Raw genomic sequence first — 115,343 nt, 5'->3', positions numbered from 1 at the left:
TCGTTGGATCTAGTTGTGCAATGAAAGCCGCCACAGTAACGCGAGCGAACGATTCATTTTGACTTAATGCTGAAAATTGAAGGTTCATTTCATTTCTCATCTATGCCACCCCCAACGTCGCGAGCGCGTGCGCTTCACTTTCTTCTAAGCGAACGATTTTGAATAAGCCCGACATTTCAAATAAACGCTTAACAGGCGGTGAAATTGCACAAACAACCATTTCTCCACCTAATCCCTTTACGTGTTTATATCGGCCTAATATAACACCTAGACCAGAACTATCCATAAAAGATAAGTTCTCTAGGCTCAAAACAATATGATGAACACCATGTGTCTCAATCATATCTGTTACTTTCGTTCGCAACTCTTCAGCCGTATGATGATCTAATTCACCCTCTAGTCTCACACATAGGACGTCACGTTTTACTTCTAATTGCATGGAAAGACTCACACGATTTCCTCCTTATGCTCAAACTTTACTTATTCACATACATAAAGATTTTCGTGATACAAAATAAGAATCCTTCCTGCTGACAAAAGAAGAACTATTTCGTCATAAAGTGAAACCTTTCAGCATTATTCACTTATATACGAATAGAAAAGCGGCAAAATATTTGCCGCTATTTTGATGTTGAAAACATCCCAAAACTTCTTTTAAATAACTCCCACCAGCTCGCTGCAGCAACATCTTCTTTTGCTACAATTGTTTGTTTTAATAAAACATCTTTATCTTTTTTTATAACAAGTGTACCAAGCGCGTCACCTTTTTTAATCGGTGCTTTTACTTTCTTTTCAGCAATTACTTCTTGTTTTACCTTGTCCATATTCTCGCCCTTCTTCATAAGAAGAGAAACATTATCTGATGCAACTAAATCTACTTTTTCTTTTTTCCCTTTCCCTACTTGAACTGTCTTAATTTTTTCGCCACGCGTATACAATTTCTTTGTCATATATTGTCCAAATGCATAGTCAAGAAGCTTCGTCACTTGGTTGTTCCGTTCTTTTGATGTTGGTGCTCCCATGACAACTGAAATGACACGCATGCCATTTTTTTCAGCCGATGCTGTTAAACAATATTTCGCTTCTGTCGTAAAACCTGTTTTTACTCCATCTACGCCAGGATAAAAACGTACTAGCTTATTCGTATTAACGAGCCAAAATTTTTTATCCGTATCTTCACGTAAATAATCTTCGTACTTACCTGTGTATTTACGAATAAGTGGATACTTCATCAATTCTCTCGCCATTATAGCCATATCATTTGCTGTCGAATAATGGTCTTTGGCCGGAAGACCTGTTGGGTTTTGAAAATGTGTATTTTTCAGCCCTAAATCTTTCGCCTTTTTGTTCATCATATTTACAAATCCTTCTTCTGAACCTGCGATATGCTCGGCTACTGCAACAGATGCGTCATTTCCAGATGCAATTGCAATACCCTTTAACATCTCATTTACAGTCATCTCTTCCCCAGGTTCTAAAAAGATTTGCGATCCACCCATTGAAGCTGCATGTTCACTCGCTCTAACTTTATCGGTCAGTTTTAGTTTTCCTTTTTCAACTTGTTCCATAATTAAAAGCATTGTCATAATCTTTGTCATACTAGCAGGTGGTAATTTTTCATTTGGGTTTTTATCAAATAAAACTTTACCTGTATCTTGCTCAATTACGATTGCTGACGACGCTTGTTCCGCTAACTTCGGCGTTGTTTCTTCTGTTTTCTCCTGCTTCGTTTTTTCAGATTGCGCAAAACTCACTGAAGTTCCAGAAAGCAATAACATGAAACAAACAAGTATTCCAAAAACTCGCTTCATGACTAACCCTCCATTCTATATCAGACCTATTTTTTCCAATTCTCCTTTTTTTAATACCAATTTTTTCTATTATTTTCAGTTGACAAATACATTCGTTCCTTATATTGTATTAAGTGTATTACACATAGTAGTACACTTAATACATATGAGGAAGGAGACATTGCTCTTGCATATTCAACTTGACCCAAGAAGCAACACTCCGATATGGGAACAAATTGTTCAAAATATAAAAGAACTCGTATTGAAAAGCATGTTGGCTCCAAGTGATAAACTTCCTTCTGTACGCGAACTCGCTTCTTTACTCGTTATAAATCCAAATACAGTGAGTAAAGCGTATCAAGAGTTAGAGCGACAAGGAATTATTGAAACGTTACGAGGAAAAGGAACATTTGTATCCCAATCGATTACCCCAACATTAGACGAAAGGAAAATCGCTATGGTTGAAAAGCAATTTCATCAATTACTATTAGAAGCCTCTTATCTTGGTATTACGAAAGATAAAATTCATGATTGGATAGATTCATACTATAAAGAGATTGGAGGGAATACGGATGTTGAAAGTGACAAGCTTGAAGAAAACAATTGATAATCAAACAATTTTAGACGATGTTTCTTTCACATTACAAAAAGGTAGTATCGTCGGATTACTTGGAAGAAATGGTGCGGGGAAAACAACTTTATTACGAACGATAGTCGGCATTTTAGACCCAGATGAGGGAACTGTTACATATGAGGATATCGACATTCATAAGAATCCTGAAACGAAACAAAAAATCGTATATGTCCCGGATTCTACTAACATACTGAACGGTTATACAGTAAAAGAAATCGTGAAGTTTTATAAAGCAGTTTATACCGCATTTGATGAACCATATTTCTACGAACTACTAGAACGTTTCAACTTACCAAACAAACGAATTCGTAGTTATTCAAAAGGAATGAAGGCACAGCTTGCTATCATTTTAGCTGTTGCTGCACAGGCAGAATATATTATTTTAGATGAACCAACAAACGGACTTGATCCTATCGTTAAAAGACAGATTTTACAGTTTCTCGTTGGAGAAGTTGCAGAAAAAGAAATTACCATTTTCATCTCAACTCACCATTTAGATGAAGTGGAACAAATTGCAGATACAATCATTATATTAAAAGGCCATACTATCTCGTCTATTACATCACTAGACGATGCAAAATCACGATTCGCAAAAATACAAGTAGCTTACGAGCGTTCATTACCTCAAAAACTAGAAAACTTAAGCAATATTAAAATATTAAATCAAACAGGAAAAGTGTATACGATTTTAATTGAGGGAAATGTGGCTACAACACTGGAGAAGTTTTATAAAGAGCAACCTATACTCATTGAAGAATTAACAATGTCACTTGAAGATGTCTTCGTTACGACACTGGAGGAGGATGGGTATGTTTCATAAGGCATTGTGGATGTGGAATTGGAAGCGTGGGAAATATGCTGCGTTACTTTTTCTCTTCAGTTCACTTTATTTTTTATCTTTCGAATACTATCAAGCAGCAGAAACTCAACAGTCTCTCTTTCTCCATCCAGAAAAAATAGGTGAAGAAAAGTTCTACTATCATTATTCTTTTTATTCTTCTAATAGCTTTTGGTTAAGTATTATTACAATTATCCTATCCTGTATATTAATTGGCTGGGAGCGAAGTAATCAAAATGGAGATTCACTTATGACATTTCCATTTAAAAGACGTGATATGTTCTTATCGAAGTGGGTTTTCGGTGGATTTTTCATTTTACTATCATTTCTAATCAATTGGGGTCTTATGTATTTTATTTATAAATCTACGATTCACTTTGAATATCAATCTTTCGAACCGTTTCATCGATATTTCTTGTATGCAATTTTCACATATATCGCTATCTATACTGTCTCTTTATGTATAGGTACATTTACTGGCAGTATTATTTCACAAAGCATCTTCAGCATTACTTTTTGCATAATGGGAATGGGAATCTTTTCACTCTTACTCCTTTTCTTTACAGCTCATGCTGAAGCAATACACGAAAATAAAAGTTATACAAGTTTCGAAAACGTTTATAAATTCAATAAAAAAACCAACATTTCAAGCGCTATATTAGACTTTTCAATTAGTTATAATTACCACCCTACTGCCCAATCAGATGAAGATCATGGAAAAGTAATACAAAGGGGACCTACTTTTCATAGTTATTACTCTGCAAAAATAATACTTGTTCCTATCTTCTATACAATTTTCAGTTTGCTTATTGGGATGTTTCTCTATGCAAGGTCACCTAATGAACATAATAAGAAAATTTTCCTTTTTCCAAAATACAACTCACTCTGGATGTGGTGTACTACCTTTTATTTTGCATTAATAGGTGGGCAAATGTTAAAACGTTTTGATTTATTATTTAGTTACTATGTTGGATTCTTTTTATTTGGAATCGTCACTTATTTTATATTATCACGTCTTACAAACTATAAAGTTTTTTAAAGGAGAGATCCTATGTTTCAAAAAGCATTATGGGTGCATACCTACAAACAAAGTAAATATATTGTTTGGCTATTTTGGTTAGTAAGTTTTTATGTACTATCATATAAATACTATTTAGCAGCTGCCGAGCAATTAAAATATTTTCATGAACATAATGAATGGAAATATATATACCGATACTATTATCAACTTTCACTTCCCGATGCTATCATGGTTCAAGGAGGACTCCTTATTATATTAGCCTGCATTCTTATTGGATGGGAACGTCAAAATCAATCCAGTGACATTTTATGGTCTATGCCATTTAAACGAAAACATCTCTTCATAACGAAATGGCTTTTTGGTGTGTGTAATATTGTAGCTATCGTTATACTAAATTGGGGACTTTTTGCTATTATGAAAAAGACAACCTTTCATAATAAGTATCAAATATTTTCACCATTTCATACTTACTTCTTGTACATGGTTATCATCTTAATTGCTATCTATACACTTGCATTATGCATAGGAACAATTGCTGGTAATATGATTTCACAAGGATTCTTCAGTGTTGCTATACTTGGATTCCCTTTTATTTTGCCGACTCTAATTGCCGGAGCTATTTCTATTCATACGGTTGGACTTACTTCCAATCATACCGTCTATACGGAGGAAAATGTAGATCGTTACGGTTCAGTAATAGAAAAAATGAGTATTTTAGCGCCCGTTCGTGGATTTAATATTAATTTTAATTACGATCCTCAACGTGCTTATACTGATCAACAAGGCGTACGTCATGATGAACCTAATTTTACGTATATTCCTTCAGCAACAAAACTTACCGGTCCAATTGCAAATATACTTATTCTATTCCCTTTAGGAATGTACTTATATACAAGATCACCTAATGAACAAAACGGAAACTTTCTATTATACCCGAAGCTTAAAACACTATGTATGATATGTTGTGTAATCTTTATTGGAATGTTTGGAGGAATGGCAGCGGGCGGAAGTCGTTCTATCTTAAATTATTATATTGGTTTTATAGGGACCAGTACGATAGTCTACCTACTATTATCTCGCTTATTAAAATTAAAATTTTCTTGGCGTGTGAAATAACCTCCTTTAAAAGGAGGTTATTTCACATTCTCTCTCCTATCCCCATACACCATCTCTTCTTTCATCCCAAATCCATCACCATTTTGCACAATTTGCTCTGTCGGGGCAACTACACTTTCGGCAATTTTCCATTCCCCACGCTCTTTTACGAATACTTGTAGAAAATAGTTCATGCCATCTAATTGATATGCATTTTCTTTTTTTACATTATAGTGAATCGCAATGTAGTACACTTGAATATTTTCTTTTCCTATTTTTGATACGTATTGCGATAGTCTCGGTATATAGAGTGCTGCTTTCTGAAAAGATAGTTGCTTCGCTTTAACAAGCGATGAACTTGTTACATTACGTAATGTGTCCTGATTACGAATATTATCGCTATGGTGGAATAATACTGCGTTTTGCATAGAACGAACCCATAATTTCGAATATAAAACTGTATTATCATTTTCAATGTACTTCACTTCTTTTCGCACCACTTGGATAGGCGTATTTGCGTACGTGAATGTTTGAAAACAGAAAAAACCACCAAATAAAATGGTAAGTGCAGCAATATATTTCATAATCTTTCCTCCGATCTTTTAATTAAAGTATCGGAGTTTCAAAATATTTTTATTCAAAAGAAAAAGGATAGGAATGCTTTCGCTTCCTATCCTCATTTATTATAATACGCGGCCAAATAGTTCTAAGACCATTTCTATTTCTTGGTCGCTCCAACCTTTAAATCTCTCTTTATAATATTCTTTACGCACAGCTTCAAGTTTTTCAGTTACTTCTCTTCCGTGCTCTGTAATTTCTAAGTACACGATTCGACGATCTGAATTAGAACGTTTTCTTTCTACTAATCCTTTTCGTACGAGACGATCTGTAACAGCTGTAATATGACTGGAGGTTACGTTTACTTCACTCGCAATTTGCGAAGCCATCTGTGGACTCTTTAAAAATAACGCACGTAATACAGAAAATTCATTATATGGCATATGTTCTGCAAAACGTGTATTAATATCATTTTGTAATAAACGTATCATTTTTCGAAATGATGCAGATAAATCTAAAATCAGTGTTTCTCTTTTTTCGTTCAATAGCCTCGTCCCTTTTTTATCATATTTACACATATTATAATCTATAAATACCTATGTTGTATATGCTTTCTTTCCTCAACATTCTCATTTATGTAACTTTTTTCATATAAATTTCTTTTTTGTTCACACATATACATATAAAAAGGATGGTGATGGAAAATGCAGGGTGGAATGAATCCTTATTTACACAACGTACGCACAGCTAATACTGGTAAAGAAGCTACTATTACTGTACAAGGGGAAGGCGTCGTTAAAGCAAAACCGAATGTTGTTATATTAACGCTTGGCATTCGAACAGATGATAAAAATGTAAAACAGGCTCAAGAAGAAAATGCAGTGCAATCCAAACAATTGCTGGATGCACTTAAACAGCTTGGTATTGCCGATAAAGATATAGAAACGATTTCTTATACGATCACTCCTCAATACGAATATGTAAATGATAAAGCATTGCTACAAGGATACCGCGTGGAGCATTTGTATGAAATTACCGTTTTAAATGTACAAAAAGCTGGGGAAGTATATGATATAGCCGTTTCAAATGGTGCAAATGTAGCAAAAGGTTTACGTTTCCGAGTATCTCATCCAAATAAATATTATGAGCAAGCTCTCATTCAAGCTCTGCACCAAGCAGTAGAAAAAGCTCGTGCTATTGCGAGTACATATAATTTAAATATTAATCCTGTTCCCCTCTCATTCGTTGAAGAATCTGCCCAATTACCAAGGGAGGTTACGTCTTATGCTACTTTACATGCACAAGCAGCCCCGCCTATTCAATCGGGTGAATTAGAAATCATTTCATCCATACGGGCTATTTTTACGTATTTATAACGAATTCTCTTTACAAGTAAACGTTATCATTTTACTTGTTGTAAAAACATGATGTTCTGATATAATAAAGAACGGTGAGCTCTTACAAAAGAGATATCACGGGTGGGAGAGGGATATGAAAAAGAAGGTTTAACATGAAAGGAATACTTGAAAGAACATTTAAATTAGGTTTACACGAAACATCACCAAAACAAGAAGTTTTAGCTGGAGTTACGTCATTTTTCACAATCGTATATATTATGATTGTAAATGCGTCAATCTTATCAGATGCTGGCATTCCTCTTGAAGCTGGAATTTTAGCAACTGTTTTTAGTTCATTTGTCGGATGTCTACTCATGGCATTTTGGGCAAATGCACCTGCTATTCTTGTCCCGGGTATGGGTGTAAATGCATTCTTCACGTACACAGCTGTGCATACGCTTGGACTAACTTGGCAAGAAGCATTGGCTGCTGTCTTTATCTCTGGTATTATTTTTGCAATTGCCGCTTTTACACCAATCGCTCGCGTGCTATCAATATCAATTCCAAAGTCATTAAAGGAAGCGATTACTGTCGGCATCGGATTATTTTTAGCGTTTATCGGATTGCAAAAAGGTGGTTTAGTCGTTTCGAACCCAAATACTGCTGTGGCAATGGGGAAATTAAGTAATCCTGTCGTTCTTGCGACATTACTTACTCTTATCATTGCACTTGTATTATTTATTCGTAACGTACGTGGAAACTTTTTATGGACGATTGCAATAGGAACTGGTATCGCATGGTTATTTGGTCTTGTGGATACGAGTCAAGTGGGAAATAGTTCATTCTCATTCGCTAATTACGGTGATGTGTTTGGAGCTATGTCATTTGGGAAACTTTCTTCCTTACCGTTTTGGATTGCAACATTCTCTTTAAGCATGGTGCTTATCTTTGAGAACATGGGACTTCTGCACGGTTTATTAGAAGATGATCGTAAATTCCCACGTGCTTACCAAGCCAATGCAATTTCAGCAATGACATGTGGTCTATTTGGCACAAGTCCTACCGTTTCAACAGTAGAAAGTGCCGCAGGTATTACTGCAGGTGGTAAGACAGGTCTGACGTCTATCGTTACTGGGTTGCTATTCTTTGCATCACTGTTTGCTCTTCCATTTGTCAAATTAATTCCTGATAGTGCCATTGCACCAATCTTAATTATTATTGGCGGGCTGATGATTACAAGCATCCAACAAATTCCTCTGAATGACTTTTCAGAAGGATTTCCAGCATTCTTAATTATCGTTATGATCCCGCTCACATATAGTATCGCTGATGGCATTGCGTTCGGATTTATTGCTTACCCTATCTTAAAAGTTGCTCTTGGAAAGCGTAAAGAAGTCGCACCATCTATGTATATCATTACATGCTTATTCTTAGCTATGTTTGTATTACATGCTATTGGTTAAAAAAACACCGAGGAAATCCTCGGTGTTTTTTTACTTAAACCATCCTTTTTTATAAAACCAGGCCATCATTCCGCCGCCAATTAGTGCCATGATAAGTAGACAAATAAAATAACTATATTGTCCACCAAGCTCTGGCATATGCGTAAAGTTCATTCCATATACTCCCGCAATAAATGTTAATGGCATGAAAATAGTCGAGAATACAGTTAATGTTTTCATAATGTTATTCATATGATGTGAGTTTAATGAAAAATAACTATCCCGAATATCTGCTGTTAACTCTCGACTTGCCTCAATCATTTCTGTTAGTTTAAGCAAATGATCATGTATATCTTTAAAGTAAATTTCATGATCGCTTATACCATAAAAACGAGTCGAATTTAAAATACGATATAATAAATCACGCATTGGAATGATTGTACGCCTTAGCTTTGATAAATCTGCACGTATATCAAATACCTCTTCTAATACGCTTCCTGCTGTCTCCCCGGTTAAATTATCATCAATTGCATTTAAATGATCCTCAATGTAATATACAGGCGCAAAATAGTCATCTACAATTTGGTCAATAATTGTATGAGCTACGTGTAAAGGACTATTTTTAATACGCTTCTTTTCTCCAAGTGTTTTCCATACTCTTTCGATTGCATTGTTATGAGAAAAGTGGAAAGAAACAATATAACGATCACTAATAAATAAATCGATTTCGTGCGGTTCTAGTCCATCTTCCCCAAATGCATGAAGAACTAAAAAGTTATATCCATCATAAAAATCAACTTTTGGCCTCTGTACGTATTCTATACAGTCTTCAATTGCAAGGGGATGGAACTTAAAATGGTCCTGCAGAATATATGTATACTCTTCTTTCGTTGGCTTATATAAATCTAGCCAATACCATACAATATGGTCTTTCTTTGTTTCTTCTAGAGAAACATCATATAATACTTCATTTGTTTTTGTTACTGCACAAATTCTAATCATAATTTCACCCATTATTATTATAAACAAAAAATAGTAAAAAAAGCCAAGGAGAAACCTCCTCAGCTTTTTTTATTACTTCGTTACGATACCGTGTACTAAAGTTGGTGCATCTACGTGTTCTTTAGAGATCTTCATGTTCTCATAAATTTTCGCTTTTACATCTTCAACATTTTCGCGGTTTGCGTAAATTGTAACGAGAGATTCACCTTGCTTCACGCTATCGCCTACTTTTTTGCGCAGCATTAGACCAACTGCTAAATCAATTTCAGACTCTTTCGTTGCACGTCCTGCTCCTAAAAGCATTGCTGCTGTTCCGATTTCGTCTGCAACGATTTCTGATACATATCCGTCTTCTTTCGCTTCCACTTCAATTTTAAATTGTGCTTGTGGCAATTTAGAAGGGTCATCAACAACAGATGCGTCACCGCCTTGCGCTGATAAGAACGTTTTAAATGATTCTAGCGCTTTTCCGTTGTTCATTACTTCAATTAGCTTTTCACGTGCATCTTCTAAAGATGAAGCTTGTCCAGCAAGGTACACCATTTGACTTCCAAGTGTTAAACATAGCTCTTCTAAATCTTTCGGCCCTTTACCTTGTAATGTATCAATTGCTTCTTGAACTTCTAATGCGTTACCGATAGCTTCACCGAGTGGTTGACTCATATCAGAAATAACTGCCATCGTATTACGACCAACGTTATTACCGATACGTACCATTGCTTCTGCTAAACGTTTTGCATCTTCATCCGTTTTCATAAATGCACCTGCTCCAGTTTTTACATCAAGAACAATTGCATCTGCACCAGCAGCAATTTTTTTACTCATAATCGAACTTGCAATAAGCGGAATTGAGTTTACTGTTGCTGTTACATCACGAAGTGCATATAGCTTTTTATCAGCAGGTGTTAAGTTACCACTTTGACCGATAACAGCGATTTTGTTTTCATTTACAAGACGCATGAATTCATCGTTTTCAATTTCCACATGGAATCCTGGAACTGCTTCTAATTTATCAATTGTACCACCAGTATGTCCTAAACCGCGTCCAGACATTTTCGCTACTGGTACATCTAAAGCAGCTACTAATGGACCTAATACAAGTGTCGTTGTATCACCAACACCACCTGTTGAATGCTTATCTACTTTTACACCTTCAATAGCCGATAAGTCGATTGTATCACCGCTATTTACCATTGCCATCGTTAAATCAGCACGCTCTTGATCGTTCATATCTTGGAAGAAAATTGCCATTGCAAGTGAACTTACTTGATAATCAGGAATATCACCATTCGTATATCCTTCAACAATAAAGTTAATTTCTTCTGTCGTTAATGCATGTCCGTCACGTTTTTTTGCAATTAGGTCCACCATTCTCATTGTGAAGTCACCCCTTCATTTGTTTTACGATTGCTTTTACTAATGCTAAGAAGTTAGCTTTAACACGTTCTGTCGTTTCAATTACTTCATCGTGATGAAGTGGTTGATCTAAAATACCAGCTGCCATATTTGAAATACAAGAAATACCTAATACTTTCATACCAGCATGACGCGCTACAATTACTTCAGGTACTGTTGACATACCAACTGCATCTCCGCCAAGTGTACGAAGCATACGAATTTCAGCAGGTGTTTCATATACAGGACCTGTCATTCCCACGTATACACCTTCTTGTACTTTAATATTTAAGTCTGCTGCAACTTGTTTCGCCATTTCGCGAAGTTCTACTGTATATGATGTAGACATATCAGGGAAACGTACGCCCATTTCAGAATCATTCGGTCCGATTAATGGATTCGTACCCATGAAGTTAATGTGGTCTGAAATTAACATAAGATCGCCTGGCTCAAATGATGTATTTACACCACCAGCTGCGTTTGTTACAACTACTGTTTCTACACCTAGTTCTTTCATAACACGAACTGGGAATGTTACTTTTTGCATGTCGTATCCTTCATAGAAGTGGAAACGTCCTTGCATTGCTACTACTGTTACACCTTGAAGTGTACCAAATACTAGTTGACCTGCATGGCCTTCTACAGTTGATACTGGGAATTCAGGGATTTCACTGTACGGTACTGTTACTGCGTTCTCAATTTCGTCTGCTAATACACCTAGTCCTGATCCAAGGATTAGTCCTACTTGTGGTGTCTCTTGAAATTTCTCTTTTAAGTATGAAGCTGATTTTGTAATAAGTTCACGATTCATTTGTTTATCCCCCTATTTCTTTAGCTCATTTAAGAAGCTTGTTCCGTATTCTGGCATTTTCACACCGAAGTTTTCTGCTACTGTTGCACCAATATCAGCAAATGTTTGACGAAGTGGTAACTCTTGTCCGCCTTCTTTCATGCTTGGGCTATATGCTAATAATGGTACATATTCACGTGTATGGTCAGTACCAGGGTGAATTGGATCATTACCGTGGTCTGCTGTAATTAATAATAGATCATCTTCTTTTAGTTTTGCGAATACTTCTGGAAGACGTGCATCATATTCTTGCAGAGCTTCTCCGTATCCTTGTGGATCACGGCGGTGGCCGAATAATGCATCAAAGTCAACTAAGTTTAAGAAGCTAAGACCTGTAAAGTCCATATTTAATGTATCTACAAGCTTATCCATTCCATCCATGTTAGACTTCGTACGAAGTGATTCCGTTACCCCTTCGCCATCATAAATATCAGAGATTTTACCGATAGCAATTACATCGTAGTCACTATCTTTTAATTCGTTCATTACTGTACGGCCGAATGGTTTTAATGCATAGTCATGACGATTTGGTGTACGTGTAAAGTTTCCAGGTTCACCAACGAATGGACGAGCAATAACACGACCTACCATGTATTTCTCATCTAATGTTAATTCACGTGCAATTTTACAGATTTTATATAACTCATCAAGTGGCACTACTTCTTCGTGTGCTGCAATTTGCAATACGCTATCAGCAGAAGTATAAACGATTAAAGAACCTGTTTCCATTTGCTCTTGACCAAGTTCATCAAGAATCTCAGTTCCAGAAGCTGGCTTATTACCGATAATTTTACGGCCTGTTTTTTCTTCTAATTCATCAAGTAATTCTTTCGGGAATCCTTCCGGGAACACTTGGAATGGTGTATCAATGTAAAGGCCCATGATTTCCCAGTGACCTGTCATTGTATCTTTACCAGTAGATTTCTCTTGCATTTTTGTGTAATATCCAAGTGGTTTCTCTACTTTAGAGATACCTTTCATTTCTCGAATGTTACCAAGACCTAATTTCACCATGTTAGGCATTTGTAACCCATTCATATGTTCAGCAATGTGACCAATTGTGTCAGATCCTAAATCACCAAATTGCTCAGCATCTGGTGCTTCACCGATTCCCACAGAGTCCATTACGACTAGGAATATACGTTTATATTTATTCATAACTGCGACCTCCTATAAGTTCAGTTCTACTTCTTGTAGTATGTTCAAAACGCTATAAAGTGAAACTGTTATCCAAAAGAATTCTCATTGTCAAACAGTACTTCTTTAAATCATTTTCTAACCTATTTCGTTTACTTGAAACGATTCAAAAACATTTCTAGTTTTTTCTAAGTCAGATGTCAGACATCTGATACTGATATCATAACATGTTTACGCTTTCTTTTTAATACATTTTCGTAGAATTTCTCATTTTCTTCACACTTCTATTGTAATCCATTCTGCAACGAAGTGCTAATTTTTTTATGATTTATTTCTTCATAAAAAATAAAAAGTAGCTCTAAAGAGCTACTTTTTATTTTACTTCTATTGTTTCCTCTTTATGTTCATGCAATTCGCCTTTTCTTACATGTACTTTCACTTTGTAAGCACCGTTCTCTTTGAAAGTATGTTTCGTTTCATACTCTCCTTTATTCCCTTCTTTCGCTGGAATAAATTCGTGTTTTTCAACACCATCTTTCCAAATCTCTAGTTGTACTTCAGCACCAGTTAGGGCTTCTTCTTTTTGTTTTAAATGAACTTTCATTGTAGATTCAGCATTTGCCTTTATGTCTCCAGCCATAAGATGGATCATTGTGTCACTTTTATGATCTCCATGTCCTGCACTGTGATCACTATTTTCTTTTTTCGCATCTTCTACTTTCGCATTTCCTACAGCAACTTTCACTTCTGGCATAACGTGCATTTCACGTGCATTTGTGTGAGCGATAATATGGTATACTCCATCCGTTTCGAATGTTTTCTCTACTGCATAAACACCTTTTCCTTTATGCTTACCATCTAACATCTCGTGCTTTTCGTCGCCATCTTTCCAAATTTCAAACTTTACATCATCGGCATCCGTTACTTTTTCTTTCCCTTGTGTAACAAGTGCTTGTACTTCTGTTTTTTCACCTGGTTTAATTTCTTTCGGATTTGTTTGGACTGCTACTTTTACAGCTTCAAGTTTCTGTTCTTTTTTCGGTTCTTCTTTGTTTGTATTACAGCCAGCCAACGCTAGCATCGCGATAAATAAAGTTATAATCAGTTTTTTCATCATCATTTCCTCCTTTATACTTTATTTAGTATAGATGAAATACATTGTAATATTCCAGTCTTCTGCTGAAAACAATATACGAAATGTTTGTGAAGTTTCTGTGAAACTGTCTTTCCCTCTTAATCTATGAAAAAAAGAGCATAGTAACTATGCTCTCGGATGAAACTGTTTATATACATCTTTTAATCTAGTTTTTGAAACGTGCGTATAGATTTGCGTCGTTGAAATATCTGCATGTCCAAGCATTTCTTGTACAGCACGTAAATCTGCTCCATTTTCTAATAAGTGCGTAGCAAACGAATGACGCAACGTATGAGGTGTAAGCTCTTTTTCAATGTTTGCTTCTTTCGCTAATCGTTTTAATATTTTCCAAAATCCTTGTCTTGATAATCGATTACCATGATGGTTTAAAAAGAGTGCATCTACTACTTTTTTCCCCATTAATTCTCTTCTTCCTTTTTCAATATACTTTTGAATCGCTTCCGTTGCTAAACTTCCTAGTGGAATAATTCTTTCTTTATTCCCTTTCCCTATGCAACGAACAAATCCCATCGTTAAATGTACATCTTCTAAATTGAGTGCAATCAATTCTGAAACACGAAGTCCTGTCGCATACAGTAACTCTAGCATCGCCTTATCACGAATACCAAAAGCACTTGTCATTTTTGGTGTTTGAAGTAACGCCTCTACTTCATCAACTGATAATACTTTTGGTAATTTCCGTTCCCCTTGTGGCGTTTCAATATGTACGGATGGGTCGTGTTCTACCGCTCGTTCACGAAGTAAAAATTGGTGGAACGAACGAATTGATGCGATATGACGCGCCAATGTTTTCGAAGATTTTCCGTTCTCTTTTAAATACTGCAAAAAGTTAACAATGTGTAAACGGGTCACTTCATGAAAAGTTTTCGTCTGTTCCACATTTTGCAAATACTTTACGTAGCTTTTTAAATCCCGTTCATACGATACTACTGTATTCTTTGCTAATCCTTTTTCGACAACCATATAATGAATAAAATCTTTTAATTGATCTTCCACTCTACACTACTCCCCATTTTCATAGAAAAACATCATTCTATTTACGAAAGCATCCTTTGCCGGTTCTTCATTCCCTGATACTTTTTCTACAGTCTCTTCTTTAGGTTTTTCATAACGATGATAGCTTTCATATTCTTCATTTATCCATAGTATAGCGAAATAAAACAAAATCGTACAACTTGTAAATAATAAAAATACTTTTATTCCATCAAAAGTTAATTTTAAAGCTCGGCGCATTGTAAATTCCTCCAAAATATAAGTTATTACAACATATGCCAAGCTTTCACCAATTTATACCTTATTCAAATAAAAAACCTCTTCCTAGATAAATAGGAAAAGGTTATTTTTCATCCGTTTCATTTTCTTGACAATTTTTACAAATCCCATGGAATGTTAAACGATGATCTTTCACCTTAAAGCTCCAGTCTCGTTCTACTTTCCTTTCCACTTCACCAAGTAAATCTTCTTGTATTTCTTGTACAGCACCACATTGTGTACAAATCAAATGATGGTGGAAACGCTGCGCACCTTCTTGGCGTAAGTCATAGCGTGAAACACCGTCTCCGAAGTTAATCTTATCGACAACTTTTAACTCAGATAATAGTTCTAAAGTTCGATAGACGGTTGCTAATCCGATCTCTGGCGACTTTTCTTTTACAAGGAGGTAAACATCTTCTGCGCTTAAATGATCTTCTTCATTTTCTAGCAGCACACGAACTGTTGCTTCACGTTGCGGTGTTAATTTGTAGCTCGCTGCATGTAATTGCTTCTTAATTCGTTCAATTCTTTCTTCCATTCGGTACTACTCCCTCCTCGCCACTCTTACACCATTATATCAGAAGAAGGGCTTCTGTCAAAAGAAAAAACAATAAAAACAAATTGATAATTATTCTCAAAAAGTATTTATTTTTTATTAATAGTCTCAACGACTTCTTTCATTAAAACTGGTGATGCGTAAGCCTCCACACTAGAAGCAAGTGCTAACACCACTCCAATTACGAGAAAGAAGCATGTATAACGGATTAATAATGGTAATAGTGGCTCGGTTATTTTTCTAATAAATTGATGCCTAATCATCCGTAAAGAAAAACTTGCAGCAATGGTTGTCATAACGAGAAAGACTGGAATGATAATTAAATTTTGTGGCAAAACAGATACAAATGCTAATAATAGTCCATTCCATCCATGCTGACTTACTAAAAAACCAACTGTAAATCCAACGACAACTCCTTTTACAAATAATAAAATAAAAATAAGTGGTAATCCAATAATTGAAATTCCTAAAATCCAAATAAATCCGATGTATTTTAATTGCGAAAAGTAACTTTCTTGAAACATTTCGCCCGCAATGGCAAATTCTCCTTTAGAGACTTGTCCAAAAAAACGTTGTAAATAAAATGATAAATCTTGTTTTTGATTGATTTGTAAACTATTCACGAGAATGGCTCCGAATATTACTCCCATCAATAATAAAACAGCGTTAAATATATATAATGAAGAGTTTTCCTGTATGTGAGACATTACACGGTCTTGCCAATTTTTTCGCCACATTTTTCTTCCCTCCGTTCACACTCTTATTAAAAATGTATGAAAGAAAGAAAAAAGTATGACGAATTAACATTGAAATTCCGCTCTACTTTGCTAAACTAAAAAGTAGAGAATAGGAGGGATTTCTCTTGAAACCATTATTATTAGATTTTCCAACATTATTTCAAACTGAACGCTTGCAAGTTCGTAAACCATTTCCAGGTGATGGTGCAGAAGTATATGAAGCAATCCAAGCTTCTCTAGAAGACTTAGTACCGTGGATACCAATTAACGCTGAAACAGAAGAGAGTGCTGAAGAAATTGTTCGCGAAGCTCACGGACTGTTTTTACTTCGTGAAACACTTGATTTTCACTTATACGATAAAGTATCTGGTACATTCATCGGAGCAATTACACTAAAGCCTGAAAACTGGGATATTCCAAAGTTTTCACTTCACTTCTGGCTACATAGTGCCTATACAAAACAAGGCTATATGACCGAAGCTGTTAAAGGTGCAATTCAGTTCGCCTTTGATAAACTAGGCGCTAGAAGAATTGAAATTCGTACTGATGCAACAAATATAAATGCATGTAGCTTAGCAGAACGTCTAGAATTCATTCTAGAAGGGACAATGGAAAATGATTTCCTAGCACCAGATGGTAGCTTACGTGATGCACGTGTATATGCAAAAATCAATTAAAAAACACTCGCCTTTGGCGAGTGTTTATTTTTGTAGTTGTAAATATTGTACTGCAAACATCGTCTTCGCATCATGAATACGAAGATCTTTCATAAGAGTAATCGCTTCTTCTAACGATACTTCCATTAATTCCACAAACTCATCTTCATCTAACTCAGCTTTATTTTCTTTTCTTGTCAAACCTGTCGCTTTATATACATATAAAATTTCATCTGCGAATCCTGGAGATGTATAGAAAGAAGTAATGAGCTCCATATTTTCACATACATATCCTGTTTCCTCTTCTAATTCACGAACTGCTGTTACCTCAGGTTTTTCACCAGGTTCTAACTTGCCAGCCGGAATTTCTATAATCGCCTTTTCAAGTGCTTTACGATACTGCTCAACAAGCACAATTTTCCCCTCATCAGTAATAGCAATAATAGCAACTGCACCAGGGTGATTTACAATTTCACGTTTACTCATTGCTCCATTTGGTAATACTACATCATCAACACGAACTTTTATAACTCTACCATCAAAAATTGGCTCAGTTTTTACTGTTCTCTCTGCAAGATTACTCATACTACTTCATCTCCCTGTTCTATTTCCTATTCTTTCCTCATACATTTTACCACATTGAAAGGAGCGTGATAGAAATGAAAGTTTATATTTTACCAAATCGCGTCACTTTAGTCGGAAAAGCATGGCAAATTCGCCATAAGCTAAAGCAATATAGCAAAGAGTATACAACTGTACAAGAGTGGATTACAGCAAATAAAGTGAAACATTAATCATGCTTTTACGGGCAGTTAATGCGAAGCGGAAAGTAAACGTTTGTCAACCTCTTTTCCCTCTCGTACAATAAAGGTAAGGAGGTTGACCTATGAAAAAACGTCAATTAGGAAACTCAGATTTGTTTGTTACAGAAATGGGCCTTGGCTGTATGTCTCTCGGTACATCTGAAACAGAAGCTATGCATATTATCGATGAAGCGATCGATTTAGGAATTAATTTTTTTGATACAGCAGATTTATATGATTACGGATTAAATGAAGAATTTGTTGGAAAAGCCTTGAAGGGAAGAAGAGACCAAATTGTACTTACAACGAAGGTTGGAAATCGTTGGACAGAAGAAAAAAATGGCTGGTCTTGGGATCCTTCTAAAGCTTACATAAAGACTGAAGTAAAGGAAAGTTTACGTAGACTTCAAACTGATTATATTGACCTTTACCAACTTCATGGCGGAACAATTGAAGATCCAATAGATGAAACAATTGAAGCTTTTGAAGAATTGAAAAAGGAAGGTATTATTCGCCATTACGGTATTTCTTCTATACGCCCAAATGTCGTTCGTGAATATGCAAAACGCTCAAACATCGTTAGTGTACTAATGGAATATAACCTTTTAAATCGTCGTCCAGAAGAATGGTTCCCCCTTCTAAATGAACACCAAATTAGCGTCATTGCCCGCGGGCCACTTGCAAAAGGAATTTTAACTGACAATAATGCAAGAAAGATAGAAAGAGTAAAGGAAAAGGATTATCTCTCTTATTCTTACGATGAATTACATGCAACTCTAGCAAGTGTAAAAGAAATAATTGGAGAACGCTCTTTAACAGGAACAGCTATTCAATATTGCTTACATAATAAGACTGTTGCAGCTATTATACCTGGTGCAAGCTCTCTTCAACAATTACAGGAAAATATACGAGCTAGTCAACAGTTACCTTTAACGAAAGAAGAATATATACAACTTCAAAAGATTGTTAAATATGACACATATGCTTTGCATCGTTAAAAATATCGAATTACCGATAAAACAGAAGACTGTCTCCAGTATTAGGAGACAGTCTTTTTTATAACGTATCATATTTATCAGGATTCGTTCCTACATGTAAATCACGATTCAACGTGTTAATTTGACGTATCTCTTCTTCAGTTAGTGCAAAATCAAAAATAGTAAAGTTTTCTTTAATACGAGATGGTGTAACAGATTTAGGAATTGTAACAATCCCGCTTTGAATATCCCACCTTAATATAACTTGTGCAGGTGTTTTTTCATATTTGTTAGCAATAGCCTGAATGATTGGATGCTGGAATACTTCTCCGCCCCTCATTAACGGACTCCATGCTTCCATTTGAATTTGCTCATCTTGACAATAATTTCGCAACTCAAATTGCGTCAACATCGGATGAAGTTCCACTTGGTTTACCATCGGCTTCACTTTGCAATTTGGTAATAATAGTTCTAAATGATGTTTATGAAAATTAGAAACACCAATCGCACGCACTTTACCTTCTTCATACAATTTCTCTAAAGCTCGGTACGTATCAACATACTTCCCTCTTACCGGCCAATGTATTAAATATAAATCTACATAGTCCATTTGTAATTTTTTCAAACTCTTTTCAAACGCCTCGAGTGTCTCCTCATATCCTTGATCGTCGTTCCATACTTTTGTTGTAATAAATATATCTTCTCTTGGAATTCCTGATTCACGTATCGCCTCTCCGACACCGCTTTCATTTTCATATACAGTTGCTGTATCAATCGAACGGTATCCAACTTCTAACGCTGTTTTTACTGCTTGCTTTACTTCGTCTCCTTCTTTCGCTTTATATACGCCTAGACCAATCATCGGCATTTTCACGCCATTATGAAGTGTAGTTGTTGGAATATGCACAGTCGTCTCCCTTTCATTGTTACATTTTTTATAAGCCACAATTTTATTTCAACAAGATTCATCCCAAAAGTCAAAACATACGTACAGTTTACATAACACTTTTATATAGCTAAAAAATAGCGTGAACTCATTCATTCACGTTATTTTTTCTCCATTCTTTCGCTTTTTCATCCACATTGCGCACAAACTCATTTTTTCCTTCCGTATATAACGCGCCATCATATGTATACTTTTCGGCTAATTCTTTCTTTAAGGTTGCATATGCCTCTGCTTCTTCACAATGAGCCATCATATAATCACGAAATGCTAAATGCCTTACTATCTCTGGATTTCCTTTTTCAAACACGTGTAAATGATACGAGCGTTTTTCTTCAGTTCCATGAATAAAATATCGGCGTCTTGAAATACCATTTTCCCCTTTTACGATGTAACCAAGCTCTATAAATCGTTCATTCCACCCATCTACTCTTTCGATATTTTCTACTTCCATGATCATATCAATAATAGGTTTAGCTGCCAGTCCGGGAACTGACGTACTTCCAATATGATGAATTTTTACCGTTTCTGGCATCGCTGATTTTAATCTTTTAGCCTCCATTTGAAATTTTTCACTCCAATGGTTTTCATGTGGAACAACGACAATTTTTCTCATTCTAACTCCCCTTTTCTTACAAGCTCGTCAAAAAATGATCAGTGGTATTTCACTGATCATTTTTTTATTATTTAAAGTCTTTCCAAGTAAGGTTACTTTCACTTAGCAGTTCTTCAAATGATTTATTCTTTTCACGTTCTTTTTGTTCTTGGCGCTTTCTTTCCAGTTCAGCTGCCTCTTTTTCCTCTTCCCTCACTTGCAACTCTTTCTTCTTACTCTTTAATTGTTGCATGAGTGAATCATTTAATTGATCGCCTAATGTAAGTGTTTCTTTCTTTGGTTGATTCACTTGTGATTGTCTTTGCATTTGTCTTTGTTTCTTTTTCTTCATGCTACTCACCTTTTACTTTTTTCTCCATTATAGTAGATACACAATGAAATCGACAATAAAAAAGGGTCTTTACTCTATTATTCACTTTTTGTAAATATGTTAATTTTTCGAAAAGACTAAATTTTTATGTAGCTATAATCCTATGAATCTATTAAAATTATGTCGTATGATGTCAGATTATAAAAAAGGAGAATTATATTATGTGGAAAAAAATTATTCCTGCCGTTGCTGTTTTAAGCACCATTACTTTTTCAAGCGTATTTGCCGCTCCCCCATCTCAGAATCCAGCTGAACAAAACCGCTACATAGACGTACAAATGCTTGGTATTAATGATCTCCATGGACAACTAGATACTGTTAAAAAAATCAATAATAAAGAAGCTGGTGGCGCTGATTACTTAGCTACTTATTTAAAAGAACATAAAAAACAAAACCCTAATACACTTCTCTTACATGCTGGTGATATCGTCGGAGCTAGTCCACCAGTTTCAGCATTATTACAAGATGAACCGACGATTGAATTTTTAAATGACTTAAAATTTGATGTCGGTACAATCGGGAACCATGAATTTGATGAAGGCATTGATGAAATGAAACGCCTCATTTACGGTGGATATCATGAAAAAACAGGAAATTTCAAAGGGGCTAACTTCCCCTATGTAGCTGCTAATTTCTATAACAAATCAACTGGCCGCTTATTTTTACCACCATTTACTGTAAAAATGGTAGATGGTGTTCCTGTAGGATTCATTGGGGTTGTTACAACTGATACACCAAATGTTGTTATGCCTACGATGCTTAACAATGTACAAATTACTGATGAAGTAGAAGCAATTAATAAATCAACACAACAATTAAAACGCCTCGGCGTTAAATCTATCGTCGTTCTTGCTCATGTCGGTGGAACAACCGATGAGTCTGGGGTAACAAATGGCGACCTTACTCGAATTGCAAATGAAACAGACCCAGAAGTTGATGTTATCTTCGGTGGACATAGTCATACGTATGTAAATGGTACAGTAAATAATAAACTAATTGTCCAAGCAAATTCATACGGAATGGCTTTCTCAGACGTCGATGTAACAATTGATCGTAAAACAAAGGATATTGTAAAGAAAAAAGCTGAAGTTGTTACAACGTATCATGAAGGTGTAGAACCTGATAAACAAGTAAAGAAAAAACTAGATCAATATAAAGAAAAAATCGCACCACTTGTAAATGAAGTGGTCGGAAAATCTACAGCACCTATCGACCGTAAACAAAATGATGCTGGTGAGTCCACTCTTGGAAATTTAGTTGCCGATGCTCAGCGTCAAACGATGCAAACTCAAATCTCCCTCATGAATCCTGGTGGCATTCGTAATGACTTAGATGCTGGTGATATTACGTGGGGTGAGTTATACGGCATTCAACCTTTTGGAAATCAATTGATTAAAGTAAATTTAACAGGTCAAGACATTCGCGATATTTTAAATCAGCAATGGCAAAAGGGAACAACAAGAATGCTTCAAATTTCAGGTATTCAATATACGTGGGATGCAAATAAACCAAACGGTGAAAAAGTTACAAATATACGTTTAACAAACGGAGAAGAATTATCTCCATCTACAACGTATAGCGTAGTTGCAAATGCCTTCTTAGCTTCTGGCGGTGATGGATTCGTATCATTTAAAAATGGTAAAAATGCAGAAACTGGGCCAAACGACTTTGAAGCGTTAGTCAATTACGTAAAACAATTAAAAGAACCAATTCAGCCAGTTATTGATGGAAGAATTCAAAAAGTAAATTAAGTGTTTCTCTAATAATAAATTTCATTTTTCACGCATAAAGGATTTGTACTGATCCTCTATTTTATACGTAATATACATCATAAAAAGGATACTCGTTCTTCTAATGAACACAGTATCCTTTTCTTTAGTTATCAAAATGTGATGTTTTGTCAACTTCATATTGCTGTAAAAATTGTTGCAACGCCTCTTCTACAAGTTTAGATTTTTGAATTCCTTTCGATTCTGATATAAGGTCCAATCTTGCTAATATTTCTGTATTAATAGAAAAGGTCCGTCTCTTTTTCTCTGTACTTTTACTCACAATTGGTGCAATTACTTCTTCTCTTTTTCTTAATAACTCATAAATGCTTTGTAATTGCTCATAAATTAATAATTGATAATCTGTTTTCTCATATTGAAGGGCGGTCGCTTCTTGGAGTTGTAAGTGACGTGGTTCTTCTCCATCTCCTACAAAAATACGTTTCTTCTGCTCTCCATCATATTCGTATCCAATCAATCTTAATTTCTTCGATAATGTATACGGGCTTATTTCAAGACGTTTTGCTATAATAGCGATGGATTCACGTCTATTTAAACCATCTATAATTTCTCCAATCGTCACAATTTCCCTCCTCCCGTGTTGAAATGACACTAGTATGGTATGTTACAATGATTTTCTAACAGTATATGCAAAATGAATAGCCTGTGCGATTCATACGATTTCACAAAAGGAGGTTTTCAATATGCTTTTTCGTAGCTACACCCCTCAGTTCTATAACGAAAACAAACAACTCATTCCTAATAGTATCGCTACGATAGAAAGCGTTATGATTAATAATCGAAAACAAACTCTCCTTATGCGTGGACAAAACGTAGAGCAACCTATTTTATTATGCTGTCACGGCGGACCTGGGATGGCACAAATCGGATTTATTCGCCATTTTCAAAAAGAATTAGAGAAGCAATTTATTGTTATTAATTGGGATCAGCGCGGGGCTGGTAAATCCTTTTCAATGAAAGATTTCGGAGCAAATTTCACAATCGAACAATTCGTTTCCGATGCAAAAGAAGTGATTCAATATGTACTTAAAAAGTTCAACAAACAAAAACTATTTCTCGCTGGTCATTCTTGGGGAAGTATTATTGGGCTTAACATAGCACATCAATATCCAAAGTATATCGAGGCTTACATCGGTATTGGGCAAATTGTACATATGAAACAAAATGAAGAATTGCTATATCAACATTTAATTCATTCTGCAAAAAAACATGATCATAAAAAAGCATTAGCTTCCCTTTTAAAATTAGGCAAACCACCATTTTTAGATACGAGACGTCTCATTATTCAAAGAAAGTGGCTTGGCACATTTGGAGGCGCAATCCAAAACGGATCTTCCTTTTCTTTCATACGAAAAGGTTTCTTTTCTCCTGAATATACGCTATTAGATTGGTTCAAGTTTCTCGCAGGAAATTTAAAATCTGGTGTTTTATGGGAAGAAATGCTGACAATCGATTTCTTTTCTTCTATTTCAAGTTTATCTATTCCAGTTTATTTTTGTTCTGGTCGCTATGATTATCAAACTCCTTATGCACTCGTTCAGGAATATTGCGATATTATTGAAGCGCCTATAAAAAAGATGATTTGGTTCCCAAATTCAGCACATTCTCCTGATTTAGAAGAACCAGAATTATTCGCTAATTCTTTACAATCAATTAAACAAGAGCTAGCTTTTCAGCATTAGTAACAAAAGGCTCTTTTACATTTCATAGAAAACATTTTATAATAATATGTCGCAAGCATGTATAAACATAGCAAAATGTTTCATATTTACTTGTCTTAACAGAATAAAAATTTAGGGAGATTACATTTATTATGAACGCTGTACTCGTCGCAGTAGCAATTATGCTATTGCTTAGTTTGTTACGTGTCCAGGTCATTGTCGCCATCATTGTTGGAGCTTTAACAGGCGGACTTATCGGCGGACTCGGTATTTCAGAAACGATTAACACTTTTACAACTGGTCTTGGAAACAGTGCTCCAATCGCTTTAAGTTATGCAATGCTTGGTGGTTTCGCTATTTCCCTTTCCAAAACAGGACTTCCAGATGCTATGATTCAAACTGCATTAAAATGGATTGGCCATGAACAAGACACGAAAAAACAAGTTTATTCTAAAATACTTATTTTATTCATTATTTTAACGATGGCTTGTTTCTCACAAAATGTGATTCCTGTTCACATTGCTTTCATCCCCATCTTAATTCCAGCACTTTTAAAAGTATTAAATGAGCTGAAAGTGGATCGCAGACTTGTCACATGTATTATTACATTTGGATTGATTACTCCTTATATGTGGATCCCTGCAGGATTCGGAAAAATTTATCATGACGTATTACAAACCAACGCTGCGCAAAGCGGCCTTACATTTGATGTCACACTTATTCCAAAAGCAATGACTATTCCAGCAATTGGTATGATTATTGGATTATGTGTAGCGGTATTCATTACGTACCGAAAACCTCGTACGTATGAAACAGAACAAATTCATACTACCGAAAATGAAATCGTTCCCTATACAAAACGTAGCATTACTTTCGGGTTATTATCTATCATTGCTACATTAACTGTTCAATTAACAACAGAATCAATGATTTTCGGTGCTTTAGCAGGTATTATCGTCTTATCAGTTAGTGGCAGTCTACCACTTAAAGAAGCAGATGCGATATTAACAAGCGGAATGCGTATGATGTCCTTTATTGGCTTTGTTATGATTGCTGCCGCTGGATTCGGCGCTGTTCTTCGAAAAACAGGACATGTTGAATCTCTGGTGCAAACGAGTGCACATATAATTGGAAATAACAAACCACTCGCTGCATTTCTTATGCTCGTTATTGGACTTCTCGTTACGATGGGAATTGGTTCATCCTTTTCAACCATCCCTATCTTAACAACCATTTTTGTACCTCTTTGCATTCAGCTTGGATTTAGTCCAATGGCCACAATTGCAATTATCGGTACAGCCGGAGCACTAGGTGACGCAGGATCTCCAGCATCGGATAGTACCCTTGGACCAACATCCGGTTTAAATGCTGATGGTCAGCACCATCATATATGGGATACATGTGTACCCACTTTTCTACATTACAATATACCGTTACTTATATTTGGCTTTATTGCCGCAATTACATTATAAAAAGGTGCGTATAAAACGCACCTTTTACTTTTTTATTTTTCCTTTTAATTGTTGAAAAGCTACTTTTCCGTTATCTTTGACATAGCTTTCAATTGTCGGTAGTGATGAACCTATCCATTCACACTCTATACTCCCATTCGGTCCAACAATTTTTAATTTATCTGGTATATGTATATTTAGAAATCTCGCTGACCGAATTAACTCAATAGCAATCTGATCACTTGAGGCTACAATTCCATCTATATACGGATTGTTTTGCAATAATGTAATAAATTGTTTATTTGTATACCCTTGTACACATTCTTCTCGATAAGAGATTCCTTCATCCCAAACAGCGTCTAAAAACCCTGCTATATGATCTTCCATTTCTTCACTTTCTTCTCCCTCACCGAAATATGCAAGAAAATGACACCCTTTCTCTTTTAATAAAGAAACAGCTCTCTGTCCACTTTCATAATAATTTCCATGTGATTGTTGCTCATCGATCACAACAAACGGAAATGGAATTTCTCCTACACTTTTAAAAACTGCTCTCGTCAAAATAACACCTGCAATGTTATTTTGCTTCAGCATATGTATGTATCTATCTTTATTCTCTATATTACAAATAATGATTTGATAGCCTTCTTTATATGCTATTTCCTCAATACAATGTAGCAAAGTGATGTTTGATTGGTTACATAAATTATCTACAAGTAATGCAATTATCGTTGAATTCTCTTTAAATAGTGGCTTCGCTGCACTGTTTGGCCTATAACGTAATTCTTCAATTGCTTCCTTTACTTGTTTTACTGTGTCCTCATGAACGTATCCTTTTTCATTAATAACTCGTGAAACGGTTGCGACTGAAACACCTGCCAATTTTGCAACATCACGTATAGTTGCCACATCGTCACCCCTTAATATGGTAATAGATTACAATTTTACGGTAACCTAAATTACACTATCCGTCAAGATTAATAACTCACATTTCTGAAAATTGTTACATCATTTCACTAAACGATACTCCAACTGAATTTCATGTAAAATTGGGATATTATCATATCCCATACGTGGAATTTCTTTCTTTATTTTTCGTGCCTCCTCTACCGCATTCACATATAAATTAGTCATTACAAAATTGCGCTTTTGGTAAAATCGTAACGCATTCATATTATCATTTGTTGTAATAAGCCAAACCTGTCTGCACCGTTCTTCTTCTGCAACTTGTAATACACAATCCACAAGTTTCGTCCCTATTCCTTTTCTTTCTTCAAAGCTATCTAGCGATACAATTTCGCATATATTTCCGGTCACTTCATACGTTATAATTCCGATTATTCTGTCATCTGAGAGCGCAACAAATCCTGGCAACTCTTCTAACTGATGTCCCTTACCACGTGAAACCATCAATGAACTTCCCCAGTTCTCACACATGAACATTCGGATTGTTTCTTTCATCGCTGGCGTAATTTTTTGTATATGCAGCATTTCCTATTTCTCCCCTTTTATATCATTGTGATACAATATAAGTGTATCACATGTAACGGTATTTGGAGGATGAGGTAAAGTATGAAACGTTTTTTTGCAGCATTGTTTACTATACTAGGTGCAATAACTGCCCTTGGGATTTTCTTTACAAATAAAGTGATGTACTTAAAGAAAAAAACAGAGGAAGAAGTACTCGAAAGAGAAACGAAAAAACATTTTCGTATAGAGGATTTTGATGCTCTTCATAAAGAAGAAATTCATATCCCTTCACAATTCGGATACGACCTTCACGGATATTACATTCCTGCTGGCCATTCCACCAATAAGTTTATGGTTTTTTGCCACGGTGTAACTGTAAATAAAATAAACTCTGTAAAATATGCAAACTTATTCTTAAAAAGGGGATATAACGTCCTCATTTACGATCATCGTCGTCATGGTAAAACTGGCGGAAAAACAACAAGCTATGGATACTATGAAAAACATGATTTAAAATCCGTAGTTGACTGGCTAAAAAACCGTTTTGGCACCAATATTACACTTGGTATTCATGGTGAATCTATGGGAGCTGCAACACTTCTTCAATACGCAGGACTTGTAGAAGATGGTGCTGATTTCTATATTGCAGATTGTCCTTTCTCTGATTTTCACGGACAATTACAGCACCGTTTAAAGGTTGAATTCCATCTACCAAAATGGCCTTTATTACCTTTAGCAAACGCATTTTTAAAAGTTCGTGACGGTTATACAATTCGTGAAGTTTCACCAATCGACTGTATAAAAAACATTAACAATCCCGTTCTCTTTATTCATAGTAAAGATGACGACTATATTTTAGCTGATATGACAAAAGCGTTATATGAAGCGAAAGAAAATAATAAGCAGCTTTATATTGCAGAACACGGTGCACACGCTTGCTCTTATAACGAAAATAAAGAAGAGTACGAAGCAGCCGTCGATCAATTTTTAAACACATATGTGAAAGAAACAAAAAACAGGCTTGCATAAGCCTGTTTTTTATTGCGCTAAAACGTCTGTAACTTGTTCCATATTTTCAGAAATCCATTGCATTGCATCATCTAACGTTGGGAATTCTGTCGTTTGAAATGTTACTTCATCTTGAAGTAACCAAACATCCTTTGCCTCTTGCCCTACACCTGCAATGGACCAATGTAACAAACTATATGGATGATTATCATTCAAAAATGATGCCCACGTGCGCTCATTTGCAATGTTTCGTAATGTATGTAATTGTTTATCCATCTCTCGTCACCTTACTCTAGTCAGTTATGAAAACTATTATAACACTCTCTTCTTTCTCAAACAAAGTGCTCTTTTTATATTGTCAAGCACTTCCCTTGATTATATGATGAAATTAAGCGTTTGGGAAGGAGGGATAACGTTGGCAAAAGTACAAATTAAAGTAAATGATAATGGCTCTTTTCGCGTTACAGGGGACGTGGAATTAGTCGACTCACAAGGGAATGTATTCCCAGCAAAACCGGCATTTTCTTTATGCCGTTGTGGTTTATCAAAAAATATGCCTTATTGCGACGCTTCGCATAAAGGTAAATTCGAGTCTGTTGTTAGAGCACCAGAGGCAGAATAATTTTACATGTGACATGCACATTTTTTTGTGCATGTTTTTTCTTTTTAGCAACTCCGTTATATCCCTTCTCCTTACAACATTTCTAATACTTTTATTTCCATTCCAGCCTGCATATATTTTCACACAATTCTTCACATTCGAATATTTTTTACTAGCCTTTTATTTTTTTTGTGCTATAATTTGAGCAAACAGCATCCTTCGGGGTCGGGTGAAATTCCCAACCGGCGGTGATGAAGTGAAAACTTCTAAGTCCGTGACCCGTTTTCAACTCGAAAACGGTGGATCTAGTGAAACTCTAGGGCCGACAGTATAGTCTGGATGGGAGAAGGATATGTTTCTAGTTTTTTATATAGTGAATACACTTTTATTTCAGTATGCATATTTTTAAAGATTCATTTTGATTCTTTATATATGTTTAATTTTCTATACTTATTTTTTATACTGAAATAAAAAGAGACAACTAGCGTTTAAAAATTCGATATTTTGCTAGGTTTTTTCCTTATGCAGAAATATCAATTATCGTTAGGTTTCTTTCCTATGCTTTCGTATTCAAACTATATTTCTAGAAATCACGTCTCCCAAACCCCAAGGATATTAAATCCTTGGGGTTTTTTGATTTTTTTAGGAGAGGTGAAGAAAATGACAGATCAAGAATATATGAGGATTGCCCTGCAGTTAGCAGAAGGGACATCAGGACAAACAAGTCCAAATCCTATGGTTGGTGCTGTTGTTGTAAAAGATGGAAACATCGTTGGTATGGGGGCTCATTTACGAGCTGGTGAAGAACACGCAGAAGTTCATGCCCTTCAAATGGCTGGTCAGAACGCCAAAGACGCTACCGTTTATGTAACACTGGAACCGTGTAGCCACTTTGGAAAAACACCACCTTGTTGTGAATTGCTCATCGAAAAAGGAGTTAAGCGTGTTGTAATTGCTACTCTCGATTGTAATCCGCTCGTTTCTGGTAACGGAAAAAGAAGATTAGAGGAAGCTAGAATTGAAGTAACTACCGGTGTTCTTGAAGCAGAAGCAGTTTTATTAAATCGCTACTTTTTTCACTACATGAAAACGAAGCGCCCTTTTGTAACAATCAAAACAGCGATGAGCTTAGATGGAAAAACAGCAACTGTAACTGGTGAAAGTAAGTGGATTACAGGTGAAGAAGCACGTGCTGATGTTCACCAATATCGCCATACACATGATGCAATTCTTGTTGGAGTGAATACAGTTATAGCTGATAATCCTCATTTAACAACAAGAATTCCAAATGGTGGGAAACATCCTATTCGCGTTGTTTTAGATACCCATTTACGAACGCCACCATCTTCTCATGTTATAACAGATGGTTTAGCACCGACATGGATTATTGTCGGTAAGGATGTAAAGAAAGAGAAGATATCTTCTTATGAATCTAAAAATATAGCTATATTCCAAATGGAAACGAAGCATATAGAAATCGAGGACCTTCTTTCCTTTCTTGGAGAGAAACAAATTCTTTCTCTATTCGTTGAAGGTGGCCAATCGATTCATGCAAGTTTCTTAAAAACAAACAATTTTAATGAAATTGTAACCTATATAAGCCCGAAATTAATTGGTGGGAAAGATGCTCCTACTTTATTTGGAGGAAATGGTTTTTCAAAATTACAAGATGCGCTTTCCTTGAAAATTCAAGAGATGAAACAAATTGGTGATGATATAAAAATCGTTGCGAATGCCCGAAACGAGGTGACGAAATGTTTACAGGAATTGTAGAAGAATTAGGAACGATAGCAAACATGCAACAAAGCGGAGAAGCGATGAAATTAACGATTCATGCAAAGAAAATTTTATCAGATGTTCACTTAGGTGATAGTATCGCGGTTAACGGTATTTGCTTAACTGTAACAAACTTTACAACTACTTCATTTACAGTTGATGCAATGCCTGAAACGATGCAGTCGACATCACTTCGCATGCTTAAACCGCACTCTAAAGTAAATTTAGAGCGAGCAATGGCTGCAAACGGACGATTCGGTGGACATTTCGTTTCAGGACATATTGATGGAATCGGAACGATTTTAAATAAAAAACAACATTACAATGCCGTCTATTACAAAATAGCAATTTCTGATGACCTGCTGCGCTATTGTTTGCAGAAAGGGTCCATTGCTGTTGATGGAACGAGTTTAACGATATTTGATATAGACGAATCTTCCATAACGATTTCACTCATCCCGCACACAGTAAGCGAATCTGTCATTGGAGAAAAAAATGCCGGAGATATCGTAAACATTGAGTGTGACATGATTGGTAAATATATCGAACGCTTTATTACTAAACCTACAAAACGAGTAGGTTCAATGACCGAAAGCTTTTTACAAGAAAACGGATTTCTATAAGGGGGAAGCACAATGTTTCATCGTATTGAAGAAGCTCTAGAAGATTTAAAAAAAGGTAAAGTCGTTATCGTATGTGATGATGAAAACCGAGAAAATGAAGGCGATTTTATTGCTTTAGCAGAGTACATTACACCAGAAACAATTAATTTTATGATTACACATGGCCGTGGTCTCGTTTGTGTACCGATTACGGAAGGGTACGCAGAACGTCTACAATTAGAACCAATGGTATCTCATAATACAGATTCACATCATACTGCGTTTACAGTGAGCATTGACCATGTCTCTACAACAACAGGGATTAGCGCTCACGAACGTGCAACTACGATACAAGAATTGTTAAACCCCGCATCAAAAGGCGCTGATTTCAATCGACCTGGACATATCTTTCCATTAATTGCGAAAGAAGGCGGTGTCCTGCGTCGTGCAGGTCATACAGAAGCTGCTGTTGATTTAGCAAAGCTATGCGGTGCCGAACCAGCTGGAGTTATTTGCGAGATTATAAATGAGGACGGCACGATGGCACGTGTACCTGATTTAATAGAATGCGCAAAACAATTTGATATAAAAATGATTACAATAGAAGATTTAATTGCTTACCGCCGCCATCATGAAACACTTGTGACGAGAGAAGTGGAAATTACATTACCTACAGATTTCGGTACTTTCCACGCAATTGGCTATTCTAACTCATTAGATACGAAAGAACATATCGCACTTGTAAAAGGTGATATTTCAACAGGTGAACCGGTACTTGTGCGTGTTCATTCTGAATGCTTAACAGGAGATGTATTCGGTTCACATCGCTGCGATTGCGGACCACAACTCCATGCAGCACTTGCTCAAATTGAGCGTGAAGGAAAAGGTGTTCTTCTTTATATGAGGCAAGAAGGAAGAGGCATTGGGCTTCTTAATAAGCTTCGTGCTTATAAATTACAAGAAGAAGGATTCGATACTGTAGAAGCAAATGAAAAACTCGGCTTCCCTGCTGATCTTCGTGATTACGGTATCGGTGCTCAAATATTAAAAGATTTAGGTTTACAGAGTTTACGATTATTAACGAATAACCCAAGAAAAATTGCTGGCTTACAAGGTTACGATTTAGAAGTAATCGAGCGTGTACCGTTGCAAATGCCAGCAAAAGAAGAGAATAAATCGTATTTACAAACGAAAGTAAACAAATTAGGACACTTACTAAACTTATAATTAAAGGAGAGATTTATTATGGTATTCGAAGGTCATTTAGTTGGTACAGGATTAAAAGTTGGAGTTGTTGTTGGACGTTTTAACGAATTTATTACAAGTAAGTTACTTGGCGGCGCTTTAGACGGATTAAAGCGTCACGGTGTAGAAGAAAGTGATATTGATGTTGCTTGGGTTCCTGGTGCATTTGAAATTCCTTTAATCGCTAAAAAGATGGCTAGTAGCGGAAAGTATGATGCTGTTATTACATTAGGTACTGTAATCCGAGGTGCTACAACTCACTACGATTACGTTTGTAATGAAGTAGCAAAAGGTGTTGCGTCTTTATCACTACAAATGGACATCCCAGTTATTTTCGGCGTATTAACGACAGAAACAATTGAACAAGCGATTGAACGCGCAGGTACGAAAGCTGGTAATAAAGGATATGAATCAGCTGTTGCTGCAATTGAAATGGCTCACTTATCAAAACAATGGGCATAAAAAAAGAGGCTACGGCCTCTTTTTATTTTTTCACCTTTTTTTGTACATCTTTTATTAATTCATTCATCGTTTTTCCTTCTGTTTTTATATGAAGAGCTTGTGCTGTTCTCCATACATTCTCTCTTTTTTTCGCTTCTTCTATAATAGTAATTTCTTTTCTAACTTCCTTTAAATCTTTTCCTTCCGTTTTCAATCCAAAATGTTCAGCTTTCGTTCGAAAGTGTTGTTCGATTCTTTGTTGCATCTCTTTTTGTTCAGGATTTTCAGCAGCCTTAACTGGATCAGAACTTATTGCTTTTATTAAAATTAAACAAGTCATAATCGCTAATATGTATTTGTACATGTAAAATCCTCCAACCCAATATAAATTACATATTTACTATGTACAACTAGGGCTTGGAAAATTCGTCCACAAAAATTCTTTTTTTCGTTCAAAAACCAATAGTAACAGGCGTTCACAACTATTTATTACATTTTATTTACAAAAAAAGCAAACCCTTTTACAAGTTTGCTTTTTCATCTATCTTATAATGCACACTCTTCAATCTCAAATCCTAAATCTGCAATCATACCCCAGTCTGCAGTCGGCTCTTGTCCAGCTGTCGTTAAGTAGTCCCCGACAAAAATAGAATTCGCTGCAAATAAACCGATTGGCTGTACAGAACGTAAATTGATTTCACGTCCTCCTGAAATACGAATTTCTTTTGTCGGGTTTACAAAACGCATCATTGCCAGTACTTTTAAACATTCTACTGGCGTTAACTCTTTTTGCCCTTCAAGAGGTGTCCCCTTTACAGCAACAAGGAAATTACAAGGGATAGAATCTGCATCTATACGTTGTAATTCAAATGCAATTTCAGCACGCTCTTCAATTGTTTCTCCCATGCCAAAAATCGCTCCAGAGCATGGGGAAATGCCCGCTTGTTTTGCTTTTTGAACTGTATCAACACGATCATCATACGTATGAGTTGAACAAATACTATCGTAATTATTTGCATGTGTATTTAAGTTGTGGTTATAACGGTGCACGCCTGCTTCCGCTAAACGTCCTGCTTGATCTTCATTTAAGAAACCTAAACAACAACAAATCTTCAAGTCTGTCGTTTCACGAATTTCCTTAACTGCTCCAATTACGTGATTTACCTCTTTATCCGTCGGACGACGACCAGACGCTACAATACAATATGTACCTGCTTTACGGCGTATTGCTTCATGTGCCCCTTCTACAATCTTCTCCTGCGTTAACCATGCATATTTATCAATCGGTGCTTCTGAAATAATAGACTGTGAGCAATATCCACAATCTTCAGGACATAATCCAGATTTCGTATTAATAATCATATTCAATTTTACTTTCTTACCAAAGTGATGATGGCGAATAATGTAAGCTGCATTCATAATTTCTAAAACTTCTGTATCATCAGCTTCTAATATCGCTATTGCATCTTCTTTCGTAATCATTTTCTCTTCCACTACGTCGTATGCAAGTTTTTTCCAATCCCTTTTTGTTTGTACTTGTTTCATTTCATCTCTTCCCCTCTTTTGTTATATGTATAAATAAAGCATGATACGTTGCCATTATCCCTTCATTTCCCGTGAAGTCTCTTTCGTATATGCGTAGCATCGCACGAAAGAGTGAGGGACTTTGACAATATGATCCTTCATTGCTATTAGTTGCTCCTACTTTTCGAATAGAATGCAGAAACTCCTTAACTTCTGTAAAACTCTCTATGTAACATGTTTCAGAAACATGCACATCTCCTGTTTCTATCTTACATATATGAAGCAACTGATCTTTTGAATAAAAACGTTGACCAATCGATGTTTCATTTTTTATATTTCTTTCTTCTTTCGCACGTTGGAACGAAGCATGCAATTCTTGAAATGTTTCATGTCCAAACGTTGAAAAGAGTAATATCCCATCTATAGACAAATGTTGAAATAAATTTCTTAACACTTGTTGTAAATTATTTAACCATTGAAATGTAGCATTTGAAATAATGACATCATATGATTCTTCTAATCGTAATCGCTCAATATCTTCACAGTGAAACGTTACATTTTTTACATTTTGTCTAGTTTGCGCAATCGCAATCATACTTTCAGCAAAATCAACTGCTGTAATATGTGATTTCGGAAATAACTTTGATAATTGCTCTGTTACATACCCCGTCCCGCATCCTAGTTCTAAAATACGTATTGATGCCGTTTCACTATATCGTTCCTTTAAGATTGAAAGTAATGAATGTGCCATCTTTTTTTGTACATTTGCATATCGATCGTAAGATACGGCTGCCCCATTAAACCGTTTTTGTAGTAACGTTTTGTTGATCATGTCGTATCCCCTCTACAAATTGAATTATTTCATTTGCGCAATATTCAAAATTCGTCACACATAATGCATGCCCTGCTTCACTTACTACTTTCAGCTCGCTGCTGCTATTTTCCGTCATACTACGTGCCGCAGACAATGGGCATATTACATCCTGTTCTCCGTGAATAAGTAGTATAGGTACTTTAATTTCTTTTAGTTCTTCTCTCATATCTGTTTCTATTAAATAATCTAAACCTAGTTGTAAAGACTGAATAGAATCACCTTTAAAACGGTCTACAATGTCTTCAAAGTTTTTATTCTCTTTTAGCTCATCTTTCGTAAACATATTTTCATAAAACCGCTTGAGCGTATCTTCTTTCCTTCTCGCCAAATTCCTTTTCAGCCGTTCTACATGCAAAGCATTCCATCCGTTACTGTAATCGCTCGTATTTGTAAATTTAGCAGTACCACCAATTAATACGATGCCTTTTGCCTGAATCTTTTTATAAGCTTCAACTGCTGCTAACGCTCCTAGTGACCATCCAACCAATATTACGTTGTCATTATGCGCTACATCTATAATTCGGTCCGCAAATTCACTTCGTTCTTTCACATTACGCCAATCTATGCATTGAACAGAATATCCTTTAAAATACGGAAGTACTAAATCCCAAATATTCTCTTCCATTCCCCATCCGGGGATAAAAATAATCTTTAGCTCATTCATACGAAAAGCTCCTCTTCTTTCGCAATGTGGATAATTCGGTCAATAGCCCATTTTAAATCAGCTATTGTATGTTGCGATGTAACTGCAAAGCGAATTCGAGAACTATGAACCGGCACAGTTGGCGGACGAATTGCAATAGCCGCAATCCCTGCCCCTTGCAACCTTTTACTAAACCGTAAAGCATGTTCATTTGAACCGACTACAATCGGTACAATATGAGTTGAACTATTTCCAATATCAAAACCAGCATCCCTTAATTTAGTTCTGAAGTATTCTCCGTTTGCTATAAGGTTCTCTCTTCTTTCGTTATCTTCTTTTACAATTTCAATTGCTTTTTGCACTGCTCCTAACGTACTTGGTGGTAAGGCTGTAGTAAAAATAAAGCTTCTCATCATATTTTGTAAATACTCTATATAAATTTCATCACCTGTCAAATACGCACCATAACACCCTAAAGCCTTGCTAAACGTCCCCATATGTATATCAATTTTTTGAGAAAGATTTTTTTCTATATGAGATAACCCAGCTCCGCCGATTCCATATATTCCACTCGCATGTGCTTCATCGACTATAATGATTGCCCCGTATTTCTCTTTCAGCTGTACTAAATCTCTCAAATACGCAGTATCACCGTCCATACTAAAAACGGTATCTGTTACGATTAATTTCCTTTTTTCAGGCGAAGCCATTTTCAACAACTTCTCTAAATGATCCAAATCATTATGACGATACCTTTTATGCTCTGCCCCGCTTAATATGATTCCATCAACAATACTTGCGTGATTTAACTTATCACTAAAAACAATATCGTGCCGAGAGGCTAAAGAAGATATGGCACCTATATTTGCCGTATACCCACTATTTACAATTAAAGCTCTTTCAGTACCTTTCCAGTCACATATGCTTCTCTCAACCTCTTCATATAATAGATGATTTCCTACAACGAGACGAGAGGCAGTCGCTCCAGTTCCATATCTTTTTGTACAGGCAATAGCAGCTTCTTTTAACCTTTCATCTCCAGCTAACCCTAAATAATTATTTGACGCTAAATTTAACATCCTTTTTTTATCTCGAATAAGCCAAGTCTCTTCTGCCTTCTCTGTTACATGCAAATCACGATACTGCCCTTGCTCATGTAATTGTTGTAATTTACATTGAAGGTGCGCCCGCCACCTTTGATTCATTTTGGATAAACTCCTCTAATTTTGAAATCATAATATGTTCTTTTGCAGATTCTAATACTTCTTCTTTCGTAAACTCACCTGCAAAGAATGGTAATAATCCTAAAACTGGTACCCCGCTCAGCTCTTCAATCATCTCTTTATTTTCTTGCACTCTTTCCATTTCACATTCTTTGCAACCTGATAAAATGACACCCGCTACGGTTAAGCCATGCGCCTTTGCGTAAGCAATCGTTAACACTGTATGATTTACTGTTCCTAATGTAGGACGAGCTACTACAATAAGAGGCAACTGTAATTCTTTTGCAAAATCAATTACTAAAGCATCTTCTGTATATGGGACAGCAAGCCCACCTGCTCCTTCTACAAATAAGCTATTAAACTCTTTTAATAGTCCATTATAGTAATCAGTAATTTCTTTTAACTTTACTACTCTTCCAGCTCTTTTCATGGCAAGTCTCGGAGCAAGTGGTTCTTCAATAGAATAAGGGCAAATTTCATTTTCTTGTGTCGGTACACCTGATAATGATTTTAACCTTGCCGCATCTCCCTCAGGGTTTGATGCAACATGCCCACTTTGCAACGGTTTATATACCCCTACGTTATATCCTAATTCTCTAAATACACCTGCTATAGCACCTGCAACTACTGTTTTTCCAACTTCAGTATCAGTTGCTGTTATGAAAAAACCACTCATTATTCTCCCTCCGTAACATCCGAGATTGCCTTATATAAAATGCGTAACATATCATCAATCTCTTCAAAAGTAGAAGCAAGTGGCGGCATAAATACAATCGTGTTACCTAGCGGTCGTAAAATCATACCCAGCTCTCTTGAGCGTTTACATACTTGAACACCGACTCTCTCTGTCCAGTCAAACGCTTCTTTCGTTTCCTTATTCTTCACAAGCTCAATACCAACCATTAATCCGCACTGACGAATATCACCTACATGTTTATAAGCAAAGAGCTTTTCTAATTGCGCTGCCACATAATCCGTTTTACGTGCCACTTCTTCTATTAAATTTGTTTTTTCATATAGTTCTAGATTCGCGATTGCTACGGCACACCCTAACGGATTGCCTGTGTAGCTATGTCCATGGAAAAATGTTTTTTGTTCTTCATATTCTCCTAAGAAGGCATTATATATTTCATCTGTCGTTACCGTAACTGCAATTGGTAAATATCCACCTGTTAAACCTTTCCCAGCAGTTAAAATGTCTGGCGTCACATTTTCATGTTCACAAGCAAACATTTTCCCTGTACGCCCAAATCCAGTTGCTACCTCATCTGTAATAAATAATACATTGTACTTAGTACATAAATCGCGCAGTCCTTTTAAATATCCTTTTGGCATTGTAATCATCCCGCCAGCACCTTGCATTAATGGCTCTACAATGATGGCAGCTACTTCTTCATGCTTTTCTTTCAACAATTCTTCCATTTCTTCTAAATGGCTTTTTACAATTTCCTCCTTATTATTTCCGTAAGGAGAACGATATGTATATGGATACGGCATTTTAATCGCATCAAATAAGAGCGAACTATACACTTGGTGAAACAAGTCTATTGCTCCTACTGAAACAGCTCCAATTGTATCACCGTGATATGCTTCTTTTAATGTAACGAATCTTTGTTTCTTTGGTTTCCCTTTATGCTGCCAATATTGGAAAGCCATCTTAATTGCAATTTCAACAGCGGTAGAACCTGAATCAGAATAGAATACCTTCTTCAATCCATCTGGTACAACCTCAATAATTTTTTCTGCTAATAAAATAGATGGAACGTTAGCAAGTCCTAGCATAGTAGAATGAGCAATTTTATTTAATTGCTCACGAATTGCTTCATCTAATTCCGGTACTTGATGTCCGTGAACATTTAACCATATAGATGAAACACCATCCCAATATTCATTACCATTTACATCGTATAGCTTTCTTCCCTCTCCACGTTCAATAATGACAGGATCTTCTTCTAAATAATCTTTCATTTGTGTAAATGGGTGCCATACGTAAGCTTTATTTTTCTCTGCTAATTCTTCATATGTATAAGATGATTTTTCAATCGTTTTACTATTTATTGTCACAATTGTCACCCCTAATGTTAACTTGTTTACAAATAAAGTTAACATTAAATCTGAATGACTGTCAATTATTTTAAAATCAAATAGTTCTTAAAAAAGAACAACTTATCATACGATAAGTTGTTCTACTTTCCATGCTGTATCTTTCCAATTTCTAAAATAATTTCTTCATCTTTTTTCCCTCTGTATTAATTCCAAGCTGCTTCGCATGCTCAATTAATAAATCATGACGCTGCTCAAATCTAGCCTTATTTACTTCTTTCGTAATTTCTTCTTTTGTTTTTCCATCACTAGAAACCCCTAGTTTCGTAGCTGCTTTCTCCATCGACTTCTTCTCTTCCGCTTCTTTCGCTTTCTTCACTTCTGACTGCTGTACTTGCTTTTGCTTCGCTTGCTCTGATTCAGCTGCAAAAGCTGTGTAAATGCCAGCACTTCCGCCAATGACTAGTAAGGTGGTAAAAAGAATTATTTTTTTCTTCACTCTTTCCTCCCCTTTCAAATTCATTATAACGCACATTTTTTAGTGTTAAAACCTATCTCCTTTATTTCCCTAAAAAAATATCACATATTTTTATTGACATGTATGATGAATATATGATAAAAATTTAACTAACATCATATGAATCGGCGTTGATAGGATTTAGTAGTATTTCGATTTCTGATTTCAGAGAGCTGGTGGTCGGTGCGAACCAGTACAGAGCGAATTATGAATTACCCCCTGGAGCTTCTTTTACGAAACGTAAGGAGTAGTGAAAGACGGTTATAGACCGTTATGTCTAAAGAGTGGTGAAACGAAACTGTTTCACAATTTAGGGTGGTACCGCGAATTTTTCGTCCCTGCATATATTGCAGGGGCGTTTTTATTTTATAAGCGCATATCATATGACCCTTTATTTTGTGATACATTCATTTCACAAGCTAGGGTGGTACCGCGATTTCTTCGTCCCTGCATAATTATATGCAGGGACGTTTTTTTATCCAATCATTTCCGTATCATATAGAAGGACTAACAATTACCGGTAATTTGTCACAAAATTCTAAATTTTAGAAGGAAATATACAATATTGGCGAATTTTATATAAAAAAGAGCTATTTCACATTACTTAGGAGGGGAAAACAATGGTTTCAAAAATTGAGTCTGTTCTTTTAACAATTTTTATCTTTTTCTGTATTGGTTTTAGTGTTATTCAATTAGAAGTTTCACCACACATCCCAATTTTATTTGGTATCGTTCTTTTATTAGCATTTGGATTCTTGAAGAAAATCTCTTGGTCTACTATGGAGAAAGGGATGATTAGTAGTATTTCAGCTGGCATTCCATCTATATTTATTTTCTTACTTGTAGGCGTATTAATTAGCGTTTGGATCGCAGCTGGAACTATTCCCACTTTAATGGTATACGGCTTCCAACTTGTATCTCCAAAAATTTTCGTTCCAACTGTTTTTGTTGTTTGTGCAATTGTTGGAACGAGTATCGGTAGTGCATTTACAACTGCTGCAACTGTAGGACTTGCCTTTATGGGAATGGGTACTGCCCTTGGATACGATCCAGCTCTTATTGCTGGTGCAATTATTTCTGGTGCATTCTTCGGAGATAAAATGTCTCCTTTATCTGATACAACAAACTTAGCGCCTGCTGTAACAGGTGTAGATTTATTTGAACATATTCGTAACATGCTTTGGACAACAGTGCCAGCTTTCATTATTGCTTTTATCGCATTTTTCATTTTAGGAAGCGGATCTGGTGGAAACGTTGATTTCTCAGCATTTATTAACACACTAGAAAAAAATGCAACGATTTCTATCGTTACACTGATTCCTATTTTATTACTGTTCCTATTCGCATTTAAAAAGGTACCCGCAGTTCCAACATTACTTGCAGGAATTGTGGTAGGGATTATTATTCTCTTTATTTTTAAACCTAGCACTTCTTTAGCTGATTTAATAAAAATTATGCAAGACGGTTACGTTTCTAAAACTGGTATCAAAGACATTGACAGCTTATTATCTCGCGGTGGCCTGCAAAGTATGATGATGTCAATTGCTCTTATTTTCCTAGCTCTTTGTATGGGAGGATTATTACAAGGAATGGGTATTATAGCGCAGCTGATGAATATTATCTCTAGCTTCGTAAAAACTAGTACACGCTTAATTATTTCTACTGCTTCAACTGCAATTGGTGTAAACTTCTTACTTGGTGAGCAATACTTATCTATCGTTTTAACAGGACAAGCATTCGCTAATAAATACGATGAAGTCGGTTTAGAACGTCGTAATTTATCACGAGTATTAGAAGATGCTGGTACAGTAATTAATCCACTCGTACCATGGGGTGTCAGTGGCGTATTCTTAACAAACGTTCTTAGCGTTCCAACATTCGATTACTTGCCATACGCAATCTTCTGTTTAGCGTGTCCAGTCGTAACCATTATCGTCGGCTTTACTGGATTCGGTCTTTCATGGAAAAAAGAAAAAGCAGTACCAGTTTCATAATATAACAAAAAGGATTACCAAATCGGTAATCCTTTTTATATTTCTCGACTATCTATTCGCTTTCTTTCTTCTAAATAACATAAGTAATCCCGCTCCAACAAACGCAAGACCAGCTCCAATTGTAGAAGCAATACTTGCACCTGTTTTCGGTAAATCACGTTCATCTTTTTCAGCTTCTTTATTTTCACTTACAGTTGTTGTTGTTTCTTTTGTATTTTGATCATCTGTTGTAGTTTGTCCAGATCCAGTATTGTTTCCATCTTGCTTTGGTTCATTACCATTATTACCTTCTTCTGTTGGTGGTGTTGGGTTTTCTCCATTACCTGTTGGCGGTGTCGTCGGATTTTCTCCACCACCTGTTGGCGGTGTCGTTGGATTTTCTCCACCAGTTTCTTTATCATCATTCTTCTTCGTTATATCAATTGCATATTTAGCAAATTCATTTTCAGATGGTCCAACATATGATATCTTCCCATCTTTCTTTATATAATTTTGTGCATTTGGTGAAGAATCAAATGTTGTAATTAACTTATCTGCAACAATCGGTTTAAATGTCCAATTTTTATCTGCTGTCGGATTAATAACCGGTGTTTCTTGCATATATTTCACTATGATTTGACGTGTTTCATCTTGTGATTGGTAAATAACTTCTCCTTCACTTACACCAGGGAACGTTTTACTGCTACCGCGATAATTATTTGTAGCAACGATGAACTCTTGATTGTCAGCTACTGGCTTACCTTCATATGTCATATTTACAATACGATTAGCATTTGCATTTACAACTTTTCCATCTTTATCGTATTTCGCCGGTTGTGTTACATCAATTTCGTATTTTAAGCCATCTAAAATATCGAAGTTATATGTAGGATAGCCTATATTTACTAACGGCTGTTCTTCTGTTTTCGTTGGATCAATTTGATTAAACTGACCTGCAGACATTTCAAGCCATTCTTTCACTTGTGCCCCATTTACTTTTACAGCATATAACGTATTTGGATACACGTATAAATCTGCAACGTTTTTAATTGCTAACGTTCCAGCTGGAATATCCGTATAATATGTAGCACCGTTTCGGCCACCTGCTTTAAATGGTGCACCTGCAGATAAAACCGGAATATCTTTAATCTTTTCGTACTCTGGTTTTTTAAGTTCTTGTTCTACATACCATTTTTGCGCATTTGTCACAATTTGTACGGAAGGATCATCTTGTACTAATGAAAAATAACTATTAATTGGTGCTTTCGTTTCACCTACAGGTGTATTTACATAGTCGATTGTCGCTTGATGCTCATCTTTAATTTCATTAACTAATTTTTGATCAGATTCTACTAATGGGGTACCTTTACTATTAGCAATCGGACGAAGTTGCGGCTTAGATTGATCTTTTTGTACTTCCCATTTTCCGTTTACCTTTTTCAATTGCATATCAATAATACCTAAGTTACTACCAAAAACACCAGGCATTACAACCGGAACACCATTAAATACGTCCTTCACTTCAGTATGTGAATGTCCCATTAATACTGCATCTACGCCAGGAACTTGTGTTGCTAAATGATATGATGCATTTTCCATTTTATTCGCTTCTTTATATTCGCTCTTATCGACCCCTGAATGAGCCAATGCAACGATAATATCTGCACCCTCATCTTGCATTTTCTTCACCATTATTCTTGCTGTTGCGACGATGTCTTTCGCTTTTACTTTTCCTTCTAAGTTCGCTTTATCCCAGTTCATGATTTGTGGTGGAACAAATCCCATTACACCAATTTTCACTATTTGTTTTTGGCCTGCTTCATCCACTACTTCTTTCTTTAAAATATGATATGGTTTAAAATAATTTTCATCGTTCTCTTCCTTATCATCATGGTCATCTTTATATACATTCGAGTTAATAACCGGGAAATCCGTTTTTTCAATCACTTTGTTTAAATAATCTAAGCCGTAGTTAAATTCATGATTCCCAAGAGAGATGACGTCATACTTCATTAAATTCATTACACGATATAATGGATGTGTATAACTAGGATCCACAGGATTCTTCGGATCTTTTATTTTATTTGCTACATAATCTCCAAGCGGTGTCCCTTGTAATGCATCTCCATCATCAAATAGGACAGAGTTTTTCGCTTCTTCACGTGCTTTATTAACGAGTGTTGCAGTTTGCACGAGACCTACTTTATTATCTGTTTTCGTTTGATAATAATCGTAATTCATTAAGTTAACGTGAATATCTGATGTTTCTAGAATTCGTAAGTTAACTGTACTCTCCCCAGTGTTCTCATCTGCATGAGCTGTTGTTGGCATTACTTGCGGTGCTATAACACCAATCGCAAGAGTTGCTCCAGCTAGCATTTTTTTTGACTTTTTCACAAAAAATCCCCCTTATACAATTACCAGAAATAATGAAATGAATCCCTATCTGTCTCTAACCACATACCTTTTTTCTTCTATTAGAGACACAATTTTCATTTCACCCTGCGCTAACGAGTAGTCCCCTTAAACGCCCGATTGATGAAGACTATTAATTAATAGGAAATAAAGCTCCCACTCATTAAAGTTTCACCTTATCTGACATTATCATATATAAAGTTCTTTCCTATCGTCAATATTTTTTGACAAACTTCAACAAATTTTCTGTAAAGTTATTATAAACTTTTCATAAACATATAATATGCCCTTACATTGCTAATACTGCTGAATATGATACAATTACCAATTACAAGGAGGATGAATTTATGAAAAAAGTCATCTTAACAATTGTTTGTCTCCTCCTTCTGATCATTTCTTATTCTTATTTTGAAAAGAACGACGAGACAAAACAAAATGAATCTGAAGAAAAAACAGAAAAAACATCTGCCCCAAATTGGATTGATAAGCAAACAAACGAATCTTTTTATCATCTTGTATTAGGTGATTCACTCGCTAAAGGATATGGATCGACACAAGGTGGATTTGCCGAATTAGCTTCTAAGCAAATAGAAGCACAAATTCATAAACCAATTACAGTAGAAAACCTTGGGGTAAACGGTCTTACAACAGATCGTCTCGCTAAAAAAGTTCAATCAGAAGATGTAAAGGAAAAAATTAGAGCAGCAAATATAATTACAATTAATATTGGAGGAAATAATTTATTTCGTTTAAATCGTGATGTTGGTGTTATAGATGGTATAAAAATGTTAAATAAAGAAAAAGCCCATTTTGAAGCGGATATAAAAAGTATTGTAAAGACAGTTCGAGATCAAAATCCGGACGCTTTACTCATTCTCTCAGAACTCTATAACCCGTTACAACTCGATGACTCCATCGCAAGTTATGCAGATATGTTTTTAGATGGCTGGAATGAATCTGTTTATTCCATTTCCAAAGCAAATCAACCATCTATCGTTTTACCAATTCGCAAATTAATATCGAATGATAAAAAAGAGTTATTATTTGACCAAGTACACCCAAATGATAACGGCTATGCAATTATTGCCAATACATTTACAAAGCAAGTGTTATCCTACAAATATTAAAGCGACCATGAAACAATTCTATTTTTATAACATGTCTTTTTTGTTACAATGATAGTGGAAGGGGGCCTTTATATGGAATCACGCGAGTGGGAACGTATTGTTGATCATCTTCTTTCGCTAGTGCCTCTTTTTTATCGCAAATTTATGCTTCCTGGAGAATTTTCTTCTCAAAGACATATGCCGCCATCACATACACAAGTATTACTGCTTTTGCATGAAAACGGCACATTAGCAGTTTCCGAAATCGGCAAGCGGCTAGCGATTTCACGGCCTAACATGACACCTCTATTAAACAAACTTATTCAAGAAGAACTAATAGAGCGTCATTATAGCGAAAAAGATCGACGGGTCATTTTAATTTCCCTAACAGCTGAAGGGAAATTATTAGTAAATCAGTATCAGCAATTCATTTTAGACAAACTAAAAGAAAATTTCCAAACATTATCTGAGGAAGAGCGCGAAAAGCTCATTCATTCTCTTCAAACCATTCAAAATTTAATTTTGAAAACAAACGTATAAAGCTGCTTCTAAATAGAAGCAGCTTTATGATTCGTAATAGTTACCATAGTATACATTGGAATATGGCCATGTTGTTAAATATGGTTTTTTTTCCTGTGTAGGCTGTTGTGTTGGTAATTGTGGTATTTGTGATAATTGCTGTAATTGTTGTTGCCGATATAATTCGTATTGTCTACTCGTATCATAAACCGGATAATAATTTACATATGGATATACTTGAGGTACGTAATAATAATACATTATCCTATCCTCCTTTTTCTTAAACATATTCAAAGGAGAAAATGAATGTGACATTGTTTATAATTGTACAAGTGGTTCTCTCACTCGTTTCTTCCTTTTCTTCAAGCGTAACTTACGGTTCTTTTCGTATAAATAATGCACAACGAAATATGAAATGAGACCAAACACAACTCCTAAAATCGTCATTCCAATTAATACATACACTTCACTTTGTAATAAGCTCTTTAATATCGTAAAAATGTGACTTGAAAACAAGTCCGATATCTTAAATGGTTCATGATGAATTTTCTGTACATGAAATGGATAAATCATTTTTCCTAGCGCATACGCAAGCGGAAATAAAAATACTGGGAGAAACGATATTTTCCCAATAATATTGCCAATAACTGCCGCAGGAAAAGATCCCTTTGCTAACCTGACGATTGGATAAAATATTACATATACGAGCGATGCCGTATAAATGACTAACATTTCTAAGCCGAATCCTATAGCAAACCCTAACGATACTTTCTTTGCGCCTTCTGGCGATCGAAGCAACTTATAATATTGAAACTTTAATATTCTCCACATCCGCTGAAAAAACGAATATGTTTTCTTAGTTGTTTTCACCCTCATCATCTCTTTAACTATATTTTTATATGTAGTATGTCCTTACACACTCTGAAAAACAAATTTAGTTTTCTCTTTTATTATAAATGATATCGAAATGGTTAACCAAATATACATCCGACATTTTAATATAAAAAAACCTCCCTTTTAGGAAGGCTCTTCTACATTTCTAAATAAACTCACTAATAACGCTTTTTGAGCATGCAATCGATTACCAGCTTGCTCAAAGACGATAGACTGCGGTCCATCTATAATTTCTCCTGTTACTTCTTCTTCACGATGGGCAGGTAAACAGTGTAAGAAACGATATGTTTGCTTCGCATGCTTAACAAGTTCGTTATTGATTTGGTAAGGTTGAAATAAAGTATACTTCTCTTCTTCGCCCTCTTGCCCCATGCTCATCCAAACGTCAGTATAAATGAAATCTGCTTCATTCACCGCTAATTCAGGATCATGCAAAACTTCAATTTCAGCTCCTGTTTCCTTGGCAATTGCTAACGCTTTTTTTACAATCTCTTCATTCGGTTCATACCCTACAGGCGTTGCCACAGTCATATGCATTCCAACTTTTGCACTCGCTAGCAACAATGAATGACATACATTATTTCCGTCACCTACGTAAGCCAATTTTATTCCTTTAAATGTATTTGTTTCTTCGTATATCGTCATAAGGTCTGCCAATGCTTGACAAGGATGATGATCATCCGTTAAACCGTTAATAACAGGAATACTCGATTCTTTTGCAAGCTCTTCTACATCCGCGTGTGAGAATGTACGTATCATGATCCCGTCAATATACTGCGATAATACTTTCGCAGTATCTGAAACGCTTTCTCCTCTTCCCATTTGCATCTCTTTCCCACTTAAAAACATACCATGTCCCCCGAGCTGTACCATTCCTGCTTCAAAAGATACACGAGTACGAGTTGAATGCTTATCAAAAATAAGCCCTAATATTTTGCCTTGTAATAAAGGCTCTTGCTTATTCTTTTTTAAATATATAGCGAACTCAATTAAAGAAATAATTTCTTCTTTCGTTAATTCTTCTAGTGTTAAAAGATCTTTCGTATTTAATTTCGGTACTTGTACAGTTGACATGAAACTTCCCCCTTATATGATTGATACGTTTTTTGTACAAACTACTTTTTTTATTATATATACTGCCTGTTCTAACTCTTCATTCATGACAATGAGTGGCGGTAATAGTCTTATCACATTAGGACCTGCTTGTAATACGAGAAGTCCTTCGTTTTCTAGTTGTTCTATAAAACTTGCAACTTCATGCTTACACTCAATCCCAATCATAAGCCCCTTACCACGTATATTTTGAATACATTCGACATGCTGTAATTCCTCTTGCAACTTCTCTAATACGTACTCGCCTTTTTCTTGTACTTCTTTTAAAAACGATGTTTTTTTACTCACTTGCAATACTTCTTTCGCTGCAGCCATCGCGATGTAATTCCCGCCAAAAGTTGAACCGTGTGATCCTGCAGTAAACGATGTTCCTAGCTCTTTCCGGCCAAGCATCGCTCCGACAGGAACTCCATTCCCAAGTGCCTTTGCAACGGTAACGATATCAGGCTCTATTCGCACTTGTTCATAAGCGAATAGTGTTCCAGTTCTTCCTATCCCCGTTTGTACTTCGTCTATAATAAATAAGGAACCGAACTTATTACATAATGTTTCAATCTCTTTCAAAAAAGATAGATCAGCAGGTATTACTCCTCCCTCTCCTTGAACAACTTCTACCATTACCGCCGCAACTTCTTCATTCATTACTTCCTCTAATGCTTTAATATCGTTAAAAGGGATATGTAAAAAAGATGGAAGTAATGGACCAAATCCTTCTTTCACCTTATCTTGGCCCGTTGCACTCATCGTTCCAAATGTTCTACCGTGAAAAGACTGCTGGCATGTTACGACGAGAGATTTTCCAGTATGCTTACGTGCTAACTTTAAAGCCGCTTCATTTGCCTCTGCCCCACTATTACAGAAAAACACATAATCTAATGCTCTATTTTCTGTTAATAATGACGCAACTTCTTCTTGTAAGCTGTTTGTAAACAGGTTAGATATATGCCATATATCATCAAGTTGCTCTTGTACACCTTTGAGAACAGTAGGGTGACAATGTCCTAAATTACATACGCCAATTCCTGATGTGAAATCTAAATATTCCTTACCGTTATTATCAATAACTTTCGTTCCAGTTCCTTTTACAAACTCAATAGTTCTTCTGCCATACGTTTGAAAAAGATGACTCGTCATGCAATACTCACGCCTTTCGTTACCGTCGTTCCAATACACTCTCCCGTAACCTCAGTAAAATCTTTTGTACCATTCACAATACTTATCTTTTGCACTCCCATTTTTAATGATGCTAGTGCCGCCTGTACTTTCGGAATCATCCCACCTGTAATAACACCTGTTTCTATAAAAGTAGCAATTTCAGACTCATCCGTTTCCTTTACCAAATTCCCTTCATGTAATATTCCATCTACATCCGTAATAAAAATCAGCTCTTTTGCCCCTAACGTGGCCGCAATCCCAGCTGCAGCATTGTCCGCATTTATGTTATAAATTTCATTACCATTTACCCCGATTGGAGCAATAACAGGAATATACCCCATATTTATTAATCCTTTTAATAAGGCTGTTTCTACATAACTTACTTCCCCTACATATCCTATCTCCTCGCTGACAGGTTGAACTTGAAGTAAATTGCCGTCACACCCTGAACAACCTACCGCAAGTAAATTATGCTTTTGTAAATTCATTACGAGTTTTTTATTCGTACTTCCGCATAGCACCATTTGAACAACATCCATAACTTCTTTTGGTGTTATCCGTAATCCATCTCTTTTTTCTACGTTGATGTTACAATCTTTTAATTTGGCATCAATTTCTGGTCCACCACCATGGACAATCACTACTTTATACTTCTGCTGTAATTTCTTTATACAATCAAAAAACACATCATTTAATTGATTCAACATACTACCGCCGCATTTCACTACAATATAATCGCTCATCTTCTCTCTCCTTATGTACGATAACAAGCGTTTATTTTCACATATTCATAGCTTAAGTCACAGCCCCAAGCTGATCCTGTCTCTTCACCTAAGTGTAAGTACACATTAATGACTATTTCATCTTCTTGTAATCTCTCTTTCATTTTTTCTTCAGAAAATATTTGAGGCTCACTATTTTTTAATACCGATATAGATTGAAGAGTAATGTCAATTGTGTTCGGATTAATAGCTACTTCACTTTGTCCAATACTGCTAATAATTCGCCCCCAGTTTGGGTCTTCACCATGTATTGCTGTTTTCACAAGACTCGAACCGACTATTTGCTTTGCAATTTTTTTTGCCTCTTCATTCGTTTGAGCTCCTAGCACATTTACTTCTATTAACTTCGTAGCGCCTTCACCATCTTGCGCAATTTTTTTTGCTAAATCTTCACATACCTTCTGTAAAGTACATACGAAAGTTTCCCAATCTGTATGTTCCATATTTATCGGGCTTGTTTCTGATAATCCACTTGCCATAACGATGACCATATCATTCGTAGAAGTATCTCCATCTACCGTAATTTGATTAAATGTATGATTCGTAATTTGGGATAATGCTGTTTGCAATACGTCATGCTCTATATGAGCATCTGTCGTAATAAAACTAAGCATCGTTGCCATATTCGGATGAATCATCCCTGAACCCTTTGCAACACCCGCAATCGCCACTTTCTTCCCATCAATAATCATTTCATAGCAAGTTTCTTTCGTGATAAGATCTGTCGTTAAAATTGCTTCAGAAAAAGAATATGCTTCACTTTCTTCCTTCGTCGGTATAAGAGTTGCAATCCCCTTTCGGATTATATCCATCGGCAGTGGAACACCAATTACACCTGTTGAAGCTACTGCAACGTAATTTTCTTTCACTCCAAAATGTTCCGCCCCTAACGCGCGCATCTCGTATGCGTCTTGTAATCCTTGCATTCCAGTACAAGCATTTGCATTTCCACTATTAACGATAATTGCTTGTAACTTCCCTTCTGCCGTTATACTATCCTTCGTTACTTGCAAAGGGGCTGCTTGTATTTGATTCGTTGTATACACAGCGGCACATGATGCTGGTACGTCACAAACGATTGCCCCTAAATCCTTTTTCTCCTTTTTCAGACCATTTACAGTACCAATTGCCGAAAAGCCTTTTGGCGTTACAATTGAACCATTTTCTAATTTTGTAATAGACGCTACTTTAATCATCATGTCCCCCTTATAGATAAAGCGGCATATGTTGTAAACCTGTTGTCTCTTCTAGTCCCGCTATTATGTTTGCATTTTGAATCGCTTGCCCAGCCGCACCTTTCATCATATTGTCTATAACAGAAACGACCGTAACTCTTTCAGTTCTTTCATCGTAAGCTATGCCAATATCACAATAATTTGAGCCTCTCACTTCTTTTGGACTTGGAAATTTCCCTTGCGTACAAATTCGGATGAAAGGAGATTGTTCATACGTTTCTTCATACAATTTTTGAAGTTGCTTTATTTCCATCTTTTGTTTTACTTTTGCATAAAGTGTAATCATAATTCCTCGTGATATCGGTATTAAATGTGTGCTAAATGTAATTGGCTGTGATTCACTATTCCATTCTGTAAGCATTTGCTCAATCTCTGGAACGTGCTGATGCTGGTTTACTTTATAGATATGTAAGTTATCGTATAGCTCAGGAAAATGAGTCATTGTTGTTGGTGTTTTTCCTGCTCCTGATACCCCAGATTTCGCATCAATAATAATCGAATCTTCTTCAATCATGCCGCTACGTATTAACGGCGCTATCGCTAGCAATGTGGCTGTAGCAAAACATCCTGGGTTTGCAATTAAATTTGCCTTTTGAATCTCAGTCCTTTTCCATTCACTTAACCCATACACTGCTTTTCTAAGAATTTCTTCTTTCGCTGCTGGCCTTTTATACCACAGTTCATATGACGAAGGATCTATCATACGAAAGTCTCCAGATAGGTCAATTACTTTTAAACCTTCTGCTACTAACTTGGGAGTTAACTCCGCCGATACTCCTGCTGGTGTTGCTAGAAATACGATTTCTGCTTCTTTCCCTATTGTCTTCACATCAATTTCTTGTAACGTATGAACGAGAACATTTCGAAGATGCGGATATACATTTGTTATACACTCACCAACTTGCGAAAAAGAATGAAGAGATGCTATCGAAAAATATGGATGTTGTTCTAATAAACGAATTAATTCAATGCCCCCATATCCAGTGGCTCCAATAATTGCGACTTTCATAAGTTCCTCCTCAAATCGATTCTTTAAATTAAGTATGATTATAATATTGTATATTTATAGAGTCAATTAAATATTTATAAATTTTAAAATCTAAAAAAACTTAATTTTATTAGAAAAATAATATACTCAACCGAATTTTTATACAAAAATAGTGCATAGTAGTTTTTTTATTTCACTTCAAGTACAATAAAACAATACATACGTACATACAGGCGGGAAAAAATATGAACGAAAAATTAATTGAGAAAATGATTATAAAAAGTTTTCAGCAATATCAATGCAGTCCAATATCAAAAGAAGATCAGGAAATGCTAGTGAAACATATTCAAACGGTGACTCATTCAAATATTGAAATTGATTTATACGAGGAGATTGAGGATATTGTTTATGATTATGTGACTGGAAAACAATAAAAAATAGGAGATTTCCATGTGGAAATCTCCTATTTTTTACTTAATGATTTACCTGCTACACGTTCAAATAAACCTGGGAATAAAGCATAAAGTTTTGGACCAATTCCCATCCACTTCGGTAAGTTTACTTCACGTTTTTTCGTGTGCATCGACTTTACGATTTGTTCTGCTACGTATGTTGGTTTTAACATGTAACGTCCCATATTCTTTACATATGTACCAGATTGATCCGCTATTTCAAAAAAGTTTGTATCTATCGGACCTGGATTAATTGCTGTAACATAAATATCTGTATTCGCTAATTCCATGCGTAAACTATTCGTAAATCCTAATACAGCATGTTTCGTTGCTGCATACGCACTTGATTTCGGAGTTGCAATTTTTCCGGCAAGTGAAGCAATATTAATAATATGTCCTTCGTTCTTGTTTACCATATAAGGTAGTACCGCTTTCGTACATGCTACTAATCCAAATACATTTACTTGGAACATATCTTTTACTTCACCCATTGACGCATCTTCAAACGTTTTAAAAATACCAAATCCCGCATTGTTTACTAATATATCAATACGTCCCACTTCTTGTAATACCTTTGAAAAAACAGACTGTACTTCCATCTCTTCACTTACATCTAATACATAATAATAGCAAGGCGTATTATAAGTTTCTTTAATTTTGTCTACTAACGCTTGTAGTTTCTCTTCTGTTCGAGCCATTAATACTGGAGTCGCTCCCTGTGCTGCAACTTGCATTGCAACTTGCTCACCAATCCCACTAGAAGCACCTGTAATGACGATTACTTTATTTTGTAAACGTCCTGTCATTGCTGTCACCTACTTTGCATAATAAATCAATTGTTGCGATGACTCATCAATCATCACTTGTTGATTATATGCTAAATAGTCCAATTGTCCAACCGTTTCTGAAATAGTAAGTGGTAATTGTTCTTTATATAATACCGGAAATAGTTTTACACATACTTCAAATGCTGTCATTGGTTTTTCCTTTAATAACTCAAGCACTTTAAAAGCACGTGTTTCTTGCTTTTGTAATCTCGTTTCAATAAGTTGTTTCACATTTAGAACATCTTCCCCATGCCCTGATAAAATGCGTGAAATATTCATTTCGCTTAAACGCTGTAATGTTTGATTATATTGTAGTAATGGGCGTGCCCGCTCTGTTTGCCCTTCATATGGCGGTTCTAGTATTGGATTCGAAGAAATATGACTAATGAGAGCATCTCCACCAATTAATATTCCATCAGATTCTCTATATAAAGAAATATGAGTAGAAGCATGACCTGGTGTTTCAAGTACTGTAAATCCAGGCAAAGAATCAATACGATCTCCTTCTCTCACAGTATGCGTTAACGATCTATTACAAGAATATTTAAGTGTCCTCGTCGTCAATAACGACTCGTCTTTCAAAAATGCTGCTGGCACACCAAACTGTAAGGCCGTCTCTCTAAAAAATTCATGATACCGCTTTAAAAATTCTGGATTTTGTGTAATCCAAGGCTCATTCCAAGGATGTCCAATAATATTCGTCTTCTCAGAAAATATATTTAAAAGTCCACAATGATCTGCATGATGATGCGTAATGACTACTGTTTCAATATCTTCTATCGTATGTCCTAATGCACCTAATTGACTTTCTAACGCATTCCTTGCCTCTTCTGTATTCGTCCCTGTATCAATTAATGTTAATGTCTCCCCCTCAACTAAAAACACATTCACAGTTTCCACTGCAAATGGTACAGGAATCTCCATTCGGTGAATCGCCGTCATGCTTAGCCCCCCTGTCTCTTTCCGGTTCAAAAATGAATACTTCTTCAGTTTACAACTTCTATATATATTTGTCATTATTTTCAGATAAAAAGAGGTGTTTCCTATAAAAAAACGAATGTATGTACATTTATAAGAATTTCTAACCAAAATTAAAGGAGGAACATCATGTCTATTCAAAACATTTCCTTTCTCGGTGCAGGCTCTATTGCCGAAGCTATTATTGGTGGCTTGTTACATGCAAATGTCGTTAAAGGTGAACAAATTACTGTAAGTAATCGTTCTAACGAGACAAGATTACAAGAGCTACATAAAAAATACGGTGTCAAAGGTACTCATAATAAAAAAGAATTACTTACTGATGCAAATATTCTTTTTCTAGCAATGAAACCAAAGGATGTTGCAGAGGCGCTTACCCCTTTTAAAGAATACATAAATAATAACGTGCTTATTATTTCATTACTAGCAGGTGTTTCTACTGACTCAATTAGAAAACTACTTCAAAAAGACGTTCCAATTATTCGTGCAATGCCAAATACCTCCGCAGCCATTTTAAAATCAGCTACCGCTATCTCCCCTTCAAAACATGCAACAGCGGAGCATATTCGCACTGCAACATCTTTATTTGAAACGATTGGTCTCGTCTCTGTTGTAGAGGAAGAAGATATGCATGCTGTCACTGCATTATCCGGAAGTGGACCTGCTTATATTTATTACGTAGTGGAAGCTATGGAAGAAGCTGCAAAAAAAATTGGTTTAAAAGAAGATGTTGCAAAATCACTTATTCTTCAAACGATGATTGGTGCTGCTGAAATGCTAAAAGCAAGTGACAAACACCCTTCTATTTTGAGAAAGGAAATTACTTCTCCTGGTGGAACTACCGAAGCAGGTATTGAAGTATTACAAGAACATAAATTTCAACAAGCACTTATTTCTTGTATTACACAGGCAACGAAACGATCACATAATCTTGGAAAAACATTAGAACAACTAACAAAAGAAAAATAGAAAAAGGAGCTCAAGTTTATTTGAGCTCCTTTTTCTATAATTACACTTAGTTATTGTTCTTCCCAAAAATCTCTTCTTGCAGGCGACGACCAGTCGGCGTTGCTGCAAGTCCACCTTCTGCTGTTTCACGAAGTGCTACTGGCATCGTTTGTCCGATTCTAAACATTGCCTCAATTACTTCATCACATGGAATTGTACTCGTTACACCAGCTAATGCTAAATCTGCTGAAATCATCGCATTCGCAGCTCCTGCTGCATTACGTTTTACACAAGGTACTTCTACAAGTCCTGCAACAGGATCACACACTAAACCAAGCATGTTCTTTAATGAAATTGCCATCGCTGTAGCTGCTTGATCTTGTGTTCCACCAGCCATCTCAACTGCAGCTGCAGCCGCCATTCCACTTGCTGAACCAACTTCAGCTTGGCATCCTCCCGCTGCACCAGAAATACAAGCGTTATTCGCAACAACCATACCGAAAGCTCCTGCTGTAAATAAGAATTCAATCATTTCTTCACGTGTAGGCTGCAATTTTTCTCTTAGTGCAAATAGTACACCTGGCACTGTTCCAGCAGAACCTGCTGTTGGTGTTGCACAAATAATTCCCATCGCTGCGTTTACTTCATTTGTTGCAACAGCTTTGCTTACTGCATCCAAAATCGTATCTCCAGATAAGCCTTTTCCGCTCTTCATATACGCTTGAACTTTTACAGCATCTCCACCAGTTAAACCAGTTGGTGATTTCACGCCGCGAATACCACGTTCTACTGCTTGCTCCATCACGACTAAGTTCTTTTCCATACCAGCAATTACTTCTTCACGTGAAATACTTCTTGTTTCCATTTCACATTGAATCATAATTTCTGCGATTTTTACATTTTGTTCTTTAGCTTGCGCCACTAGTTCCGCTGCGTTCCGAAACATGGTGTGTCCCCCCTGCAATTATTCCATAATAGTTACTTGACAAATATTTTGTTGCGCTTTTATTTCTTCAATTACTTCATCTGCTAATAATTCATCTGTTTCAATGACCATAAGCGCTCTTCTTCCTTTTTCTTTACGAGAAACACTCATTGTGCTAATGTTAATCTCATGTTTCGCAAGGATTGAAGCTACCGCTGCAATAGCACCGAAGCGATCGTTATTTACAATAAGTAGTGCTGGGCTCGTGCCTGATAATTGAAGATCGAATCCGTTTAATTCTACAACTTCAATTTTACCGCCACCAATTGAGCAAGCAACAACTTCAATTTCATCTTCACCTTTATACAAACGAATTCTCGCTGTATTTGGGTGAGGTGCATTGGCATCTTCTTCAATGAATTCCACTTCAATTTCGCGCTCTTTTGCTATTTCTAGCGCCTCTGGAATACGTAAGTCATCTGTTTCAAATCCTAATATTCCACCGATTAGTGCTACATCCGTACCATGCCCTCGATACGTCTTTGCAAATGATCCATATAACGAAATGCTTACTCTTTCTGGTTCATGACGAAACAGCTGGCGAGCAACTTGCCCCATTCTTGCTGCGCCTGCTGTATGTGAACTTGATGGTCCAATCATAACTGGACCGATAATATCAAATACTGAGCGATACTTCATCATAACTCCCCCTAAACCTCTATGAAAAAATTTATTCTACTATTCTATTAAGCTGCTACATCTGTCGCTTTTCCAGTTGTACCACGAATTTGTTCTGCTGTACGAATTGGATAGTTTTTGAATAAAAGTAATCCAATATAACCTGAAATAATACCAGTTATCATAATACATAAGAATCTTAGCATTATTTTCATTTAAAAATGATACAAGATAATCCAGAATAAAGTCTGGTAGCAATCCAAAGTTTAACACAGAAGCCATTGCAAGCATAGCATAAACAAGTGATATAACCATTGCTAATGCAACTAAATTTGCACCCGCTATTCCGCCTAGACTACCTGCTGATGTTCTGAACTCTTTTAAAGAGTGGTGTACCAATTAAATCTCCACCACCTTATTAATAAAAAGCTTCTACTAAGGAACTCGCAATAGCTACACTTGCTAATCATATCGTTTAGCTAAAAAGTGAAAAAGACTTATGACAAATAATAGTAATATCTTTCCTATTATAATTCTCGTGTTACTCTCTCATGATTTAGTCAACTTCACTTGTTACGATAATGACTAAAATACATGCGACTTATCATAAATTATAATCTGCCCTCATTATAGCTTGTTTTTTATAAAACGCTTACTTTTGTTGAATTTTAAAAGTTCTGAATAAAAGTCCATTTCTGCTATTTGTATCACTTGTATGTCATCTGACTTATATAACAGTTTTTCTAAATAATCATTATTTCGTATTTTTATCCTATATATTCAAACCATCCTAATTTTCTGTATCATCCAAGTATAAGTATAAAATAATAACAGTTTTATTTTTAAATTTTTTTAGACATAAAAAAATGGTAACCCGCTGTTACCATTTTTTACAAAATAATTATTTTTCTACTGGGAATGATTTCAAATCTGTCGCTATTTCTGTATTAGAAAACAACTCTCTAGCCTCTTTCAATAATTCCTTATATGTATCTCCTTGATAGCGAGAACTAATGTGAGTTAATATTAGTCGCTTCGCATTTGCCTGAAGTGCAATGCTCGCAGCTTGCTTAGATGTAGAATGAAAATAATCATACGCTTGTTGCTCATCTTCTGCTGCGAAAGTCGCTTCATGGACAAGTACATCTGCATCTTGCGCAAGCTCCCTACTCGCTTCGCAATATCGCGTATCACCTAAGATAGTAATAATTCTTCCTTTTTGAGGTGGGCCGATAAACTCATTTCCATTTAATATCGTGCCATCCTCTAATTCAACTACTTCACCATCTTTTAAACGTTTAAAGATTGGACCTGGTTTCACACCCATCTCAAGCAACTTATCAACTAAAAGAGCACCTTGTATATCTTTCTCTACAATACGATATCCAAAGCATTCTATACCGTGTGACAATCTTTTCGTTTCTACATAAAATTCATTATCTTCAAATACGGTACCTTCTTCTGTTATCTCCACAACTTCAAGTGGATATTTCACATGTGTCGTACTTACCGATAATGCCACTTCAATAAATTGTTTAATTCCTTTCGGTCCATACACCGTTAAAGGCGTAGTTCCTCCTTGAAATGAACGGCTACCTAATAAACCAGGCAATCCAAAAATATGATCGCCATGTAAATGCGTAATAAATATTTTTTCAATGCGGCGCGGACGTACAGATGTATGTAATATTTGATGTTGCGTGGCCTCACCACAATCAAATAACCAAGTTTGTCCTCGTTCTTCTAACAATTGTAAAGCAATTGCTGAAACGTTCCTTCCTTTTGAAGGAACACCTGCACCAGTTCCTAAAAATACAAATTCCACTTTCTTTCCTCCAGCTCTAAATATACTCTATCTCTCATCTTACGGAATGTTATTTCAAATGGCAAATTGAATTTACATAACCAAACATCTAGACAACTATATAACACGAACGTTATACTCAAAAAATTTAGCTATCGTTCGTGTTTTGTGTTAAAATAATTATACTACATTTTAAGGGAGCGTTTTATTATGAAAGAAGTATTTCGTTTACAAACTGATTTTTCATCTTCATTTGATCGCTGGGTAAGTTCTTTCGTGTCTGATCACCCAGCACAATTAGAATGGACAACTTTAAAGGAATTAATCCATGAATATACAACATCACATACAAATGATACGTTACCAGCATATATTTCTTCAGCTTTAACATATTACGCCCAACGTGTTTCAACTACAAACAGTTCAGAGATTGTTATTTTTGAAAACCCTACAATCTCGTAATCTATAATAAAAAAGCACTGGTTACAGTGCTTTTTTATTTATACTTATTTAACAAATGATCATATTCCGTCCAAAAGTCTGTATACATACTTTGATCAAACTCATCTAAAATTATCTTTTCACTTGATTTATTGAATAATTCTTTTGCCTGTAGCGCAAAAGAAACAATTTGTTTTCTATATTCATTTTCATTTACTTCTATATGAAGCCCTTCATAGTATATAGCCTTTTGATCAGTAGAAATAACTTTGACAAAATCCTTTAAAACCACATTTTCACCTATATGGTTTATAGTCCAATGAATTGAAATTGGGCATCCTAACATGAGCATAGTGCCACATCCGTGCAAAATAAGCCCCTCTTCATTTTCAATATCACAAATATATTCTTTATCTAAAGTTCGTAACAGAGCTAAAGCTGATTCACTTATTCCCCATTCCTCATCCATACCTGTTTGTGTAATAATCGTTCCATCCACATTTAAATAAATTTCCCCGTGAGAACATAAATCTTCCTGCTCATTAAACAACCACTTTTGATTCTCAATATTTATAATAAAATTTTGTGGTACCATTACAAATTCCCCTTTTATAAAAATATTTATTTTCCATATTATTCATAATCAATATCATGCATTTCATCCCACATATCTATTATAAATCCGTTTAATATTTTAAAAAACACAGATAAAAAGATATTGACACTACAATTTTACAGTGCTAACATTCAACATGTAATTGAATATGGTCTCTGTTAGGTGAGGCTCCTGTATAGAGAAACGCTGCTGCCCAAAAATGTCGAGAGACGCCAATGGGTCAACAGGAAAGGTCGGAATGAAGGCCTTTTTTAATGTAGCTGGTTTCAGTACCTATGCTATACAGTGCTAAAACTCAACGAGGGAGAGGTGCATGTATTTTGTCATACACAAAAACTGTTTTTATTTATGTCTACTAACAGTCTTTGTTGTGGACTCTTTTAGCTGCGAATTCAGACCTTTACTCGTTTTGAGTAAAGGTCTTTTTACGTCTATATGCACCTTACTATGAAACAAACATAGCATATTCAGAAACTACTAAATTGTACGGAGGTGAGGAACAGTTGGCAATTGATGATTCGGCCCATATACCCATACGTTTTACATTCATATTTCATCATGTAGGTAGGAAAGAAACTGTTCCTCACCATTTCAAATAGTTAGGTAACAGATTGTTTCCTCCTTCATGACAGAGGAGGAACTACCGATGTTTAATTTACAAAGACAAGAAACAAAGCATGCTTATGAGCAAGATAGCATGAAAACAAATAACGAATTATTAGTGGAGGTTGCAACACAAGATGTAAGCTCTGCGTTAAAACTTTTAGAAACAACACAAGATGGATTATCTAAACAAGAAGCGTCTCGTAGACTTTCTTTATGTGGTCCGAACGAAATAGCTCATAATAAAATGGCGCCGTGGTACATTCAATTTCTGTCGGCATTTAAAAATCCATTTATTTTCGTTTTATTAGCTCTTGGAGCACTCTCCTTTTTCACGGATGATATGCAAGGAACAATTGTCGTATCTGCAATGGTACTACTTAGTGCAACAATTCGGTTTTCCCAAGAATTTCGTTCTCAAAAAGCTGCCGATAAGTTAAAGGCTATGGTTCGAACAACTGCGAGCGTATTTAGAATAAATGGATTTGTACATGAAACAAAAAATGTAACGAATTTAAATCGAAATTACACAACAGAAATTCCAATTGAGGAACTTGTACCTGGCGATATCATTTCCCTTTCAGCCGGTGATATCGTTCCAGCTGATGTGCGTATTGTATCCGCTAAAGATTTATTTGTTAATCAATCTTCTTTAACAGGGGAAGCACTTCCTGTAGAAAAATACGAACACTGCTACCATACAGAAAATAAGCATATCTTACCGACAAACATGAAAAAAAATTACAATCCACTCGATATGGAAAACCTTTGTTTCATGGGAACAAATATTGTAAGTGGTAGCGCAAAAGCTGTTGTCATCTCAACAAGTACCGATACGTATTTCGGCTCTTTAGCCAATAAGGTAATTGGAAAGCGTGTAGAAACAAGCTTTGATAAAGGTGTAAACAAAGTAAGCTGGCTCTTAATTACATTCATGCTTATTATGGCACCTATTGTCCTTCTCATTAATGGATTCACAAAAGGTGATTGGCAAGAAGCTTTCTTCTTCGCTATTGCCGTCGCTGTCGGCCTTACACCTGAAATGTTACCGATGATTGTAACTGCTAATTTAGCTAAAGGTGCCGTTAACATGTCTAAACAAAAAGTAATTGTAAAACAGCTAAATTCTATTCAAAACTTAGGTGCTATGAACATTCTTTGTACAGATAAAACCGGAACTTTAACAGAAGATAAAGTTGTCCTTGTTCGTCACTTAGATCCCAAGGGAAATGAATGCAATCGCGTCTTGCAATTTGCCTATTTAAATAGTTTCTATCAAACTGGATTGAAAAATTTAATAGATAAAGCTGTTATTAAGCATACAGAGGAAAACAATACATTTAATCCATCAGCTTTTCAAAAGCTAGATGAAATTCCATTCGATTTCGCCCGCCGGCGTATGTCAGTCATCGTAAAGGATATTTCAGGTGAACATACAATGGTTTGTAAAGGTGCCGTAGAAGAAATTTTATCAATTTGTAACTACACTGAAGTGGATGAAAAAATCGTTCCACTCACCGAGGAAATACGTTCAAATGTCAAAAAACTAAGTGAGACACTAAATAGTGAAGGTATGCGGGTTATTGCTGTTGCTTATAAAAAAGATAGAAGAATAAATGATACAGAGTACGCAGTAAAAGACGAAACTGATATGATTCTCGCTGGATATATCGGCTTTTTAGATCCACCGAAACCATCTGCAGCAGCTGCAATTCAAGCATTACAAAAACATGGTGTACAAGTGAAAATTTTAACTGGCGATAACGAAATTGTTACAAGAAAGGTTTGTATAGAAGTTGGATTAGATATCTGCGAACCAATCCTCGGTTACGAGATTGATTCTTTACCAGATAAAGCATTAGCAAAACTTGCCGAAGAAACGACTGTATTTGCGAAGCTTAATCCCATGCAAAAATCTCGTATTATACACGCATTACAAGGAAATGGAGACACTGTAGGTTACATGGGAGACGGCATTAACGATGCTGTAGCATTACGTGAAGCTGATGTCGGAATATCTGTTGATACTGCTACTGATATTGCGAAAGAAGCTTCCGATATTATTCTACTCGAAAAAAGTTTAACTATATTAGAAGCAGGGATTTTAGAAGGACGTACTACATTCGGAAATATTTTAAAATATATTAAGATGACAGCTAGCTCTAACTTCGGTAATGTGTTTAGCGTGTTAGTAGCAAGTGCTTTCATTCCTTTTTTACCGATGCTTGCCATTCATCTTTTAATTCAAAACTTACTTTATGATATTTCACAACTTTCTATTCCATGGGACAAAATGGATAAAGAGTTTCTAGAAAAACCACGAAAATGGGATACTGCAAACTTACGAAACTTCATTATTTGTATCGGCCCAATTAGTTCTATATTTGATATTATCACATACGTAGTCATGTGGAATGTATTTGGTGCAAATACACCGAGCGAGCAATCATTATTCCAGTCCGGTTGGTTTGTCGTTGGGTTGTTAACACAAACTTTAATTGTTCACATGATAAGAACACAAAAGATTCCATTTATTCAAAGCACTGCATCAACACCAGTCGTTTTATTAACCGCTCTTATTATGGCAATCGGGATTTATATTCCATTCTCACCACTTGGTGCAGCCGTTGGTTTACAAGCATTGCCACTTAACTATTTCCCTTGGTTAGTAGGAATACTATTAGGCTACGCTTTTTTAACACAATTCCTGAAAAAGCTTTATATTAAAAAGTTTCATAGCTGGTTGTAAAAATAAGAATGAGTGGGTATCCCCCGCTCATTCTAAAAAACATAACACATATTATATATGGAGGTGACCATGATGGTATGGTACGACATTGTATTCAGGTTAGTTATAGCAATTATTGTAGGAGCTTGCATTGGAATGGAAAGACAATGGAGACACCGAATGGCTGGGTTACGGACAAATGCTCTCGTATCACTTGGTGCCTGTATAATAGGAAAGGTGTCATGATTTTACTACTTCATGACACCTTCTACATAAACTTATTTTCTAACTTTTGTTGAAACGACTTCTCTTGCTTACGTAGTAGTTGACTACCTCGTTGTAAAATCGGTGTTCCATACTTATCGTTAATTTGATCAATGACAGCAAGTAGTGGTTCTTTTTTCGCATCCTCTTCAAATGAAAATAAATCTAATTGTTTCACCGATTCTGTCTTCCACTCTATTTCAGTAGCTGTAACACCTAGTAAACGAACGGAATCACCATCCCAATGTTGCTTCCATAAACGGGATGCTGCTTGAAAAATATCGCGTTCTTCCCAAATTGCATTTTTCAATTGCTTACTCCGTGTTACTGTTCGCCTATCATGGTATTTAATCATAATTTGAATATTATAGCTGACAAGGGTTCGCTTTTGTAATCTTTTACTCACTGATTTTGATAACCGTTCTAACATATCAAGTAATTCTTTCTCTTCATCCATATCCTTTGAAAAAGTCATCGAGTTACCGACACTTTTATGTTGGCCCATTTGACTCGGATCCACTTCCCTATCATCCGTACCTTTTGCACGCTTTTGTAAATCAATACCGTGCTTGCCAATTTTAGCGCGAATGATATGCTCGTCTCCCTTCGCTAACTGTTCAATTGTATGTATATGAATTTCATTTAATTTTTCAGCTGTTTTTTCTCCAATCCCATGCATTGCTTCAACTGAAAGTGGCCAAATCATTTCTGGAATATCACGTTTTCGAAGTACGGTAATACCGAGAGGTTTTTTCATATCAGAAGCTGTTTTTGCTAGGAAAAGATTTGGAGCGATTCCGATACTACACGGAAGCTGCAACTCTGTTAATAGTGCTTGTTGAATCATCTTTGCTATTTCAAGAGGCGAACCAAGTGCGTAGCAATCTGTAATATCTAAATATCCTTCATCTATTGAGACTGGTTGTATCTTTTCTGTAAAACGAGAAAGGACTTGAAACATTTGAAATGAAGCTTCGCGATATAATGTGAAATTAGGACGCCTTACAACTAATTGCGGGCATAACCTTTTCGCTTCCCAAAGGGGCATCGTCGTACGTATTCCGTATTCCCTCGCCTCATAACTACATGTTATAATAATTCCTTTTCTCTCTTTTTCATTTCCAGCAACCGCTAATGGCTTTCCTTGTAATGATGGATCATGAGCAATTTCAACAGATGCGAAAAAGCAATTCATATCTACATGTAAAATAACACGACCATTTTTCGGATACATTTCTCGCATAGTACTCACTCCCTAATCAGAACGTTCGTTCTTTTATTATATCAAATTTTGCACAATAGTTATAATAATTACTTGTTCTTTTTTATAATCGATATAAATCGAAACTTTAATCAACTCTCACTAATCGGACTTTTACGGGCAGCAGGGCCCCCACCTAACTTCTTTACTTTCGCTGAATTTTGAGGTGGGGGTCTTACTGTCCGGCAAATAGCGGGATAAACTCAACTATACATTCCTTGTAGTTATATTAATCATTGCAATTAATTATTTACTACTTCCGATTTTCAATATGAATACGTTAGGGTTATTCCCTCGTCTAGTACATGTAGCAACAACGTATATACTTCCATAGTTTTTCTTATATTCGCTTATACGTCTTGTCAAAGCAATCGAATCAAAATAAAAAGCGTGTAAATCATAATTGATTTACACGCTTTTTCTATTCCATTACTTCGCTACTTCTTCAATAATTGCAACAACTAATTCTGCTGTTTTTGCTAATTCTTCAACAGGAATCTTCTCGTTTGTTGTATGAATTTCTTCATAACCAACCGCTAAGTTAACTGTTGGGATACCATGTCCTGCAATTACGTTTGCATCACTTCCGCCACCACTTTGGTGAAGAGAAGGTGTACGACCAATTTTTTCAGCTGCACGTTTTGCAACTTCTACAACGTGATCGCCATCAGCAAATTTAAATCCTGGGTACATAACGTTTACTTCAACGTCTGCATGACCGCCCATTTCTTTTGCAGTTGTTTCAAATGCTTCTTTCATTTTCGCAACTTGTGCTTCCATTTTCTCATTAATTAAAGAACGAGCTTCTGCAAAGATTTGTACATGATCGCAAACGATATTCGTTTGTGTACCACCTTCAAAACGTCCAATATTTGCAGTCGTTTCAGAGTCAATGCGACCAAGTGGCATCTTCGCAATTGCTTTCGCTGCGATAGTAATTGCAGATACACCTTTCTCCGGCGCTACACCAGCGTGAGCTGTTTTCCCGCGAATAATTGCGTTCACTTTCGCTTGTGTTGGAGCTGCAACAACGATTTCACCAACTTTTCCATCGCTATCTAATGCGTAGCCATATTTCGCTGTAATACGCTCACGGTCTAATGCTTTTGCACCAACAAGACCTGATTCTTCTCCGACTGTAATAATAAATTCTATTTTACCATGAGGGATATTTTTCTCTTTTAAAACACGGATTGCTTCGAACATTGATGCTAATCCAGCTTTATCATCCGCACCTAAAATTGTTGTACCATCTGATACGATATATCCATCTTTAATAGAAGGCTTAATTCCATTACCAGGAACTACTGTATCCATATGAGAAGTAAAGTAAATTGTATCAACACCATCTTTTGTTGCTGGTAAAGTACAAATTAAGTTACCTGCACCATGACCAGTTACAGCCATTGTGTCATCTTCAAATACTTCTACACCTAAATCTGTAAATTTCTTCGTTAATACTTTGCAGATTTCTGCTTCAAATTTCGTTTCAGAATCTACTTGTACTAATTCCATAAATTCATTTACTAAACGTTCTTGATTAATCATAAGACTGCGCCTCCTGCACTACCATTATGTATGTAACACTATTAATTATAACAGAATTTCGCAAAAGTTTCGAAATACAAGACAAAAAACAGATGGTTTACATGTCTAGATAACCATCTGCTTTCTATTACTCATTTAACAATACCCAGCGCATATGATCTTCCCACACGCCATTTACCATTAACATCTTCCTAGACACGCCTTCATATTGAAAACCTATCTTCGTTACTACTTGTATAGATGCTAAATTACGAGGCATAATCGGAGCTTCTATACGATGTAACTGAAATTCCCCAAAAGCAACTTGAATTGCTTTTCTAAGCGCTTCTGTCGTATACCCTTTGTTTAACTCTGCTTTATCTAATTTATAACTGAGTACACAAGATTGATAAATGCCACGAACGATTAAATTAAATGAAATACACCCAATTATTTTCGTATCATCACCCTTTTTAAAAATCCATAGTCTGATGATTTTCCCTTCTTCGAACTCTTTTCTATCCTTTTGCAACTTTTTCTTTTGATAATCTAGCGTAAAAAAATCATCCGGTCTATACTCTTCCCAAGCTTTTAAAAATTCACGATTTCTGTCGTAATATTGAAGAACTGTTTCAGCATACGACTCATCAATTTCCCTTAAGTATAAACGATCTGTTTCGTATATTTTCATCATCGTATCTCCATTCTTCAGCTTGCCCAACTAAAAATTAACAATATACCCTTTTACTATATTCTCTATACACACTCAAATTTCCTGTTATATTTTGCAATCCCCTCCCGAATTTTGTCCTCACTCTCCCCTTGTCCATAATTTCATTTCTCGTTACAATGAAATTGTACTGATTTGCAAGGAGGTATAACGATGCATAAAAAAGCTCAAAAAGTTATGGTTTATGTGATGCTGATTTCTATGCTTGTAACAACATTACTTGCTGGCGCGAGTATGTTTTGGTAAAAAGGGCGATGTGTTCGTCCTTTTTTTACTTTTTACACATGACAAAATAAACCATCTCGACATCGAGATGGTTTATTTTATATAAAACACAATCGCTACAATACTAAAGGAAAATGACATTACAAGTGCTATTACAAAACTTGTATATTGTTTCTGCTGAAATGCTCCAATAACAAAAGTTAGATTAAGTAATGCCATACATACAATCGCTACCAGATAAGAACATATATTAAAAGTTGCCAATATGAATGTAATAACAAATAGAAATCCCATAAAAAACTGCATATACGAAAGTTTTGGATTCAAGTACATATGAGCAACCCCTTTATCTAATTTTATCTTTCTATATTCTCATTAACGCACGGTTATGTACACATGTCAAGACAACTTATTATAATAGAAAAAGCCAACCTTTTCGTTGGCTTTTTCATATGCAACGGCTCCTTTTTCTTTTGCCAATTGCTGAAATGATTTTTTCGATTTCACAATCCATACTTTCGTTCCAATTGGAATGCGATCAAACAAATATTCCACATCGTTTTTCTTCATTCTTATACACCCTTGTGAAATATACTTTCCAATTGAACTCGGTTGGTTTGTTCCATGTATTCCATATTTACTTCCATCAGTTCCTCTTGCATTAAATCCAATCCACCTTGACCCAAGTGGATTTTTTGGCGACCCACCTGGAATATCCTTCGCAATATAATACGGATCCTTCGCTTTCATTACAACATCAAAAGTTCCTTCTGGAGTTAATTCATTCGTTTTCCCTGTCGCTACTGGAAAAACCTTTTGAATCTTTCCATCGTCAATGTAAGCTAATTTATTCGTTGCTTTATTTACAATAATAAAAGGATCTCCGGCACGTGGATTATCCCCAAGAGGCCAAATCGGCGATAAAGAAAGACATAATATGATAGAGAGAAGATACGGCATAGATAATTCCTACCTTCTATATAAGTTCTTTTATATTATCCTTTCCCTTAAAGCGACTTTTAATGAGTAAATATTGTTCCATTTCATACACAAGTTGAACAAGTTTCGCACGTATCTCAAATTCTTCGCGTGTAGCTGGTAATGGCATGTCTCTAAATAATCCCCTCATTTCTTGAAGCTGCCTTAAGGAAATAACGCCAGTACTCTCAGGGCTAATAGCATTACCAATGTTTTCAACAACATCTGCAATCATATCAGCTTGTTCATATGTCCATGATAAAGAAGCTGCTAGTGGTATCATTCGCTCTAAAATTTCGAATTGTTGCATACGCATATTAAAATAACGATAGTAATAATCATCTTCTCGCATAAATGCATTCTCAAGTTTTTTAAACGATAAATCTCTTGCTTCATTTAACATATTCTCGGTTTCAATGAGTTCTGCCCCACTCCAACTACTTTCTCGATTTCGTAAATACACAACCATTTCAAACAAAATCGTTTTAAAATTGCTCTCTATTTTATCCTGATACTCTTTTAGCTTATTTTCACTACTCGGCATATACATATTTACTAATAACGCCACGCTAATCCCTATCGTTAATATAGCAATTTCATTTCCAACTATAAGCCATGTAATTTGCTTCAATGAATATAGATGCATAACAATAACTGAACTCGTGACAATGCCTTCTTGAATTTTAAGCATTACTGCAGTCGGAATAAATGTAAGTAACAATATGCTAATTGCAAGTGGTGTATAGCCGATCGTTTCAAAAATACAAAACGCGAATACCATTGATAATACACAAGCTAGAAAACGATGTAACGACACTTGAAGCGATTTGCGCTTCGTATTTTGTACACATAAAATAACTAAAATACCTGCTGAACTATAAAATTCCAACCCTAATAACTGAGCAATAAAAACTGCCGCGCCTGTCCCTATTGCTGTTTTTACTGTACGGTATCCAATTTTAAACATATCATTACTCCTATATGTATAAACGTATTTACAGCTAGTATAAAAAAAGGATGACACAATGTCATCCTTTTCTACTTATTATTCACATAACCTTTTCATATTACAATATTTTTTGTAAAAATTGTTGCGCACGTTCACTTTTCGGTGCTGCAAAAAATTCTTCTGGCGCACTATCTTCTACAAGCTTTCCTCCGTCCAAGAAAAGAACACGATCTGCCACTTCTTTTGCAAAGCCCATTTCATGTGTAACGATAGCCATCGTCATTCCTGTCGTAACTAACGATTTCATAACTTCTAACACTTCTTTCACCATCTCTGGATCTAGCGCCGATGTCGGTTCATCAAATAACATAACTTCGGGTTCCATTGCTAACGCTCTTGCAATTGCTACACGTTGCTTTTGTCCTCCCGAAAGACGATTTGGATACGTATCTTTTTTATCTACTAGTCCAACCTTTTCTAAAAGTTTCTCAGCTTTCTTTTCAGCTTCTTGCTTCGTTACCCCTTTTACATTGGTAGGAGCATACGTAATATTTTCTAATACAGTCATATGAGGAAATAAGTGAAAATGTTGAAATACCATACCGACATTTTCACGAACATGCATAACATTCGTTTTCGGATTCGTTACTTCTTCCGTTCCAATCCAAATGTGACCATCCGTTGGTGCTTCTAACATATTCATACAACGTAAAAATGTTGATTTTCCTGATCCAGAAGGTCCTATAATTGCAACTACTTCCCCTTTTTCAATCGTTGTTGTAATTCCTTTTAATACTTCGTTTTTACCAAATGATTTATGAAGGTTTTCAATTTTAATCACTTTTCTTCATTCTCCCTTCAATTGCCTTCCCGACTAATGTAAGAATAATGACTAACATATAATAAATCAGTCCAACAAAAAGTAATGGTTCAAGATATTTAAATGTCTCACCGCCTACGATGTAAGCACGACGCATTAAATCAGTCGCGCCTATTACTGTTACTACAGCCGATTCTTTCGTAAGTGTCGCAAATTCGTTCACAAGCGCTGGTAATATATTTTTTAATGCTTGAGGGAAAATAATATTTCTCATCATTTTTCCGTATGGTACCCCTAAAGCCATTGCTGCTTCTGTTTGTCCTTTATCCACCGCTTGAATACCAGCACGAATTACTTCTGACATGTATGCACCTGAATTCAAGCTAAATGCAAGTACAGCAGCTAAGAATGCTGGTATTTCATAACCAATTATTTGCGGGACACCAAAATAAATAATCATTAATTGCAATACAAGGGGTGTACCACGAAAAATTGATGTATAAAAATCTGCTGCTATATTTAATGCTCGTATTCTAGCAATTTTACAAAGTGCTAATAGCGTTCCTAAAATAAATCCTGCTAAAGCTGATACTGCTACAATTTTCAAAGTAACTTCTAAACCTTTTAGTATATATGGTATCGAAGGCGTAATCGCCGAAAAATCTAAGTTCATTCTTTTCATTCCCCTCACAGAAAAGTGAAAGGCAGCTTATTTTCCGCTGCCAAACCATTTCTTCACTAATTTATCCATTTCTCCATTTTCTTGCATTTTTTTAATTACTTTATTAAATTCTGCTGTTTTATCACTGTTTTTCGGAAGGGCAATTGCTGCTCCAACTTCTTCTGGTGCTTCTTTAATTTCAATTCCTTGTAAATCTTTCATTTTCTCTAAATAATTTTTAGCAACTGTGTCTTCTATAATTGCAGCGTCAAAACGACCAGCTTTAATTTCTTGTACGATTTCTGGTATACGGTCACGTCCCTCAACTTGGAAATCTACTTGTTTTTTAAATTCTGCTGCTTTCTCTTCTTGAATAGACCCTGTTTGTACCCCTACTTTTTTCCCTTTTAAACCCTCTACAGATTGAATGTTAGAATCCTTTTTAGAAACGACCATATTTTTCGCAACAAAATAAATATCTGTAAAATCAACATTATTTTTACGCTCTGCAGTTGGCGTCATGCCTGCCATTACGAAATCAACTTTTCCTGAACTAAGAGATGCTAATAAACCACCAAAATCCATATCTTTCACTTTCACTTCATACCCAAGTTCTTTTCCGATATATTTAGCAACATCAACATCAAAGCCGATAATTTCATCACTTTTTGAAGCTTCTACGTATTCATATGGTTTATAATCTGCTGAAGTTCCCATTACGAGTACTTTCTTATTTCCTTTTGTTTCTTTCGATTCCCCATTACTACAAGCGCTGAACATACTTAAAATTAAAATAAGTGCAAACGATATTGATACTAACTTCTTCATCTTTCTTCCCCCTAATAATGTATATTTAAAAGTTTAATAGAATATTTATTCGATGTTTGTATTGTATCAGCACTTTTATTTTTATGCAATATATAAAATAAAAATAAATAAACAAACAATATAAACGCTGTTTTTTATGTATAAAAAAATGCATAAAATAACACAACTATGCATATCTCAGAAATTTTAATAATAAATAAAAAAGGCGGCACATCCACTTGATTGTGGACGTGCCGCCTTTTCTCTTATTTTTTATAGTTCTTCACAATTCTCTTCGAAATATGATTGTAGTTTGGCAATAACTTGCATCGGTTCATGACCTTCAATTTCATGACGCTCTACCATCGTTACAATTTTTCCATCTTTTAATAAAGCAAATGATGGAGAAGAAGGTGGGTACCCTTCGAAATATTCACGCGCTCTTGCTGTCGCTTCTTTATCTTGCCCTGCAAACACCGTTACAAGGTGGTTAGGACGTTTATCATAATGTACGGAATGCGCAGCAGCAGGACGAGCAATACCACCTGCACAACCACATACAGAGTTTACCATTACAAGTGTTGTTCCATTTCTTTTAAACGCTTCTTCTACCGCTTCTGGCGTCGTCAATTCTGTATATCCAGCAGAGACAATCTCTTCACGCGCTTGGCGGACAACATCATTCATAAAAAAGTTAAAATTAATCACTCTTTTCCCTCCTCTAAAACTACCTATTTGTATCTTACCAGTTAATGTTTATGAAATACAAGTAAGTTTACTTGTATTTAAGTATAGAAAAGGTGTTAGAGCTCTTGCTCTAACACCTTTTCTTTAATGACCACGATGTTTTTGCTTTGCTTTTTGTACTTTCATTAAACGTCTTCTTTCTTTTTCAGCTTCTCGCTTCTCTTTAGACTGCACTTTCTTTTCTTGTTTATGCAATTCATAAGATAAACTAATCGCCTCTTGCGCCTTAGTAAAACGTTTAATATTTATTTCTTTTGCTGCTTGTCGTATGGTACGCTTTATGTTTTTAGGACGCTGTTTTTCTTTAATTTCTACACCACATTTTGCAAAGTGCTGAAAATGCTCTAAAAGTGAACTATTCACAAACATAAGCACTTCTTCATCTGACGGTTCCGCCCCAAAAATATACCTCGCTCCATACAATTTCCCTTTTTCTTTGCATGTAATGATTCCAACAAAAAATTGGCCATCGTGATATACTGTCAAATCCATTGACAGCCCCTCCTTTAAAAGATTAGAAATACGGGACATCCCGGAGGGGAAGGTTACTGACATGAAATCATGCGTCTGGACTACCAACCAGAACTGTGTTTTTGTATTTCTTTCACTATGATTATATCTTTTTTTCCATAATCTTCATATATTCAGCAATCATTTTTTTATGCGATCCTACAATATAGTCAGGTAGTTCTGTTACTGAAAAGAATTTAAGCTGAACTGCTTCTTCTTTATTCATAACAAAATCCCCTTCGTATTCATCTGTATAATAGGCGGTTGTTACAGATTGAAATTCATCACCGTTTGCTAATTTTGTAAAGTAGTTCGCTCCAGAAAATACATTGATTAGTTGCAAGTTCTTCACTTTTATTCCTGTCTCTTCATATACTTCACGATAAGCTGTTTCTTCTGGTGATTCACTAAGCTCCATTAGCCCACCAGGTAGTCCCCATTTTCCGTACGGCTCTGTCCGCTGCTGCAATAAAACATATCCATTTTCATTTATAACGAGTACAACAGCACCAACTAAAATTAAAGGGCGATGACCAACTATTTTTCGTAATTCTTCTACATATCCCACCGTATCGCCTCCTTTTTCGTTGTCCACACTATTGTATCATATGTACGAAACGACAAAATGCGTATATTTTTCATTTTTTTAACAAAATATTTATTTTATGTGATTCATCTACTGTAGCTAACATAATGGATTCGACTTCTGTACTCTCCTCTAGAAATTTTCTCGCCCACGCTTCTGTTTTTCCTAATAATGCAAGAACATCTTTCTGTATCCTCCCATCCTTTACTAATACAAAAGAAACTGGAGATTTTTTTCCCGCCACTTTAAGATCAAGCCGTGAAACTGCTTCATATTCTGGATACCGAAATATAGAAACGACACCGTTCGCTTCCCATAATGCTAATTTAATCGTTTGAATATCGCTCACATTTCGCATACGAAGTTCCGAAAACAAATATTCCACGGTAATTCTCGCCTTTTTCAAATTGCTAAAATCAATGGAACCATTATGTATAAGAATGATAGGTGCTGGCTCTAAAAAACGTCTCCATCTATCCCATTTCAGCATTAAAACTGAGCTTATAATATGAAGTACAACGAGTATGAACGTTGTAATCATCGAGCCCAGTAACCCTACTTTTTCATCAGACAATGCGTTAGAAATATTCCCACCAAGCAATAACACTAATACAACATCTAAAAAACGAAGTTGTGCGATAGACCTTTGCCCCATCGCTTTCGCAACTAATATTAAAAATATGTATGCTATAATAGCCCGAATAACCCATTCACTATTAGAAAGATGCCGTGCTCCTTCAAAAATATGCATATGCATCACTTTGCACTCCTTACCCGTCTCAAACTGCTATCCTGTTTTAGTTTGCAACGTTTATGAGCATATATGTAAAAAAGCTGGTTCGTTTAAAAACGAACCAGCTTTTTTTACTTAACTGAAAACATATATTTTTTATACGTTTTCCGTACCGATAGTATGAGCCCCATCATAATCATATTCGAGAATAAGGAACTTCCCCCATACGATAAGAAAGGTAATGCAATACCTTTTACAGGCATTAATCCAACGATCATACCGATGTTTTGGAATATTTGAACTGTTAATATACCGATCGATCCAGCGCATAATAATGTACCAAATAAATTATCAGCGGAATAACCAATAATAATTGTTCGATATAGTAGTAATAGGAACAAGAAGACAACTAAGGCTGCTACGATAAATCCACCTTCTTCGGCAATTGTAGCGAAAATAAAGTCAGTATGCTTCTCTGGGATATAGACGCTTCCTCCCCCAAACCCTTTACCTTCCATTCCTCCACTACCTACAGCTAAAATCGATTGTTGCGTTTGATAACCTTGATCTGCATTTTCAAATGGATTTAACCAACCTACAATACGCGACTGTTGGTGAGGTTTTAGTAAAGTAACTAAATTATTATAGAAAAAATCTTGATACTTAAAGAAAATAAATATTAAAGCAGATAATATGGTCAACGGAATAACTGTACATAATGCTATCAATTTCTTTTGAATACCTGACATAAATAAAATACATGCAATAGCAGCAGCATATAAGAACACCATACCTGTATCAGGTTGACTATATACAACCGCCATAGGTGGAAGTGACACTAGCATAATTTTACCTACTAGCTTTAAATCTGTTTGGAATGTCCTTGCCATATACTGTGCATTATGTTTTACTGCTATACTCGCTACTACAAGTAGCAATGCAATTTTGAAAAACTCAGACGGCTGAATTTGTCCAAATACTGGGAAAACAAACCATCTTTTTGCACCTAATTTTTCAGGTGTAAAACCTGATGGTGGTAATACTTTCAAAAGAATAAGTGAAGCAAACCCGGCAATATAAAGTGGCCAAGACAATTTTTGCAATTGATCTAAGTCGATGCTTGCAACAAGAAGTAACAATACAACCCCAATTATGTAGTTAACACCTTGTTTCATAGCAAAGTTTGCAGCTCCATACTGTCCCGTTTGCTGACTGCTATATATAGCAGCTATACTCGTCACACATAGTGCACACAAAATTAAAATTAATTTTACATCTAAACTTTTTAGAAACTCGGTACTTCTTTTCATGACATCCTCCTGAAACATTGTTACGGCAAAAATAAAAAACCAGGAGTCAACATTCTTCATGTTTTGACGACTGATTACACATTATCTATAAAACACTTATATAGAATAACTCTCTTTTTCATACAATACAATATATTATACTACAGTTTCATCAGTAAGATTTGCCAAAAAAATTATTCTTTTCTTATTTTATATCCATATACCATATATCAGCAATGTATTTTCGTAAATTCCTAATACATAATCGTTTATTGTAAGATTACTGGGAAAGGTATTTATACATATAGTAGGATGTAGATGAAGAAATAAGATAATAAAAAGCTCGCATAAGCGAGCTTTTTATTAATATACAGATGTATTGTTTTCTGACATGTTTTCTAAAATTTCTTTAACACGTCCTAAGAACTTACCACAAATTAAACCATCAAGTACTCGGTGATCAAGTGATAAACATAAGTTAACCATATCACGAGCACCGAACATACCGTTATCCATAATTACTGGGCGTTTTACAATTGATTCAACTTGTAGAATAGCCGCTTGTGGGTAATTAATAATACCCATAGATTGAACAGAACCGAATGATCCTGTGTTATTAATTGTAAATGTTCCACCTTGCATTTCGTCTGCTTTTAACGATTTCGTACGTACTTTTCCTGCAAGTTCTGTAATTTCACGAGCGATACCTTTAATTGTTTTCTCGTCCGCTTGCTTAATTACTGGTACAAATAGTTCTTCCTCTGTTGCAACAGCGATAGAAAGGTTAATATCTTTCTTCTGAACAATTTTATCGCCAGCCCACATTGAATTAATTTGAGGATACTCTTTTAACGCTTGTGCTACTGCTTTTACGAAGAAAGCAAAGAACGTTAAGTTAAAGCCTTCACGCTTCTTAAAGTCACCTTTAATTGAGTTACGGTATGACACAAGGTTTGTCACATCTACTTCAATCATCATCCAAGCATGTGGTGCTTCATGTTTACTACGTAACATGTTTGCTGCGATTGCTTTACGCACACCTGTTACTGGAATTTCGATATCTCCAGGCATTGTAGGTACAGAAACTGGTTTCGCAGCTTCTACTTTTTGCGCTACTGGTGCTGCTTTTGGTGCTTCTGGGCGAGCTTCTACTACTGCCGCTACAGCTTCCTCTTTCTTCGCTGCACCTGCTTGCGGAATATTTCCAGATTCCACTAGCTTTAAAATATCTTTACGAGTGATACGGCCGTTTGCTCCCGTACCTTCTACTAGATCTAAATCAACGTTATGCTCACCCGCAAGTTTTAACACAGCTGGTGAAAAACGTGGTTTTCCATCAGTTGGTTGTTTTACTTTCGGTGCTTTTTCAGACGTAGCTACTTCTGCCTTTGGTTCTTCTTTCGTTTTTTCTTCAACAGCTGTTGCTGCTACTTCATCTGCGCCTTCTACTTGAATCACACAAACTACTTCACCTACAGCTAACGTATCACCTTCACCAGCGATTAACTCTTTTACAATCCCCGTGAAAGAAGATGGTACTTCAGCATTTACTTTATCAGTCATTACTTCTGCAAGCGGATCATACTTGTTTACGTGATCGCCAACATTAACGAGCCATTTACTAATTGTGCCCTCTGTAACGCTCTCCCCGAGCTGAGGCATTGTAATATTTTCTACAGCCATGTATAGTCCCCCCGATTAAAATTCCGCAAGTTCACGCATTGCTTTTTCAACTTTATCTGGATTTACCATAAAGAATTTTTCCATTGTTGGTGCATATGGCATTGCTGGAACGTCTGGACCTGCAAGACGTGCGATTGGCGCATCTAAATCAAATAGACAGTTTTCAGCAATAATTGCTGCCACTTCACTCATAATGCTTCCTTCTTTATTGTCTTCTGTTACAAGAAGAACTTTACCTGTTTTAGAAGCTGCTTCAATGATTGCTTCTTTATCTAATGGATATACAGTACGTAAATCAAGAATGTGTGCAGAGATGCCATCTTGTGCTAACTTTTCAGCCGCTTGAAGAGCAAAATGAACACATAATCCGTACGTGATAACTGTAATATCATCACCTTCACGTTTTACATCTGCTTTTCCGATTGGTAATACGTAGTCATCCTCCGGCACTTCACCTTTAATTAAACGATATGCACGTTTATGTTCGAAGAATAATACTGGATCTTCATCACGAATGGCTGCTTTTAATAAGCCTTTTGCATCATATGGTGTAGAAGGGATAACGATTTTTAAACCTGGTTGGTTTGCAAACATCGCTTCTACAGATTGTGAATGATACAATGCACCGTGAACACCCCCGCCAAATGGTGCACGAATTGTAACTGGACAAGTCCAATCATTATTAGAACGATAACGAATTTTTGCTGCCTCAGAAACAATTTGGTTTACTGCTGGCATGATGAAATCAGCAAACTGCATTTCAGCGATTGGACGCATACCATACATTGCCGCACCAATTGCTACCCCAGCAATTGCAGATTCTGCAAGCGGTGCATCAAGCGCACGATCTTCACCAAATTGATCATACAAACCGTGTGTCGCTTTAAACACGCCACCTTTTTTACCAACATCTTCTCCTAAAACGAATACTTTCTCATCGCGTTCCATTTCTTCGCGCATTGCTAATGTAATAGCATCAATATAAGACATTACAGCCATGAAACGTTCCCCCCTATTCTGCGTATACGTGCTTCAATGCATCTTCAGGTGCTGCATACGGAGCATTTTCTGCATATTCTGTTGCTTCATTTACGATATGCATAATTTCGTCTAACATTTGTTTTTCCGATTCCTCAGTTAATACACCAGCTTCTTTTAAATAAGCCGCGAATGTTATAATTGAATCTTTTTTCTTTGCTTCTTCTACTTCTTCTTTATCACGATAAACACGATCATCATCGTCACTAGAATGTGCTGTTAAACGATATGATACTGTTTCAATTAAAGTTGGGCCTTCACCACGACGACCGCGATCTGCTGCTTCTTTTACAGCTTTATATACTGCAAGCGGATCGTTTCCGTCTATTGTATATCCAGGCATACCGTAACCAATCGCACGATCTGATACGTTTTTACATGCTAATTGTTTTTCAACTGGAATAGAGATTGCATATTTGTTATTTTCACACATAAAAATAACAGGTAGTTTGTGTACACCAGCAAAGTTTGCCCCTTCATGGAAGTCACCTTGGTTTGAAGAACCTTCTCCAAATGTAACGAACGTTACTAAATCTTTCTTCTCCATTTTTCCAGCTAATGCAATACCAACTGCATGTGGTACTTGCGTTGTTACTGGAGATGAACCTGTAACAATACGATTTTTCTTTTGACCGAAGTGACCAGGCATTTGACGACCACCAGAGTTTGGATCTCCAGCTTTCGCGAAAGCAGACAACATAAGCTCTTTAGCTGTCATACCAAATGCTAGTACAACACCCATATCACGGTAGTATGGTAATGCATAATCTTTCTCTCTATCAAGAGCGAACGCCGCTCCAACTTGTGCAGCCTCTTGTCCTTGACAAGAAATTACGAATGGAATTTTACCAGCACGGTTTAATAACCACATACGTTCGTCTATTTTACGTGCAAGTAACATCGTACGGAACATTTCTAATACTTGCTCATCACTTAAGCCAAGCTCTTCATGGCGCTTTTCTTTTACTTCTGCCATTTTTCATAACCTCCTAAATCCACATTTTTATGCGTGTAACGCTCTTCCATCTACAGCAAGTGCTGCTTCACCAATCGCCTCAGATAATGATGGATGCGGATGAATTGTATGTGCTACTTCCCAAGGTGTTGCATCAAGTACTCTTGCAAGACCCGCTTCAGAAATCATATCTGTTACATGCGGTCCAATCATATGAACACCAAGAATGTCATTTGTCTCTTCATCAACTACAAGTTTTACGAAACCATCTGATTCTCCGTATACAAGTGCTTTTCCGATTGCGCGGAATGAGAACTTACCTACTTTTAACTTATAGCCTTTTTCTTTCGCTTCTTGTTCTGTTAAACCGACAGAAGCAACTTCCGGACTGCTATATACGCATTTTGATACCATAGAGTAATCGATTGGTGTAACTTCTTTCCCTGCAATATGTTCTACTGCAGCAATTCCTTCGTGAGAAGCAACGTGAGCGAGTTGCAGGCCACCGATTACATCTCCAATTGCGTAAATATGCGATTCTTTCGTTTGATAAAACTCATTTGTTTGAATGTATCCTTTTTCCACAACGATATCTGTGTTCTCTAAGCCAATATTTTGCGTATTCGCTTGTCTTCCTACAGATACAAGCATTTTTTCTGCTTTAAATTCTTTATTTTCACCGTTGTGTTCAGCTTGGATTGTTACTCCATTATCTTTTACCAATGTTTCTGGTAATACTTTTGCACCAGTTACCACTTTAATACCTTTTTTCTTGAATAGACGTTGCATTTCTTTTGAAACGTCTTGATCTTCTAGTGGTAATATCGTTTTCGCATACTCTAATACTGTAACTTCTACACCGAAGTCAGCAAGCATAGATGCCCACTCAATACCGATTACACCGCCACCAACGATAATAATCGAACTAGGAAGCGTTTCCATTTTTAGAGCATGATCTGAAGACATTACGTACTCTCCGTCTAATTCTAAACCTGGTAATGAATTTGGACGAGAACCTGTTGCAATAAGTACATTTTTTGGAATTAACATTTCATTCTCTTCTCCACTTGCAAGTTCAACTGAAATTGTCCCTGGCATCGGAGAGAAAATAGATGGGCCAAGAATACGGCCAATACCTTCAAACACATCAATTTTACCTTGTTTCATTAAATGTTGAACGCCTTTATGAAGCTGCGTTACTATCTTCTCTTTACGCTCTTGTACTTTCGCAAAGTTTAGTTCTACATTGCTTGCAATAACTCCGAACTCTTCGCTTTTTTTAGCAGTTGCATATACTTCCGCACTACGTAAAAGAGCTTTACTAGGAATACATCCTTTGTGTAAACAAGTACCACCAAGATTTTCTTTTTCGACTAGTGCAGTTTTTAACCCTAGTTGTGATGCACGAATTGCAGCAACATATCCACCAGTACCGCCGCCAACGATGACTAAATCATATTCTTTTGCCATTATCTCAACCCCTAGCTACCGTTTCTTTTTCACGTACAACGTATTCTTTTGGAGCTTCTTCTTCACGTAATACACGAAGTGCTCCTTCTGCTAACGCTTCTAACTCATCTTCGCCTGGATGTACGATAACATCTGCAATCCAGTCCACTCGCTCTTTTATTTCATCGACAAGAATTTTACTGTATGCCAGTCCACCAGTTAATACGATTGCATCGATTTTCCCGTGAAGTACAGCGCTAGCTCCGCCAATCTCTTTTGCAACTTGATATGCCATTGCTTTATAAATAAGAGTTGCTTCAGGATCACCTTTTTCAACCATTTGCTCTACTTTAATCGCATCATTTGTACCGATTAAACTTACAAGTCCACCTTGTCCGACAAGTTTTTTAATCATTTCATCACGGTAATACTCACCAGAGAAACACATTTCTACTAGTTGCCCTACTGGTACTGTACCAGCGCGCTCTGGACTAAATGGTCCTTCTCCGTTTAAACCGTTATTCACATCGATTACTCTTCCTTTTTTATGAGCACCAACTGTAATACCGCCACCCATATGTGTAACTAATAAATTTAAATCCTCGTATTTGTGATTTAACTGTTCAGCTACTTTACGAGCAACTGCTTTTTGATTTAATGCATGGAAGATACTTTTGCGTTCCATACCAGCAATGCCACTTATACGAGCAACCGGCTCCATCTCATCTACAACGACAGGATCTACAATGAATGCAGGAATGTTTAATCCAGAAGCAATTTCATATGCTAAAATGCCTCCAAGGTTTGAAGCGTGATGACCGCTAAAGCCATTTTTCAAATCTTCTAACATCGCATCGTTTACTGTATACGTACCGCCTTCGATTGGACGAAGTAATCCACCACGCCCACAAACAGCGTTTAATTTTGAAATGTTAATACCATGAGAATGTAGAACTTCTAAAATCGTTTCTTTTCGAAACTCATATTGGTCGATAATTCTCTTATATTTTCCAATCTGTTCTACGTCATGACGAATCGTTTCTTCTAGAACGGGTCTTTCATTATCAAAAACACCAATTTTTGTGGATGTACTACCTGGGTTAATAACAAGAATTCGATTTACAGACAATGTTGCTACCTCCACTAATAAATTCAAAAGGAAGTGGAAACCTCATAAGAGGTAACCACACCTTTTGTAAAAGTTATATATGAATGATTAGCGACGGCTAATAATATCGTGACCGTTGCGTAAGTAAGTGCTACGAGAATTCTTCAAGCTTGCAATGCGCTCTTCAGCTAGACGATCTGCCGCTACATAAGTTGCTATGCCATCGCGTTTTGAAATTTCGATTACTTTTGCAATCGTGTCATAAATAGACTCAACACGTTTTAGTGCACGTTCTCTATTGTATCCATATAATTCGTCTGCTACGTTAATTACGCCACCTGCATTAATTACATAATCTGGTGCGTATACAATACCCATTTCATGAATGATGTCACCATGACGATCTTCTTTTAATTGGTTATTTGCAGAACCTGCGATTACTTTTGCTTTAAGTTGTGGAATAGTTTCATCATTAACTGTTGCGCCTAGTGCACATGGTGCGTAAATATCGCATTCAACACCGTAAATTTCATTTGGTTCAACTGCTGATGCACCGAATTCTTCTACAGCACGTTGTACAGCTTCTTTATTAATATCTGTAACAATTAATTTTGCTCCTTCAGCGTGTAAATGTTTGCATAGGTGATATGCTACGTTACCAACGCCTTGAACAGCAATTACTTTTCCTTCTAAATTGTCAGTACCGAAAGCTTCTTTTGCAGCTGCTTTCATACCACGGTAAACACCGTATGCCGTTACCGGAGATGGGTTACCAGAAGAACCGAATGATGGTGAGATACCTGTTACAAAGTCAGTTTCTTCATGGATAATATCCATATCATCTACTGTTGTACCAACATCTTCAGCTGTAATGTAACGTCCGTTTAGTCCTTGGATATAACGTCCTAGTGCACGGAACATTGCTTCGCTCTTATCTTTACGAGGATCACCGATAATTACTGTTTTCGCACCACCTAAGTTTAAACCAGCTGCTGCGTTTTTGTATGTCATCCCTTTTGCAAGACGCAATGCATCTTCAATCGCCGCTTCTTCAGAATCATATGTCCACATTCTTGTTCCACCAAGAGCCGGTCCAAGTGTTGTATCATGAATTGCAATAATTGCTTTTAAACCAGATTCTTTATCTTGACAAAATACTACTTGCTCATAATCATATTTTTCTAAGTATTCGAAGATTTCTAATGTCATTGTCGTTTCCCCCTAATGTTTTACCCTTTTTGGTTTATTTTGAAGCAGTCGCAACTGCCAATGCTAATGAATATACTTTTGTTTCTGCTGAATCAGCACGAGATGTTAAAACAATCGGTGCTTTTGCGCCAGCAATCATTGCTCCTACTTTTGCATCCGCAAAGTATACGAGTGATTTATATAGCACATTTCCAGCTTCAATCGTTGGGACGAGTAAAATATCTGCCTTACCTGCTACATCACTTACTATGCCTTTATGCTCTGCTGCAATTTGTGATACTGCATTATCTAAAGCAAGTGGTCCATCAACGATACAATCTTTAATTTGTCCGCGGCGATTCATTTGTGTTAACATCGCTGCATCAATTGTCGCCTGCATCGCTGGATTCACAACTTCTACTGCTGCAATTGGTGCCACTTTTGGCAAGTCGATTCCTATTGCCCGGGCAACTTCTACAGTATTTTGTATAATAGCAGCTTTTTGTGTTACATCAGGTGCGATGTTCATCGCTGCATCTGTAACGAAAATAAGACGATCGTAATTTGGAACTTCAAATGCTGCTACATGTGAAAGTACGCTACCTTTACGTAGGCCCCACTCTTTGTTTAACACAGCCTTCAAAATATTCGCTGTTGGGATGTTCCCCTTCATAAGCACGTCTGCTTCACCATTTCTCACAGCTTTAACAGAAAGTTCTGCAGCCTCTGCACTAGACATTGCTGCAATCACTTCAACATGTTCTGAAGTTTGTAAACCATGTTCTTGTAGCATCCCCATTATTTTTTCTTGATTTCCATATAGACGAAATTGAGCTAACTGTAATTTAATTGCTTTCGCTACAGCTTCAATTACTTCATGATCTTCAGCTACTGCTACAGCTACAGTTTTTTTAGGCTGCCCTGCTGCTTGATCAATTAAGTATTCTAACTTCATATTTTGTAATCAACCCTTTCCGTCGTCCCTCGTCTATTTATAAAGCAAATACCGTGCCAACTTTTAAAAGTGGTCTTACCAATAATGAAAACGCATTCAAAATGCAGTAAAATCAATGCTTTGGAAAATAACAAAAGATTCTGTCTTATTTTGTCGCTTTTTGTATACCATGCAATAAATTGCACGGTACGCAATTTATTGCATGCTATTTTTTGCATGGTCATACTTTTCTAGCTTGTAATATAAATTTCGAACGGAAATTCCTAACGCTTTTGCAGTTTGCGTTTTATTCCCATCAAATCTCTCCAAATATTCATGAATAATATTCCCTTCAAACTCTGTCACTAAATGTTCAAGTGGCTTTTCTTCTAATTCAGGTAATAAATGAGATTGCTTTGACTCCACCTGCTCTTCGTTATGTAATGGCGGTAAATGGTGTACATCAATATAGGTCTCGTTATAATTCATAAAGATAATAGCTCTTCCCAGAATATTTTCAAGTTCCCTCACATTCCCTGGCCATTCGTATGATTGTAAATATAAAATGGCTGAATCAGTGAGCCCTTCTACATTACGACCGTAATCTTGATTAATTTTTTGAATCAATCTGTCCGCAATTGTCGGTATATCTCCTTTACGTTGACGAAGAGATGGAATTTGAATTGGGATTTTATTTAATCGATAATATAAATCCTCCCTAAACTTCCCTTCTAGAATAGCCTTTTCTAAATTCACATGCGTCGCTGCAATTACTCGAACATTAATAGGTATCGCTTTCGTTCCACCAACTTTTACAATTTCTTTTTCCTGCAGTACACGAAGGAGTTTCGCTTGTGTATTTGCAGATAACTCCCCTATTTCATCTAAAAAAATACTACCGTTATTTGCTTCCTCAAAGAACCCACGTTTCCCGCCTCTTTTCGCTCCAGAAAACGCCCCTTCCTCATAACCAAATAATTCACTTTCTAACAACGTCTCCGAAATGGCCGCACAGTTTACACGGACGAACTTATTGTATTTTCGATTACTTCCATTATGGATTGCATGTGCAAACAATTCTTTACCAGTCCCAGATTCACCGCGTAACAGTACTGTTGCTGGTGTATTTGCTCCTAGCTTCGCCTGTTCGATAGCTGCCGTTGTTTCATCTGAATTCCCGACAATATCATCAAATGAATATTTCGCTTCTAATGTGCGAATAATTTGCCTTGCTCTATTCAATTCATTTGTTAACTTTTGAATTTCCGACACGTCACGGATAACGCCGACGCTTCCTTTCAATATTCCATCCACAATGACTGGTGCCACGTTTACAATTACATCGCGCTTTTTTTGCCCAATCTTCATATGTATTCCGCGCACCGCACGACGCGTTCGAAGTACTTTCATATGCATACTTTCGCCTTCTACAATATCAGTTGTAGCAGGCTTCCCAATAATATCTTCTTCTGTTAAACCCGTTAATTTCGTATATGCCGGGTTAATGACTAAACCTCTTCCTTTTTCATCCACAACCGAAATTGCTTCTTCAGATGAGTTAATAATTGCCTCTAATAGTGTTTGAATTTCCTTTAAATCTGTAACTTCTTCCGCTAAATCTACAACTTCTGTTATATCTTTAAAAATTGCAAATGCCCCTTGTACCTCTCCGCCCTCTTTTAATATCGGTATACGCGTTGTAATAATTTTCTTTCCATTCTCTAATGTTAGTTCATAATTTACTTCTATTTGTTTCGTACGTATAATGCGAAGTAATTTACTAGTTGGAATGACTTCTAAAATATATTTTCCTATCGCCTCTTCTTTTTTATATCCGATAATACGCTCTGCACTTTTATTAAAAAGACGAACTTGTCCCTCTCGATCAATTACGATCATGCCATCATGTGTAGAATTTAAAATTAATTCTCCTTGTTGCGTTTGTTCCTCTAATCGCCCAATTAGCCCTTCCTTCTCATGCGCTAATCCTGTAACAATTTTTGCGATATCACCTGGTATAAGAAGAGTGTCTTTTTTCTTTTTTTCCAATAAAACCTTATGCACATCATCTTCACCTGTCATATCAAATATTACATCGATATGCATAGAAAGAAATGGAGTTACACTTTCTCCAATTGCAATCCCGTATTCCTTAGCAATTTGTAGTCCTTTTGCCAACGGATTTATATCAATAATCCCTATAATTTGAAATATATTCGAACTTTGTAACAGATTCAGCAGTGCGCTCCCGCCTTCACCTGCACCAACAATTAATACTTTTTGTTTCATATATCCCACTTCCTCTCGAAGTAACTCTGCAAATTTTTTCACACTTTTATCTTACTCGTTCAGCACCCTCTTGACAAACCCCCTTTCCCTATAACATCATTAAAATATACGAAATAATCTGAAAAGGAGCGTTATGTATGCAGCGTTACGTTGCTCTACTATTAGCACTCATCCCTATTTCATTAGCTGTGTTTGGTATAAAGTTAATGAGAGATACTGTATTCGGGATTCTATTTCCACCAATCTCTATACTGTGGTTACAATTTTTAATCGGCGCTCTCTGCTTCGGGCTCGGGTTTTATATCTTCGGTGGCTTCGTCTTGCACCGAGACCGTAAACGAAATAAAGTACAAGCTCGCTTTAGAAGATAGGAATGCCCCACTATTTATAAATAAAAAAATGAGACCGTTACACGCGGTCTCATTTTTTTATTGGCATTAACGTTCTTGCCGTTTCAGGGTAATCAGTAATAATCGCCGATATATTCATATCAAAATATTTACGCATAAGCGTTTCTTCATTAATTGTATAAGGGCGAACCTCTACACCACTTTCCATCGTTAGTTCGGCAATAGCATCTTGAAGGTAACGATAATTCGGATGTACTGCTGTAGCCCCCATTTTTTTCGCGTATGCCCACGGACTATGCAAACCTTCGCGATATAAAATTGCTGTTTGAATATCAGGAGCCATCATATGGCACCGTTTCATACTGTAGTGATTAAACGAAGAAAATATAACACGATCCTCTAGACTAAATTTCCGCACAAGCGTTATAACTTCTTCCTCTAAACCTCTGTATGGAATTTTATTATTTTTAAGTTCAATATTAAGTAGCAAACTCGTTTGTTCAAGCCATTCTAATACCTCTTCTAAAAGTGGTATTTTACAAAAACCTACTTTATCACCAAATTTATAACTTGCATCTAACTTGCATAAGTCCTCATATACATAATTCCGAACCGCGCCTTTTCCATTTGTTGTCCGGTCCACCGTTTCATCATGAATGACGACAACTTTTCCATCTTTCGTTAATTGAACATCAAGTTCAATTCCATCCGCTCTAAAAGACTCAGCCGCTTCAAATGAAATCATTGTATTTTCTGGGTACGTTCCAGCCGCACCACGATGTGCAAATATAAGAGTCATCCTCACTCCCCCAATCTTATGCTATACTATACGAAAAAGGAGGTACTTCTATGAGACCATTACAAATCTCTCCAGATACTGCAGTCCGCTTATCAAAAGCACTAGGTGTTCCACTTGAACAACTCATGCATATGCCGCAGCACATTTTAATTCAAAAGCTAGTTGAATTAGAAAAACAAAATAAAGACGAAGAATAATACAGTCCTGTTTTGCAGGACTTTTTATTATTTTCTATTATATCACGGATGCCTTTCCTACTAAAATCCTTTAACAGATGTACTACGATGTGATTTAGCCGTTCCTTCATCATTTAATAATGAATCACATCTTTTCTTTTTTTGTTACACGTCATAAAGAAAGCAGACTATTTATTTATAAGTCCCCATTGCGTTCTAAAAACACGATCATAAAAAAACTAGAAGCCCTTTATATTATTTTTTATTGAACGTGCGGAGCATCCCCTGATTCGTATAGTTCTTTCGCTTTTCCCTCCCCGAATGTAGTTAAAATATAATGTTGCTCTTCTAACGCATCCATTGCTCTAGTTACTTTACAAACGCTATCTTCTTGAGCATCCGAGAAATAATTGTGATCTTCTACAATTTTACTAAAATCTTTTTTCGCCCATCTATCAGCAATTGCTAAAAGTTCATTTTTCTTCGTAAAGCTACTCTTATTTATAATTTCTTTTAATTTTTTAGCATTACTTTGAATCATTGGGATAGAGCCCGATTTTCGTTCTGCCACCACTTTTTGATGAGTCATGCGATGCATCGCTGTAATGACTTCGCTTTCAGTAGAATTTTCAGTAACATACACATCAACAAAGACCCCATCCACCTCTCTACCTACTATTGTTTGGTCTTCTTTTTTATCTATTTGAGCGCTCACTTCTTTATCTACTGGATTATCTGCAAGTTCTAACATTCCAAATGTAACTGCAATAGCAAGAACTCCCATAGCTGCTACTATTCCTAGCCAAGTTGAAATTTTATTTTCCATTCCCCTTCTCCCTATCTATATCTATTTTATTGCCTTATAAAAAACTCACTTACATGTAATATTACTGAAAATAGGTTTTATTTTCCACACTATCAAATAATCTCTTTTTCTCAACAAAATAAAAAGACCAACGAATTATAACATTCATTGGTCTTTCATTAAAAAGTTTATTGGCTTTAAATTTGATATCGAGTATCAATTTCAAGAATTATTAAGCTTTACTAAAGCTTAAATCCCTTACTACTTTTACTCTCAACTAGCTTTATGTTCAAGTCTCAGCTTATCCGCAACCATTGCGATAAACTCAGAGTTCGTAGGTTTTGCTTTTGACATGGATACTGTATAACCGAATAAGGACGAAATAGAATCAATATTCCCACGGCTCCAAGCTACTTCAATTGCGTGACGAATTGCGCGCTCCACACGGCTTGCTGTGGTATTATATTTCTTTGCGATATCTGGATACAATACTTTCGTAATCGATCCTAATAATTCGATATCATTGTATACCATGGAGATTGCTTCTCGTAAATACATATATCCTTTAATATGAGCGGGTACACCAATTTCATGAATGATACTCGTAATACTCGCATCTAAGTTTTTCGGTTTTCCATCTACTGTTGTTGCTGATCGGAATGATGGTAGTGGACGCTTAATCATAGCGTTTGCTTTACCACTCACTTGACGAATATGACTCGTTAAATTCTCCATATCAAATGGTTTTAATATGAAATATGAGGCACCTAAGTCAACTGCTTTTTTCGTCACATCTTCTTGCCCGAATGCTGTCAACATAATTACGCTAGGCTGTTTTAACCTTTCAATATGTCGCATTTTTTCCAATACAGCTAAACCATCTAAGTGTGGCATAATAATGTCTAAAACGAGTACATCAGGTTGCTTATCTGTTAATAAGTTTAAACACTCTTGACCATTATAAGCAGTACCGATTACTTCCATATCATCTTGAGCGGCTACATAGCTCTCTAACATTGATACTAATTCTTTATTATCATCCACAAGACATACTTTAATTTTCTCCACAGCTTTTCCTCCCTTACCGAATCGATTCTCCGACATGTGTATCCTTCTAGGCTACATGAATTGTTCGACAATTGTGTGAAAATTCCCTTTTAAAGTTTCTTACTTTCCGATAAAATCACAAAAAAATATGTTTATCGTTCATTTATTCCCTTTCGCAACACATTCCATCATAGAAATACAACGAAACGTTCAACCCTTTCCTTTTATTTTACAACAAAAAACACCTCTTGCGGAGCTTTTACAAAATTTCAACGAATTTTTCAACAGAAAAAGCGAGCTAATAATATATATTAGCTCGCTTTTTTCTCTTGATCATAAATATTAATTCCAGCTTGATGTAACATCCATTCAATATGAACACCATATCCTGATGTTGGATCATTTACAAATACGTGTGTAACAGCACCAATTACTTTTCCATTTTGTACAATTGGACTTCCACTCATTCCCTGTACGATACCGCCCGTTTTCGCTAATAGACGTTTATCTGTTACTTTTATTACCATACCCTTTGTGGCTGGGAATTTTTGTTGCACTGTACTAACAACTTCAATATCAAACGCTTCTACTTTATCTTGATCAATAACTGTTAATATTTTTGCCGGTCCTTCTTTTACTTGATGAGATAATGCGATAGGCATCGCTTTATCCATTATACCGTTTTTCATATTCGTATTTAATTTTCCAAAAATACCATATGGACTATTAATTGTAATATTGCCAATCACTTCACGGTCTGGTGAGAATCTTGCTAATTTCTCCCCTGGATTCCCATGACTACCTCTTTCAATTGATGTAACTGTCGAGCGCATAATTTGTCCATCTTCGACTTGAATCGGCTTTTTCGTATCATTATCAGAAATAACATGACCAAGTGCCCCATATTTCATAGAATCTGGATGAACAAATGTCATCGTTCCAATTCCAGCTGCCGAATCACGGATATACAAGCCAATTCGATAAGACGATTCACCGTTGTCTTTTTGTGGAGTTAGCTTCGTACGAATATATTTTCCATCTCTTAACAATACAAGATTAAGCGGTTCACCTGTTTCTCCACTATTATGAATAAACGGTGCTACATCACTCATTCTTTCAATTGTTTTACCATTAATTTCAGTAATCATATCTCCAATTTGTACACCTGCTATTTCACCAGGAGATATTTTACCTTTTTCAGTTTGAATTAAATGATGGCCTACAACAAGTACACCTTTTGTATTTAATTTCACACCAATTGATTGTCCACCTGGAATCACTTTAAAATCTTTTAACACTTTCACATTTACTTTTTTCACTGGAAAACCAGCAAGCTGAAATACCATATCAGCTTCACCATTTTGATGAGAATTTACCATAAGTCCTTGTTTTTGTTCATTCGAACTCACTGTAAATACATGACGATTTGTGGATGAAGCTTTGAAAACTGGTAATGATGATATTTCTGATTGTTGTCCTTCAAAAACAACAAGTTGTTTCGGTGATGAAATAAACGTTCGAAGCGGTTTAAAACATCCAATAAAAACTAAAGAAACAAGGAGACAAAGACCTATTATTTTTCGAAATTTTTCTAATTTCAACTTGTTCACTCTCCTCGCTCCTACCCCACATTCAGCCTCTTGGCTTCACTTTTTAATCTCTCCTTGCAGTGCTTTATTTATAACCGGAAGAATTAAGAAATCGTCATTTGAGAAAAAAAGCTATCCATTACTGGATAGCCTCTGCTGTCTGTTTAAAATGATGTGCTTGCGTAAGTAATTCTTTCGCATGCTCCGTCGTTAAATCTGTGATTTCCACACCAGAAATCATTCGAGCTATTTCTGTTACTTTATCCTCCATAGTTAAAACAGTAACTGATGTAATTGTCCGATCATTCGCTACTTGTTTTCGAATAAATAAATGTGAATCTGCCATTGAAGCTACTTGAGGTAAGTGCGTAATACAAAGTACTTGCGAGTTTACTGATACTCGATAAATTTTTTCCGCAATAGCCTGCGCGACCCGGCCACTTACACCCGTATCCACTTCATCAAAAATAACAGATGCAACTCCTTGATGCTTAGAAAAAATGCTTTTTAAAGCTAAAATGATACGAGATAACTCTCCGCCAGAAGCAACCTTTGAAAGTGGTTTTAGCGGCTCTCCTGGGTTCGTTGAAATATAAAATTCCACATGATCGTAACCATCCGCCGTAAGTCTTACCGGCGCACCTTCCACAAGGGGCTCTTCTGCATTTCCTTCTCTCTTCATAATTCTCACTTCAAATTTCGTTTTTTCCATATATAATTCTTTTAATTCCTGATGAATTGCATTTGTAAGGTGTTCTGCAAGTTCATGACGCATATTACTTAACAACGTTGCTTCTTTCAGAATAACACTTTCTAATTCCTTCAACTGTTTCTTCGTCGTTTCAATATGAACGTCTTTATTTTCAATCGTAAAAATTTCCTGTTCAATTTTATCAGCATACGCTAAAATCTCTTCTACAGTATTTCCATATTTTCTCTTTAGCATACGAATTTCATTCAAACGTGTTTCGATTTCATCTAAACGATTTGGATCATATTCCATCATATCGAGCTTTTCTCTCAGTTGATAGGCAACCTCTTCTAATAAGTAATAGCTATTTGCAATTGAATCATGATTTTCCTGATACACTTCATCTAAATGTGTAATACTTTCCATTTGCCCCATTGCACTTCTTACATTATCTAACCCTTGTCCGTCGGCACTTAACGAACGATATGCATCACCTAACGCTTTATAAATCTTTTCAAAATTAGAAATTTGCAATCGTTCCTCAGTTAATTCATTTTCTTCATCCATCTTTAAATCCGCCTTGCGAATTTCTTCATGCTGAAATTGAATTAAATCTAAGCGATGTGCCATTTGTTGCTCATTTTCACTTAACGATTTCAATTGTTTTTTTAATTTTTCATAGTCAGCGTATACGTTTTGATATATGTCTAATTGTTTAACGATTCGATCCCCATCAAAGTGATCAAGCATAAACAGATGTCGTTCTTCATTCATTAAATCTTGCGTTTCGTGCTGTCCATGAATATCAACAAGTGTTTTCCCAATTTCTTTTAATATGCTAAGTGTAACAAGCTTCCCATTTACACGACATACACTCTTCCCGTTCGCAGCAATATCACGCTTTAAAATAATCATGCCATCTTCTATTTCTATATCTAACTCTTCTGCCTTTTCAATACATGGATGCTTCTCATCTTCAACATAAAATAGCCCTTCAATCTCAGCCTTTTCTGTTCCATATCGAACAAATTCTGCTGACCCACGGCCACCTACAAGTAAACTAATTGCATCAATAATAATCGATTTTCCGGCCCCTGTTTCACCGCTTAAAACCGTTAAACCTTTTTGAAAAGAAATATTTAATGCTTCAATAATAGCAAAGTTTCTAATCGATAATTCCGATAACAATGCCCCATTCACCTCGTTATAAAATAATCCCTTACTAAAGGATTTTCTCAGTTCTTCATTCAAATAATCATGCTATATATTTGTATGTATATACTCTTCTAACCCGCTTCATTGTACCAAACATTTGTTTTACGGGTCAATCCATCTATTTTCTAACTTTATGCAAACAAAATATTATATTACAATTGAAAATTCATATTTTTAACCAATAAAAATATCTTGTTCACTTTCCACTTTACGATGGAAAGCAAACAAGATTTTTTGTTACAACATATTTAAGAAACGATCAGAGACAACACCTGTATCGTCAGGTGTACGGCAAATAATTAAGCAAGTATCATCACCACAGATGGTTCCGATGATCTCATCCCACTCTAAATGATCAATAAGTGCTCCAAGTGAATGAGCGTTACCAGGCAATGTTTTTAGCACAAGCATATGTCCTGCCGTGTCTAATTTTACAAATGAATCCACTAGATTTCGTTTTAATTTTTGTAACGGGTTAAATCGTTGATCTGCTGGCAAGCTATATTTATAGCGCCCATCATGTAATGGCACCTTCACTAAGTGCAGTTCTTTAATATCGCGCGATACTGTTGCTTGCGTTACATTAAATCCCTCATTACGTAAAATATCAACTAATTCATCTTGTGTTTCAATTTCTTTGTTTGCAATAATTTCCCTGATTTTAATATGGCGCTGACCTTTATTCATACATTTGCACCTCACACTATCTCTTACCATAGTTTAAACATTGGTATACTTCACTTATTTATGTTAACTTATAATTCGTTTCTTGTACACAATTGTTTTTACAATCATTATACAATTACAGCAAAAAGAGGAACAACATATGTTATTCCCCTTTCCCTTTTTGTTTTAGAACTTCATGCGCTTCTGTAACAACTTGCTCTATAGAAATCGGAGAATGATTTTCGCCATTCTCACGTTCACCATGCCATTTCAGATGAATTAAAAATTCAATATTACCATCCCCACCCGTAATTGGTGAGAATGTTAAACCTTCCACATCATAGCCTTCTTTTAAAGCAAACTCGACAATCATTTCTACAACAGCTTCATGTACTTTTCTATCGCGAACGATACCTTTTTTCCCAACTTGCTCTCTTCCAGCTTCAAACTGCGGTTTAATTAACGCTGCTACATCTCCGTTAGGCATAAGCATTGTTTTTAAAACTGGCAGTATAAGCTTTAATGATATAAATGAAACATCAATACTTGCAAATTGAGGTAAACCACGTTCTAAGTCTGCTGGTGTCACGTAACGGAAGTTTGTTCGTTCCATTACAACAACACGCTCATCTTGACGTAATTTCCACGCTAGTTGATTGTATCCTACATCTAATGCATAAGATAATTTCGCTCCATTTTGAAGCGCGCAATCTGTAAAGCCACCAGTTGATGAACCAATATCTATCATAACTTTATCTTGTAAATCAAGATGAAATGTCTCTAATGCCTTTTCAAGTTTATAACCACCACGACTTACATACGGCATAACTTGTCCCTTCACCGTAATCTCAGTATCTTGCGAGATTTTCTCTCCTGGCTTATCAAGTCTCATCTCATTCGCATATACGAGTCCGGCCATAATGGCGCGCTTTGCTTTCTCACGCGTTTCTATAAGTCCTCGCTCTACTAATAGTACATCTACTCTTTCTTTTTTTACGCTCATTTGTTACGCCCTTTTTTGTTTTGATGGAATCATTGTATGAATACGGTCTACAACAGCATCTGTCGTTAAACCAATTTCTTCTAATAATTTTGTTACACTCCCGTGCTCTATGAAGCGATCTGGAATACCCATTCGTTCAACTAATGCACTATGGTAACCATTTTCAGATGCAAATTCAACTACTCCTGTTCCAAAACCACCGATTAAACAAGCTTCTTCAATCGTTAAAATCGGTATATTCTTTCCTAGAAGATCATGTAAATATGCTTCATCCATTGGTTTAATAAAGCGAGCATTCACTACTTTCACTGAAACCCCAGCTTTTTCAAGACGCTCAGCTGCTTCCATTGCCATTGGTATTGTCGTACCAAACGTTAAAATAGCTGCTTGTGTACCCTCTTTTAACGTCTCCCACGTACCGATTGGAATCGCCTTTAATTCTTCATCCATATGAACGCCAAGTCCATTACCGCGCGCATAACGCAATGCGATTGGTCCATCTTCATATTGCATCGCCGTATAAACTAAATGTTGCCCTTCATTTTCATCTTTCGGCATCATAAGCACCATATTCGGCAAGTGACGTAAGAATGAGATATCAAATACGCCTTGATGCGTTTCACCATCTGCTCCTACTAATCCCGAACGATCTATTCCGATGAAAACATTTAAATTTTGGCGGCATATATCATGAACAACTTGGTCATATGCTCTTTGTAAAAATGTTGAATAAATCGCTAAGAATGGCTTCATTCCTTGCGTTGCCATACCTGCTGCCATTGTTGTAGCATGCTGTTCTGCAATACCTACATCAATCATACGATCTGGGAATTCTTTTTGGAATTTCTCAAGTTTTGATCCAACAGGCATTGCAGGTGTAATTGCTACGATACGCTCATCTGCTCTCGCTAGCTTAAGTACTGTTTCACTAACGACAGCACTCCATGCTGGTGCAACTTCTTTCGGCTTAACGAAGTCACCTGATTCAATTTTATAAGGTCCTGTTCCATGCCAAGTTCCAATAACGTCACTCTCAGCCGGTTTATAACCTTTTCCTTTTTTCGTAATAACGTGAACGAGTACTGGGCCTTTTGTTTTCTTTGCATATTGCAACGTTTCGAATAACTTTTCATAATCATGCCCATCGACTGGACCTAAATATGTAAAGCCTAACTCTTCGAAAAAGACACCAGATACTAGTAAATATTTAAGACTATCTTTTATTTTCTCTGCTGTCGCAGCCACTTTCCCGCCAACTGCTGGGATTTTCTTTAATATATACTCTAATTCATCTTTTACCCAGTGATATTTTCCTGCGGTACGTAAACGACCGAGCACATTATGAAGCGCACCAACGTTTGGTGCAATTGACATTTCATTATCATTCAAAATAACAATCATGTCTGTTTTTTCATGTCCAATATGGTTCAATGCCTCTAAAGCCATTCCGCCTGTTAAAGCACCATCTCCAATAATTGGTATAACATATTCTTTCGTTTTCTTTAAATCACGTGCCAGAGCCATTCCCATTGCAGCCGATAACGAAGTCGAGCTATGACCAGTTTCCCATACATCGTGCTCACTCTCACAACGTTTCGGGAAACCACATAGACCTTGATATTGCCTTAATGTACCAAACTCTTTCGCGCGTCCAGTTAAAATTTTATGTACATAGGATTGATGTCCTACATCCCATAAAAATTTATCTTGCGGGCTATCAAATAATTTGTGCAGAGCAATTGTGAGTTCTACTACACCTAAATTAGGTGCAATATGTCCACCTGTTTGAGAGAGCTCTTCAATTAAAAACTTACGAATATCCTCACTCAATCCCTCTAGTTCACTGATAGACATATCTTTCAAAAAACTAGGGTTTTGAATTTGCGTTAGATCCACATGGATCACTCACTTTCATTTCATAATCTGTCAACATGTCAAATATTATAAAAAACATTTACACAAAACAAGAAATTCTCTTTTCTATTTTTCGTCTTGTCCCGCTATTAACCAGTCTATTGCGCCTTAATCCTATTATAAACCATATTTCTTCAGGCGATGAAAAAAATAGCCGCTAACACGAAGTGATAACGGCAATGTAATCTACATATATTTTTGCCAATAACAAGAAAAGAAAAACCTTTTCCTACATTTATATCATAAAATGATGAATGACTCAACAAATGAAAACGCTGTTATATTAGTTATTACGTTTTGCAATCAAATCGCAAATAGATAGTAAATATTCATCTTGTAATTGCAAGGAGCTAATCGCACCTTTTGCTTCTGCAATTGTTTCTTCTAAAATATCCTTTGCTCTATCTACAGTAAACAACGTCGTATATGTGCTCTTTTCATTCGAAAGATCACTACCAATCGGTTTTCCAATCTCTTCTTCAGTTCCTTCGACATCTAAAATATCATCTCGAATTTGGAAAGCTAGACCGATATATTTGGCAAACGTAAGCAACTTTTCTTCTTGCTCTTCTGTCGCATCAGAAAGTATCGCACCCGCAAGTACAGCAAATTCAAGTAGTTTTCCGGTCTTATGTTTATGGATGTACTCCAATTCATCAATCGTAAGGCGTTTCCCTTCCGCTTCCATATCTGCCACTTGTCCGCCAACCATTCCTTCTGGTCCTGCTGCTTTTGCGAGTTCAAGTACAAGTCTTACTTTTTTTTCAGCAGAAATTTCTTTTTGCTCATATGCCATAATAACTTGAAAAGCGTATGTCAATAAGCCATCTCCTGCTAAAACTGCCATCGCTTCACCAAATACTTTGTGATTTGTGGGCTTTCCTCTTCTTAAATCATCATCATCCATACAAGGTAAATCATCATGAACTAACGAATATGTATGAATCATTTCAAGAGCACAAGCTGCACCTACTCCAAGATTTCTTTCTTTCCCAAACGCTTGTAATGTTGCAAACAAAAGTAACGGGCGGAGACGTTTTCCACCCGCTTCCAAAGAATATGCCATCGCTTCACGAAGTACATTTGGACATTGTAATCCATTTGCATAGCTTACAAGTTTTTCTTCTACGAAAGTTTTACTTTCTTTCAAAAAAGTATCAAAAGCAATCGTCACTATGCTTCATCTCCTAAAGCAGTAAACGGTTCAAGCTCTCCATCTTCCCCAAGAATAACTGCCATTTGTTCTTGTACATTCTTCAGCTTCTCATCACAAAGCTTAGATAATTCCATACCTTCTTTAAAATAAGAAATCGCTTCTTCTAAAGGTACGTCACCTTGTTCTAGCTTAGAAACAAGATGCTCAAGTTGCGAAATTGCCTCTTCAAAGCTTAATTTATTTTCCATTATTCAATTCACGCTCCTCTATGCCTGATACGCTACAATCTAGTATTCCATCTTGTAATTGAACTGAAACAGCATCTCCAAGGCTTACATCTTTCACACTTTTTAACACTTGCTTCTCTTCATCATATACAAGCCCGTACCCTCTCATCATTACTTTAAGCGGACTTAACGCTTCAAGTTTTTGAGCAGCTCTTACAAAGGCAAATTCTTTCGTTTGAAGTAACGTTTGCATTTCACGTTGTAATTGCTTTTGCAACGTTTCCACAGCTACCTTCGTTTGCATAATTTTTTGAGATGGGTGGTGCTTCTCTAAATAAAATGAAAGTTGCTTTAACTGATTCACCTTTTTATCAATATAGCGCTCTTTCGCTAAAACAAGCTGTTCTAGCGCTCTATCTAATTGCTCTTCCTTTTGCTCATATACTTGTCTTGGATAACGGAACGCATACGATTTTTGCAACACTTGTAGTTTTTCTTCTTTTTTATGTACTAACTCTCTCATTGCTCTTTGCAATCTCAGAGTTCTTTGTAATACCTTTTCTTGTAACTCTATAATGTTAGGTGCTGCCAACTCAGCTGCTGCGGTCGGTGTTGGCGCGCGTAAATCTGCAACAAAATCTGCAATTGTAAAATCTGTTTCATGGCCTACTGCCGAAATAATAGGAATTTCACTCTTAAAGATTGCTCTTGCAACCATTTCCTCATTGAAAGCCCATAATTCCTCAATAGAACCTCCACCACGACCAACGATTAGTACATCTATCTCTCCCATTTCATTCGCTGTACGAATCGCTTGTACAATCGAGGGAGCCGCTGACTCCCCTTGTACAAGTACCGGAAATACAATAACATTCCCAATTGGATAACGACGTTTAATCGTTGTTATAATATCACGAATCGCTGCTCCTGTTGGCGACGTAATCACACCTATTGTTTTAGCGTAAGGAGGAATCGCTTTTTTATAAACTTGAGAAAAAAGTCCTTCCTCTTCTAAACGAACTTTTAACTGTTCGTACGCTAAATGTAAATTTCCGACTCCGTCAGGCTGCATGTCTTGAATATAAATTTGATAAGAACCACTCGCCTCGTAAACAGAGATTTTTCCTTTCACGAGTACCTTCATCCCATTTTCAGGTTTGAATTTAATATTACGATTATGGCCCGCAAACATAACCGCTGCGATTCTTGCATTTTCATCTTTCAATGTAAAATACATGTGGCCACGGCTATGATTTTTAAAGTTGGAAATTTCACCTTTTAACCAAACAGACTGCAAATGCGGATCATATTCTATTTTTGTTTTTATATAGCGTGTTAACGCTGTAACGGTTAAATATTGCTTCTCCATTTCTCTCTCCTCATAGCCGAATCAAATTATTTACAAACGACACCTGCACGTTTGGCAGATTCAACAGTATTATGAAGAAGCATTGTGATTGTCATTGGACCAACACCCTTTGGAACAGGTGTAATGTAACCCGCAACATCTAACACGTTGTCAAAGTCAACATCACCACAAAGTTTTCCTGTTTCTAAACGGTTAACACCAACGTCAATTACAACCGCTCCTTCTTTAATATAATCCGCTGTTATCATTTTAGGTCGTCCAACAGCTACGATTAAAATATCAGCTAACTTCGATAACTCTTTCATATTTTGCGTCTTAGAATGACAATATGTGACAGTTGCATTTTCATTTAAAAACAATTGCCCCACTGGTTTACCGACAATATTACTTCTTCCAATTACTACTACATGTTTTCCAGAAATATCAAGATTTGTTTCTTTTACTAATTCTACAATACCATGCGGTGTACATGGAAGGAATGTATCTTGTCCCGTCATCATGCGTCCCACGCTGATTGGGTGAAATCCGTCTACATCCTTTTCTGGTGAAATTCTTTCAATGATAGCTTTTTCTTCAATATGTTTTGGTAAAGGTAATTGCACTAATATACCATTAATACGGTCATCGCCATTTAAGCGATCGATTTCAGCAAGCAAACGTTCCTCAGTAATTGTTTCAGGAAGTTCAATTAGCTCTGAGTAAATCCCTACTTGTTCACAGCCTTTTTCTTTTCCTTTCACATAAGAACGAGATGCTGGATCTTCTCCAACTAAAATAACTGCTAATCCTGGTACAATACCTTGCTCTTTCAACTTCACAACTTCTTCTGTTAATTGTGCTCGTTTTTTCTCCGCAACTTCATTTCCTTTGATGATTACTGCTACCATTTTAAGATTCCCCCTTAAAGAATTTACAGTGTATCTTTTATATTAGATAAAACGCCGTTAATAAAACGACGAGATTCCTCATCCCCAAATGTTTTAGCAATTTCAATTGCTTCGTTAATTGTTACGTTGTGTGGAATTTCTTCCATGTATTTCATTTCATACACAGCTACACGTAAAATACTGCGATCAACAATACTAATACGCTCAAGCTTCCACTTTTTTAAATTTTGACGAATCGCTTCATCGATTGCTTCTTTATTTTCTACAAAACCTACTACAAGTGACTCTAGAAACTCATTTGTTTCTTCGCCTTCATCTAGCGTGTTTTCCACTGCTACTTTCGGTTCTAATTCACCTGTAATATCCATTTGGTATAATGCTTGCATTGCTCTTTCTCTAGCCGTCCTACGTTTCATTGTAACTCTCCTTTATGCTTCAAGTCTTTCCTTATACTTTGTTATATTATTATAATTTATAAGCCGTCAATTCACTTACTCTTACAGTTTTCATTGATTTTCCAACCTTATAATACAATGATAATAACACAATTTATCGTTTCACACACGGGTTACAAGGCTGAAAAATAATAAAAAGATTAACTTCAAGTTCCATATCTTATCACAATGTACGTTTTTTGGAAAAACGACACATTTTCTTGTTTATTTCTTATTTTTTGAAATAGTATAATAATTAGAGGGTTGTAATTTGTGAAGAAATGAAACGATAAAAAAGATGCCTATGTTACTAGGCACCTTTTCATTCTTACACTGGTTCGATTTCTGTTTTTTGTGTTTCGAATGTTACGCCAACGATGTGAACATTCACTTCTTTTGGCTCAAGTCCTGTCATTGTAAAGAGTGCTTGGCGAATATTGTCTTGAATCTTTTGTGCAACAACTGGAATTGCTACACCAAAATACATTACAACATAAAGGTCAACGATAATATCTTCGTTTGCTAATTCAACCTTTACACCTTTACCATGATTTTTCTTACCTAACTTCTCAACAACATCTGTAGCAAAATTACCGCGCATTGCCGCTACACCTTCTACTTCAGCAGCTGCAATACCTGCAATTACTTCAATTACTTCTGGTGCAATTTCTACTTTACCAAGAGTTGTATCTTGACCCATATCTAACATATGTTCAGCCATGAAAAAAACCTCCTTTAATGTATCACTGCGTCACAAGTTCATGCTCTTCCAAAAATTTCGTATTAAACTCACCTTTTACAAAATCAGGATGATCTAGCAATTGCAAATGGAACGGGATTGTTGTATGTACGCCTTCAATGACAAATTCACTAAGTGCGCGCTTCATTTTTGCAATTGCCTCTTCACGTGTTTTTCCGTGAACAATTAATTTAGCAACCATCGAATCATAGAAAGGTGGGATTGAATATCCCGGATATACAGCTGAATCGACGCGAATACCAAATCCTCCTGGTGGTAAATACATTTCTACTTTACCTGGAGATGGCATAAATTTTTTGGCAGGGTTTTCCGCATTAATTCGACATTCAATTGCCCAACCATTAAATTGTACTTCTTCTTGCTGTAACGATAACTTTTCTCCTGAAGCAACAAGAATTTGCTCTTTAATTAAGTCCATTCCCGTTACCATTTCAGTAACCGGATGCTCAACCTGAATTCTCGTATTCATCTCCATGAAATAAAAGGTTTTCGTTTTATATTCATAAATAAACTCAACCGTACCAGCACCTGTATAATCAACCGCTACCGCCGCTTTAACTGCCGCTTCACCCATCTGCTTGCGAATATCTTCATCAAGTGCAGGTGATGGACTTTCTTCTAATAGTTTTTGCAAACGGCGCTGAATTGTACAATCACGCTCTCCTAAATGAATGGCATTTCCGTGTGTATCTGCCATTATTTGAATCTCAACATGGCGGAAATCTTCAACGTACTTTTCTAAGTATACACCAGGGTTCCCAAAAGCGGTACTAGCTTCTTGCTGTGTAATTTGAATTCCTTTTATAAGCTCTTCTTCATGGCGTGCAACACGAATACCTTTTCCGCCGCCACCTGCAGTCGCTTTAATAATAACTGGATATCCAATTTGATTAGCAAGCTCGATCGCTTCTTCGGTATTTTTAATAATCCCTTGTGAACCTGGTACAATCGGAACCCCTGCTTCTTTCATTGTATCACGAGCAACGTCTTTTGTGCCCATCTTTGAAATAGCTTCTGGACTTGGACCGATAAAAATCAAGTTACATTCACGGCATAACTCTGCGAAATCTGCATTCTCTGCTAAAAATCCGTATCCCGGATGAATAGCATCGCAGCCTGTTAACTTCGCAACGCTAATAATGTTTGTCAAATTTAAATAGCTTTCTTTCGAAATCGTTGGTCCTACACAATACGCCTCGTCTGCAATCTGTACGTGAAGTGACTCTTTATCTGCTTCTGAATAAATTGCAACTGTTTCAATATCCATTTCTTTACAAGCACGAATAATTCGTACAGCAATTTCCCCACGATTGGCTATTAATACTTTTTTTATCATCACAAAGACTCCCTTATTACGCTTTTACAAGAAATAGCGGTTGTCCATACTCAACAAGTTGTCCGTTATTAACAAGAATTTCAACAATTTCGCCCTCTACATCAGCATCAATTTCGTTAAATAACTTCATAGCCTCGACAATACATACGATAGAATCTTTCGATACTCTATCCCCAACACTTACATATGGAGGGGTATCAGGCGAAGAAGAAGAATAGAATGTACCTACCATCGGTGATGTGATTTTATGTAGGTTTTCATTTTGAACAGCCTTCTTCTCTTCTTGTTTTGGTGCTTCTGCTTGTGCTGCTGCTACTTTCGTTTCAACTTCAACAGGCGCTACTGGTTGCATAGCTTGTTTTGCTGCAGGTGCTTGCACAGCAACAACTTCATTACCACGCTTTTTCATTTTGATTGTTGTACCGTCTTTTTTGTATTCAAATTCATCAATATTAGAGCTATCAATTAATTTAATTAATTCGCGAACTTCTTGAATTTTAAACATGTAAAATCCACTCCCATACTCTTGTTTGTCCCGTTTTTACAGATTCTCGTCACGAAAACTAGATTGACTGTAAAAATACGATGTACTCTATTAGAAAATATATTTCATTAACTAATAGAAATATTTACTATTTCCATCTTACGATAAATTTTTTAAACATTCCAATTTATATTTCTTTATAATAAATCGAAATTCCTGTAAAAATATTATTCCAATAAAAAATTTAATACCTAGTAATAATACCAAGTTTCACATGAAATTGGCAAGACCACTTCTAAAAAAACATTCACTACTTTTTCAAAACGTTACACAGCAAACATGCCATTCCCTCTCCACTCTTCACCACACCTATAGTCAATAACATATTTTTACCAAATATTATTTTTTTGTTTACACGCCGTTCATCATTCCTTCATATAAGAATAGTATGTTCAAAGTGTAGAAAATATATTGTGTCGAGGTGTGGAAATATGATATGGCTCATTCTCTTTTTACCTGCTGTAATCGTTTGGGCATGCGTTCTTTTCATCCACGTCAAATCCGGAAAAAGTAATCATCAGTACCATGAACCACTAATCTTTTACTCACAACGTATTTCTCCGTTCCGAGTTGAACATAGTAAAAATAATTACAAAGACGAAATAGAAAAAAGCTATCGAAAATGATAGCTTTTTTCTATTCACACGTACTTACATACTCTTTTTACTATTTGCATACCCTTTGCTTAGTAAAAGATAATAATCCGCAGGGAAATCCCTACGGATTAAAGTTTCACTTATTTCGCTGGTGGATCAAATTTCACACCTACATCTTTTGATCCGCCTTCACTTCTTACAAGTTGAATAATTTTATTTGCTTCTTTCTGTGAATGTTTTGCCGCTTTAACCGTTACTCTAATATCAGTGCCATCAGCTCTTACAAGAGCATCTGGATATCCTCCTTGAGATTTAATTACTGTCTCAAGTAATTCTTGCTTCGTTTCCATTGTAGTGATTGCATCAAAGTTATCTTTCGCTTTACTCTTTTCTGTCGCTGAAGATTTCGAAGAATTCATCACTTCTTGTAATTTTGCTTTCTCTTCACTACGCTGATCTTCCATTTGCATACGTAAAGCTGTGAAATTCTCATCACTTGATTGAACTGATACATTGCCCTCTTTTTTACTTGTTTCTTTTTTTGCATTTTCTTTTTTGTCTGTTTCTTTATTTGTTGTTTCTTTGCTTGTATTTTCTTTTTTCGGAGTTTCTTTAGGCGCTTCGTTTGTTACTGCTTTATCAGTACCTTGTTTTTCTTGTCCAATCTTTTCACCTGTTGCTGGCGATGCTGTATTCATTTTGTCAGGAGTTGTCACGTAATACACAGATAGTACAACAACTAAACTTAACATCGTTAATAGCCAAACTGTTTGTTTTTTTAACACTTTATTTCCTCCCTATCAATTTTTCGGTGAAACTGAAACGCGATGGGCCGGTACATCTAGCAGCCTTATCACAGCTTCTTTTACCATTGCTTTAACTTGTATATTATCCACTCCCTTTGCTACGACAAGAACACCACGTACTTTCGGCTTCTCTGTTCGTAAAACAACAGGAGTTTCTTTATCCCCTTCACGTATAATGACAGTCTTTTCATCAAGAGACTCGTCCTCTACTTCTCTCTTACCGCCTGTTTTATCTGTTTCACCTGTTGTTTGTGAGCGTTTCACTGTATTTTTTTCTAAAATTTTTTCTTCAGATGAATCCAAATTCACTTTAATTGTTACGTCTTTTACTCCTGCTATTTCTTCTAAAGCAGTTTTTAATTCTTGTTCATACGCTTTTTCATATTTTTCTACATTTGACATATTATCATTATTTTTTTGTCCAAAAGTTGGTACATCTTTTTCCTGGTTTTGAGTTTTTTGTTCTTTAAATACAGGTACTTCTTCTTTTTCACTTGAAAAAAAACTACTAGAAAACATAAGCAACATTCCAAGTATGAGTAGGACAAGTAAGAACTTAGGTGTTACCTTTCTTCCCTTCTCATTACTTTCTTTTTCATCTCCATTCAATAAGTTTCGAAAAAATGAGAACTTCGAATTTTTATCTTTATTGTCCATTTACTCTACCTGTCCTCCCTTCCATTTGAACTTGGATTTGTTTATTCTCTAGTTGCCACCTGCTTGAAAAGAAGTCTTTCATTTCTACATTCGTTTCCTCTACTTTTTTCGGTGGTTCTTTCGTGTTAATTTCAACTGGTTTTACTGTTTCGATTGCATCATTTTTACTACGTTCTTTTTCTTTTAACGTCACAACAACAGATTGAATATCTTTCGCTGACTTTACTTCCGCTGTGCTTTCCGCTGCGACTATTTGTATTTCAGAGACTGACATACCATACTGTTTCTCAAACTCTTTTCCTACTTCTTTTTTCATTTTGGTAGCCATCTCTTCTAAACTATATGCACGTGTTAGAGCTTGTATTTCTTTTTTCTTCGAATCTATTGAATTTTTTACAGATCCTTCTGCTACGTACTTTTCTTCATTAAAATTTGCAATTACTTCATTTACATCTGTCTGCAATAGTTTAAAAAGAGGTGTTAAAATTAATACGACTAACAAAAGACTTACAACGAATTTAACGTATTTTTGCAAATTCGAATTTGGAAGAATAAGATGAAGCATTGTCGCTAAGAGCAAAAAAACGATAATATTTCTGATCCACTCTGTAACAAATTGCATACTCTTCACCTCCTACCGCATCATAAGTGTAATATTCCCCGCAGCAATAATAATTGTAATACTTAAAAAGAACATAAATGATACGATAGCTAAGCAAGCAAATACGTAAATGATGCTTCGTCCAATAATGTCTAAGCATTGAATAATTGCTCCGCCGCCAACCGGTTGCAATACTGCTGCTGCGAATTTATAAATAAATGCGATACAGAAAATTTGAATCGCTGGAAAAGCAACAATTAAACATAAAATGACGAGCCCAATAATTCCGACTGTGTTTTTCAATAATCCTGATGCGCTAATAACAGTATCTGCCGCTTCTGTAAACATCCTTCCGACTACTGGAATGAAGTTCCCTGTTACAAATTTAGCAGTTTTCACAGCTATTCCATCAGCAACGGCTGTTGCTGTTCCTTGTACAGATAATACCCCTAAAAAAATCGTTAAAAAGATACCGATAATCCCAACGCTAACGTTTTGCAGAAGCTTGGACAATTTCGTCACTTTATATTGATCACTCATTGTACTTACAATACTTAATATCGTTGCCAGTAATAAAAGCGGTAGAACGATATAATTCATAAGAAGCCCGCTTGTATTCATTAAGAAAATGATAATCGGATGAAAGAAAGATACAGATACAACCCCGCCACCAGTCGCTATAAGCGCCAATAAAATTGGCAATAGCGCTAATATGAAATCTACCATTGTTTGTATCGTTTCTCTTGCATATGTCATAACGACATAAAAACTATTTAAAGCAAAAATAATAAGTACCATATATACAACAGCATCAGCAATTTTACTTACACTACTTTTTGAAAAAGCGGATTGCAGTGATTGCAACAATGCACTAAAGATTGTGAGCATAATGAGTGTGCCAAGCAGTTTTCCATTAGCTGCAAGCTCATGAAATAAATATTTTAATAACCCTATCATCCACTCTTTTAGAGAGAATTCTTTTTCTCCCTTTACAAACTCCATAAAACTCCCTTTTTGACTCTCTGGCAAATAGCCTCCATATTTTGTAACAAGCCCGTCCCAAAATTGCTTCACATCTTCAATTCCGAGCTTATCCAATTGTTGATCAACGACGTTTGTTTCTACAGGAGAAGCTTGTACAACAACTGGTAAAGAAAAGAAAAGGAAGCAAGCAAATAGCAGCTTAGCTCCAAACCTCCTCAACATTCACTCCCCCTTATCCCGTCGGTAAAAATCCGAGAATAGTTTCAATTACAACCGTCAAAATAGGAATTGCCATAACGAGAATTAAGATTTTCCCAGCAAGTTCAATTTTCGAAGCGATGGCACCTTGACCAGCATCTTTTGTAATTTGAGCTCCAAACTCGGCAATATAAGCAATTCCAATAATCTTTAGTAACGTTTCCACGTAGACGTTACTAACTTTCGCTTCACTCGCAACTCTCTCAATCATTTGTAAAATAGAATGAATTTGATCGATTAAAATAAGAAACATCACGCTACCTACGAACACAATAAATAAAGATGTAATACTAGATTTATGCTGGTTCAAAACAGCAGCTAAAAACGTAGCAACGAGGCCTAATCCGACAATTTGTATAATTTCGATTCGAACCGCCTCCTTTACTGGAAGAGAAAGACACTTTTAATCTTGTCGAATAGCGTATTAATTAAAAATGCAACATGAAATAAAATGACGACAAAACCGACAAGGATAACCCAATTTGCAATATCCTCACGCTTCAATTCTTTTAGTACAGTATGAATGAAAGCTAAAACAATGCCGATTCCGGCGATTTGAAATATTAATCCAACATCAATGGACATCGCCTTTCTCCCCCCTATAGCAGTAAAATTACAATAAGTAGCCCTGCTAGTACCCCTAAGCTCTTAATCATTTTTTCGTATTGCAGTTGTAAAGCTTTCGCTTCCTCTTCTTCTCTCTCCAAATGTGTAATACATAAGCGAATATGTTTTTGTTGTGATTCACGATCATGTTGCCCTAGCGTTTCACCAAATTGCTGCAGTATTTCATACTCGGTTTGTTGAAAAGCCGTCAACTTCCAATTCTCTTTCAAACTATCTATCCAAGCTTCCCTTACTGTTTGTTCTCCACTTTCTAGTTTTTTAGCGAAACTTTGAAATATCCAATTTAATGGCTTTGGCATTTGTTTAACTAATCGCTCGGCAGCCTCAGATAAAGGTGTGTGTCCATACATAATTTCTGCCTCTAATGATTGAAGTGCTGATTTTAATAACCTAAGTTGCCTCGGTCTCTCACTGTATCTTTTAGCGTACGAAAACCCGAAAAAGGTGCTGACCGCAACGATTAACACTGCACCAAATATTTTCACCATACGCCCTCAGCCTTTCTATTTGATAACACTGGTTTTCCATATTTATCTTTCACCTGCATAACCGTTCCTGGACCCCTCGCTTTTGACAACTCCACAAACCTATCAAATATACCAAGCTCTAGCACTGCCTTGAGCGATGGACGTCTCACAACATCCTCATAGGAAAATCCGTGTGCGCTTATAAAAAGCTGGACACCTGCATGCACTGCCTCCATAATTGCTTCACTATCTTCTTTACGGCCAATTTCATCTACGATCAAAATATCAGGACTCATAGAACGAATCATCATCATCATTCCTTCTGCCTTTGGACATGCGTCTAACACATCGACTCGGGTACCAAAATCATATTGCGGGATCCCTTTCACACAACCAGCAATTTCTGACCGTTCATCAACGATCCCCACTTTACAGGAAGGAATTTCCGAAGCACTTACCCCTTGACTCATGCAACGTGCTACATCTCTTAAGAGTGTCGTTTTTCCCGTTTGGGGAGGGCCAATTACCATCGTGTTTAACCACCTTTTTTCATACAAATATGGCAAAAGCGGTTCAGCAATCCCTATTTTTTGACGAGCAATACGAATATTAAAGGAAGAGACATCACGAATCATTTTCACTGCGCTTTTTTCTGTAATGACTTTTCCTGCTAACCCGATTCTATGCCCTCCGCGAAGCGTCACATACCCACGTTTTAATTCCTCTTCCATCGTATAAATTGAGAATTGACTTAACTTATTCAATAAGTAAATAGCATCCTCTGCAGTAGTGATATAGTCATAAAAAAACACCTTTCCGTGTGCAATACACTCTAGCGGCCTTCCAATTCGAACACGAATTTCCTCTAAAGCATCGTATTGCTTACATTCTTCAATTAAGTACTTCATCGTTTTTGGTAAAACTTCTAATACCTCTTTCATCGGCTTCTCCCCACTATACTCGACTTACTATTTCAGTAATGCGATAAAAATACAGCAAATTCCAAGCGCTAGAAAAAAGAGCTTCAAGAAAGAAATTTCACTTGCTACACTCGCTATCCCAATTGTCATTGTTAAAATTAATACGGTAGGTCCAACAAACGCCAACATACCATTTATAAACAACGCTTTCTTCGCATCATTCACATAAAGCATAAGCAAAGCAGCAAATATCTCCGCACTACCTGAAAATAATCGAAGTGCCCCCATAACAAGCACGGATGTTTCCATTGCCGCTAGCCACTGTTTCATTCTTCCACCTTCTCCCGTAACAGTTACTAACTTCGTATTCTAAAAAAGAATATATTTGTACAACCATATGCAGAGGTTGTCTATTTCAGAAGTAAAAACATAATTTTTCTCTAAATTCCGAATTACAATCTGAATATTCATATTATTTCATGGTATATTATGGTATATTTAGTTTAAAAGAGGTTTAAACCATGCAACACGTCACTTTATTACCACTAGATTTATGCCATACAAATGTGATTTTCGAGCTATCAAGTGATCCACATATAAAAAATGCATTGGGAATAACGGTAGAAAACATCGAAGACACGAAAACATTTCTTCTTTTCGCAATAGAAGAAGAGCGTCAAAAGAAATCCTTATCGAGAATGATTGTGAATGAAGAAAATGAAATAATTGGCCTCACCACACTTAAACATATTAATAATGAAAAAAAGCAATCTCACATTGGTAGTTGGCTCGGCTATCCGTACTGGGGAAAAGGCTATAACGAGGCTGCTAAAAAAGAAATCTTTAAAATCGCCTTTTTAGACTTACAACTTTCCTACGTATTTGCTGGTGCTAAAACGAATAATATCCGCTCACTAAAAGCACAAGAAAAACTACCTTATATTTCATTGCATGTGGAAAACAAGTTTCCAGACGAACACGCTGCACTAGAGAAAGAAGTAAAGTCACCTTGCTCTCTGCATGTCGTGTCACGTAAAAATTTTTTAAACTGGTTGAAATTACAAAATGAGGAGGAAAAATATGAAGGCATTGAAAATTAGTTTAACCGTTGTAGTAGAATTAGCTCTTATTTATCTTTTTTCATTATTAGTCGGTTGGTCATTTATAGAGACCTTTTTCCTTGGTAGTTTAGCAATATTTGCAATTATGTGGTTAATTATTATGAGTAACCATAGAAATAACATTACAGATCACGCAATAAGTAAAACATTAACTGGCGTTGAGACTGGCGAAATAAAACCATTTCAAATTGTTTTGACTCCATCTATTATGGGTACTCTTTCACTTGTTTTAGTCAGTTTTATAATAACAGCTATTTACTATCTACCCTATTTCCTATAAAAAAAGCACTCGTGAATTATCACGAGTGCTTTTTTACTATGCACGAGAAACGTATTTACCTTCACCAGTGTTGATGATAAGCATTTCGCCTTCGTTAATGAAGATTGGTACTTGTACAACAAGACCAGTTTCTAATGTAGCTGGTTTTGTTACGTTAGAAGCAGTATCACCTTTAATACCAGGCTCTGTTTCTGTAACTTGTAATTCAACTGTGTTTGGAAGTTCAACACCAAGTACTTCGCCTTGGTAAGTCATAATTGCTACTTCCATGTTTTCTTTTAGGAATTTAAGCTCGCGCTCGATTTGTTTTTCACCAAGTTCGATTTGCTCATAAGTTCCGTTATCCATAAATACATGAGCCTCACCGCTTGCGTATAAGTATTGCATACGACGGTTTTCGATGTGTGCTTTTTCTACTTTCTCACCTGCACGGAATGTTTTCTCTTGAACAGAACCTGTGCGAAGATTACGTAGTTTAGAACGAACGAATGCAGCACCTTTACCTGGCTTTACGTGTTGGAAATCAAGTACTTGCCAAAGGGCATTGTCCACTGAAATTGTTAAACCTGTACGAAAATCGTTTACTGAAATCATGTAAAAAAATCCTCCTGTGTATTACAAAATAATAAGTTCTTTTGGTGATTTCGTAATTACTTCATTACCTTCACTTGTCACAATGATATCATCTTCAATACGTACGCCGCCAATACCTGGAATATAAATACCTGGCTCTACTGTTACAGCCATACCTGGTTCAAGTACTGTATCAGAACGGAACGCTAAACCTGGTGCTTCATGGATTTCAAGACCTATTCCATGACCAGTAGAGTGTCCAAAGTATTCACCATATCCTTTTTCCGTTATGTAGTCACGCGTTAGCGCATCAGCCTCGCGACCTGTTAAACCAGCTTTAATACCGTTCACACCACGTAATTGTGCTTCTAAAACGATATTATAAATTTCTTTTAATTTATCAGATGGTTCACCGACTGCAATCGTACGAGTAATATCAGAACAATATCCTTTGTAATAAGCGCCGAAGTCTAATGTAACGAAATCTCCTGTTTCTATCACTTTTTCAGATGCCACGCCGTGCGGTAATGCCGAACGAAGACCTGAAGCAACGATAATATCAAACGAAGAAGATGTTGCTCCTTGTTTTCTCATGAAAAATTCAAGTTCATTTGACACTTCAATTTCAGATACTCCCGGGCGAATGAATGATAGAATATGCTCAAAGGCAGCATCTGCAATCTGTGCAGCTTCCTTTAATATCTTAATCTCTGAATCAGTCTTTATCAAGCGTAACTTTTCTACAAGTCCAGAAGTCGGGATAAATTCAGCATCAATCGCTTCCTTATGCACTGAATAAGAACTATATGTAAGAGTATCTTGCTCAAAACCAAGTTTTTGAATTCCAAGCTCTTTCACTTGCTTTGCCACTTCATCAATGATCAATCCTGCGTGCTGTACAACCTCATATCCAACCGCTTGTTTACTTGCCTGCTCGACGTAACGGAAATCTGTAATAAATTGAGCACGATCTTTTGAAATAAGAACAACGCCTGCTGTTCCTGTGAAGTTAGCCATATATCTACGACTATGTTCATTTGTTAACAAAATACCGTCAATGCCAGCCTCATCAAATGCACTTCGTAATCTTTCAATTTTCTCCATTACTTTATGCCTCCCTCAATTTCTCCATTAATGCAAATAACGCTAACTTATAGCCATAAAAACCAAATCCTACAATTTGACCTGCACAAACAGCTGCCGTCACAGATTCATGACGGAACGATTCACGCTGATGAATGTTAGAAATATGTACTTCAATAACAGGAATCGAAATGCTCGCAATGGCATCACGAATCGCATAGCTATAATGCGTAAATGCTCCCGGATTTAAAATGATCCCTTCATATATATCTTCCGCTTCATGAATAATGTCGATAATGGCACCTTCATGATTCGATTGGAAACATTCTAACTCCACTCCCATTGTTTCTGCTTCTTGCTTCATATCTGCTTCAAGTGTCGCTAGCGTGCCCTTTCCATATACATTTACCTCACGAACACCGAGGCGATTTAGGTTAGGACCGTTTACGAGGAGTAACTTTTTCATATTCTTAAAACTCCTTAATATTAAATATCTATACAATATTTTAACATAGGAGTTACTTATTTGAATAGTTCGTCTTCTCTTGCCCTTCTTGTTCTGCTTTATTGCTATTTACTGCGTAAGAAACAGAATATGCTATAAACACACCATACAATATAAAAATACATATTGTCGTCACAATTGTCTCTTTTGGTAAATGGAGCGCACTTTTAATAACAGGAGCCATTAAACCCATCCCCAAAAACAGTAGTGCCCACCAAAATAGCCCATAAATAATTCCCGCTATAATCCCTTCAAACTTCGCAAAAAATGCTTTATACAAAAAGGCGATCAAAATTGAAAGAAGTCCCATACACACTATTCCGAACACATTGCCCCATACACCCTCTTTCCAACTTCCAAACGCAAATGGTAAAAGGAAATAATTCGGTCCCGCCTCCGTGAATGAAAATATATGAAGGAAATACCAGATCCCGCCCCAAAAGATTCCACCAAACAAACCAATCTGCACAAAATTCCTTGTTCCTAATTGTTCTTGACTCACATCGACACCTCCGCTCAATAGTATGCCCGAAACTATTTTGAAGCATGTTTAAATCCTGCGAAATTTGTCTATAAAAAGAATAAGAAATGTCCGACTCTCATAACATTTTCCCTTGTCATCTACTTGTATTTGCCGATAAAATAAAGGAAACTCGGTGATTGTCTTATTTCAAAACGACAGAACCCAGTATGACAATTGCCTCTTTTTCTACATAAGAGAGAAACAAATACAGGTTGGTGTTAACATGGCAGAAGAGTCAAAACAAATATATGGCGGGCAAGCGGTCATAGAAGGAGTTATGTTTGGCGGTAGAGAATATACTGTTACAGCGGTTCGTCGTAAAGATAAATCGATTGAATTTTATCGATTACCACGCGTTCGTAATAAAGTACTATCTACCCTAAAAAAAATTCCATTTTTACGAGGGATTGCCGCTATTGTGGATGCAAGTGCGAATGGAGCAAAGCATTTAAACTTCGCTTCAGAACGATTTGACGTCCACCCAGAAGATGATGAACAAATTGCAAATAAAAAAGAAGAACAATCAAAATTAACGATGGTATTAGGAGTTGCAGCTGTTGGCGTTTTATCTTTTATATTCGGTAAAGTCATTTTCACAGCAGTTCCTGCACTATTAGCTGAATTAACGAGACCGATTTTCCCATCTCATACTGGGCAAATCATTGTCGAAAGTGTCATTAAGCTCATGCTATTATTGAGCTATATATACTTTATTTCTTTAACCCCACTTATTAAGCGGGTATTTCAGTATCACGGTGCAGAGCATAAGGTAATCAATGCTTACGAGAATAACCTTCCTCTGACTGTAGAAAACGTTCAAAAGCAAACTCGTCTCCATTATAGATGCGGCAGTAGCTTTATTATATTTACAGTCATTATTGGAATGTTCGTTTATTTCCTAGTCCCTACAGATCCTCTTTGGGCACGAGTTATAAACAGGATTTTATTAATTCCAGTTGTACTTGGTATTTCTTTTGAAGTATTGCAATTTACAAATCGATTACGAGATATTCCCGTATTACGCGTACTTGGATATCCTGGATTATGGCTACAACTATTAACAACGAAAGAACCAACAGATGATCAAGTGGAAGTAGCAATTGCATCGTTTGAAGAATTATTACGTTTAGAGAACAAACAATAATTATTTAAAAATGGTGTTCAACTCCTTTCCTCATCGTTAATATACTAATTTCAATATATGTTTTTAGGAGGTGTCCCTTATGAACGGTCGTTCGTTTACTTTCGCTATATTTGTGCTTATTATCGGATTGGCAATATTCGGCCTTGTTTCATCTGTTATTACAAATCCCATGGGTGTATTAAGAAATATCGGGTACATGTTACTTGTTGTCGGTATCTTTTACTTGCTATACAAGATGTTTACAAATTCCAGTGGTTCCGCAAATTCGCAAAGCTCATATAAGCGTGCGGCAAAACAATCGAACCGCAAACATGGGAAACAAAATGTAGCACCCCTAGGCAATTCTTTCTTTAAGTCAAATACTTCTAATGACAAAAGTAAAAAAGGGAATTCTTCCACTTTGAAACGAAAAAGAAAACAGTCTCATTTAACTGTCATTGAAGGCAAAAAAAGCAAAAAGAAAGACCGTGCTTCCTTTTAGGAAATACGGTCTTTTTTTATACTTTGAAGCACTTCTTTTAAACTTTTCTCTCTCATACTTTCAATTCGAAGATGATGATTTTCAAACGGTAAATTCCGTGTCACATCATTAGGTACCACAACGCACGTTAATCCCGCTGCAACTGCTGCTCTCAATCCATTTAATGAGTCTTCAAATACAACAGCTTCAGATGGCTTAATTCCTAATTCTTCTATTGCAACTCGATAAAGAGCTGGATCTGGTTTTACCTTCTCAACATCTTCTCTCGTTTTAATTACTTCAAAATATTCTCGAATTTGTAGCTCTTCTAAAAAATGAATAACCCATTCTCTAGAAGAACTAGAAGCTAGTGCGATTTTTAATCCCATTTCTTTCGCTTCTTCTAAATATTCTTTTACCCCGTCACGAGCTTCTGGTATTCTCATTTTCTCTTTATGTAAAGTTGCCACTTTTTCTTTTAATACACTTTTGTTAAACTTCTCTTTTAATTGATCATTTAAATATGTATAAAGTACCTCATCTGTTGTTCCAATGCATTTCGCAAATTCCTCTAAAGGTAGTTCCCCGCCGTATTCACGAACAGCATCTCTGAAAGAGTGAAACCATATCGTTTCTGTGTCCACAATTAATCCATCAAAATCAAAAATAATTGCTTTCATAATTCTCCCATCCTTTTCGAATTGAAATAAAAAAGGAAACGCCATACGTTCCCCTTAATTACTTTTCTCTTCATTTGCTCTTTGAACACCGCGAAGCGTTTCCACTCGGACTGCATCTTGTTCAAAGTATTGCACTAAATCAC

At 36.2% G+C, this 115,343-nt stretch carries 129 protein-coding genes, 2 pseudogenes, 2 riboswitches and 1 other annotated feature (2 of these 134 only partly in view); of the genes and pseudogenes, 34 read left to right on the top strand and 97 right to left on the bottom strand.

Annotated features, from left to right (window positions below):
• From spoIIAB to dacF, 3 genes are all read right to left on the bottom strand, one after another.
• Positions 1–100, bottom strand: the 5' portion of a protein-coding gene (spoIIAB, locus tag ACTFRU_RS15850; RefSeq protein WP_001243398.1) for an anti-sigma F factor. The gene continues 341 nt to the left of window position 1, outside the view; 100 of the gene's 441 nt are visible here — the first part of the coding sequence; it begins with the start codon at positions 98–100; the stop codon falls past the left edge of the window.
• Entirely contained in the window at positions 101–451 is a 351-nt protein-coding gene (gene spoIIAA, locus ACTFRU_RS15845; protein WP_000059135.1) for an anti-sigma F factor antagonist, read from the bottom strand.
• A gap of 169 nt (positions 452–620) precedes the next feature.
• Positions 621–1,811, bottom strand: coding sequence for a serine-type D-Ala-D-Ala carboxypeptidase DacF (dacF, locus tag ACTFRU_RS15840; protein WP_000831998.1), 1,191 nt, complete (start codon positions 1,809–1,811; stop codon positions 621–623).
• Between the two features lie 166 nt (positions 1,812–1,977).
• On the opposite strand from dacF, the gene ACTFRU_RS15835 reads away from it, so the two are divergent.
• Genes ACTFRU_RS15835 through ACTFRU_RS15820 form a run of 4 tightly spaced genes read left to right on the top strand, consistent with a single transcriptional unit; the run spans position 1,978 to position 5,399 of the window.
• Entirely contained in the window at positions 1,978–2,397 is a 420-nt protein-coding gene (locus tag ACTFRU_RS15835; RefSeq protein WP_000548044.1) for a GntR family transcriptional regulator, read from the top strand.
• A complete protein-coding gene (locus ACTFRU_RS15830) occupies positions 2,363–3,244 on the top strand; it encodes an ABC transporter ATP-binding protein (RefSeq protein ID WP_016123302.1) in 882 nt (293 codons plus the stop codon). Before ACTFRU_RS15835 ends, ACTFRU_RS15830 begins: the two co-directional genes overlap by 35 nt.
• The gene (locus ACTFRU_RS15825; protein WP_025709106.1) at positions 3,234–4,301 is read left to right on the top strand and encodes an ABC transporter permease; all 1,068 of its coding nucleotides are present in this window, start codon (positions 3,234–3,236) and stop codon (positions 4,299–4,301) included. The genes ACTFRU_RS15830 and ACTFRU_RS15825 overlap by 11 nt, the downstream gene beginning before the upstream one ends.
• 12 nt (positions 4,302–4,313) lie before the next feature.
• On the top strand, positions 4,314–5,399 hold the full coding sequence (locus tag ACTFRU_RS15820) for an ABC-2 transporter permease (RefSeq protein WP_025709108.1): 1,086 nt from the start codon (positions 4,314–4,316) through the stop codon (positions 5,397–5,399).
• A 17-nt stretch (positions 5,400–5,416) separates the two neighbouring features.
• Here the strand turns inward: ACTFRU_RS15820 and ACTFRU_RS15815 are convergent, their stop codons facing one another.
• Complete coding sequence (locus tag ACTFRU_RS15815) at positions 5,417–5,962, bottom strand: hypothetical protein (protein WP_025709110.1); 546 nt, start codon at positions 5,960–5,962, stop codon at positions 5,417–5,419.
• Positions 5,963–6,061: 99 nt separating this feature from the next.
• On the bottom strand, positions 6,062–6,481 hold the full coding sequence (locus ACTFRU_RS15810) for a MarR family winged helix-turn-helix transcriptional regulator (RefSeq protein ID WP_001003305.1): 420 nt from the start codon (positions 6,479–6,481) through the stop codon (positions 6,062–6,064).
• 159 nt (positions 6,482–6,640) lie between these two features.
• Here ACTFRU_RS15810 and ACTFRU_RS15805 point away from each other — a divergent pair, with 159 nt between their 5' ends.
• Both ACTFRU_RS15805 and ACTFRU_RS15800 read left to right on the top strand, forming a co-directional pair.
• Positions 6,641–7,312: an SIMPL domain-containing protein gene (locus tag ACTFRU_RS15805; protein ID WP_001161448.1), complete on the top strand. Its 672-nt coding sequence runs from the start codon at positions 6,641–6,643 to the stop codon at positions 7,310–7,312.
• Positions 7,313–7,446: 134 nt separating this feature from the next.
• The gene (locus ACTFRU_RS15800) at positions 7,447–8,736 is read left to right on the top strand and encodes an NCS2 family permease (RefSeq protein WP_000676238.1); all 1,290 of its coding nucleotides are present in this window, start codon (positions 7,447–7,449) and stop codon (positions 8,734–8,736) included.
• 30 nt (positions 8,737–8,766) lie between these two features.
• Here the strand turns inward: ACTFRU_RS15800 and corA are convergent, their stop codons facing one another.
• The 9 genes from corA to spoIIM all read right to left on the bottom strand — a co-directional run bounded on the left by corA (position 8,767) and on the right by spoIIM (position 16,772).
• On the bottom strand, positions 8,767–9,729 hold the full coding sequence (corA, locus tag ACTFRU_RS15795) for a magnesium/cobalt transporter CorA (protein ID WP_025709112.1): 963 nt from the start codon (positions 9,727–9,729) through the stop codon (positions 8,767–8,769).
• Between the two features lie 60 nt (positions 9,730–9,789).
• Positions 9,790–11,094 carry a pyrimidine-nucleoside phosphorylase gene (locus ACTFRU_RS15790; RefSeq protein ID WP_001243069.1) on the bottom strand — a complete coding sequence of 435 codons (1,305 nt, stop codon included), beginning with the start codon at positions 11,092–11,094 and terminating at the stop codon, positions 9,790–9,792.
• A gap of 7 nt (positions 11,095–11,101) precedes the next feature.
• Positions 11,102–11,923 (bottom strand): purine-nucleoside phosphorylase, encoded by an 822-nt coding sequence (locus tag ACTFRU_RS15785; protein WP_001078446.1) that lies wholly within the window; start codon positions 11,921–11,923, stop codon positions 11,102–11,104.
• Between the two features lie 12 nt (positions 11,924–11,935).
• Positions 11,936–13,120, bottom strand: a complete 1,185-nt coding sequence (deoB, locus tag ACTFRU_RS15780; RefSeq protein WP_001046079.1) for a phosphopentomutase — start codon at positions 13,118–13,120, stop codon at positions 11,936–11,938.
• 352 nt (positions 13,121–13,472) lie between these two features.
• On the bottom strand, positions 13,473–14,213 hold the full coding sequence (locus ACTFRU_RS15775) for a FixH family protein (RefSeq protein ID WP_000733456.1): 741 nt from the start codon (positions 14,211–14,213) through the stop codon (positions 13,473–13,475).
• A 147-nt stretch (positions 14,214–14,360) separates the two neighbouring features.
• A complete protein-coding gene (gene xerD, locus ACTFRU_RS15770; RefSeq protein WP_000390088.1) occupies positions 14,361–15,251 on the bottom strand; it encodes a site-specific tyrosine recombinase XerD in 891 nt (296 codons plus the stop codon).
• A gap of 6 nt (positions 15,252–15,257) precedes the next feature.
• Positions 15,258–15,488: a YqzK family protein gene (locus ACTFRU_RS15765; protein WP_001250432.1), complete on the bottom strand. Its 231-nt coding sequence runs from the start codon at positions 15,486–15,488 to the stop codon at positions 15,258–15,260.
• A gap of 103 nt (positions 15,489–15,591) precedes the next feature.
• Positions 15,592–16,047 (bottom strand): ferric iron uptake transcriptional regulator, encoded by a 456-nt coding sequence (gene fur / locus ACTFRU_RS15760; RefSeq protein ID WP_000392657.1) that lies wholly within the window; start codon positions 16,045–16,047, stop codon positions 15,592–15,594.
• Between the two features lie 107 nt (positions 16,048–16,154).
• Positions 16,155–16,772 carry a stage II sporulation protein M gene (gene spoIIM / locus ACTFRU_RS15755; protein WP_440037711.1) on the bottom strand — a complete coding sequence of 206 codons (618 nt, stop codon included), beginning with the start codon at positions 16,770–16,772 and terminating at the stop codon, positions 16,155–16,157.
• 155 nt (positions 16,773–16,927) lie between these two features.
• Between spoIIM and ACTFRU_RS15750 the strand changes: the two genes are divergently transcribed.
• Entirely contained in the window at positions 16,928–17,479 is a 552-nt protein-coding gene (locus tag ACTFRU_RS15750) for a GNAT family N-acetyltransferase (protein ID WP_025709116.1), read from the top strand.
• A 24-nt stretch (positions 17,480–17,503) separates the two neighbouring features.
• Here ACTFRU_RS15750 and ACTFRU_RS15745 read toward each other — a convergent pair whose 3' ends face one another.
• Positions 17,504–18,043, bottom strand: coding sequence for an NUDIX hydrolase (locus tag ACTFRU_RS15745; RefSeq protein WP_000067042.1), 540 nt, complete (start codon positions 18,041–18,043; stop codon positions 17,504–17,506).
• A 74-nt stretch (positions 18,044–18,117) separates the two neighbouring features.
• On the opposite strand from ACTFRU_RS15745, the gene mciZ reads away from it, so the two are divergent.
• Together mciZ and ACTFRU_RS15735 are read left to right on the top strand one after the other, a co-directional pair.
• Entirely contained in the window at positions 18,118–18,252 is a 135-nt protein-coding gene (gene mciZ / locus ACTFRU_RS15740) for a Z-ring formation inhibitor MciZ (protein ID WP_000870302.1), read from the top strand.
• 92 nt (positions 18,253–18,344) lie between these two features.
• A complete protein-coding gene (locus ACTFRU_RS15735; protein ID WP_044307304.1) occupies positions 18,345–19,259 on the top strand; it encodes an aldo/keto reductase in 915 nt (304 codons plus the stop codon).
• A gap of 58 nt (positions 19,260–19,317) precedes the next feature.
• Here ACTFRU_RS15735 and ACTFRU_RS15730 read toward each other — a convergent pair whose 3' ends face one another.
• From ACTFRU_RS15730 to ACTFRU_RS15720, 3 genes are all read right to left on the bottom strand, one after another.
• A complete protein-coding gene (locus ACTFRU_RS15730; RefSeq protein ID WP_000547992.1) occupies positions 19,318–20,145 on the bottom strand; it encodes an aldo/keto reductase in 828 nt (275 codons plus the stop codon).
• A 127-nt stretch (positions 20,146–20,272) separates the two neighbouring features.
• The gene (locus tag ACTFRU_RS15725) at positions 20,273–20,797 is read right to left on the bottom strand and encodes a GrpB family protein (RefSeq protein WP_001227186.1); all 525 of its coding nucleotides are present in this window, start codon (positions 20,795–20,797) and stop codon (positions 20,273–20,275) included.
• A 67-nt stretch (positions 20,798–20,864) separates the two neighbouring features.
• Positions 20,865–21,128: a YqkE family protein gene (locus tag ACTFRU_RS15720; protein WP_000727561.1), complete on the bottom strand. Its 264-nt coding sequence runs from the start codon at positions 21,126–21,128 to the stop codon at positions 20,865–20,867.
• 200 nt (positions 21,129–21,328) lie between these two features.
• On the opposite strand from ACTFRU_RS15720, the gene ACTFRU_RS15715 reads away from it, so the two are divergent.
• Positions 21,329–22,918: a bifunctional metallophosphatase/5'-nucleotidase gene (locus tag ACTFRU_RS15715; protein WP_025709121.1), complete on the top strand. Its 1,590-nt coding sequence runs from the start codon at positions 21,329–21,331 to the stop codon at positions 22,916–22,918.
• Between the two features lie 124 nt (positions 22,919–23,042).
• On the opposite strand, the gene ACTFRU_RS15710 is transcribed toward ACTFRU_RS15715, so the two are convergent.
• Entirely contained in the window at positions 23,043–23,519 is a 477-nt protein-coding gene (locus ACTFRU_RS15710; protein ID WP_000151931.1) for a ribbon-helix-helix domain-containing protein, read from the bottom strand.
• A 121-nt stretch (positions 23,520–23,640) separates the two neighbouring features.
• On the opposite strand from ACTFRU_RS15710, the gene ACTFRU_RS15705 reads away from it, so the two are divergent.
• Both ACTFRU_RS15705 and ACTFRU_RS15700 read left to right on the top strand, forming a co-directional pair.
• A complete protein-coding gene (locus tag ACTFRU_RS15705; protein ID WP_000898970.1) occupies positions 23,641–24,639 on the top strand; it encodes an alpha/beta fold hydrolase in 999 nt (332 codons plus the stop codon).
• Between the two features lie 131 nt (positions 24,640–24,770).
• Positions 24,771–26,090 carry a Na+/H+ antiporter family protein gene (locus tag ACTFRU_RS15700; RefSeq protein WP_025709122.1) on the top strand — a complete coding sequence of 440 codons (1,320 nt, stop codon included), beginning with the start codon at positions 24,771–24,773 and terminating at the stop codon, positions 26,088–26,090.
• Between the two features lie 24 nt (positions 26,091–26,114).
• Here ACTFRU_RS15700 and ACTFRU_RS15695 read toward each other — a convergent pair whose 3' ends face one another.
• Together ACTFRU_RS15695 and ACTFRU_RS15690 are read right to left on the bottom strand one after the other, a co-directional pair.
• Positions 26,115–26,978, bottom strand: coding sequence for a LacI family DNA-binding transcriptional regulator (locus ACTFRU_RS15695; protein WP_000201346.1), 864 nt, complete (start codon positions 26,976–26,978; stop codon positions 26,115–26,117).
• A gap of 99 nt (positions 26,979–27,077) precedes the next feature.
• Entirely contained in the window at positions 27,078–27,560 is a 483-nt protein-coding gene (locus ACTFRU_RS15690) for a GNAT family N-acetyltransferase (RefSeq protein WP_000902435.1), read from the bottom strand.
• An 81-nt stretch (positions 27,561–27,641) separates the two neighbouring features.
• On the opposite strand from ACTFRU_RS15690, the gene ACTFRU_RS15685 reads away from it, so the two are divergent.
• Positions 27,642–28,568: an alpha/beta hydrolase gene (locus ACTFRU_RS15685; protein WP_000819234.1), complete on the top strand. Its 927-nt coding sequence runs from the start codon at positions 27,642–27,644 to the stop codon at positions 28,566–28,568.
• A gap of 9 nt (positions 28,569–28,577) precedes the next feature.
• On the opposite strand, the gene ACTFRU_RS15680 is transcribed toward ACTFRU_RS15685, so the two are convergent.
• Complete coding sequence (locus ACTFRU_RS15680; protein ID WP_000360793.1) at positions 28,578–28,823, bottom strand: DUF2552 family protein; 246 nt, start codon at positions 28,821–28,823, stop codon at positions 28,578–28,580.
• Between the two features lie 139 nt (positions 28,824–28,962).
• On the opposite strand from ACTFRU_RS15680, the gene ACTFRU_RS15675 reads away from it, so the two are divergent.
• The 5 genes from ACTFRU_RS15675 to ribH all read left to right on the top strand — a co-directional run bounded on the left by ACTFRU_RS15675 (position 28,963) and on the right by ribH (position 33,233).
• Positions 28,963–29,169, top strand: a complete 207-nt coding sequence (locus tag ACTFRU_RS15675; RefSeq protein ID WP_001151582.1) for a CDGSH iron-sulfur domain-containing protein — start codon at positions 28,963–28,965, stop codon at positions 29,167–29,169.
• 190 nt (positions 29,170–29,359) lie between these two features.
• Positions 29,360–29,503, top strand: a riboswitch (FMN riboswitch).
• Between the two features lie 305 nt (positions 29,504–29,808).
• Positions 29,809–30,921 (top strand): bifunctional diaminohydroxyphosphoribosylaminopyrimidine deaminase/5-amino-6-(5-phosphoribosylamino)uracil reductase RibD, encoded by a 1,113-nt coding sequence (gene ribD, locus ACTFRU_RS15670; RefSeq protein ID WP_000131988.1) that lies wholly within the window; start codon positions 29,809–29,811, stop codon positions 30,919–30,921.
• Positions 30,903–31,547, top strand: coding sequence for a riboflavin synthase subunit alpha (gene ribE, locus ACTFRU_RS15665; RefSeq protein ID WP_000493900.1), 645 nt, complete (start codon positions 30,903–30,905; stop codon positions 31,545–31,547). The genes ribD and ribE overlap by 19 nt, the downstream gene beginning before the upstream one ends.
• A 12-nt stretch (positions 31,548–31,559) precedes the next feature.
• The gene (gene ribBA, locus ACTFRU_RS15660; RefSeq protein WP_000468975.1) at positions 31,560–32,753 is read left to right on the top strand and encodes a bifunctional 3,4-dihydroxy-2-butanone 4-phosphate synthase/GTP cyclohydrolase II; all 1,194 of its coding nucleotides are present in this window, start codon (positions 31,560–31,562) and stop codon (positions 32,751–32,753) included.
• 18 nt (positions 32,754–32,771) lie between these two features.
• Positions 32,772–33,233, top strand: coding sequence for a 6,7-dimethyl-8-ribityllumazine synthase (gene ribH, locus ACTFRU_RS15655; RefSeq protein ID WP_000230899.1), 462 nt, complete (start codon positions 32,772–32,774; stop codon positions 33,231–33,233).
• A gap of 22 nt (positions 33,234–33,255) precedes the next feature.
• Here ribH and ACTFRU_RS15650 read toward each other — a convergent pair whose 3' ends face one another.
• The 8 genes and pseudogenes from ACTFRU_RS15650 to ACTFRU_RS15615 all read right to left on the bottom strand — a co-directional run bounded on the left by ACTFRU_RS15650 (position 33,256) and on the right by ACTFRU_RS15615 (position 40,018).
• Complete coding sequence (locus ACTFRU_RS15650) at positions 33,256–33,576, bottom strand: hypothetical protein (RefSeq protein ID WP_000280032.1); 321 nt, start codon at positions 33,574–33,576, stop codon at positions 33,256–33,258.
• A gap of 182 nt (positions 33,577–33,758) precedes the next feature.
• The gene (gene bioB / locus ACTFRU_RS15645; RefSeq protein ID WP_000815856.1) at positions 33,759–34,757 is read right to left on the bottom strand and encodes a biotin synthase; all 999 of its coding nucleotides are present in this window, start codon (positions 34,755–34,757) and stop codon (positions 33,759–33,761) included.
• Between the two features lies 1 nt (position 34,758).
• A complete protein-coding gene (gene bioC, locus ACTFRU_RS15640) occupies positions 34,759–35,568 on the bottom strand; it encodes a malonyl-ACP O-methyltransferase BioC (RefSeq protein ID WP_000608914.1) in 810 nt (269 codons plus the stop codon).
• Complete coding sequence (locus ACTFRU_RS15635) at positions 35,534–36,274, bottom strand: alpha/beta fold hydrolase (RefSeq protein ID WP_136363627.1); 741 nt, start codon at positions 36,272–36,274, stop codon at positions 35,534–35,536. The genes bioC and ACTFRU_RS15635 overlap by 35 nt, the downstream gene beginning before the upstream one ends.
• Entirely contained in the window at positions 36,271–37,458 is a 1,188-nt protein-coding gene (bioF, locus tag ACTFRU_RS15630) for an 8-amino-7-oxononanoate synthase (RefSeq protein WP_440037710.1), read from the bottom strand. Before bioF ends, ACTFRU_RS15635 begins: the two co-directional genes overlap by 4 nt.
• Entirely contained in the window at positions 37,424–38,152 is a 729-nt protein-coding gene (gene bioD / locus ACTFRU_RS15625) for a dethiobiotin synthase (protein WP_440037709.1), read from the bottom strand. The genes bioF and bioD overlap by 35 nt, the downstream gene beginning before the upstream one ends.
• Positions 38,152–39,585, bottom strand: coding sequence for an adenosylmethionine--8-amino-7-oxononanoate transaminase (gene bioA / locus ACTFRU_RS15620; RefSeq protein ID WP_044307303.1), 1,434 nt, complete (start codon positions 39,583–39,585; stop codon positions 38,152–38,154). The genes bioD and bioA overlap by 1 nt, the downstream gene beginning before the upstream one ends.
• 77 nt (positions 39,586–39,662) lie before the next feature.
• Positions 39,663–40,018 (bottom strand): annotated as a pseudogene (locus ACTFRU_RS15615) (hypothetical protein).
• A gap of 140 nt (positions 40,019–40,158) precedes the next feature.
• Positions 40,159–40,379: a binding site (T-box leader), on the top strand.
• Positions 40,380–40,656: 277 nt separating this feature from the next.
• Here ACTFRU_RS15615 and nhaC point away from each other — a divergent pair.
• Positions 40,657–42,030 carry a Na+/H+ antiporter NhaC gene (gene nhaC, locus ACTFRU_RS15610; protein WP_000253730.1) on the top strand — a complete coding sequence of 458 codons (1,374 nt, stop codon included), beginning with the start codon at positions 40,657–40,659 and terminating at the stop codon, positions 42,028–42,030.
• A gap of 48 nt (positions 42,031–42,078) precedes the next feature.
• Here the strand turns inward: nhaC and cpdB are convergent, their stop codons facing one another.
• A complete protein-coding gene (gene cpdB, locus ACTFRU_RS15605) occupies positions 42,079–44,406 on the bottom strand; it encodes a bifunctional 2',3'-cyclic-nucleotide 2'-phosphodiesterase/3'-nucleotidase (RefSeq protein WP_025709123.1) in 2,328 nt (775 codons plus the stop codon).
• A 365-nt stretch (positions 44,407–44,771) separates the two neighbouring features.
• Between cpdB and ACTFRU_RS15600 the strand changes: the two genes are divergently transcribed.
• Both ACTFRU_RS15600 and ACTFRU_RS15595 read left to right on the top strand, forming a co-directional pair.
• Entirely contained in the window at positions 44,772–45,551 is a 780-nt protein-coding gene (locus ACTFRU_RS15600; protein ID WP_000755850.1) for a GDSL-type esterase/lipase family protein, read from the top strand.
• A gap of 72 nt (positions 45,552–45,623) precedes the next feature.
• A complete protein-coding gene (locus ACTFRU_RS15595; RefSeq protein ID WP_000445819.1) occupies positions 45,624–46,070 on the top strand; it encodes a MarR family winged helix-turn-helix transcriptional regulator in 447 nt (148 codons plus the stop codon).
• Positions 46,071–46,094: 24 nt separating this feature from the next.
• Here the strand turns inward: ACTFRU_RS15595 and ACTFRU_RS15590 are convergent, their stop codons facing one another.
• The 7 genes from ACTFRU_RS15590 to argC all read right to left on the bottom strand — a co-directional run bounded on the left by ACTFRU_RS15590 (position 46,095) and on the right by argC (position 52,237).
• Positions 46,095–46,310, bottom strand: a complete 216-nt coding sequence (locus tag ACTFRU_RS15590) for a hypothetical protein (protein ID WP_000291957.1) — start codon at positions 46,308–46,310, stop codon at positions 46,095–46,097.
• Positions 46,311–46,367: 57 nt separating this feature from the next.
• On the bottom strand, positions 46,368–46,928 hold the full coding sequence (locus tag ACTFRU_RS15585) for a DUF2062 domain-containing protein (protein WP_002026296.1): 561 nt from the start codon (positions 46,926–46,928) through the stop codon (positions 46,368–46,370).
• Positions 46,929–47,066: 138 nt separating this feature from the next.
• Complete coding sequence (argF, locus tag ACTFRU_RS15580; protein WP_000108853.1) at positions 47,067–48,017, bottom strand: ornithine carbamoyltransferase; 951 nt, start codon at positions 48,015–48,017, stop codon at positions 47,067–47,069.
• A 12-nt stretch (positions 48,018–48,029) separates the two neighbouring features.
• Positions 48,030–49,190: an acetylornithine transaminase gene (locus ACTFRU_RS15575; RefSeq protein WP_000200555.1), complete on the bottom strand. Its 1,161-nt coding sequence runs from the start codon at positions 49,188–49,190 to the stop codon at positions 48,030–48,032.
• Entirely contained in the window at positions 49,187–49,954 is a 768-nt protein-coding gene (argB, locus tag ACTFRU_RS15570) for an acetylglutamate kinase (RefSeq protein WP_001286793.1), read from the bottom strand. The genes ACTFRU_RS15575 and argB overlap by 4 nt, the downstream gene beginning before the upstream one ends.
• A gap of 11 nt (positions 49,955–49,965) precedes the next feature.
• Entirely contained in the window at positions 49,966–51,189 is a 1,224-nt protein-coding gene (gene argJ, locus ACTFRU_RS15565) for a bifunctional glutamate N-acetyltransferase/amino-acid acetyltransferase ArgJ (protein ID WP_000598394.1), read from the bottom strand.
• A gap of 10 nt (positions 51,190–51,199) precedes the next feature.
• On the bottom strand, positions 51,200–52,237 hold the full coding sequence (gene argC, locus ACTFRU_RS15560; RefSeq protein ID WP_113303397.1) for an N-acetyl-gamma-glutamyl-phosphate reductase: 1,038 nt from the start codon (positions 52,235–52,237) through the stop codon (positions 51,200–51,202).
• A gap of 224 nt (positions 52,238–52,461) precedes the next feature.
• Between argC and ACTFRU_RS15555 the strand changes: the two genes are divergently transcribed.
• On the top strand, positions 52,462–52,650 hold the full coding sequence (locus ACTFRU_RS15555; protein ID WP_001003222.1) for a YqzH family protein: 189 nt from the start codon (positions 52,462–52,464) through the stop codon (positions 52,648–52,650).
• 29 nt (positions 52,651–52,679) lie between these two features.
• Here the strand turns inward: ACTFRU_RS15555 and ACTFRU_RS15550 are convergent, their stop codons facing one another.
• The gene (locus tag ACTFRU_RS15550; protein ID WP_000147794.1) at positions 52,680–53,474 is read right to left on the bottom strand and encodes an SDR family NAD(P)-dependent oxidoreductase; all 795 of its coding nucleotides are present in this window, start codon (positions 53,472–53,474) and stop codon (positions 52,680–52,682) included.
• Between the two features lie 9 nt (positions 53,475–53,483).
• Positions 53,484–54,437 (bottom strand): MBL fold metallo-hydrolase, encoded by a 954-nt coding sequence (locus tag ACTFRU_RS15545; RefSeq protein ID WP_000125119.1) that lies wholly within the window; start codon positions 54,435–54,437, stop codon positions 53,484–53,486.
• Between the two features lie 165 nt (positions 54,438–54,602).
• Here ACTFRU_RS15545 and proI point away from each other — a divergent pair, with 165 nt between their 5' ends.
• Positions 54,603–55,442 carry a pyrroline-5-carboxylate reductase ProI gene (gene proI, locus ACTFRU_RS15540; RefSeq protein WP_000027249.1) on the top strand — a complete coding sequence of 280 codons (840 nt, stop codon included), beginning with the start codon at positions 54,603–54,605 and terminating at the stop codon, positions 55,440–55,442.
• Positions 55,443–55,488: 46 nt separating this feature from the next.
• Here proI and sdaAA read toward each other — a convergent pair whose 3' ends face one another.
• From sdaAA to rnz, 3 genes are all read right to left on the bottom strand, one after another.
• The gene (sdaAA, locus tag ACTFRU_RS15535; RefSeq protein WP_000489461.1) at positions 55,489–56,367 is read right to left on the bottom strand and encodes an L-serine ammonia-lyase, iron-sulfur-dependent, subunit alpha; all 879 of its coding nucleotides are present in this window, start codon (positions 56,365–56,367) and stop codon (positions 55,489–55,491) included.
• A gap of 18 nt (positions 56,368–56,385) precedes the next feature.
• Positions 56,386–57,045: an L-serine ammonia-lyase, iron-sulfur-dependent subunit beta gene (gene sdaAB, locus ACTFRU_RS15530; RefSeq protein ID WP_000877445.1), complete on the bottom strand. Its 660-nt coding sequence runs from the start codon at positions 57,043–57,045 to the stop codon at positions 56,386–56,388.
• Between the two features lie 880 nt (positions 57,046–57,925).
• Complete coding sequence (gene rnz, locus ACTFRU_RS15525; RefSeq protein ID WP_000397455.1) at positions 57,926–58,849, bottom strand: ribonuclease Z; 924 nt, start codon at positions 58,847–58,849, stop codon at positions 57,926–57,928.
• A gap of 189 nt (positions 58,850–59,038) precedes the next feature.
• Here rnz and ACTFRU_RS15520 point away from each other — a divergent pair, with 189 nt between their 5' ends.
• Complete coding sequence (locus ACTFRU_RS15520; RefSeq protein WP_000665709.1) at positions 59,039–59,290, top strand: DUF3932 family protein; 252 nt, start codon at positions 59,039–59,041, stop codon at positions 59,288–59,290.
• A 34-nt stretch (positions 59,291–59,324) separates the two neighbouring features.
• Here ACTFRU_RS15520 and ACTFRU_RS15515 read toward each other — a convergent pair whose 3' ends face one another.
• Entirely contained in the window at positions 59,325–59,864 is a 540-nt protein-coding gene (locus ACTFRU_RS15515) for a hypothetical protein (protein WP_016123317.1), read from the bottom strand.
• A 168-nt stretch (positions 59,865–60,032) separates the two neighbouring features.
• Positions 60,033–60,200: riboswitch (M-box (ykoK) riboswitch) on the top strand.
• Positions 60,201–60,531: 331 nt separating this feature from the next.
• Here ACTFRU_RS15515 and mgtA point away from each other — a divergent pair.
• Entirely contained in the window at positions 60,532–63,237 is a 2,706-nt protein-coding gene (gene mgtA / locus ACTFRU_RS15510) for a magnesium-translocating P-type ATPase (protein ID WP_440037708.1), read from the top strand.
• A 72-nt stretch (positions 63,238–63,309) separates the two neighbouring features.
• Positions 63,310–63,444, top strand: a pseudogene (locus ACTFRU_RS15505) (MgtC/SapB family protein); the annotation flags it as partial.
• A gap of 40 nt (positions 63,445–63,484) precedes the next feature.
• On the opposite strand, the gene ACTFRU_RS15500 reads toward ACTFRU_RS15505, so the two are convergent.
• The 3 genes from ACTFRU_RS15500 to ACTFRU_RS15490 all read right to left on the bottom strand — a co-directional run bounded on the left by ACTFRU_RS15500 (position 63,485) and on the right by ACTFRU_RS15490 (position 66,962).
• The gene (locus ACTFRU_RS15500; RefSeq protein ID WP_001208858.1) at positions 63,485–64,723 is read right to left on the bottom strand and encodes a DNA polymerase IV; all 1,239 of its coding nucleotides are present in this window, start codon (positions 64,721–64,723) and stop codon (positions 63,485–63,487) included.
• A 447-nt stretch (positions 64,724–65,170) separates the two neighbouring features.
• A complete protein-coding gene (locus tag ACTFRU_RS15495; protein WP_000609803.1) occupies positions 65,171–66,289 on the bottom strand; it encodes a tripeptidase T in 1,119 nt (372 codons plus the stop codon).
• Positions 66,290–66,416: 127 nt separating this feature from the next.
• Entirely contained in the window at positions 66,417–66,962 is a 546-nt protein-coding gene (locus ACTFRU_RS15490; RefSeq protein WP_001987197.1) for a GNAT family N-acetyltransferase, read from the bottom strand.
• Positions 66,963–67,151: 189 nt separating this feature from the next.
• On the opposite strand from ACTFRU_RS15490, the gene prli42 reads away from it, so the two are divergent.
• A complete protein-coding gene (prli42, locus tag ACTFRU_RS15485) occupies positions 67,152–67,244 on the top strand; it encodes a stressosome-associated protein Prli42 (protein ID WP_000549040.1) in 93 nt (30 codons plus the stop codon).
• A gap of 72 nt (positions 67,245–67,316) precedes the next feature.
• Here prli42 and ACTFRU_RS15480 read toward each other — a convergent pair whose 3' ends face one another.
• From ACTFRU_RS15480 to ACTFRU_RS15390, 19 genes are all read right to left on the bottom strand, one after another.
• Positions 67,317–67,556, bottom strand: a complete 240-nt coding sequence (locus ACTFRU_RS15480; RefSeq protein ID WP_000281167.1) for a DUF3894 domain-containing protein — start codon at positions 67,554–67,556, stop codon at positions 67,317–67,319.
• A gap of 66 nt (positions 67,557–67,622) precedes the next feature.
• The gene (locus tag ACTFRU_RS15475) at positions 67,623–68,183 is read right to left on the bottom strand and encodes a L,D-transpeptidase (protein ID WP_001146566.1); all 561 of its coding nucleotides are present in this window, start codon (positions 68,181–68,183) and stop codon (positions 67,623–67,625) included.
• 16 nt (positions 68,184–68,199) lie between these two features.
• Positions 68,200–69,168 (bottom strand): aromatic acid exporter family protein, encoded by a 969-nt coding sequence (locus ACTFRU_RS15470; protein WP_000472673.1) that lies wholly within the window; start codon positions 69,166–69,168, stop codon positions 68,200–68,202.
• A gap of 100 nt (positions 69,169–69,268) precedes the next feature.
• Complete coding sequence (locus tag ACTFRU_RS15465) at positions 69,269–69,991, bottom strand: amino acid ABC transporter ATP-binding protein (RefSeq protein WP_000590206.1); 723 nt, start codon at positions 69,989–69,991, stop codon at positions 69,269–69,271.
• Entirely contained in the window at positions 69,984–70,643 is a 660-nt protein-coding gene (locus tag ACTFRU_RS15460; RefSeq protein WP_001046916.1) for an amino acid ABC transporter permease, read from the bottom strand. The genes ACTFRU_RS15465 and ACTFRU_RS15460 overlap by 8 nt, the downstream gene beginning before the upstream one ends.
• Positions 70,644–70,679: 36 nt before the next feature.
• Complete coding sequence (locus ACTFRU_RS15455) at positions 70,680–71,459, bottom strand: transporter substrate-binding domain-containing protein (protein ID WP_000737663.1); 780 nt, start codon at positions 71,457–71,459, stop codon at positions 70,680–70,682.
• Positions 71,460–71,711: 252 nt separating this feature from the next.
• On the bottom strand, positions 71,712–72,125 hold the full coding sequence (locus ACTFRU_RS15450; RefSeq protein WP_001979317.1) for a BrxA/BrxB family bacilliredoxin: 414 nt from the start codon (positions 72,123–72,125) through the stop codon (positions 71,712–71,714).
• Between the two features lie 144 nt (positions 72,126–72,269).
• Positions 72,270–72,677 (bottom strand): YjdF family protein, encoded by a 408-nt coding sequence (locus tag ACTFRU_RS15445; protein ID WP_000366588.1) that lies wholly within the window; start codon positions 72,675–72,677, stop codon positions 72,270–72,272.
• Between the two features lie 121 nt (positions 72,678–72,798).
• Entirely contained in the window at positions 72,799–73,263 is a 465-nt protein-coding gene (locus ACTFRU_RS15440; protein ID WP_000542549.1) for an NUDIX hydrolase, read from the bottom strand.
• Between the two features lie 70 nt (positions 73,264–73,333).
• Positions 73,334–74,038 carry a DUF421 domain-containing protein gene (locus ACTFRU_RS15435; protein ID WP_000550961.1) on the bottom strand — a complete coding sequence of 235 codons (705 nt, stop codon included), beginning with the start codon at positions 74,036–74,038 and terminating at the stop codon, positions 73,334–73,336.
• A 107-nt stretch (positions 74,039–74,145) separates the two neighbouring features.
• Positions 74,146–75,324, bottom strand: coding sequence for an FtsW/RodA/SpoVE family cell cycle protein (locus tag ACTFRU_RS15430; protein ID WP_000831181.1), 1,179 nt, complete (start codon positions 75,322–75,324; stop codon positions 74,146–74,148).
• 342 nt (positions 75,325–75,666) lie between these two features.
• Entirely contained in the window at positions 75,667–76,986 is a 1,320-nt protein-coding gene (locus tag ACTFRU_RS15425) for a dihydrolipoamide acetyltransferase family protein (protein ID WP_000257660.1), read from the bottom strand.
• Between the two features lie 15 nt (positions 76,987–77,001).
• On the bottom strand, positions 77,002–77,985 hold the full coding sequence (gene bfmBAB / locus ACTFRU_RS15420; RefSeq protein ID WP_000290071.1) for a 3-methyl-2-oxobutanoate dehydrogenase subunit beta: 984 nt from the start codon (positions 77,983–77,985) through the stop codon (positions 77,002–77,004).
• 13 nt (positions 77,986–77,998) lie between these two features.
• Positions 77,999–79,000 (bottom strand): 3-methyl-2-oxobutanoate dehydrogenase subunit alpha, encoded by a 1,002-nt coding sequence (bfmBAA, locus tag ACTFRU_RS15415; RefSeq protein ID WP_000852551.1) that lies wholly within the window; start codon positions 78,998–79,000, stop codon positions 77,999–78,001.
• A gap of 27 nt (positions 79,001–79,027) precedes the next feature.
• Positions 79,028–80,449 (bottom strand): dihydrolipoyl dehydrogenase, encoded by a 1,422-nt coding sequence (gene lpdA / locus ACTFRU_RS15410; protein ID WP_001051289.1) that lies wholly within the window; start codon positions 80,447–80,449, stop codon positions 79,028–79,030.
• A gap of 4 nt (positions 80,450–80,453) precedes the next feature.
• Complete coding sequence (gene buk / locus ACTFRU_RS15405) at positions 80,454–81,557, bottom strand: butyrate kinase (protein ID WP_000115781.1); 1,104 nt, start codon at positions 81,555–81,557, stop codon at positions 80,454–80,456.
• A gap of 87 nt (positions 81,558–81,644) precedes the next feature.
• A complete protein-coding gene (locus ACTFRU_RS15400; RefSeq protein ID WP_000171355.1) occupies positions 81,645–82,745 on the bottom strand; it encodes a leucine dehydrogenase in 1,101 nt (366 codons plus the stop codon).
• Positions 82,746–82,779: 34 nt separating this feature from the next.
• Positions 82,780–83,679 carry a phosphate butyryltransferase gene (gene yqiS, locus ACTFRU_RS15395; RefSeq protein ID WP_000764677.1) on the bottom strand — a complete coding sequence of 300 codons (900 nt, stop codon included), beginning with the start codon at positions 83,677–83,679 and terminating at the stop codon, positions 82,780–82,782.
• A gap of 195 nt (positions 83,680–83,874) precedes the next feature.
• Positions 83,875–85,947 carry a sigma-54 interaction domain-containing protein gene (locus tag ACTFRU_RS15390; RefSeq protein WP_033666632.1) on the bottom strand — a complete coding sequence of 691 codons (2,073 nt, stop codon included), beginning with the start codon at positions 85,945–85,947 and terminating at the stop codon, positions 83,875–83,877.
• A 137-nt stretch (positions 85,948–86,084) separates the two neighbouring features.
• On the opposite strand from ACTFRU_RS15390, the gene ACTFRU_RS15385 reads away from it, so the two are divergent.
• Positions 86,085–86,318 carry a DUF2627 domain-containing protein gene (locus ACTFRU_RS15385; protein ID WP_001190211.1) on the top strand — a complete coding sequence of 78 codons (234 nt, stop codon included), beginning with the start codon at positions 86,085–86,087 and terminating at the stop codon, positions 86,316–86,318.
• Between the two features lie 49 nt (positions 86,319–86,367).
• Here the strand turns inward: ACTFRU_RS15385 and ACTFRU_RS15380 are convergent, their stop codons facing one another.
• Complete coding sequence (locus ACTFRU_RS15380) at positions 86,368–87,096, bottom strand: glycerophosphodiester phosphodiesterase (protein ID WP_000172583.1); 729 nt, start codon at positions 87,094–87,096, stop codon at positions 86,368–86,370.
• Between the two features lie 50 nt (positions 87,097–87,146).
• Here ACTFRU_RS15380 and ACTFRU_RS15375 point away from each other — a divergent pair, with 50 nt between their 5' ends.
• The gene (locus tag ACTFRU_RS15375) at positions 87,147–87,293 is read left to right on the top strand and encodes a YycC family protein (protein ID WP_001247671.1); all 147 of its coding nucleotides are present in this window, start codon (positions 87,147–87,149) and stop codon (positions 87,291–87,293) included.
• Between the two features lie 241 nt (positions 87,294–87,534).
• On the opposite strand, the gene ACTFRU_RS15370 is transcribed toward ACTFRU_RS15375, so the two are convergent.
• The 15 genes from ACTFRU_RS15370 to accB form a co-directional block, all read right to left on the bottom strand.
• On the bottom strand, positions 87,535–88,098 hold the full coding sequence (locus tag ACTFRU_RS15370; protein ID WP_000428230.1) for a PRK06770 family protein: 564 nt from the start codon (positions 88,096–88,098) through the stop codon (positions 87,535–87,537).
• A 252-nt stretch (positions 88,099–88,350) separates the two neighbouring features.
• Complete coding sequence (gene spo0A, locus ACTFRU_RS15365) at positions 88,351–89,145, bottom strand: sporulation transcription factor Spo0A (RefSeq protein WP_011110369.1); 795 nt, start codon at positions 89,143–89,145, stop codon at positions 88,351–88,353.
• 290 nt (positions 89,146–89,435) lie between these two features.
• Positions 89,436–90,734, bottom strand: coding sequence for a SpoIVB peptidase (spoIVB, locus tag ACTFRU_RS15360; protein ID WP_002024767.1), 1,299 nt, complete (start codon positions 90,732–90,734; stop codon positions 89,436–89,438).
• Positions 90,735–90,852: 118 nt separating this feature from the next.
• Positions 90,853–92,592 carry a DNA repair protein RecN gene (gene recN / locus ACTFRU_RS15355; protein ID WP_000947767.1) on the bottom strand — a complete coding sequence of 580 codons (1,740 nt, stop codon included), beginning with the start codon at positions 92,590–92,592 and terminating at the stop codon, positions 90,853–90,855.
• 264 nt (positions 92,593–92,856) lie between these two features.
• Positions 92,857–93,306 carry an arginine repressor ArgR gene (gene argR, locus ACTFRU_RS15350; protein ID WP_001032580.1) on the bottom strand — a complete coding sequence of 150 codons (450 nt, stop codon included), beginning with the start codon at positions 93,304–93,306 and terminating at the stop codon, positions 92,857–92,859.
• A 142-nt stretch (positions 93,307–93,448) separates the two neighbouring features.
• Positions 93,449–94,288, bottom strand: coding sequence for a TlyA family rRNA (cytidine-2'-O)-methyltransferase (locus ACTFRU_RS15345; RefSeq protein WP_000111875.1), 840 nt, complete (start codon positions 94,286–94,288; stop codon positions 93,449–93,451).
• Between the two features lie 3 nt (positions 94,289–94,291).
• Positions 94,292–96,184, bottom strand: a complete 1,893-nt coding sequence (gene dxs, locus ACTFRU_RS15340; RefSeq protein WP_000366452.1) for a 1-deoxy-D-xylulose-5-phosphate synthase — start codon at positions 96,182–96,184, stop codon at positions 94,292–94,294.
• A gap of 301 nt (positions 96,185–96,485) precedes the next feature.
• Positions 96,486–97,376, bottom strand: coding sequence for a (2E,6E)-farnesyl diphosphate synthase (gene ispA, locus ACTFRU_RS15335; RefSeq protein WP_000150380.1), 891 nt, complete (start codon positions 97,374–97,376; stop codon positions 96,486–96,488).
• A complete protein-coding gene (xseB, locus tag ACTFRU_RS15330; RefSeq protein ID WP_000428423.1) occupies positions 97,376–97,606 on the bottom strand; it encodes an exodeoxyribonuclease VII small subunit in 231 nt (76 codons plus the stop codon). Before xseB ends, ispA begins: the two co-directional genes overlap by 1 nt.
• Positions 97,596–98,954, bottom strand: coding sequence for an exodeoxyribonuclease VII large subunit (gene xseA, locus ACTFRU_RS15325; RefSeq protein WP_000415249.1), 1,359 nt, complete (start codon positions 98,952–98,954; stop codon positions 97,596–97,598). Before xseA ends, xseB begins: the two co-directional genes overlap by 11 nt.
• 26 nt (positions 98,955–98,980) lie before the next feature.
• Positions 98,981–99,841 (bottom strand): bifunctional methylenetetrahydrofolate dehydrogenase/methenyltetrahydrofolate cyclohydrolase FolD, encoded by an 861-nt coding sequence (gene folD, locus ACTFRU_RS15320; RefSeq protein ID WP_000226732.1) that lies wholly within the window; start codon positions 99,839–99,841, stop codon positions 98,981–98,983.
• 23 nt (positions 99,842–99,864) lie between these two features.
• The gene (nusB, locus tag ACTFRU_RS15315; RefSeq protein WP_000830247.1) at positions 99,865–100,257 is read right to left on the bottom strand and encodes a N utilization substance protein NusB; all 393 of its coding nucleotides are present in this window, start codon (positions 100,255–100,257) and stop codon (positions 99,865–99,867) included.
• 346 nt (positions 100,258–100,603) lie between these two features.
• A complete protein-coding gene (locus tag ACTFRU_RS15310) occupies positions 100,604–100,996 on the bottom strand; it encodes an Asp23/Gls24 family envelope stress response protein (protein WP_000807630.1) in 393 nt (130 codons plus the stop codon).
• 22 nt (positions 100,997–101,018) lie between these two features.
• On the bottom strand, positions 101,019–102,371 hold the full coding sequence (gene accC, locus ACTFRU_RS15305) for an acetyl-CoA carboxylase biotin carboxylase subunit (RefSeq protein ID WP_000592870.1): 1,353 nt from the start codon (positions 102,369–102,371) through the stop codon (positions 101,019–101,021).
• Positions 102,372–102,387: 16 nt separating this feature from the next.
• Positions 102,388–102,876, bottom strand: coding sequence for an acetyl-CoA carboxylase biotin carboxyl carrier protein (gene accB, locus ACTFRU_RS15300; RefSeq protein WP_000472859.1), 489 nt, complete (start codon positions 102,874–102,876; stop codon positions 102,388–102,390).
• A gap of 470 nt (positions 102,877–103,346) precedes the next feature.
• Between accB and ACTFRU_RS15295 the strand changes: the two genes are divergently transcribed.
• Entirely contained in the window at positions 103,347–103,541 is a 195-nt protein-coding gene (locus ACTFRU_RS15295; protein ID WP_000638000.1) for a hypothetical protein, read from the top strand.
• Between the two features lie 110 nt (positions 103,542–103,651).
• Here the strand turns inward: ACTFRU_RS15295 and ACTFRU_RS15290 are convergent, their stop codons facing one another.
• The 9 genes from ACTFRU_RS15290 to ACTFRU_RS15250 are packed head-to-tail and all read right to left on the bottom strand — an operon-like array spanning position 103,652 to position 109,161.
• Positions 103,652–104,296, bottom strand: coding sequence for a SpoIIIAH-like family protein (locus ACTFRU_RS15290; protein WP_000914709.1), 645 nt, complete (start codon positions 104,294–104,296; stop codon positions 103,652–103,654).
• A gap of 15 nt (positions 104,297–104,311) precedes the next feature.
• Positions 104,312–104,974 carry a stage III sporulation protein AG gene (spoIIIAG, locus tag ACTFRU_RS15285; protein ID WP_368935512.1) on the bottom strand — a complete coding sequence of 221 codons (663 nt, stop codon included), beginning with the start codon at positions 104,972–104,974 and terminating at the stop codon, positions 104,312–104,314.
• Positions 104,964–105,596, bottom strand: coding sequence for a stage III sporulation protein AF (gene spoIIIAF / locus ACTFRU_RS15280; RefSeq protein ID WP_001161052.1), 633 nt, complete (start codon positions 105,594–105,596; stop codon positions 104,964–104,966). The genes spoIIIAG and spoIIIAF overlap by 11 nt, the downstream gene beginning before the upstream one ends.
• A 12-nt stretch (positions 105,597–105,608) precedes the next feature.
• Positions 105,609–106,781 carry a stage III sporulation protein AE gene (gene spoIIIAE / locus ACTFRU_RS15275; protein WP_000946110.1) on the bottom strand — a complete coding sequence of 391 codons (1,173 nt, stop codon included), beginning with the start codon at positions 106,779–106,781 and terminating at the stop codon, positions 105,609–105,611.
• A 10-nt stretch (positions 106,782–106,791) separates the two neighbouring features.
• On the bottom strand, positions 106,792–107,175 hold the full coding sequence (spoIIIAD, locus tag ACTFRU_RS15270; protein WP_077393170.1) for a stage III sporulation protein AD: 384 nt from the start codon (positions 107,173–107,175) through the stop codon (positions 106,792–106,794).
• Positions 107,176–107,198: 23 nt separating this feature from the next.
• Positions 107,199–107,402, bottom strand: a complete 204-nt coding sequence (gene spoIIIAC, locus ACTFRU_RS15265) for a stage III sporulation protein AC (protein WP_000020914.1) — start codon at positions 107,400–107,402, stop codon at positions 107,199–107,201.
• Between the two features lie 14 nt (positions 107,403–107,416).
• Positions 107,417–107,932, bottom strand: coding sequence for a stage III sporulation protein SpoIIIAB (spoIIIAB, locus tag ACTFRU_RS15260; protein ID WP_000238702.1), 516 nt, complete (start codon positions 107,930–107,932; stop codon positions 107,417–107,419).
• On the bottom strand, positions 107,926–108,852 hold the full coding sequence (gene spoIIIAA / locus ACTFRU_RS15255) for a stage III sporulation protein AA (protein WP_000665905.1): 927 nt from the start codon (positions 108,850–108,852) through the stop codon (positions 107,926–107,928). The genes spoIIIAB and spoIIIAA overlap by 7 nt, the downstream gene beginning before the upstream one ends.
• A gap of 27 nt (positions 108,853–108,879) precedes the next feature.
• Entirely contained in the window at positions 108,880–109,161 is a 282-nt protein-coding gene (locus tag ACTFRU_RS15250) for a YqhV family protein (RefSeq protein ID WP_000816050.1), read from the bottom strand.
• Positions 109,162–109,352: 191 nt separating this feature from the next.
• On the opposite strand from ACTFRU_RS15250, the gene ACTFRU_RS15245 reads away from it, so the two are divergent.
• Both ACTFRU_RS15245 and ACTFRU_RS15240 read left to right on the top strand, forming a co-directional pair.
• The gene (locus tag ACTFRU_RS15245) at positions 109,353–109,931 is read left to right on the top strand and encodes a GNAT family N-acetyltransferase (protein ID WP_001164981.1); all 579 of its coding nucleotides are present in this window, start codon (positions 109,353–109,355) and stop codon (positions 109,929–109,931) included.
• Entirely contained in the window at positions 109,912–110,232 is a 321-nt protein-coding gene (locus ACTFRU_RS15240; protein ID WP_000645571.1) for a hypothetical protein, read from the top strand. Before ACTFRU_RS15245 ends, ACTFRU_RS15240 begins: the two co-directional genes overlap by 20 nt.
• Positions 110,233–110,268: 36 nt before the next feature.
• On the opposite strand, the gene efp is transcribed toward ACTFRU_RS15240, so the two are convergent.
• The 4 genes from efp to ACTFRU_RS15220 are packed head-to-tail and all read right to left on the bottom strand — an operon-like array spanning position 110,269 to position 112,895.
• Positions 110,269–110,826 (bottom strand): elongation factor P, encoded by a 558-nt coding sequence (gene efp / locus ACTFRU_RS15235; RefSeq protein WP_000626516.1) that lies wholly within the window; start codon positions 110,824–110,826, stop codon positions 110,269–110,271.
• A gap of 21 nt (positions 110,827–110,847) precedes the next feature.
• Positions 110,848–111,909: a Xaa-Pro dipeptidase gene (pepQ, locus tag ACTFRU_RS15230; RefSeq protein ID WP_000411040.1), complete on the bottom strand. Its 1,062-nt coding sequence runs from the start codon at positions 111,907–111,909 to the stop codon at positions 110,848–110,850.
• Between the two features lie 4 nt (positions 111,910–111,913).
• Positions 111,914–112,354 (bottom strand): type II 3-dehydroquinate dehydratase, encoded by a 441-nt coding sequence (gene aroQ / locus ACTFRU_RS15225; RefSeq protein WP_000735140.1) that lies wholly within the window; start codon positions 112,352–112,354, stop codon positions 111,914–111,916.
• 52 nt (positions 112,355–112,406) lie between these two features.
• Positions 112,407–112,895 (bottom strand): YqhR family membrane protein, encoded by a 489-nt coding sequence (locus ACTFRU_RS15220; RefSeq protein WP_000076881.1) that lies wholly within the window; start codon positions 112,893–112,895, stop codon positions 112,407–112,409.
• Positions 112,896–113,139: 244 nt separating this feature from the next.
• On the opposite strand from ACTFRU_RS15220, the gene ACTFRU_RS15215 reads away from it, so the two are divergent.
• On the top strand, positions 113,140–114,060 hold the full coding sequence (locus tag ACTFRU_RS15215; protein WP_000807121.1) for a DUF1385 domain-containing protein: 921 nt from the start codon (positions 113,140–113,142) through the stop codon (positions 114,058–114,060).
• A gap of 79 nt (positions 114,061–114,139) precedes the next feature.
• A complete protein-coding gene (locus ACTFRU_RS15210; RefSeq protein ID WP_001014463.1) occupies positions 114,140–114,541 on the top strand; it encodes an SA1362 family protein in 402 nt (133 codons plus the stop codon).
• Here the strand turns inward: ACTFRU_RS15210 and ACTFRU_RS15205 are convergent.
• Both ACTFRU_RS15205 and mntR read right to left on the bottom strand, forming a co-directional pair.
• A complete protein-coding gene (locus ACTFRU_RS15205; RefSeq protein ID WP_025687934.1) occupies positions 114,538–115,200 on the bottom strand; it encodes an HAD family hydrolase in 663 nt (220 codons plus the stop codon). The two genes, ACTFRU_RS15210 and ACTFRU_RS15205, sit on opposite strands and share 4 nt — an antisense overlap.
• Positions 115,201–115,254: 54 nt before the next feature.
• Positions 115,255–115,343, bottom strand: the 3' portion of a protein-coding gene (mntR, locus tag ACTFRU_RS15200; protein WP_001143084.1) for a transcriptional regulator MntR. The gene runs 340 nt beyond the window's last position; only the last 89 of its 429 coding nucleotides appear in the window; its start codon lies beyond the right edge, outside the window; the stop codon is at positions 115,255–115,257.

This window comes from Bacillus cereus group sp. MYBK220-1, from assembly GCF_051916445.1.
GTDB classification, from domain to species: Bacteria; Bacillota; Bacilli; order Bacillales; family Bacillaceae_G; genus Bacillus_A; species Bacillus_A cereus.
Note: the sequence above shows the minus strand (reverse complement) of the source record. Positions and strands in the feature narration are given on the sequence as shown.

Coding starts and splice junctions, on each gene's coding strand:
- ACTFRU_RS15450 (WP_001979317.1), bottom strand. CDS start 72,125: ATGAATGATGTTGTCCGCCAAGCGCGTGAAGAGATTGTCTCTGCTGGA.
- ACTFRU_RS15455 (WP_000737663.1), bottom strand. CDS start 71,459: ATGAAGAAGTTAGTATCAATATCGTTTGCACTTATTTTAATTTTAAGT.
- yqiS (WP_000764677.1), bottom strand. CDS start 83,679: ATGAAGTTAGAATACTTAATTGATCAAGCAGCAGGGCAGCCTAAAAAA.
- bioF (WP_440037710.1), bottom strand. CDS start 37,458: ATGAATCAAAGGTGGCGGGCGCACCTTCAATGTAAATTACAACAATTA.
- ACTFRU_RS15515 (WP_016123317.1), bottom strand. CDS start 59,864: ATGGTACCACAAAATTTTATTATAAATATTGAGAATCAAAAGTGGTTG.
- ACTFRU_RS15435 (WP_000550961.1), bottom strand. CDS start 74,038: ATGCATATGCATATTTTTGAAGGAGCACGGCATCTTTCTAATAGTGAA.
- ACTFRU_RS15685 (WP_000819234.1), top strand. CDS start 27,642: ATGAAACGTTTTTTTGCAGCATTGTTTACTATACTAGGTGCAATAACT.
- ACTFRU_RS15400 (WP_000171355.1), bottom strand. CDS start 82,745: ATGACATTAGAAATCTTCGAATACTTAGAAAAATATGATTATGAGCAA.
- ACTFRU_RS15650 (WP_000280032.1), bottom strand. CDS start 33,576: ATGTACAAATACATATTAGCGATTATGACTTGTTTAATTTTAATAAAA.
- ACTFRU_RS15830 (WP_016123302.1), top strand. CDS start 2,363: ATGTTGAAAGTGACAAGCTTGAAGAAAACAATTGATAATCAAACAATT.
- nusB (WP_000830247.1), bottom strand. CDS start 100,257: ATGAAACGTAGGACGGCTAGAGAAAGAGCAATGCAAGCATTATACCAA.
- spoIIIAA (WP_000665905.1), bottom strand. CDS start 108,852: ATGAAAGAGGTATTAGAAGTTTTACCAAAAACGATGAAGTACTTAATT.
- ACTFRU_RS15470 (WP_000472673.1), bottom strand. CDS start 69,168: ATGTTTAAAATTGGATACCGTACAGTAAAAACAGCAATAGGGACAGGC.
- ACTFRU_RS15820 (WP_025709108.1), top strand. CDS start 4,314: ATGTTTCAAAAAGCATTATGGGTGCATACCTACAAACAAAGTAAATAT.
- spoIIIAG (WP_368935512.1), bottom strand. CDS start 104,974: ATGGACAATAAAGATAAAAATTCGAAGTTCTCATTTTTTCGAAACTTA.
- ribH (WP_000230899.1), top strand. CDS start 32,772: ATGGTATTCGAAGGTCATTTAGTTGGTACAGGATTAAAAGTTGGAGTT.
- ACTFRU_RS15735 (WP_044307304.1), top strand. CDS start 18,345: ATGAAAAAACGTCAATTAGGAAACTCAGATTTGTTTGTTACAGAAATG.
- nhaC (WP_000253730.1), top strand. CDS start 40,657: ATGGTTTCAAAAATTGAGTCTGTTCTTTTAACAATTTTTATCTTTTTC.
- ACTFRU_RS15475 (WP_001146566.1), bottom strand. CDS start 68,183: ATGCCGTATCTTCTCTCTATCATATTATGTCTTTCTTTATCGCCGATT.
- bfmBAB (WP_000290071.1), bottom strand. CDS start 77,985: ATGGCTGTAATGTCTTATATTGATGCTATTACATTAGCAATGCGCGAA.
- mgtA (WP_440037708.1), top strand. CDS start 60,532: ATGTTTAATTTACAAAGACAAGAAACAAAGCATGCTTATGAGCAAGAT.
- ribE (WP_000493900.1), top strand. CDS start 30,903: ATGTTTACAGGAATTGTAGAAGAATTAGGAACGATAGCAAACATGCAA.
- ACTFRU_RS15785 (WP_001078446.1), bottom strand. CDS start 11,923: ATGAATCGTGAACTTATTACAAAATCAGCTTCATACTTAAAAGAGAAA.
- bioD (WP_440037709.1), bottom strand. CDS start 38,152: ATGAGTGGTTTTTTCATAACAGCAACTGATACTGAAGTTGGAAAAACA.
- ACTFRU_RS15765 (WP_001250432.1), bottom strand. CDS start 15,488: ATGCGCCGAGCTTTAAAATTAACTTTTGATGGAATAAAAGTATTTTTA.
- ACTFRU_RS15295 (WP_000638000.1), top strand. CDS start 103,347: ATGATATGGCTCATTCTCTTTTTACCTGCTGTAATCGTTTGGGCATGC.
- accB (WP_000472859.1), bottom strand. CDS start 102,876: ATGTTTAAAATTCAAGAAGTTCGCGAATTAATTAAATTAATTGATAGC.
- spoIIM (WP_440037711.1), bottom strand. CDS start 16,772: ATGTCTCACATACAGGAAAACTCTTCATTATATATATTTAACGCTGTT.
- ACTFRU_RS15390 (WP_033666632.1), bottom strand. CDS start 85,947: ATGAAACAAAAAGTATTAATTGTTGGTGCAGGTGAAGGCGGGAGCGCA.
- ACTFRU_RS15345 (WP_000111875.1), bottom strand. CDS start 94,288: ATGAGCGTAAAAAAAGAAAGAGTAGATGTACTATTAGTAGAGCGAGGA.
- pepQ (WP_000411040.1), bottom strand. CDS start 111,909: ATGGAGAAAATTGAAAGATTACGAAGTGCATTTGATGAGGCTGGCATT.
- sdaAB (WP_000877445.1), bottom strand. CDS start 57,045: ATGAAGTATCGCTCAGTATTTGATATTATCGGTCCAGTTATGATTGGA.
- ACTFRU_RS15460 (WP_001046916.1), bottom strand. CDS start 70,643: ATGAACTTAGATTTTTCGGCGATTACGCCTTCGATACCATATATACTA.
- ACTFRU_RS15600 (WP_000755850.1), top strand. CDS start 44,772: ATGAAAAAAGTCATCTTAACAATTGTTTGTCTCCTCCTTCTGATCATT.
- ACTFRU_RS15425 (WP_000257660.1), bottom strand. CDS start 76,986: ATGGCTGTAGAAAATATTACAATGCCTCAGCTCGGGGAGAGCGTTACA.
- xseA (WP_000415249.1), bottom strand. CDS start 98,954: ATGGAGAAGCAATATTTAACCGTTACAGCGTTAACACGCTATATAAAA.
- aroQ (WP_000735140.1), bottom strand. CDS start 112,354: ATGAAAAAGTTACTCCTCGTAAACGGTCCTAACCTAAATCGCCTCGGT.
- ACTFRU_RS15445 (WP_000366588.1), bottom strand. CDS start 72,677: ATGGATTTGACAGTATATCACGATGGCCAATTTTTTGTTGGAATCATT.
- ACTFRU_RS15480 (WP_000281167.1), bottom strand. CDS start 67,556: ATGTACTTGAATCCAAAACTTTCGTATATGCAGTTTTTTATGGGATTT.
- spoIIIAB (WP_000238702.1), bottom strand. CDS start 107,932: ATGGTGAAAATATTTGGTGCAGTGTTAATCGTTGCGGTCAGCACCTTT.
- ACTFRU_RS15725 (WP_001227186.1), bottom strand. CDS start 20,797: ATGAGAAAAATTGTCGTTGTTCCACATGAAAACCATTGGAGTGAAAAA.
- ACTFRU_RS15790 (WP_001243069.1), bottom strand. CDS start 11,094: ATGAGAATGGTGGACCTAATTGCAAAAAAACGTGACGGACATGCATTA.
- bioA (WP_044307303.1), bottom strand. CDS start 39,585: ATGTTAACTTTATTTGTAAACAAGTTAACATTAGGGGTGACAATTGTG.
- bioB (WP_000815856.1), bottom strand. CDS start 34,757: ATGAAACAAGTACAAACAAAAAGGGATTGGAAAAAACTTGCATACGAC.
- spoIIIAF (WP_001161052.1), bottom strand. CDS start 105,596: ATGCAATTTGTTACAGAGTGGATCAGAAATATTATCGTTTTTTTGCTC.
- ACTFRU_RS15215 (WP_000807121.1), top strand. CDS start 113,140: ATGGCAGAAGAGTCAAAACAAATATATGGCGGGCAAGCGGTCATAGAA.
- ACTFRU_RS15500 (WP_001208858.1), bottom strand. CDS start 64,723: ATGCGAGAAATGTATCCGAAAAATGGTCGTGTTATTTTACATGTAGAT.
- dacF (WP_000831998.1), bottom strand. CDS start 1,811: ATGAAGCGAGTTTTTGGAATACTTGTTTGTTTCATGTTATTGCTTTCT.
- folD (WP_000226732.1), bottom strand. CDS start 99,841: ATGGTAGCAGTAATCATCAAAGGAAATGAAGTTGCGGAGAAAAAACGA.
- ACTFRU_RS15800 (WP_000676238.1), top strand. CDS start 7,447: ATGAAAGGAATACTTGAAAGAACATTTAAATTAGGTTTACACGAAACA.
- bfmBAA (WP_000852551.1), bottom strand. CDS start 79,000: ATGGCAGAAGTAAAAGAAAAGCGCCATGAAGAGCTTGGCTTAAGTGAT.
- ACTFRU_RS15370 (WP_000428230.1), bottom strand. CDS start 88,098: ATGGAAAATAAAATTTCAACTTGGCTAGGAATAGTAGCAGCTATGGGA.
- ACTFRU_RS15700 (WP_025709122.1), top strand. CDS start 24,771: ATGAACGCTGTACTCGTCGCAGTAGCAATTATGCTATTGCTTAGTTTG.
- efp (WP_000626516.1), bottom strand. CDS start 110,826: ATGATTTCAGTAAACGATTTTCGTACAGGTTTAACAATTTCAGTGGAC.
- corA (WP_025709112.1), bottom strand. CDS start 9,729: ATGGGTGAAATTATGATTAGAATTTGTGCAGTAACAAAAACAAATGAA.
- bioC (WP_000608914.1), bottom strand. CDS start 35,568: ATGATCAACAAAACGTTACTACAAAAACGGTTTAATGGGGCAGCCGTA.
- ACTFRU_RS15680 (WP_000360793.1), bottom strand. CDS start 28,823: ATGGATAAACAATTACATACATTACGAAACATTGCAAATGAGCGCACG.
- ACTFRU_RS15545 (WP_000125119.1), bottom strand. CDS start 54,437: ATGACGGCGATTCACCGAATGGAGATTCCTGTACCATTTGCAGTGGAA.
- prli42 (WP_000549040.1), top strand. CDS start 67,152: ATGCATAAAAAAGCTCAAAAAGTTATGGTTTATGTGATGCTGATTTCT.
- lpdA (WP_001051289.1), bottom strand. CDS start 80,449: ATGGCAAAAGAATATGATTTAGTCATCGTTGGCGGCGGTACTGGTGGA.
- ACTFRU_RS15555 (WP_001003222.1), top strand. CDS start 52,462: ATGAACGAAAAATTAATTGAGAAAATGATTATAAAAAGTTTTCAGCAA.
- ACTFRU_RS15745 (WP_000067042.1), bottom strand. CDS start 18,043: ATGAGTAATCTTGCAGAGAGAACAGTAAAAACTGAGCCAATTTTTGAT.
- ACTFRU_RS15775 (WP_000733456.1), bottom strand. CDS start 14,213: ATGAAAAAACTGATTATAACTTTATTTATCGCGATGCTAGCGTTGGCT.
- ACTFRU_RS15495 (WP_000609803.1), bottom strand. CDS start 66,289: ATGATTAATCAAGAACGTTTAGTAAATGAATTTATGGAATTAGTACAA.
- ACTFRU_RS15575 (WP_000200555.1), bottom strand. CDS start 49,190: ATGACGAGTCATCTTTTTCAAACGTATGGCAGAAGAACTATTGAGTTT.
- ACTFRU_RS15210 (WP_001014463.1), top strand. CDS start 114,140: ATGAACGGTCGTTCGTTTACTTTCGCTATATTTGTGCTTATTATCGGA.
- ACTFRU_RS15585 (WP_002026296.1), bottom strand. CDS start 46,928: ATGATGAGGGTGAAAACAACTAAGAAAACATATTCGTTTTTTCAGCGG.
- ACTFRU_RS15825 (WP_025709106.1), top strand. CDS start 3,234: ATGTTTCATAAGGCATTGTGGATGTGGAATTGGAAGCGTGGGAAATAT.
- ACTFRU_RS15705 (WP_000898970.1), top strand. CDS start 23,641: ATGCTTTTTCGTAGCTACACCCCTCAGTTCTATAACGAAAACAAACAA.
- spoIIIAC (WP_000020914.1), bottom strand. CDS start 107,402: ATGTCCATTGATGTTGGATTAATATTTCAAATCGCCGGAATCGGCATT.
- ACTFRU_RS15490 (WP_001987197.1), bottom strand. CDS start 66,962: ATGATGAAAATATACGAAACAGATCGTTTATACTTAAGGGAAATTGAT.
- ribBA (WP_000468975.1), top strand. CDS start 31,560: ATGTTTCATCGTATTGAAGAAGCTCTAGAAGATTTAAAAAAAGGTAAA.
- ACTFRU_RS15250 (WP_000816050.1), bottom strand. CDS start 109,161: ATGAAACAGTGGCTAGCGGCAATGGAAACATCCGTGCTTGTTATGGGG.
- ACTFRU_RS15590 (WP_000291957.1), bottom strand. CDS start 46,310: ATGTATTATTATTACGTACCTCAAGTATATCCATATGTAAATTATTAT.
- ACTFRU_RS15245 (WP_001164981.1), top strand. CDS start 109,353: ATGCAACACGTCACTTTATTACCACTAGATTTATGCCATACAAATGTG.
- proI (WP_000027249.1), top strand. CDS start 54,603: ATGTCTATTCAAAACATTTCCTTTCTCGGTGCAGGCTCTATTGCCGAA.
- spoIIIAE (WP_000946110.1), bottom strand. CDS start 106,781: ATGTTGAGGAGGTTTGGAGCTAAGCTGCTATTTGCTTGCTTCCTTTTC.
- ACTFRU_RS15430 (WP_000831181.1), bottom strand. CDS start 75,324: ATGAAAAGAAGTACCGAGTTTCTAAAAAGTTTAGATGTAAAATTAATT.
- argC (WP_113303397.1), bottom strand. CDS start 52,237: ATGAAAGTCGCAATTATTGGAGCCACTGGATATGGGGGCATTGAATTA.
- ACTFRU_RS15385 (WP_001190211.1), top strand. CDS start 86,085: ATGCAGCGTTACGTTGCTCTACTATTAGCACTCATCCCTATTTCATTA.
- ACTFRU_RS15520 (WP_000665709.1), top strand. CDS start 59,039: ATGAAAGAAGTATTTCGTTTACAAACTGATTTTTCATCTTCATTTGAT.
- argJ (WP_000598394.1), bottom strand. CDS start 51,189: ATGATTAAAGTAGCGTCTATTACAAAATTAGAAAATGGTTCAATTGTA.
- ACTFRU_RS15635 (WP_136363627.1), bottom strand. CDS start 36,274: ATGAATGAGCTAAAGATTATTTTTATCCCCGGATGGGGAATGGAAGAG.
- deoB (WP_001046079.1), bottom strand. CDS start 13,120: ATGAATAAATATAAACGTATATTCCTAGTCGTAATGGACTCTGTGGGA.
- ACTFRU_RS15715 (WP_025709121.1), top strand. CDS start 21,329: ATGTGGAAAAAAATTATTCCTGCCGTTGCTGTTTTAAGCACCATTACT.
- ACTFRU_RS15240 (WP_000645571.1), top strand. CDS start 109,912: ATGAAGGCATTGAAAATTAGTTTAACCGTTGTAGTAGAATTAGCTCTT.
- argB (WP_001286793.1), bottom strand. CDS start 49,954: ATGAGCGATTATATTGTAGTGAAATGCGGCGGTAGTATGTTGAATCAA.
- ribD (WP_000131988.1), top strand. CDS start 29,809: ATGACAGATCAAGAATATATGAGGATTGCCCTGCAGTTAGCAGAAGGG.
- argR (WP_001032580.1), bottom strand. CDS start 93,306: ATGAATAAAGGTCAGCGCCATATTAAAATCAGGGAAATTATTGCAAAC.
- ACTFRU_RS15205 (WP_025687934.1), bottom strand. CDS start 115,200: ATGAAAGCAATTATTTTTGATTTTGATGGATTAATTGTGGACACAGAA.
- ACTFRU_RS15805 (WP_001161448.1), top strand. CDS start 6,641: ATGCAGGGTGGAATGAATCCTTATTTACACAACGTACGCACAGCTAAT.
- xseB (WP_000428423.1), bottom strand. CDS start 97,606: ATGGAAAATAAATTAAGCTTTGAAGAGGCAATTTCGCAACTTGAGCAT.
- fur (WP_000392657.1), bottom strand. CDS start 16,047: ATGGAAGAAAGAATTGAACGAATTAAGAAGCAATTACATGCAGCGAGC.
- ACTFRU_RS15310 (WP_000807630.1), bottom strand. CDS start 100,996: ATGGCTGAACATATGTTAGATATGGGTCAAGATACAACTCTTGGTAAA.
- accC (WP_000592870.1), bottom strand. CDS start 102,371: ATGATAAAAAAAGTATTAATAGCCAATCGTGGGGAAATTGCTGTACGA.
- ACTFRU_RS15380 (WP_000172583.1), bottom strand. CDS start 87,096: ATGACTCTTATATTTGCACATCGTGGTGCGGCTGGAACGTACCCAGAA.
- sdaAA (WP_000489461.1), bottom strand. CDS start 56,367: ATGTTTCGGAACGCAGCGGAACTAGTGGCGCAAGCTAAAGAACAAAAT.
- mciZ (WP_000870302.1), top strand. CDS start 18,118: ATGAAAGTTTATATTTTACCAAATCGCGTCACTTTAGTCGGAAAAGCA.
- ACTFRU_RS15720 (WP_000727561.1), bottom strand. CDS start 21,128: ATGAAGAAAAAGAAACAAAGACAAATGCAAAGACAATCACAAGTGAAT.
- argF (WP_000108853.1), bottom strand. CDS start 48,017: ATGTCAACTGTACAAGTACCGAAATTAAATACGAAAGATCTTTTAACA.
- ACTFRU_RS15550 (WP_000147794.1), bottom strand. CDS start 53,474: ATGACAGGACGTTTACAAAATAAAGTAATCGTCATTACAGGTGCTTCT.
- ACTFRU_RS15595 (WP_000445819.1), top strand. CDS start 45,624: ATGGAATCACGCGAGTGGGAACGTATTGTTGATCATCTTCTTTCGCTA.
- ACTFRU_RS15815 (WP_025709110.1), bottom strand. CDS start 5,962: ATGAAATATATTGCTGCACTTACCATTTTATTTGGTGGTTTTTTCTGT.
- ACTFRU_RS15375 (WP_001247671.1), top strand. CDS start 87,147: ATGAGACCATTACAAATCTCTCCAGATACTGCAGTCCGCTTATCAAAA.
- ACTFRU_RS15690 (WP_000902435.1), bottom strand. CDS start 27,560: ATGCTGCATATACAAAAAATTACGCCAGCGATGAAAGAAACAATCCGA.